The organism is Elusimicrobia bacterium HGW-Elusimicrobia-1 (assembly GCA_002841695.1).
Classification (GTDB): domain Bacteria; phylum Elusimicrobiota; class Endomicrobiia; order PHAN01; family PHAN01; genus PHAN01.
The window spans coordinates 1-115,343 of record PHAN01000004.1 but is presented as its reverse complement, the minus strand read 5'-3'; the positions used below and the strand labels follow the sequence as shown (position 1 = coordinate 115,343).

The following is a 115,343-nucleotide window of genomic DNA, read 5'->3' as shown; positions in this document are numbered from 1 at the left end:
AATGTCCCGCGACAACGCTCCGGCGGGTATCGTTACGGAAGTTTCTCCGTCTTCGGGGTTGCCGTCGGCGAGGGCTACCGTGCCGCCGGCCGACGCGGCCACGACGGAAACAACGCGCGCCTCGGACTGAATAAACGCTACGTAAGGCCCCACATACGATATATTCAAAGCGTTATCCACCGACACAAAGTAGAAAAAGAAAGTGCCTCCGTTGGCGAGTATGTCTTTAAGTTCGGGGATAATGCCGGGTGTTGCCGCATCGAGGGATAATCTGAATTTCGCGGCGAGCAGCCCCCCCTGCCCGTAAGAATTACTGTTCGCCACCATTTCAAGCGTCGACACGTGCACAGCCGCGCCGCCGGAGGCCGTGGAATAGGCGACAAGCGTCCAAGACGCATCTATACCGGAAATATACGGAGTGGTCTCGTCCTCGCGAACGGAAATCTCAAGAACTATTTTGGAGCCTTTGACGGCCACGTTTACCGTGCTTGCCGCGGGGCTTATCACCGTTATAACAGGACCTTTGTCGTCGGGGACGGCGGTAACGACCGATGTCGCGGCGCTTTCGGGCCCGGCAGTATCCGACGAACGCAGGAAGTAGTAATAGGTCTGAGTGGCCGAGACCGAGGACGTGTCGTAGTGAGTGGTTGACCCGCCGCCGCTCAGGACTGCCAGCAGATTGAAGTCCGACGAAGACGACACCGACGAGCGGTATATCGCGTAACCGGCGAAGTTCGTCGAAGCGGAATCGGGAGAGGCGGTCCAAGAAAGTTCTACCCACGTGCCTTTGTGGGCGGCGACAAGTCCCGACGGCGGAGAAATTACGGGCAGGGCCGAAACCACCGTCGACGTAGAACCGGTCAGGTTGGAGACATCCATCGCCTGTATCCAGAAGTAATATGTGACGCCGTTTGAAAGTCCCGCGGCGTCGTACGTGAGCGTTGCGGACGATACCACAGCCGCAAGCGTGGTGCCGCCGTCGGAGAAATCATTGACGGTGTTACTGGAAATCCTGTATTCTTTTAAGTCGAGGGCCGGACTCGCAAGCCACGACAGCGCGGCCGTCCTGTTGCCCGCGGCTGCCGCCACTCCCGTCGGAGCGGCGGGCGGAAGGTTGGTGGCTATGGCCTGCGCCTGCACGGCGGGGTCGGCGTCGCCTATCTGCAAATCAAGCGCCGACCAGTTGGCCACATCGTCAACCGTGCGGACGGCGAAATAGTATGTCGAGGCGGGATAAAGGCCGGTGAGTATCTGCGTTTCGGTTAAACCCACCGCGGACGGCGGAGATTTTATTTTCCAGCCCTTGTCGACGTTCGGGGCGGTTGTCGTGGATATTGAGTTCCACCAAGTCCATGAACTTATGTCAACGACGGAAAATGTCGCGTATTTGACGATATAATATCCGCCGGAATTGTTGCCGATGATGCCGTCGTCGCCGGGGGCTGTCCACGTGAGAGTTATTTTCCCCTCGACGTCAGGGTCAGCCAAAGCGGAGAGATTGGTTATCGCGGCGGGCGGAACGTCGTCGTTCTGGGCGCCTTTGGTCGGAACGACAAAAATCTTCCAGTCGTCTTTGGCGGCGGCGGTATCGTCGGTATCGGTGGAGAAAGAGTCGCGGCCGAATGTTCTGCCCTGAACCCTTCCGCCCGAAGCGGCCGACCAGTCGGCGGCGTCGGTCATAGAGGCCGTAGCCGGCGACCATTGACGGTGGCCGTTGAACCATTTCCACAAATTGGACCAGTTGGGATTATCTATGCCGTCAGAATAAGCGACAGTGTCAACAAATGTCTTGTTTTTATTTCTTATGAAAACAACCCCGGCGATATCCATCAGAGAGTTTGCGCTATAAAGATCGCGCCAGCCGTTTCCGTTGGTATCCGCGCTCGTCTCGTCGGCCGGCGGGGTAACATAGCCCATATTCAAAATGGCATAACTTGTCGCCGGCAGAACGAACCCTGATGGGATAGTCTTGAGTATACTGTAGTCACTCCCTGCTTCGATTACACCGGAGATATCGGTGCCTTGAATGTTAGTGCATATCTCCCAACCACTCAAATCTATCTGATTCGTCGTCGCGTTGTAAAGTTCTATCCAGTCGTTGGTCTCCATCGGCGCAACTTCATTTATTCTGACGTTCGAGCCCACGCTGTTTGACGCATATAACGTCACAACGTTGGACAACAGCGACCTGTTCGGCTGCTCGTCTTCCGTCTTGACGGCTATGTAATAGGTCACGCCCGGCGCAAGCGACCCGAGGGCATAACTTTGAGCCGCGCCGGGGGCGGACGGGTTCCATGTTATGGTCTCGTAAACATTGGAATCGAGCGCGTACGTGAACGATTTGTCGTTATACTTGACCTCGGCCGCGTCAAATCCGGCGTCGTCGGCAATAATATTGGGCGAGTATCTTACTATGTAGAGTTGAGCGGTATTTGTCGCGCCGTCTTCGCCGGGGGCATTCCAAGTCAGATTTATGGTTCCGCGATTGTCTCCTGTAACCGCCGCCAGATTATTTATCTGCGCGGGCGGCGTTGTGTCGGGGACGCGGTTTTTGTATCCTTCCGTCGGGCCGCCGGGGGTGGGCGAGGCGTGAACGTGCCACTCCGCTTTAGAGGGGTTGGTGCCGTCGGTGGATTTATCGTCGCGCGCGAGGGTAAGTCCCGATTTCAAAAATTTCGACGAAGCGGTGTAATATTTTTCGACATCTTCATCGCCGGGGCTGATAGGCGCCGTCCACTGATTGTTGGTTATCGCCTCGTTGAGAGCCACTTTGTACCTTGTTGAATTGGTCAGAGAGCCGCTGCCATCGGCGTAAAACATCGCGTCTACACATGCGCCGGCCGAATTTTTAACGACGATTGCGTTATCCGTCTCCGTCAAGCCGGTGTTATTTGTGTATGTTTTATAATATGTGTCGCCGGATGCCGTGTACGGAGTGGCGCTGTCGGAAGCGCTCGATCCGAAATAAAGCACCAGATAATGCCCGGCGGGCAGCGAGAAACTGCTGTATGTTTTGACGGCGGCGAAAGTGCTTTCGGCGACCTCAAACACTTTCCAGCTCGACATATCCACCGTAGACGTCGAGGCGTTATAAAATTCAATCCAGTTCGGGGTCTTACTGCAATTGATTTCATTGATTACAATTTGCCCGCCGGTGCGGCCTTCTTTCGCGCAGGCGGAGGATTGCGCGACCAGAGAATTAGTGTCGAACTCCGAGACATTGCCGGCCGCGTCGTAAGTCCTCATCAGGAAATAATATGTAACGCCCGGCACAAGCGAAAGAGTGCGGCTCTCGGTCGTCCCGACGGCGGAGACGGGCCACTGCTGATAATAAACAATCGCGTTGTTGCGCCACGTCCAGGAAGAAGCGGCAACCATCGGATAAGTCGCGTATCTCAAAGTATAAACTGCGGACGCGCCGTTGTTCTCGGCGTAGCCGTCGTCGCCGGGGGCCGTCCATGAGATATTTATTTCTCCGGCGTTGGTTCCTTTGACGGCGGCAAGGTCGGTTATCGCGCCGGGGGGCGTGATATCGGAAAGGTTGTCCACATCGTCTATGTATATGTCATTATTGTTGTTGACGTTTTCCCATACATCTATAATCATAACCGCAGCCACGGCTCCGGCGGGAGCAACGTCGGAATATGAGAGTTTTTCCCACGTGCTGAATGCGGAAAGAGACAGGGCCGACGAAATACTGGTAGATATACCTACGCTATTGACATCAAGCCAGTGAATACCAATCCGTAACTGTGAATCGCCGACGGAGCCCGCTTCATTTCTCACATAAGCCCACATCCCGACGGAGTAATTATTCCCCGCCGTAACGGTGGATGTTGACGACATAATTCTGCGGCGCGACGCGCTGGGGAAGAAAGTGCCGAGAGGATCCAGGAATTTGGCCGCATACAAGCCGCTTCGTTTATAAGTGGTTGACCTCGTCGGGTCGGAGGCGGAAGAGCCGGCGTTCGTCCAGCCGGTTAAATCCGGAGACATCTCAAACCCCGGATTGGCGATTTTAAGATATTGCGTCGGAACGCGCGCGGTGATAAAGTTAATCGTGGACGAGAATACCGAGGCGACATTGTCGCCGTTATAGGCGCGGGCGCGGAGCCAGTATGTGGTTCCCTGAACGAGTCCGGTTATGTCGGCGGTGACGGCGGTGTGACTGGCCGCAAGAGCAATCGGCGTGGCGAAAAATACCGAGAATTTATCGGACGATATCGAGATTTCGTATTTGGGCAAGCCGAGGTTGCCGTTGGCGTCCCAGGAGAGTGTCATTGACGAGAAATAAACCGCGTCTGCGACAAGCGTCGAAGGAGCGCGGGCGCGAGTGTATCGGGTCAGCGAACCCGACCACGCGCTTCCGACGGCGTTCGACGCCTCGGCATAGCGGGTTATGGCTTCGTTGGCGTTGAACCCGGTTTCTATCCATGAAGTCGTGCCGCCCGAACCGGCCAGAGAATTGCTCGACCAAAGACGCGCTCCGTCGTTCGCGGCGGATGAAATATGAAGTCCCGTCTCGTTGGCGGCGGTATCGGTTACGACCCATTTGATTGAGTCCGTAGTCGTGGCCGACAAATCATAGGCCAGCGACGGAGCGAACGGCGCCGACGGGCGCGGGAATGTGGAAACGATATTTGAAAAATCGCTGTAAAGAACCGTCGGGGGCAGGTCGGCCGCCCTCACCTTATAATAATGGGTGACGTGATCTTCAAGACCCGTGTGGGTAAACGAGGTATTGACGGTTACGGTCGCCACGAGGTTGTCCGAGAAATCGTAGGGGTCGGTGGACGAATAGAAAAGTTCATAGTGCGAGAGGTCGTCGGCGGCGACGGCGTCCCACGTGAGCTTTATGGAGTTGTCCGACACGGTCGCGGCGAGGTTGGCCGGCGCAGGAGGCGCGGCGTCATAAGCCCAGCCATAGGCGGCGGTGTTTATCGTCGAGACATTCGCGGATGAATTCCACACGGAAAGATTGCCCGCTGTGTCGGTGGATTTTATGGCGAACCAGTATGATGTTCCGGGCGTAAGAGAAAGCGGATATCCCACAGCCGTGCCGGCGGCGACGTTCGTGGATATGGTCACGGAGCCGTGGGCGAAGGCGGGCGCGTCAAAGTTCGACGAATTGATGATTTGGACCGACGAGTATTTTATGACGTATCCGCCGTTCAACGCGACGGACGCGCCGTCGTCGGCCGTGGGAGACGTCCAGCGGAGATTTAACTGACCTTCCGAGGCGCCGGCAAGAGCGGTTAGGTTGGATATGGGCGCGGGCGGTATTAAGTTTGGAAACCCGGTTACAAGTACGTCGTCTACGTTAAACGTGTTGGACCCTGCGGTTCTGTTCATCCTCACGTAAACATTTTGATACGACGACAAATCCACCGTCTGTTCTTGCCATGTGGTTGCTATACCTCCGGTGCTGTGGACGGTCGTCCACGTGCCGGTGGTAACTTGAGATGTTCCGACCTGCACGGTAAATGTGGATGGCACACCGGTAACGTATAATTGGAAAGTCAAAGTGACCGGCGACTCAAGCAACGGAGTAAACAAGTAGTTTGCCGCCGTAAAGTTAGTCACACTGGCGGGAGAACTGACCGAGCGCGTGGTTGAGGATGTAACGTTTATAGATAACCAGCCGGCCGGAGCATAAGTGCCGCCATCGAAGTTTTCATTTATCAGCGTAACAACCGCGATAGCGGCGGTCTTAGTGCTGACCGCCGTGACAAATCCGGTAGCCGCGGCGTCGCCGTTGAAAGCGCGGACGCGGAATTGGTAAGTGGTGTTTTGGGTCAGCGAGCCGATATCGGCGGTGGTGGTTAAATGATTGGCGCCGAGGGTTACGGGCGTGGAGAAACTCGTAGAAAAGTTATCCGTAGATTGCGACACTTCGTATCTGACGGTGCCGGGATTGGAGTTGTTGCTCCACGAAAGCGAAACGCTTTCGGTGGTGACTCCGGTTACCGCTAAAGCCGTCGGGGCGTTGGCAAGCGTGTAGAAAGTGTTGCGGGGCGAAAGAACTCCGGAACCGGACGTATTGTGCGCGCGGACGTAACGTCCCGCCTGAGCGTTTACGCCGAGTCCTGTTTCCTGATAAGAAACAACGTCGCCGAGCGTCTGAACAAGCGCGTCAGTGGCGGCGTTATAAAGGTTGTAAAAATCCGCGCCCGCGGCGACCGACCACTGCCACGTTATGGAATCATTCGTAAATGCCGTAGCGGTAAACGTCGCAACCGGAGAAGGCAGAGTTCTCGTCGAAGCGGTGGGGAAGTTGAACGCGGCATAGGCCAGGTCGTTGCCGTTCACCGGTATGATGCGGTAATAATGAGTAACTCCGGCGTTAAGGTTTTCGTGCGAATACGTCAGCGCGACGGTCGTAGTGGGGTTTGTCAGCGGCTCCGTTCCGGGGCCTGTGGTAGAAACCCAAACCTGATATTGCGCGGCTCCCGAATCATCCCAAGAAAGATTTATCGTCGATGACGACACGGCGGCCGCCACAAGGGCGGCAGGCGGATGAGCGTAAGTGTAACGGGCCGCCGCGACCGAAGCGGCGGAAAGACCGGAAGCGTTGCCGGCTTTCACGTAGCGGGTGTAATTGGCGTTGAGGTTCAGCCCGTGCTCAAGCCACGTGGTGGCGCCGCCCGCCAGAACATCGTCCTCGATATTGGCAATAAGCGTGTCGGGGTCGGGGCCGCAAATCTGATAGAAAGTGGCGTTGAGCGTTATGTTCCATTCCCATTTGATTACCGTGGTCGATACCGCGAGGCCGTAAAGTCCGTCGGGAGCGCCCGGAACGCCCGGGGGCATAACGGTGCTGACTTCGTTACTGTAGGCGGACGCAACCTGCCCGTTGTTAAAAGCCCACACGCGGAAGTAGTAAGTCGCTCCGCCGCCCAAGCCATCGGCGGAGGCGGTGGCGGCGGTGAGGCCGTCGGAGAAATTATAAAAAGTGGTGGAACCGGCGAAGCCGGAGCTGTCGGCGCGGGCTACGCCGTATATGGTGCCGGCGGGATTGACGCCGTCGGTCCAGGAAAGCGTGACCGACGAGGAAAAAACATTGGTGATTTCAAGGGCCGTGGGGGCGAAGGCCATCGTGTAGACGGTGGTCTGATTTGAGGCGAGCGATTCGCCGGTGGCGTTGTAAGCCACGGCAAAACGGCCGTACTGAGCGTTGGCTCCCAGGGCGTCTTCGTCGTAAGTCGTAGCCGCCGCGACGTCGGCGGCCATCGTGGAGGGCGACGATGCCATATATACGCGATAGCCATCGGCGCCGCCGGCTGAGGCCGTCCACTGCCAGGTTATAGACGTGATGTAGACGTTCGAGGCGGCGAAGGCCGTCGGCGCGGCGGGATAAGTAAGCGTTGCGGCGGAATCGGGGCTGGGAGCGGGACTCATAACGTCGTCGCCGTTGATGACATAGATTCTATATTTGTACCCGGTATTGGCCGCAAGGCCGGTATCCTGATGCGTGGTGCCGGGCGCAAGAACCACGGCGGCGGTAGACCATGGAGTGGCAAAGTTGTCGACGGAACGGGCGATTATGTATTTGGACGGGGGTGTCGGAGAACCGGCCCACGAGACGTCTATGGTGTTATAAGAAAGAGCGACGGCTGTCGGAGCGGCGGGCGGAATGGCCAGCGTGTATTTCGTAAGTCCGCTCGACCACGATGAGCCGGTGGCAAGATACGCCTCGCCGTAGCGGGTGTAGGCGGTGTTTGGGTCGAGGTCGTACTCGGTCCATGAGGTCGTCTCGGTCGTGAGTATCTGACCGAGTTCGGCGCCGACTATGCGCTGTGGCACGCTCTGACCGGTTGCCAGAAACAATTCGGCGGTGTCGGTATGTTCGTTTTTAAGAACCCATTTTATGGAGCCGGTCGTTACCTCAATTTCCCCCGTAACCCACGATGGCTTGGCGGGTATTACAGGAAACACCTGCGCCCAGGAAGTCGCCCCGACTGAAATGTCCGACCAGTTGCCGGCATTGTCGCGCGACCATATCCTGAAATAATATGTCACGCCGCCGGTAAGCGAACCCAGCGTATAATAAACACTTGTGCCCGGAGTTACGGGGCCGGTGGGTATCGAGAGGTCATATCCGCCCGTCGGAGGGCGCGTGTCCGTGGAAAAATTAACTCCCGTCCAAGTGGCGTATTGGATGTAAAATGTGCTCCCGACGGGGAGGGCTCCCGTGTAACTATCGTTGCCGGGCGAAGTCCACGAAAGATTTATTTCGCCGCCGGTTGCGCCTGTCGCCGCCGCAAAACCCGTTATTGCGCCGGGAGCGGCAACGTCCCGCCAACGATAGCGTAAAAAATATTTTCCGCTTGCAGCCGCACTCCCTCCGTAACAGTATATGTAATCACCAACAACTGCCAACCTTTGTCCTCTATACGTGTCAATCGCAGATGGAGTATCTACCGGATCGCTATAGGGAAATCCATCTTGAGTACAGTTCCATGAACTGTGGGTGATACAGTACCTTGCAAACTGTGAAGAACCCGCGCCTCTGTGACCGAACAAATTATTGTTTGTGTCAGTTACTTTATTCCACACTAACGATGCACCAGTGCCCGGAGTTGAAGTTCCCCACGGCCATCCCGTCACTGTCGCCCAGGAGTAAGTAGTTAAGTTGTATCTATAAAAAGTGGTGCTTGCTTTATCACGATAAACATATAAATAATTTCCGCCGTCCCAGACAATTTCACATTCCCCACCTATTGTCAATGGCAGCGATGTCGTTGAAACCCATACATTTGCTGCTATATCATACATATAAAACTCTGCTGTTTCGCCTTGGGTTGCGTATACAAAGTTTCCGCCTGCCCATGCCAGCGAAGCTCCCGAACTTACATTCACCGTAAGGGCAGTTTTTACCGTCCATGAATCGCCGGAAATATGATACTCCCAAAATTCATTTGTGAAACCGCCGCGCAGCGCATAAATAAAATCACCGCCTGCCCACGCTAAATCCGACCCGGTTCCGGTCGCCACGGGAGCTGATGATAACCAGACCCAATTATTCGTCGTAGGAGAATATTTCAAGAAAGAAATTGCGCCGCCCCGAAAAATATATACGTCGGTGTTTGTATCAGCCACAGATACGCCCGATGCCGCGGCCACGGGAGCCGAAGCGACCCAGACCCAACTATCCAACGACTGGCCGGTGGCGAAAACGTTTAGTTTGGAAGATATTATAAGGAGAGAGACAACGAAGAAAGAGCGAACGGCTGCAAGGGAAGTTTTGCGGACAAAGTCAAAAAGCCCACCCGATACCGCGTTCCGGCGGGCAGATTTAACGTTTGAAAAGATGGCGGAAATTGCGCCTCTGTTTTTCATTTCGGCTTGTTGCGCGCGAACGTTAAAACGTGAAGTATGCTTCTTACTTTAAGTATAGCAGAAAACCGGACCTTTTTCAAGTACTTTTGCGCGGATATGGGGCGCGCGGGCTTTGTGACTTTTATCACAGACCGCTTCGCGCGCAGTATGGAAGGCGCATACGCGGGCGGTCTCCGGTTATTCTCTTGTAAACTTATACCAAAATTCAAAACGCCCTGTCAATGATTCGACAAAAAAAGCATTTTTAACTATTTTTATCGACGGAAAATTTTTCGCGCGAAATTTTAAGTGCCCTCGGGAAAAACGTCGTCCAAAAGACGGCGTTTCAAAAATAATCTATCTTTTGGACGGTCGGCGATTCTCTTGGAATTCAACAATTTATCAAGATTACCTACTTTCACGCGCACACCGGAAGCCCGAAAGAACCGGGCATCGCTTTCAATATCCTCGAATGTGTATCCCGAAATATCAAGCAACAACTCAACCACGCAGCCATAATGATTCGCGGCGTGTATAGTTTTCCGCAAACTTACGACTTTTTTAACGGCACGCAGCGGCATAGCGCGACCCGACATTGACAATATAAAACCCTGTTTTTTAAGCTCTCGAACGGCTGATAGGACATTTTTAACTTCGGGGTAAATGAACATATCGTAATCGCCGGTTATAATCAGTCGGGATGCATCGCGAACATAGTAATTTATGCCCGAAACACCCACGACGACATAACGTATGCCGGCCTTATTGAACCCGTTTATTAATTTTAGATAGGGGTCTCGCATAACGGAATTTCCCATAGTGCAGGCGCCAGAAGAAAAGTACCGCCGTTACGAATGTTTTATCTTTGCCGTGGTAAAATTTGCGCGAAAGAGCCATATTATCTTATGGTGTCATTTACGTATTTTTTGCCGTCGGACTGAAACACGATGGCGCCGGATTCGTCGGTGCGAAACGTTTTTATTTTCTGCCGGGCAAGCCGCTCCAACACCGCCTCGTGAGGATGCCCGTAGGGATTGGCCTTGCCGCAGGTTATCACCGCCGCCGACGGCGCCACGACTTCAAGGAACGGAAGAGTCGAAGACGTCTGCGAACCGTGATGAGGAATTTTAATGACGACGGCGCGAAGGTCGGTCTTCCATCCGAGCAATTCGAGTTCGGCGGCCGTTTCGATGTCGCCGGTAAAAAGAACTGTGAAGTTTTTATACTTGAGGCGGGCGACAAGCGAAGAATTGTTGATGGCGGAATGATCCTTGTTGCCGAAAGGCATCTCTGAAAGCAAAAACTTGATTCGCAGGTCTTCCTCTTCGACGGGCAGGACGTCTCCGGCCGACGGCGACCAGTATTTAATTTCGCGGCGGCGGACTTTGTCGAGCAAATCCAGATACAGCGGATTCGGCACGGCCACGCCGTTGTCAACAAAAAGACCTATCGAAATGGATTTATCGTCGAGGATTTTAAGCGCGCCGCCGAAATGGTCGGTGTGCGGATGCGTTATTACAACAGCGTCGAGCCGTTTGATATTGTTCCGTTTGAGGTACGGAAGTATCACGGTTTCGGCAGCGTCGACTTCGGATATGTAGGCGCCCTCTTCGGATTCTTCGACGGTAACGCCTTTTATGGGGCCTGCGTCGATGAGAATGTGTCTGCCGGCCGGCGTGGATATGAGGGCGGAATCGCCCTGGCCGACGTCGAAAAAAACCACCTTTAACACTTTGGACCCGCCGAACACTTTTGCGTCGGGGGCCACGGAAATATAGTTTTGAAAGAAGTATCTCCAGACAAAAGCCGCAGCCAGCGCCATAACAAAAACAAGCGCGTTGGCGCGGGTGAATATCTCGAGTTTTTTCTTTTGTGTCTGCCGGTATTCCTTAAACCTTTGTTCGCTCATGGCTTTTATTATGCGCCCGTTGAAAAAGTATTTTAGTTGTCATTCTGAACCCTTCGCCTGTCATTCTGAGTCCTTCGGCAAGCGTCATTCTGAGCGTAGCGAAGAATCTCTGTTGCCTCAGGATAAACTCCGCGAAGAATCTTATTCTCCGTCCGTATTATAAAGGCGAGATTCTTCCCCCCGACAGGTCGGGGGTCAGAATGACATTTTGTAGGGCTTTTCAACAGCTCTATTATACAAAAAAAATCAACTGGGGCTGAACCACCACAGGACGCTCTTAATCGCCCTGACGAGCGCGGAAAATATTCCCGACGCGTACGAACCTTTCACATGGAATTTTTTCGGTATGCTTTTTATGAAAGGCGATATCCCGTAATGCACATTTTTGTTTCCCCACCACACGCGCTCGTCGGCGAAAGTAAGGTAGAGCCGTTTCTTCGCGCGCGTTATGCCGACGTAAAAAAGACGGCGTTCCTCGTCGCGGCGCTTCCTGAGCGATTTCTTGTCGAGTTCCTTGTCTTCGATATGCCTCAGAGGCATTATATTGTCTTCAAGCCCGATAAAAAATACCGTGTCGAACTCAAGTCCCTTGGCGGAGTGTAGAGTCATTATGTTGATGGCGTCTTCCCTGGATTTCACGGCGGACTGCTCGGAATCGCGGGATTTGGTTTCTATATTTTCCAGAAACAGCGATATCTTTTCGTATATGGGCACGCTCGTCGAGCCGGCAAAAGTATTTTTCTCGAATTCCTCGGCCTCGGTGACGAGGTCTTTGTAAACTTTGAGCGCGGCCGCCTCGTCGCGGGTGAGGTCGGATTGCTGCGAGAGCTGAAACATCAGGCCGCTGCGTTCCACGATTCCGCGCATAACTTCGCCGAACAACTGCTCGCGCGAAAGTTCGTCGACGAGGGCGCGGAAACGCGCGAGATTCTTGGCGTCGACGGTTTCGCTGCCGAGGCGCATCTTCATATTCTCGAAAGTTTCCGTGTCCGTCAGAATATTTGCCGGCGACATAAGATGTGTCACGCGCGCGTAGGATTCCCTGTGCAGCGACGACGGCGGCAGCGTGAGCACGACTTTCATCGATTTATTGACCTGCGCCAGGATTTCCGGAGTGACGGCGCGGGAGGCCGTCTGCGGACGGTCGTCATCATAATCATCATCGCCTGCGACGGGCGACTTTCTGGCCGCGTAAAATCTGGCGTAATAATTGACTACCCTGAGATATTCTTTAATGTTTTTGACTTCGGGGCGCGACCAGAAACGCGGGTCGTAAACCGAGCACGGAATCTTTTCTTCGTCCAGAAACCGCTTTACCATCTTGTTCTGCGAATTGGTTCGGTAGAGCACCGCGAAGTCGCCGTATTTGAGCTCCGGCTCCAGACGGCGAAGGCGATTTATTTCAAAGGCCACGAATTTTATCTCGTCGCGCTCGTCGCGCGCGTGATAAACGGCTATCTTCTCCCCCCACTGCGGCTCGCCGGTGGCGCCGTCCTTGGGCGGTTCGATTACTTTGAGAAGCTGCTTCGGTTTTACTTTTTTGAAAACTTCGTTGGCCGCGGCGATAATTGTGGCGGTTGAGCGGTAATTCCGCACGAGTTTAACGCGGGTGGCGCTGGGATAGTCCTTCTCAAAAAACAAAATATTTCTTACGTCGGCGCCGCGCCATCCGTAAATGGACTGGTCGTCGTCGCCCACGCAGAAAAATTCGGGACGCTCGCCGATAAGAAGCTTGCAGAGCGTGTACTGCGCGTAATTCGTATCCTGATACTCGTCGACCATAACGTAGCCGAAGCGGTCCTGATAGTGTTTCAGCACTTCCGGATGTTCCTTGAACAGCCGCACCACATATATGAGCATATCGTTAAAATCTATGGAACGACGCTGTTCGAGCATTTGCTGATAACACTCGTAAATATCCGCGAATTTTTTTTCTTTGCGGGTAGCTTTCTTTTTGAATGCCTCGACGGTCAAAAGCTCGTTTTTTACGTGTTCGATTTTTGAGACGACTTCGTCGAATCCGAGACCTTTTTTACCGGTCATCATAGAGTCGAAAGCCGCCTTGATGATTTTATAATTGTCGGCCGTAACGTCGAAGGCGGGGCGCAGACCCACGAGTTCACAATTCATCTGACCCGTAATATTTTCCTTGAGTATTTTAAGCGCGACCGAGTGAAACGTGCCCATCCACATCCGCGCTATTTCGGCCAGCATGATTCCCTTGTCGGCGCCGGGCAGGACGTCCTTGTAAAGTTCGTCCATAAAGCGCCGCACGCGCGAGCGCATTTCTTCGGCGGCCTTGACGGTAAATGTGAGCGCGATGATGCTTGTGGGCGGAACGCCTTTGAGTATAAGAAAGATAATTCTGAAAACAAGCGAAGTGGTTTTTCCGGAACCGGCGCAGGCCAGAATCAACAGCGGTCCGCCGATTTTGTGGTCGTGAAAAACTGTTTCGAGTTGTTCGGGATTCAGACGCGAAGCGATTCTGAGTATGCCGGGAAGCAGGCCTGAATCTTTGAACGCCTCGACTTCGCGGTAAAATATTTGGATCTGATGCGGCTTGAGAGCGGAGGCGATTTGAGCTACGATTTTTGCGTGTTCCGGATCGCTCAGACGCGGTGGCGCAGAAGGAGGCGGAGGAGGGGGCGGCGGGGTCTTTTTGTCGACAACCATCGGTTTTATATTTTATCGGGACAGATTTTTTTAAACTCGCAGATGCCGCATTTTACGGCATCGTTATGATTCCTTTTTATTTCAAGTGTGCCGTCGGCTTCAAGCGCTCTTTTCATCTCGGCCAGCGCCACGGCCTCCCTGACGACACGATCTTTAAATTCGGGGTCGTTGGCTATGGAATCCTCGGACTCGTCTTCAAGATATTTTATGACTCCGGCGGAGGGCTTTACGCCGAATTCGTGTTCCACCAGCATAAAGTACGACGCGAGCTGAACCTGATAGTTAAACAGTATGGAACGTTTCTTGTTGCCTGATTTAAAATCCACCACGCGCACATCGCCGGTGGCTCTGTCTTTTATCACCAGGTCGGGGCGGCCGTAAAGCATTGTATCTTTGGTCAGCCACATACTCAGAGCGCCGCCGCCGTCGGAAGAATCCTCGTAAAGAACCTCGTAATCCTTGTCGGAGAAAAATTTATCGTTCTGGACTTCCGCGCTTTTTATCCTTCGCTTGCGATAGGAGAGAAATATATCGAGAATTATGAAAATCACGACGGCGACGGCCGCCGCGGAAGCGTAAATTATGTATCTTGTCATTTTTGTGTTTCCGGAGCGGGTTTGCCGCCGGCGGGCGGCGAACCGGCGTCTTTTTCCGCCAGGCGGCGCGCCTGTCTGCGCTTGAAATCGTAGAGCCACTTCTTGCGGCAGACCATCCAGACGCCGAGTTCAGTGGGAATGATTTTTTCTATTTTCTTTTGTTCGTCCATAAAGGGGCGGTGAATGGTAAATAAGTGATTAGTGGATAGTGAATAGTGGTTAGTGAAAAGATAAAAAAACAAAAACTATCTACTAGCCACTATCCACTGAATTCAATTAACGCTTCAGCACGTGGTCGACGGAAATAGTTTCTCCGTCCGAAGTTACAGTGACCGCGCCGTGTCGATCCGTCCTGAAAAGTTCGGCGCCGAGGGAAGAGATTTTTTCTTCCGTGCGGACAAGGTCGGAATCGTAAAAATAATCCTGCGTGCGCACGGCGCGAGGCGCGTAACCGTACTGGACAACGGCGTATTTGGGCGATGTCATCTCCAGAAACTCGTCGGTAAGCGTGGAAGGATTGCCGTTACGGGGCAGGAGCACGACATCGCTGGCGAGCTTCTCCCTGCCCAAATCGGTAAGTTCCCATTGCGCGAATCTGTCGGACTGCGGAGCAAGAAGGACTGAATTTTTCCCGTAGGTGATTTTAAGCACCGTCGCGGCGCCGGCCACGCTCGACGACGCCGGAGCGGCCACGACTTCGGCGCGGAAGTTTTTGCCGCCGATTTTCTTTTCGTAAATTATGTCGCCGGCTTTGGCCTCGACGTGAGGTATTTTTTTTGCGTTTACGCTCTTTATGAGTTCATACCACGACAGATAAAGCGACGTCGACTCGGAACCTCTGGGGTCGCCCATAAGTTTCCAGTCGCCCAGCGACGCTATAAACTCGTGGTAACTGGCGCCGTAGGGAATCCTGGCTGGGTCGTAAGGCAGTATGATTTTATCGACGGGCCAATAATTCAAAAGATGCGGCGTGCCGCCGATATTATTGGATTTGAGCGACGAAAAAACCATCCAGTTTACCCTTCCGATTTTATACTTGGCAAACGTCGGCGCTATGACGCTTGAGCCAGAGTTCCACTGCCCGCCGCCCTGTCCCGTGTCGAAAATCAGGATTTTACCGTCGGGAGTTTCCACCAGCACGGAATTACCGAAAGACACGTCGAAGAAAGTTACCCTGAGATAATCTTTTTTGGACGCGTTGAGCGCCACAATGCCCGCCGTCAGAATCACCGCGACGGCAACGACCGCCGGAATAACGCGGCGCTTCAATTCCCGCTCGTCGAAAACATCGCGCAGACGCATAATGAGCATCTGTGCCTGAAAGGTGAGCGGCTTAAGAAATACAAAAAAAATAACGGCGGAATAATAGATTATAAGCTGCGTGCTGGTTGGCATCGATATATAAGGATAGGGAAACAATCCGGCGAAAAAGTTGGCCATGCCTAAAAACAATCTGCAGCAAAGCCAGTTAAACGCGTTTATCCACAGAGCCAGCGAAAGGCCCGCGCCCGGTAGCCCTATCGACGAGAAAAACAGATTGGCAAGACCCGCAAGGAGGCCGTATTGAACGATGAAAGCGATAAGCGGAATCGCTATAAAGTTGGCGTACATTCCCGCTATCGGAAAACGCTGGAAGTAAACGGCGCTCAGGGGATACATCATTCCTATCTGAATGGCGAATTGCGCGTAGAGAAAACCGGTAAACCATTTGGGAAGATATTCTATATTAAGAGAAGTCAACGGACTTGTTCTTTCCCTGAAATAGGCCAAAACAAATAGCGCCGCAAAAACCGCCAGATACGCGAAAACCGTGCGCGTGTCCGAGAAAAACTGCGGCGAAACCACGACAAGCACCGTCGACGAGAGGGTGAGCGCGATGCTTACGGCGAAAATCCATCCGCGGCCTATGAACTTAAAAACGCTCTCCACCGGGCCGGATATCATAGCCAGAGACCAAACGGCCATAAACGAAAGAACGAAACTGCCGTCGGGAAGTTTAAGCGGATCGAAAGCCAGAATTATAAGAGCCGTCAGCGGAATGGTAAGGGCGGTGGAATGCCCCAGTGACATTTTTGCCACCGAACGGAAAAACTCCATCATTGAAAACATTATGGCCGCTCTGCGCGTGGCCGGAGACGCGCCGGTTATAAGAGTGAATATTATCAGTCCGAATACGACGAAAATAAACGAAAACTTCGACGGCAATTTAAGCACTCTGCCCATCATTATGAGCATTACCGCCACGAATCCCACGTGCAAACCGCTGACCGCCAGAACGTGCGCTACGCCGGTGGCCTGAAAATCGGACTTCATTTTACCGGGTACGCCGCCTCTGAGCCCCAGTGTCACGCCGCCCAGAAAAGCGGATTCGGGATAGGGCATCGTTTTTCTTATCGTCAAAAGAATTTCTTTTTTAAGGCCGAGGGCGATCCTCCAGAGCCACGGTATATTTCCGGTGCCGAGATATTTTACGTCCTCGGGATTTCTAATCGGGCGGGCGGTGGCATAAACGTTTCTTGCCCTGAGGTAAGCCGCGTAGTCGAAGCCGGCGGGATTTTTAAGACGCATCGGCTCGTTTATCGAAGTTGTGATTTCAACGAAATCGCCGTAGGAAAGAGAGTAGTAATAATCGCCTATCGTGGGATAAAGTTTGGCGCGCAGGAGTCCGGTTTTTCCGTCGAGTTTTATTACCTCGTCGGGCCTGGATACGGGGTCGGGGATGATGGAATTGGGTTTTATGTCGATGTTGGTAAAACCGTCTCTGGTATCGGGGTCGGCTATTATGGTTCCGCGCACCACGGTTTTATCAAAGAATGCCGCGTCGTAAAAATTGGTGATATGCGACGGGGATGTTATGTCGACTACGCGGTAATAATTGGCCGAGGCGGCCACAAAAGCCGCGCAACAGGCCAGAAGCGCCGCGGTTTTTTTCCGGCGGGCAAGCAGGTTGATTAAGGCCGCGCCAACCAATCCGGCGGCGGTATACCAAATCAGGGCGACCAGAGAAATATTGCCGAAGTGAAGAAAGGGTATTATTTTTTTTGCGGGTTCCCACGCGGGAACGCCGGGAAAGAATATAAAAGGAAGGGCCGTCCCCGCCACGAAAGAATACGATACCCAAATTACGAAAAGTTCCATAAACAAAAAAACTCCCGAGGCGCGGCATTTGCGCCTATTCGGGATCTATTTGCCGGACTTTCTTAAACTCTTATCGTTGACGGCCGGGTAATAATTCGAGTTGGAGCGGTAAATCTGCTCCACCCTGAAATCGGACTTTATCGTGACCACGGCAAGGCCGCCGAGAACAGCCACTACTATCATAAGCAGGAATACTCTGGTTGCCGCGTCCATAATCAGCGCAGATTATACAAATTAGTCAAAGTCAATGCAAAGATTAAAGTATAGTGACTAGTGGTTAGTGGTTGGTGATTAGTGTTATAACCATGTTCACCCCATCTTTTAAAAAGAGGTGCCGGGCGCGAAAAATCAATTCCGTGTCATTCTTTCGTACTCGTCAAAATATTTTTTGGATTCCGACGGACGAGTTTTAGAAAGCGTAAGACCCATATTGTAATACGCGGCGGAAAAAGACGGCGAAACGCGTATGACGCCGGAAAAAATTCTTTCGGCTTCGGCGTAATTTCCCCGACCGTAATAGATAAGCCCGAGTTCGTTGGCGGCGGAGGGATTGAATCTCTTGCGCAAAATCGCGCCGAATACGTCGACGGCTCTGTCGACGTCGCCCGCGCGGGCGTACGACATCCCGGCGTTTATCGACGACGACAGATTGGCCGGATCCGCGCGCGAGGCGGTTTCAAACATCGCGGCGGCGAGGGCGTAATCGCCGGAGGCAAAATAAAGCGTGCCCAGATTGTTCCATGCCGCCGAAAGATCGCCGGTGATGGCCAGCGCATCCAGATAGAGCCGTCGGGCGCGAGCCGGATTTTTATCCGGGGGGGCGTAATACAACCCGATATTAGCCAAGGCCGAAGAATAATAAGATACGACGTGACTGCTGAAAAAATCGCGCGAGCCGTCCCGACGCGGAACGCCCCTCATAAAATAAAAATTGAAATATTTTTCCGGCGGGATCTTCGTCGCAGCCGCGAAGGCAGGCACGATTTCGTGCATTATTCCCCTCGGCCTGACAGCGTGCCCCGACGGGAATTTCGACGGCAGGTCGGCGAGGATCATCCTTGATGCCTTATTGTAATTTATGATTTCGGCGGACAGTTCCCTTCCCGATACTATTTCGCGCGGAGGCAGAATATCAGGGTGGCGGCGTTTCAATCTCTCATAACCCCACCGCGTCCTGAAATATACCGCCTTTTTTACGTCGGGCCGAAGACCCATGACATATTGACGGTAATCGGTCGCGAAAGCCGTGGTGTCGTCGGGATCGTATATTATAGATTCGGGCGCGGCGGTGGCAAGAACGTTGCGGGCGTAATCGTGGGCGTGGAAGTCGTCGCGGTAAAAACAGTCAGGAAGCGTCCGTGCCAGTATACCGGCGGAAGCCAGCATAAGCGCGGCAAAAACACTTATCTTGAGAGCCGGCATATTTTTAAACGTTCCGCTCCCGCGCGGCCTCAAAGCAAACTGCGCGCCCATCCACGCGCAAACGGCCAGAAACATATCGGGCATCACGAAGTGCGGTTCCAGAATGCCCGGCGTGGATGCCTTGTCCGTCGGAAGATTTGCCAAAAGCGAAAAAAGCGGCCCCGAAATTACGAATCCCGCAACGGCCAAAATTCCTATGGGCGACGGACGAACCGCCGCCGAGACGATACCCGCGGCGGCGAATAGTAAAAATATCGCGCCGAATCTTTCGGCGGCAAGGCGAAAATAATAGACGACCTGACCCGCGACCGAGGACAGCGTCCACGACAACTCGCTTTCCTCGGGATGAAGTTTAAGTCCGCCGTAATCGGCGCGCGTAAGAACGCGCCAGAGACGCTCCGGCGTGGAGGGGTCGCCCCAGTTTATGTCGGCGCCCGACAATGCGCGCAGCGGCAGATATACATAAACCGAGCAGCCCAAAAGAAAAAGCGCGGCATAGAGCGCTATCTTTGAAGCGGAAAATATATCGCGGCGGGCGGGTCCGGCGGCGGATATCGCCGCAAGGGCGACGGCGGGCGCAAGAAAAACCGCCGTAAGGTGATTGCCGCAGGCAAGGCCCGTCACAAACGCCGAGGCGGCTATTTTTTTGGCGTCGATTTCGCCGGCAAGAATAACTGCGGCGACAGCCGCGAAAAAAACATTCAGAGAATACATCTCCGAAACGAGCGACAATCTCCAGAACGGCGCCGAGAAACCGAGAGCCAGAAACGCCCACCGCCCTGGCCCGCGAAAACGCAACGCCAGAATCGCAACGGCGGCCGCGCCGAAGACGGCGGACATAAGGTTTATTCTGTAAGCGACCGACGCGAAAGGTATGGCGACGGCGAATATTTTACCGGCGAGGGAGTAAAGCGGATAGCCCGACGGATGCGCCACGCCCAGCGTGAAAGCCGAAGCAATCATATCGCCGGAATCGCGGTAGGGCGCCACCGACGGATACAGTGTAAAAACGTATAGTGCCAGAAGCGAAACGAATATAAGCATAACTTGCGAATATCACCGCCAGGCAACGGATTTACGGCGCGGCTATCCTGCCTTCGTCGACGTAAACGAGGCGGCAGCCGAATTCGACCGAAGGATATACGGCCGAGACCGTCTTTTTGTATTTTAGAATCTGGGCGGCATGTTTCTCGTCGTACTCTTCGCCCGTCTTGTATTCAATAATCATTTTTTTTCCGGTCCCGATATCGGCAAGCCGGTCCGGTCGAATGATTCTGCCGGAGGCGTCCACAAACTCTTTTTCGTTTGCGCCCGGAACCGCGAACCACGACAAAAATTCCCCGTTGGCGAAAAGTTCCAGCAGTTTCCTGCGCTCCCCGTCGAGGGGACCAGTGTAGCCCGATTCCCGCGCGGCGGCTTCAAGGGCGACGTCCACCGCGCGCGGCGCGTCGGAAACGGGACCGTCGATTTTAGACAGCGCCAGGTGAATGACCGCGCCGCGTCTCACGGCTTCGCGGCGGGACGGATCGAAAATCGCGTCGACATCGGCTCTTTCGCGGCTGAGATTCTCCCACCATCTTTTGCCGCGCTTAGGCGCAATGATGTCGGGACTCGACGACGGCTTCCGGTCGGCGCGGCGCGCAAGACCTTCCGCCGGTTCTCCGATTTCGACTTCGTCGAACATTTGCATAAACGGATTTTTTCTGTTGCGCGTTTCGTGCAGGATAATCCTCAGTTCGGAAGCGGCGCGGGTCGCGCCGACGTAGGCGACGTTGACTTCGTCGAGGAGCTCCTCTTTTGACGCCATCACTCTGAGTTTGGCCACCTCGGGCGAAAACTTGGCGTATTTCGCCGATACGCAGCGCAGCGACAGCGAACCGTTTTCTTCGACGTACTTGTCGATGTTGCGCCCCGCCGTGGCGAAAGGCATTATTACCGCCGGAAAACTCAATCCCTTGGCTCTGTGTATGGTGGAAACCTTGACCGCGTCGACATCGCCGGGCAGAATGACCTCGAAATCCTGCGGACGGCCGTCCTTCCAGTAATCCAGGAAATCCTTAAGAGAACTACCTTCGGGCGATTCTCTGTCCTTGAGTATCTCAAGAAATCTCATAAAAAATATTTCCTGCGAACCGAAACGCTCCATTACGCGGTAATCGTCGATAAATTGCGCGGCAAGGTCGTACGGAGGCATATATGCCGAGGCATCGACCAATGGTCTTATAAATTTTTCCCAAATATCCGGACGCTGCCGCGCGAAGGACTCGCCCAGCGGCGGACTGCCGGCCGCGCGCCGGTTATCTTCAAGAAAAGCGAGTATATCTTCGCGGCGCATGCCGGTTGCCGACGGAAAAATATCTCCCGATATGAAGGACGCGAAAGCGAGATCGTCGGACGGGAGGTCGATAAACGCGAGCAGATTGATAATCTGCGCCACATGGCTGTTCTCACGGATGCTCATGGTTATCTCGGAAACGACCGGCCAGCCGCCGGCCAGAAGCCATGACGTAACTTTTTTGACATCCTCATTTTTTCTCACAAGCACGGCGACTTCCCCGCGGGAAAAACGTCCGGCTGCCGAGGCCATCGCGGATATTATCGCAAGAAGACGTTCTCTTAATTGTTCGTCGAGTTCGTCCGTATTGACCGCGGATATTTTTTCCACGGTAACACGTCCGCCCGAAGCGTTTTTGGCGAAGCCCACCGTCTGAGCCGAGTTTTCGTAAGCGGTCGTATCGGTCGCTTCAAGTCCAAGACGGGAGAGGTTTTGCGCGGAAAACGCGGAATTGACGAAATCGACGATATTTTTTTTGCTGCGAAAGTTCTGGCGAAGCCGCAATATTTCGACTTCGGCGGGACCGGCCGAGGCGGCGGCCTCGTCGAAAAGCTTCGCCCTTCCTCCGCGCCAGCGGTAAAGCGCCTGCTTTTTATCCCCCACGTAAAAAAAACTTCCTCCCGACGATACGCTGTTTTCAACCAGAGGCGCGAGGTTCCGCCACTGTATCTCGCTGGTGTCCTGGAATTCGTCTATCAGGAAATGATCGATTCTGTCGCCGAGCATAAAATAAATCGACGGCACTTCGCCGGCGGAAACGTAAGACGCTATTTTTGAATTCAGATCCGATATAAACACCACGCGCTTGCGGCTTTTATAACTCTCGACGGCATCGCGGAAAAGCGAATGGATATCGACGTATGCGTCGAAACGGGCGGCCGACAAATCCGTGAAATAAACCCCCAGACGCTCCCGCAGCGGCGGCGAAAAGAGTTTTATCTGCGGCTCGCTTAATTCTTCAAGCAGCCCGCCGGAGAGTTTGTCGAGCATGGGAACCCTGCTGCGGGCGGACGCGACGCTTTCGGCTTCGGCAAGACATTCTTTGATAAGTTCTTTTCTGCGGGCGCGGATTTCCTTGGTCGACGGAGAGACGGCAAAAAGCTTGCCCCTGTTATTCTCTTCGCCGTAGAGCAGTTCTGCGGTTTCCAGAAAAGATTTCTTGGGATTCCATGCCTTTGAAGTTTCCACATTAATAAAAGCGTCCAGAAACCTGTCGAAAACTTCCGAGGAAGCGCCCGAGACCGCCGACGGGGAGCCGGCGGATTCCATTAATTCTTCGGCCACGAATGTGATGTGTCCGGAGACGTCCGTCACTATCTCGTAGCGGGGCGGCAGACCTATCTCCACGCACGACGACACGGCCACGGAATTAACGAAACTGTCTATCGTATGAACGTTAAGGTCGAGATAGTTTTCCAGTATCCCCGCCAGACCGGCGGCCGCCGCGGACGATATCTTTTTATCGGTAAGACCGGAAGATATTATCGACGCGCGGGCTTTGATTTCTTTTATCGTGTCCGCGTCGCCGAGCGCCGCTTTTTTGAGCCATTCCAGAATGCGCCCCTTCATTTCGGCGGCGGCGTCGTTGGTGAAAGTTATGGCCAGAATTTTTTGCGGTTCGGGTTTTGCCGACGACAGCAGGAGAGAAAGAAAATGCAGGGTAAGCATCCGCGTTTTGCCGCTGCCCGCGGACGCCTCGGTAACCGTTATTGCGGCGCGTTTTTTATTCATTATTCCGTGGAACCTATATCCGACGGAGCGCGTCCCATTTCTCTGAGCATTTTCACCGTTTCGGCCACGGCTTCGCCTCGGGAGCCCGCGACGGGGACGCGACCGGGATAAAGCGAATAAAGCCCTGAATATTCGGGCGGGGTAAGATTGACCATAACGGAGTTGGCCCCCGCCATAAGCGCCCTGCGGGCGGCCTCTTTTCCGCCGAGCGTTTCGGCCGCGGTGGTCACAAGTATCCTGAGTTCGGGAAACATTATCCTGGCGCGGGCGATGGTGTCGAGTATCTTTTCAAAATCGGCCGGCGGCGCGGCGGCCAGCGGCGTATCGGGGTGAGGTATAAGCGGGCCGAAGCTCATCATCTCCACGCCCAGCGACTCGGAAAGTTTGATATCGGCGGCGATGTCTTTTTCCGTCTGGCCCGGCAGACCCTGGATGAAACCGCTCATAATTATCCATCCGTCGGATTTGAGGCGTTTTATCAGCGACAATCTTTCCGCCTGCCGTCGGCCCGGGCGGAGTTTTTCGTATATGACGGGGTTTGAAGTTTCAAATCTTATCAGCGCGCCGCGCGCGCCGGCGGAGTACATTGCCTCGTAGTCGGAATAATCGCGCTCGCCTACGCTCATAACTATCAAAACGGGATGTTTGCCCATTATCCGCGCGATTATTCCGGACAGAGTTTTCCCGTCGAAAAACGCATCCTCGCCCGATTGCAGGACAATCGCCTTAAAACCCAACTTCTCGATGGCGTAGTCGGCGGCGGCCACGATTTCGCCGGGTGTCATACGATACCGTTTAAGGGATTTATTCGAGGAGCGAAGTCCGCAATACAGACAGTCGGCGCGGCAATGGTTGGAGAATTCTATTATTCCGTGCACGCACGAAGAATTGCCGGTATGCTCGCGCCTCACGCGATTGGCGCGGGCGCGCAAATCTTCGCCCGTGGACGCCAGCCGCAAATCCGTCTTATTGAGCTGGGCGAAATATTCTTTCCACGTCGTCAAAACCGGCTCGGCCTCAGCCGCGGATATTCTCTGGACTATGAAGCCGCCCTGCGCGTAAACGTAATCGCCGACGGCAAGTTTGAAAAAATCATTGCGGACGCGGCGGCGCTCGCCGAAGTAATCGACGACGACCTTTCCGTCGGAAATTTCCGTCACTCTGCCCGGCATCGCATAGCACATAATTTTTAAAAGTAAACGTCACGCTCGCCATTTTTTATGCGGTCGAGCGCAGAGCGCGTATTTTGTCTCATTGCGGCGTCCTCGACGGCCGCGAGGGTTTTCTCTATGACGGCCATGCCCTTGCGGTAAACCGCCGGAGCGGCAAAATCTTCCAGATATTCGGCGAATGTCAGTATGGCGTTCGGCCGGCAGAAGTTGTGTATTTCGGCCGGCTTGGCCAGTTCCATGAATTTTTCGCCGGTGCGGCCGCGACGATAACAGGCCGTGCAAAAACTCGGCAGAAGACCGTCTTTAAGCGCGGAAGCCACGACGTCGGCCAGCGGCCGCTCGTCGGAAACCGCGAATTGTCCCGCCTTCGCGCCGACGGACTTCGCAGTCCCCGACGCGCGGACGCCATAACCGCCCACGCCCGTGGCCGAAGCCGCCGAGGCCTGCGATATACCTATGCCGAAGGCCTTCGCGCGGATGTCAGGGCGCTCACGGGTGCTGATTATAAGCCCCGTGTACGGCACGGCCAGACGGAGTATGGCGATGATTCGCAGGAAATCCTCGTCGGAAACCGCGTACCGCGGCGCATATTCCACGCCGTCGGCGGGGCGGAATCGCGGAACGGAAATCGTGTGAGGGCCCACGCCGTGTTTTTTTTCAAGGCGGGTCGCGTGTTCTATCAAACACAGCGCTTCAAAGCGCCAGTCGTAGAGCCCGAACAGAACGCCCAGTCCAACGTCGTCGATGCCCGCTTCAAACGCCCTGTCGTGGGCGGTTATCTGACGGATATAGTCCGACTTGGGCCCGCGCGGATGGACGTCGGCGTACGCGGCGGGATGATAGGTCTCCTGAAAAAGCTGGTAAGTGCCGATGCCCGCCGATTTCAACTTGCGGTAATTTTCCGTCGAGGTTGCGGCGATGTTGACATTAACCCTGCGTATGGAGCCAAAGCGCGTTTTTACGGAGTATATCGCGCGGATGGCCTCCGTAACTCTCTCGACGCCAAATTCGGGCGACTCGCCCGATTCCAGAAGCAATCTTTTATGTCCCATTGACAAGAGCGACGCGGTTTCGCGCGTAATTTCTTCGACACTTAAATCCGCCCGTTTGAGCGCGGAGTGCGCCGACTTAAAATTGCAGTAGGCGCAGTCGTTCGCGCAGCGGTTTGAAAGATAAAGCGGCGCGAAGAAAACGAGACGCTCCCCGTAAATGTCCTTCTTGACGGAAGCCGCGGCCTCGAAAAGCCGCCGGTCGAAATCAGGGTCGCCGAGGGCGCCGATTATTTTGGCCGCGTCTTCGACGCCGAAACCTTTTTTATCCCGGGCGCGCTCGACAACGGCGGAAGCCGCCGACGGATCGCCCGAAGATATACAGGCCGATAGAATTTCGGATACGCGCGGCGTATCCACGATTGATTCTTTCATATTACGCATTACGCAAGGGTTATTATGAGATTGTTGAAAAAACCTCGCTTTGTCATTCTGACCCCCGACCTGTCGGGGGGAAGAATCTCGTCCTTCGACGGACAACGAGACCCTTCACGAAGCATGCCCTGAGCCAAAACGAGACCCTTCGTTTCACTCAGGGTGACAAAAGCGAAGGGTTCAGGGGACAATGTTGGACTTTTTCAAAGGTCTTATTATACCACTTCGAGGACGCGCACGGCGTCGCCGGAGACGACATCGAGCACGAACGAACCGCAGGATGGACAATTTTGCAGCGGTTTTTCCGGGATAAAATCCTCCCTGGAAATTTCTTTTCGGCAGGCGCGGCATTTTATAAGCGGCTGAGCCGTCTCTATTATAAGCTCTGCGGAGGCAAAAGAAGTCCCCGCAAACAGATGATCCGCGAATGAATGTCTTAAAAAATCAGGATCGACGCCGGATGCCGCACCGACGGAAATAATTATCCGCGAAACAATTTTGAGGCCTTTACGGGACGCCTCGGCTTTAATATCGGCTAACAGAGGGCGGGCGATTGTCAGCTCATGCATAGCTTTATCCTTCGCGCCAGAACGTCGAGTCCGGCGACGGCCTCGCGCGGCCCGGGCGACAGACCGTCGCCCAGGGCGAAAGACGCGCCGTGCGCTCCTATGACGGCAATTTTCGCCGAAGAACTCATTTTCAGGTAATCTATGAACATTTTTATTCCGCCGCCGTGAGTGCCCAACTGGATGCCGGAAAGTTCGTCCGCGGCGTAGATTCCGAATCCCGTCGAAGCAGCGGGCGCGCTGACGGCGTCGAAAATTACGACCGCTTCGGGTGCGGAGGATATTATTTTGTTGGCCGAATTTTCCGGAACGTCCCCGCAATCGGCCGCGGAAAAGCCCGCGGCGGCGAAAACATCGGCCGCCGACGGACCGAAAGCGTCGTCGCCCTTGATCCGGTTGCCGACGCCCGCGAAAATATGCCTGACACATGCCGCGTAATAAATAAACGCCGAGGCGGCGGCCAGGCGGACTGTTGCGGGCGAAAAAGAGCCGCCGGATGATTTTAACGACGGGACAGCGCAAACCGCCGAGGATGCGGAGAAACCTTCGGGCGGAGCGCCCACAAGAATCTTTGCCAGGGGCTCTTTTTTGAAACCTTCGGCCAGAACTATGTCCGCTTCGGAAAAATATCGCGCCGCGATGTCACGGGCGCTTGCGGCGCGGACTGAATAATTTCTCGTAAAAGAAAATTTCTTATCGGAAACTATTCCGGAAAACTCTATGCCCGCGTCCTCGTATCTGGACGTATCCTTGCCGGCGGAAGCGGCGCGAAAGTCCGACGAAGTGTGTTTAAGGGCGCCGACCGAAAGCCCTGCGCGGCCCAGAAGCCCGGCGACGGCCGTAACGAGCGATGTCTTGCCGCTGCCGCTTTCTCCGACGAAAGATATTACCACGGGGCGCAAGTCGGCCATTGGCGTCATCCGAAAAGTTTTCTCCACCATTCAGCCAGGCGTCCCGCGGAATCAGAGCGTTCGGCCTTTTTAACTCTTGTGGCTCCATCGACGCGGCCGAGTCCGGCCACGTTTTCCGCGAAACGGAAACCAAGCGTGACATCGCCGTTGTCTTTATCTTTATCCGCGGAAACTATTTCACTGGCCAGCGGAAAGACCCTTCCGTCCTTGGCCGCGCCCAGGCGTTCGGCAAGATACTGGGCAATTTCCCGCTCGTCGCTGACCCTTATCCACACGACATCTCCCGGCGAAAGAGTCGACGCGCGGACGCCGTCCTTTTCGTCGGACAAGGGCTCCACGCACAAAGTCACGCCGCCCGAGCGCGGACGGGGCGCCGAAGACGAGCCGAACTCGTCGGCGCCCGGAACCACCGGAGTTTTATAGGGCTCTTCGGTGGTATCAAGAGTTACGGACACGTTCTCGGTTTCAAGAGCCGCGGAAAGCATCGCTTCCACGGACTCCGCCGTCGGCGACAAATCGGCGGATTCAAGCGCCGAGGTCAGAATTTTTTCCTGCAATATGCCGGAAAGTTCCGGCAGCGCTCCCGCGCCGAGGCGCGCCGCGTATATGGTCTTCTCTATATCTTCCCACGGCCTGAGCACGTCGGTCTCATACACCGACGGATTTTTCGTGGCGACGGCCGAAGCCGTAAGAATGCTTTTCTTTCTGACGTCGGCAATGATCAAAAAAACTCCGTAGATAAATTTACCGGGGGCCATAAACTTTCCCCTGGTTATGGCCAGCCGGGCGGACACCCTGTTTAAAAAATCAAGCGCTTCGACGAAATCGCCGCCCGCGGACTTGTACGCCAGCTCGGCTTCGTAGCGGTTGCACCCGGCCGTTTCCATCAATAATTTTATTTTTTCTTCCATATTTCCTTACCGGCGGGGATGCGCTTTTTCGTAAACTTTTTTAAGACGCGCCACGCTCATATGCGTGTAATGCTGCGTCGTGGCAAGATTGGCGTGGCCGAGCATTTCCTGAATGCTTCTTAAATCGCAGCCCCTGTCGAGCATATGTGTGGCGAAAGAATGTCTGAAAGTGTGCGGAGTGGCCTTGCCTTTGACGCCCGCGCGCGCGAGCCACAAAACCAAAAGTTTGCGGATACCTCTGGGAGTTATTCTCCCCCCTCTGAGATTCACGAACAAAGCCGGATTTTCCGGCAGGCCGGGGACACGACTTCTGGCATCCAGATATTTTTTCAGCGCGGTCGCGGCGGCATCGCCCAAAGGAACATACCTTTCCTTGGAGCCCTTGCCCAGAACTTTGATCATACCGCCCAACATATCCGCGTCGGGAACATTGAGTTCCGTAAGTTCGCTTATTCTCAGCCCTCCGGAATAAAGCGATTCCAAAATTGCCTTCATCCTTAAATCGGCTAAGGTTTCCGCGCACGGGACGTCGATTGCCGAGGCGACTTCGGCCTCCGAAAGCACGGGCGGTATTTTGGTCTGTTTTTTGGGAGAGACAACGTGCAGAAGCAACTTGGCCGGAATAAATTTTTGAACGGACAGATATTTGAGGAACGATCTGAGCGACGCGACCTTTCTTACCACGCTGGCGCGCTCATAGCCGCGAGTGCCGAGGGCCAGAAGATATTTTCTGAGACGGTATTTATCCAGATCCGACGGCGAAGAGGCGCCCGCGCCGGCGGCAAACTTCACAAAATCGCCCAAGTCCCGCCGATAAGCGTCGACGGTATTGCCGGAGTATGCCCGCCCGCCCTTCAGATACAACAGAAATCTTTCAAGCTGGACGTCGAGCATGTCGATTACTCGGAAGCGGCGGGTTCGGAAGCGGAATTCTTGTCGGAAGAGCCCTTGCGCTTGAAGCGCCGGAATTTGCCGAAGGGTTTATTTTCTTTCTTTATATGGCGGCATTTCGGAAAAGCGGAGCAAGCCGCGAACTTCCCGTAACGTCCGGTTCGCTCGACCATAGGCGCGCCGCATTCGGGGCAGTTTTCGCCCGTGGGAACGGGCGGGGCCTTCGGCGCGGGCTTTACTCTTTTTATGTAACGACACTTGGGAAAGGCCGAGCAGGCCAGAAATCTTCCGTAACGGCTGGCGCGCTCCGCAAGCGGGGCGGAGCATTCCGGACATTTCTCGTCGGTGAGAACCGTGACGTCGGCTTGCTTTATCTGATCGGCAAACTTGCCCCAGAAATTTCTTATCAGATCTTTCCATGGCTTTTTGCCTTCGGCTATTTCGTCGAGACCTTCCTCGGCGCTCGCCGTAAAAGCCAGGTCGACTATGTCGGCAAAATGTTTTTTGAGGAATTCCGTCACCAGCGTGCCGGTTTCCGTCGGCGTGAAGCGGCGGTCCTGCAATTCCACGTATCTGCGCTGCATTATCGTGTATATAATCGACGCGTACGTGGAAGGACGTCCGATTCCGTACTCTTCCAGCGTTTTTATGAGAGAGGCCTCGTTATATCTGGGAGGAGGGGTCGCCGAGTGTTTCTCGGCCGACGGAGGAGAAACGAGAGCGCAGTTGTCCCCCTGAGCGAGAGGCGGCAGCTCGGAATAATTTTCATCGGAATTATCGTAAACCTTCATCCAGCCGTCGAAAAGCATGGTCCGGCCAACGGCTCTGAACTCGTAAGCGCCGGCGCGCAAATCCGCCGACGCCACATCGAAGGCGGCGGGACTCATCTGCGAAGCGGCGAATCTTTTCCATACCAAAGAATACAGCAGATTTTGCTCTCTTGAAAGATACTTGCCCACGACTTCGGGCGAGCGTTTTATCGACGTGGGACGGATGGCTTCGTGCGCTTCCTGCGCGCCCTTGGATTTTGTTTTATAAATATTCGGGGAAGCCGGCATGTATTTCTCGCCGAAGTTTTTCGTTATGTATTCGCGGGCTTCGGCGCGGGCGACGGAGGCCACGTTCAGCGAGTCCGTTCTCATGTAAGTTATAAGGCCGACCGTCTCGCCGCCGATGTCCACGCCTTCGTAGAGCGACTGCGCGACGGACATCGTTTTTTTGGCGTAAAAACTAAGCCGCCGCGAAGCGTCCTGCTGAAGCGTGCTCGTGGCATAAGGCGGCGCGGCACGGCGCTCCTGCCTTTTTTTATCCACCGCCGAAACGACAAAAGGCGAAGCGGCGATTTTTGCTATGTGCCCGTCCAGAACCGATTCGTCGTTTAAGACGGTAGTTTTTATTTTGTAAGGTCCCGCGAAAAGCTTGTAGGTTGTCTCTTTTTCGATTTTTTCGCCGTCGATTTTTGTCAGATTGGCTTCGAAAGTTTTGCCCGCGGCCGACGAATCCGACGATTTGAGCGCGGCTTTTATAGTCCAGTAGTCCGACGACTTAAACGCCGCGATTTCGGCCTCGCGCTCGACGATAAGCCGAAGCGCAACCGATTGCACCCTGCCTGCCGAGAGACCTCCGGCGATTTTCTTCCAGAGCAGCGGCGAAAGTTTGTAACCCACGAGCCGGTCGAGTATGCGTCTGGCCGCCTGCGCGTCGACCAGCGCGGCGTCGATGGCCCGGGGTTTTTTCAGCGCGCCGAGAATGGCCTCTTTCGTTATCTCGTGAAAGGTTATGCGTTTTATCCTGTCTTCGGGGATATTAAGACCGTCGGCTATGTGCCACGCTATGGCCTCGCCCTCGCGGTCAAAGTCGGTTGCCAGATAAACCGCGGCTGCCTTCGCCACGAGTTTTTTAAGATGAGCCACATTCTTCTTGGCCTTGGGCAGCCAAACGTATTCGGGACGGAAATCCGCGTCGATTTTGACACCCAGCGTCTTTGCGGGCAAATCGCGGACGTGCCCGTAGGAACTTGCCACTATGAAGTCCTTGGGCAGATATTTTTTGATGGTCTTTTCTTTGGTGGGCGACTCTACTATGAGAACGTTTTTAGCCATATTGTCTCAGACCGCCGAGGCGGCGGCATAATGCTTGCCGGGCAGGGCGCGTATGACTCCTTTGATTTCAAGTCCGACCAGCAGACCGGAGAGTTCGCCGGCTTGTATGCCGGTCGCGTTTTCAAGCGAATCTATGGATACTCCGGACGACACTTTTTTGAGTTCGTCCAAAATTCTTTTTTCTTCGGGCTCAAGCGGCACAGCCGATGCGCCCGCCGCGGAAACGCCCCCGCCGGCCGCCTGCGCATCCCGCGAAGGCGAAACGGCCCCGGCCCATCCGGCCAGATATGCGATTTCATCCACTATGTCCGAAACGCCGTGCACAAGCTTGGCGCCGGATTTTATCAGCGAATGAACTCCGGCCGACGTCTTTGAAAAAATGGGCCCCGGCACGGCAAACACTTCCTTACCTTCGTCGGCCGCGAAACGCGCGGTTATCAGCGCTCCCGATTTATCGCCGGCCTCGGCGACCACCGTGGCAAGAGACAACGCCGCGATGATGCGGTTTCTTCTGGGAAAAGTATACCTGTCGGGCGGCGTATCGAGCGGGAATTCACTGACCACGGACCCGCGTCCGTCGGCGATTTCTTCGGCGAGGCGGCGGTGTTCGGACGGATAGCACGTCGCCAGACCGTTGCCCAGAACCGCTATCGTCCGCGCTCCGGCATCGAGCGACGCGCGGTGAGCGCGGGCGTCAATTCCTCGGGCCAGACCGCTTACGGTGGCTACACCCATTTTCCCCAACTCCGAAGCGATGAATCCGGCGGCTTCCAAGCCGTACGCCGTGGCTCTTCGACTGCCCACAATTGCCACCGAGAAAAAATCGGACGGATGGAATTCGCCCTTAACGTAAAGAACCTCGGGAGCAATGCCTGAGTCCTTAAGAGCGGGCGGCCAGCCGTCGTCAAACGGAAACAAAATTTTTACGCCCAGTATCAGGGCCGCTTCAAATTCTTTTGCGGCCGACTCAAAAGATTTCCCGCCGACGAGCGCCTCGAGCGAAGCGGCGGACAGACCGAATCCTCCGGACAATTCCCCTTTAGGCGCGCTCAGAACGCCCCCGGCGGAACCGTAGCGCCCGATAAGCGCCGTCCGACCGGCGCGGCCGAGACCGCCGGTCATAATAAGGGCGAGAGTTCCGATTCTTTCTTTATTGTCCCGAATGGAATTCACAAAAGGTCTTCGCTTATGTCTTCATGGGGCGGGGATGAAGGCCCAGCGGGCTCATAACGCCGGGAAACTACGGGCTCCGCGGCGGGACGTTCCGGCTGCTTTGCCGGTATTTTTTCAACCGCTCCCGACGGATATCCCGCGGCGCGGCGCAATGAGGATATAAAATTCTCGTTAAGAAAAAGTTCCCTGTACTCATCGGGTATTCTGCCGGCCAGAAATATCATATATACCGGCTCGGCGCCCAACGCTTTGGCAAGTTTTTTTATTACCTTTTCGTCGGAAGGCGGACTTCTTTTGCCCGAAAGAATTTTTGAAAAAAACGACGGGTCTATACCCGCCGCCCGGGCAACCCGACGGGCGCTGAGGTGTTTATCCTCAATGGTTTTCTTGATAAACTTTGCGAATGTCATTTATTTCCGGTTGTTGCGCCTATCAACGTTACAAAACTCTGCGGGCGCCAGCGTATCTTTTAGCGTAGTACGGCTCGGCAAGATTGGATATGGTCACTTTTTTTACGTTGACGGTCGCGTGTATGAACTCTCCGTTGCCTATATATATGCCCACGTGATTTATGCGGGTGTACGGTATTTGTTTTCCCTTGGCGCGCCGCCAATACGTCTTTTTGAAAAATACAAGATCGCCCACGCGCAGTGAATCGGGACTCGGCGGACATTTGCCGGTTTTGTACTGTTCGGCGGCCGTCCGTGGAAGCCGCACGGAAAGCTCCGAGAATATTCTCTGCACATAATACGAACAATCGATTCCCTTGCCCACCGACTGCCCGCCGTACTTATAAGGATGCCCGAAAAGGTCTATGCTGAGTTGTATTATCTTTTGAGCGGTGGAATCCGCGTAATTGGCGGAATCGTCGAGGGCCAGTTCGCGGCCGGGCACCGAATCTCCCACCGCCTGCTGAGGCATGGCGCTTTCGTCGAGTATCTCGCAGGCCAGTTTATCCTCATAAATCATCCGTTCGAGATGGACTTCGGCCGACTCAAAAGATTCGTAAGGCCCTGAGCGCACCTCGAAGGAATCCTCGTAGAGTATATAGGCCGGATAACCGCGGCTCAGCATATATTCGCAAAGTTCCTGCGCGCGGGTTTTGTCGTCGCCGGCGGCGACCTTTATAGTGAATATCTGCGACGCCGAACGGCAAACGCCGGATGCCAAAAAAAACACCGCCAGAACGGTCGCAACCGCGCGGGCGGAGGACTTAAAAAATGTCGGCTTATGTATCATTCTCAATTTATTATCGACGTGAACGAGCCGGCTACCTGCTCATAATGATTTCGATATTTTTGCGGACCCTCGGCACGCGCGGGTCGTCGGGATATTCGGTTACGAATTTTTTATAGAGCTCAAAAGCTTCCGCGATGCGAAGGTCCCGATTGCGGATGTCGGCCATCTTTACAAGCGCTCCGGCGGCAAGCCGGTGCGACGGATAAGTGGATACAACTATGTCGTAAAACGAATCCGCCCGGGCAGGTTCGCCGTATTGCTCCAGAATAACCCCGTAGTAGTAACTGAACTTGGGGGACAGCTCGGGCTTTGAGAAAACATACTCAAAAAACGAAGGGGAATTCAAAGCGCGGTCTATTCCGTAAGCGGATGCCGCAATCAAAGCTATCACAACCAGCAAAAACTTCATTTCTCGACCAGCGCCCAGTCCTTAACCTGCACGGAATCGCGCGAGGAAATAACGCGGGCGGAAGCCGCGCCGTCGGCGGACAGTTCGATTATCTGTAGAGTGCCTATTCTGACTATTTCCTCGCCGAGATTTCTGCCGTCGGCGGGATTGCGCACGCTGCCCATTTTTCTGTATATGCCGAGACGTTTTCCCGCTTCGGGTTTTATGAAGGCGAAGTGAACGTACACTATATCGCCCTGCGAAACAAGAAGTCGCCCGCCCATAATACCGGAAACGACGCCATCAGGTGAGAACGACGAATCCACCACGCGGGCGTCGCGGCGCGGCTGCCCCTTGACGACGGAAGTATCAAGCGGAGATTCAGCGGGCGGATGAGCGACAGCGTCCGGCGCGGATTCTTCGACGGGCGCGGAGGACACTTCTTCAACCGGAACGGACTCAGCGGGCGGCGCGGCGGCAGCGGCGGGCGCTTCCCCAACCGGAGCGGATTCAGAGACGGTCTCGGCGACAGCGGCGGGCTGCGATTCCGCCGCCACGGATGTTTCATCGGAGGCCGGCTTCGCGGGCGCGGAGGCGGACGGAAGAGCCGCGCTGAGTTTCATTTTTTTTAAATCCTCGGGGGAAGGCAGCGACAGAATCTGTCCGGGATATATCAAGTGCGGGTTGGCTACTGTGGTTTTATTGCCCTCCCAGAGCATCGGCCACAAAAACGGATCGCCGTAGGCCGCTTGGGTTATTTGCCACAAAGTATCGCCTTTGACGACGGAACGGGTGTCGTTGCGCGCCTCTGTTTGCCGCGACGGAGCGGCGGTCTCGCCTTCTGCCGAAACTGTTTTTGTCAATGTCGGCGACACCGCGAAAACAAGCGCGAAAAAAAACATACGAAACCTTTTCATTTTTTTCCTCCGGGGGAACTTACGCGCGCATTGGGAAACGGCGGACGTATTGTTATTTTACGTCGCGCATCCCGCGACTTTTTAATGTCGGACGTTATTATATAAAATTTGGCCGACTTGTCAACATGGAGAAAAATCGGAAGTTTGTAGGGGCGAAAGATTTTTCGCCCCTACCTTTTTGAATACGGCCTACCCCACCTTGACTGTCTTTACCTTATTATTGTAAAATTTCATTTGTGGACAGCATAGGCAAATCATTTATACGCAAGGACGCCGCGGACAAAGTCACCGGTCGCGCAAAATACGTGGATGATTATTCCAGAGCCGATATGCTCTGGGGCGCCACGGTAAGATCGACGGAAACCCACGCCCGCGTTCTCTCGATAGACATCCGCGAAGCGCTGAAAATCAAGGGCGTCGCCGGCATTTACACCCACAAAGACATCCCCGGCAAAAATATTGTTCCGCTGGTTCTGCCCGATTATCCCTTTCTTGCCGAAGACACAGTGAAATTCCGCGGACAGGCCGTCGCGCTTGTGGCGGCCGATTCAAGAGAAACCGCGCGCAAAGCGGCGAAACTCGTTAAGGTAAAATACAGCCCCCTGGCCGCAGTTTACGACCCCCTGAAAGCCATAGAAAAAAATGCGCCTAAAATCTTCGGCGACGACAACATTTTCAGGAAATTCGTGGTGCAAAAAGGCGACGCCGACGCGGCATTCGCCGAATGCGACGTCGTCGTGGAAGGCACTTACACCACCAATTATCAGGTACACACTTATCTTGAAACGCAAGGTATGATGGCCGCGCCGACCGATACCGGAATGGTCGTGCACGGCACGATGCAATGTCCGTTTTACGTCTTAAACGCCGTAGCGGATATTATAGGATATCCCCATAACAAGGTTCGCATAATACAGACAACCACAGGCGGAGGTTTCGGAGGAAAAGAGGACGTTCCGTCCATAGTGGCCGGGCACGCCGCTATGCTCGCCTACATAACCGGCCGGCCCGTCAAAGTAATTTACGACCGCGAAGAAGATTTTGTTTCGATGTCGAAGCGTCACCCGGGTTACGCCGAAGTGAAATACGGCGCTTCGCGCGACGGCAAAATCCTTGCCGCCAAAATCCGCTATATCCTCGACGGCGGAGCGTTTTCGACGTTGAGTCCCATAGTGTTGTGGCGCGGGACTATCCACGCGGCAGGGCCTTACGACATAGCCGACGTAAGCGTGGAGACCTTTGCGGTGGCCACGAACAAAGTTCCCTGCGGAGCGTACCGCGGATTCGGGCAGCCGCAGATAAACTTCGCCAATGAAGTCCTTGTCGACGAACTTGCCGCGAAACTTTCCATGGACCCCGCGGAACTCCGTCTCAAAAATGCTCTCAAGCCGGAATCTCTGACGATAACCAACCAGAAAATCGGCCCGTCGTGCGGCCTCGTCGAAACGATAGAAAAAGCGGCCGCCGAAATAAAGTGGAAAGAGAAAATATCATCCGGCGGCACGCCTCCGCCCGAATCAAAAAACGACGCATACGCATCAAAAAACATACGGCGGGGCGTAGGAATGGCCTCGACGGTCTACGGCGTCTGCCTGGGCGCGGCGGGAAAATTTCTGGCCAAAGCCGGCGCGCACGTGCAAATTCAGCCCGACGGCTCCGTAACGGTGGCCGTGGGCAATACCGATATGGGTCAGGGCGCCCGCACGGTGCTTTCGCAAATTGCCGCCGAAGGACTGGGCGCTCCGTACGCGCTCGTCGACGTAATCGAGCCCGACACTTCCCGGGTGCCTGATTCCGGCCCCACGGTGGCATCCCGCACGACGGTAATGTCCGGGAACGCCATCTTAAACGCCTGCAAGGCCATCCGCTCGCGCATGGATCCGCTCATAAGAGAAATGGCCGGAGCGAACGCCAACGCGGCGGTTCATACGGCCGACGGATTTTTTGTCGTCGGCGGCGGCAGCGACCACGGCGCCACCGGAAAGAAAATATCCTACGCCGACGCCATAAAAAAATGCCACGCGGAACGCGTCAACCTTACCTACGACGGATGGTGGACGGAAGAAGGCACAACTTTCGACCCGATGACGGGTTTGGGCGACGCCTATATCGTCTATACATTTTCCACGACCGCTGTCGAAATAGAGTTAGACACAGCCACGGGCGAAGTCAAAATATTAAAGATTGTCGGAGCGCACGATATAGGCAAGGCCGTAAACCCTATGCTGGCCGAAGGACAAATTCAGGGCGGCGCGCTGCAGGGCGCGGGTTACGCCCTGATGGAAAATCTCGTCGTCCAAAACGGCGTAATGCTCAATCCCAATTTCAGCGGATACACCATACCCACGTCGGTCGACGCGCCGGCGGAAATAGTTCCCGTTATCGTCGAAAAAGAATTTCACGACGGACCCTACGGCGCCAAAGGCCTGGGCGAACCTCCTCTTATATCCGTGGCTCCCGCCGTGGCCAACGCAATTTATAACGCCGCCGGCATAAGAATCAGGTGTATCCCCGCGCTGCCGGAAAAAATACTCGACGCGCTCAAAAAGAAGAAAAAGAAATGAAAATAAACTTCAGGTTGAACGGAAAAGCGGTATCCGCAGATTGCGATCCGCGCAATACCCTTCTTGAAATTATAAGAGAGGATTTGCGGCATACCGGCACCAAAGAGGGTTGCGGCAAGGGAGAATGCGGCGCGTGCACCGTTCTTTTCGACGGCAAACCGGTTACGGCCTGCATAATCCCCGCGGCGCAGGCGGCCGGACACGATATTACCACGATAGAGGGATTGTCCGGCAAAAACTCAAAACTTCATCCGATTCAACAGGCGTTCGTAGAAGTTGGCGCGGTGCAGTGCGGATTCTGCATCCCCGGTATGGTTCTTTCGGCGAAAGCTCTCCTCGACGAAAACCCCCGCCCCGACGAGGCCGCGATCCGCGAGGCGCTGTCGGGAAATCTTTGCCGGTGCACCGGATACATAAAGATTTTCGACGCCGTTAAAAAAGCCGCGGCGGTAATGCTGCCTGCTCGACGCAATAAAAAATGACCGGACAAAAAATGGAAAATTATTTAATCGCCGCGACCGCTTCACAAATAGCCGCATACGCCACCAAAGCCGCGCGCTCGGGCGCCAAAGTATACTTTGCGGCCGGCACAACCGACCTTTACGTGCAGTGGAAGGAAGGTTTTACGGTCGAACCGAATATTTTTATCGACATCGCCGGAGTTTCCGAATTAAAAAAAATCAAGGAGACGAAATCGTCCGTCATAATCGGCGCGGGCGCGACTTTCACCGATATAATCAACAGCGCCGTCTGCCGCAAACATCTCGAACTGCTCGCGGAAGCCGCAAAAACCGTGGGTTCCCCCCTCATAAGAAACCGCGCCACGATAGGCGGAAACATAGCCAATTCTTCGCCCGCCGGCGATTCGCTGCCGGCGCTTGCGGCTCTTGACGCTTCGCTGATTTTAAGACGGGGCGCGAAACGAAGAAAACTCCCCCTGTCCGGATTTTTCACCGGCCCAAAAAGAAATGTCCTGACGGCCGGAGAATTCATAGAATCTGTGTCGGCGCCGAAAAACGACTTTAATTTTTGCCGGTTTCTCAAACTCGGCTCACGAAAAGCCCTGGCAATATCCAAAATTTCTCTGGCCGCGGCCATGCGCAGACATAAAGGCGCGATAACCTCGATAAGCATAGCGGCGGGAGCCGTCGGCCCCACCGTGATGCGCTGCCGCCGCACGGAAGAAATTCTCACCGGCGCCCGTTTGGACGACGAGGCAAAAATCGCTTTGGCCGTTAAGACCATCGCGGCGGAAATACTGCCGATAGACGATTTCAGGTCCACCGCCGAATATCGCCGCGACGCCGCCTCGGCTCTCCTTGAAAGAATTCTCGCGGACGCAGCCCGCCTCTGTTGAGCTTCGCATAAAACAATGCTATCATCCATAATACTCGCGGCCGGAGAATCATCGCGGATGAGAGGTTTTCCCAAGGCGCTGCTGGAACTCAACGGCCGCAAGTTCGTTGAAATAATAGCCGGCAAGGCGCGAGCCGCCGGCATTACCGACATAGTCGTGGTCGTCGGCGCGCACGCCGGCGATATCAAAAAATCCGCCGACATCGCAGGAACCAAAATCGTGTTCAACGCAAATTGGCGCGACGGACAACTCTCGTCCCTGCGCGCGGGTATTGGGTCGCTTGACGAAGAGAGCGAAGGATTTCTGCTTACGCCCTGCGACTCGCCGGAAGCGTCGGAAGAAACCTATAAGATGCTTGCGGACGCCTGGAAAAAAGATAAGAATAAAATTTATATACCCGTGACCCGCGGGGGGCGCGGAGGCCATCCGGCTGTATTCCCCCGCAAATTCTATCGCGCGCTCATGGAAGAAGACCTCAAGCGCGGGGCCAAATCCATAGTTGAGAAATACGCCGCGGATGTCGTGCGGCTGGAAACACCCGACGAAGGGATTTTGTCCGATATAGACACGGCGGAAGATTATGCCGGAATAAAAGCCGCGGATAACGGCATCCGAAAGGACGACAAATGAACGAGATATTCGAGAAAATCGCGGAATTAAAAAAACAGCGCGAGGCCTTCGCCCTTGCGACGGTGGTGCGCGCCGAGGGGTCGGTGCCGGGCAAGGTCGGCGCCAAGATGGTAGTCAGACCGTCGGCAGAGACGTCGGGCACCGTCGGCGGCGGAGCCGTCGAGAAGAAAATAACGGCGGAATGCGTCAAATTGCTGTCTGAAAACAAAAACGCTCTTCTAAAATATGACCTCGGCATCGACCTCGGGATGAAGTGCGGCGGCTCGGTGGAAGTATTCGTGGAGAGTTTCGCGAGCGACTCTCAGGCAAGAATCGTGATATGCGGCGGAGGCCATATAGCCCAAAAACTCGGGCCGATGGCTCATCTGGCGGGGCTCTCGTATGTGGTCGTCGACGACAGGCCGCAATTCGCTTCCGAGGCGCTGTTTCCGTCGGCGAACGCGGTGGTGGCGGCGCCTTTCGAGGATGCTTTCTTAAAAATAAAAATCGACGCCGAAACGTATGTGGCCATTGTGACTTACAAGCATCTGCACGATGAAGTATGCCTTAAAAAAGCTCTTGAAACCCCCGCGCGCTATATCGGCATGATAGGCAGCAAAAAGAAAATCATCGAAATTTTCAAAAACCTGGGAATCAAAAACGACCCGAGAGTATTCGCGCCGGTGGGGCTTGATTTGGGCGACGGCTCGCCCGAGGAAATAGCGGTGAGCATACTCGCCGAAATTTTGAAGGTTAAATCCGGCGGAAGCGGGTCGAATAAGCGTATAGCCGTTTAACTGCGGAATAGAACCCGGAAGGATTTGCTAAGCGAAATGCGGGCGGCGCGGGTGTTATCCGCCGCCCATCGGAAGAAGTATTTTTACGTTGTCGCCGTCTTTGAGCCGCGAAGTCAGTTTCGCGGCTTTTTCATTTACGAGATATGTGAAGTAGCGGGATTCTACCGGTGTGTAGCCGAGCTTTTCTTCCACGGCGGATTGAAGCACGGCATCGTCAGACAGAGACAGAGTGAACCTGCCGGATTTTATTTTTTTCTTTCTTATGTTGCCGGCTAATTCAAAGTGAACTTTTATGTCCATGATGCGCTCTGTGTAATTGCAAGTCCGCCGAAACCGCCTCTTGCGACAGGCAAGAACAACCGCCACAAAACAAAGCCGGCTTCCGGCCGGGGTTTATTTAATGAAACCGAACAGCACTATAAGAAAACCCAGTATCGTAAATCCTGTGGTCATCCCGGTGAATACGAGCGAAAACTTCCGGTCTATCCGCTCGAACCGGCCTTCCATTTTCTCAAACCGCTCGTCAATTTTCTCGAACCGCCGATCCATCAACTCGCGCAAGGCGCTTAATTCCGTATCCAGATGCGCTATGTGGTTGAACTGGGTTTTAAGAAGAAGTGGCAGCGCGTACTCGTCGGAGAGAACGCCCTTTTCGGCTATCTCGCTCTCGGCGGCGCGGCACTTCTTGTCGAGGAATTTAAGCAGTAGTTCCGTAGTGTCCTTCTCGAACATCGTCACCCCCCGTGACTATGAAAAAATTCCCGTTTATGACAGGAACATGCCCCCGCTGAATGGAAATTATAACACAAAACCCGGCTCTTGTCAAGAGGCGGCAAATCCCCCGACAATGTTTTATTTCTTCGCCTCGATGGCCGCAAGCACCGTCTCGGGGGTAAAGGGCGATTTTCTTATGCGCACTCCGACGGCGTTATAAATGGCGTTCGATATAGCAGGCATGGGGCCGTTGATTCCTATTTCAGAAACACTCTTGGCGCCGAAGGGCCCCGTCTCCTCGTAAGTCGGCACCAGAATGGTTTTGAGGTCGGGCATATCGGCCGTAGAGAATATCTTGAAGTAATTCAGCGAAGGGTTGAGCATTTTGCCTTTCTCGTCGAAAATATAACGCTCGGTCAGCGCGTAGCTGAGGCCGTTCATTACGGCGCCTTCCGTCTGGCCTTCGGCCAGTTGGGGATTTATAGGCGTGCCGCAATCGACGGCGGCGACGTATTTTATCACCCTGACTTTGCCGGTCCACGTATCGACTTCGACCTCGGCATAATGCGCCGAAAACGGCGGAGGCGACTTATGCGTTATGTGGGACGCGTGCGACGCTATTTGAAATTGATTTTTTTCATAGAGCGAATATATCGCTATTTCGGAAAGCGTCTTAGAGCCGTTTTTGCCGGTGACTTTGCCGTCGCCGATGGTCAGATTTTCCCATTCTTCCTCTAACATTTCGGAAGCGACTTTTAATATCTGTTCTTTGACCTTCTCGGCGGCCTTGATTACGGCGTATCCGGAAAGATACGTCGTCGACGAAGCGTAAGCGCCCACGTCGAACGGCGTCATGTCCGTATCGGACGAATAAACGATGACTTCGTGCGCGTCTATGCCGAGAACCTCGGCGACCATCTGCGCGAATATCGTGTCGGAACCCGTGCCGAGGTCCGTCGCGCCGAGCAGCATATTGAACGAGCCATCCTCGTTCATTTTAAGAGAAGCCGCGCCCATATCTATCTCGGGAATCGACGACCCCTGCATAAGGGCGACCATGCCCACGCCCTTTTTGTAACGTCCGGGCGACTTGCGCTCGGCGGCGTATGTTTCGCGTTTTTCCTTCCAGCCGATTTCCTTGGCTCCGAGTTCGATACATTCTTTAAGTCCGCAGGAGCCGATTTTCTGCTCTACTCCGGCTTTGCCTTCGCCGAGCGCCTGAAATACCGGCGAGCCGTCGCCCGTGCGGATGTGGTTTTTGAGACAGAAATCGACGACGTCCATTTTGATTTTTTCGGCCATTTCGTCGATCTGGATTCCCATGGCGAAATACGACTGCGTCGCGCCGTAACCGCGATACGCTCCGCCGACGGGAAGGTTCGTATACACCGTGTCGCCCCAGAATCTCACGTTTTCGCATTTCCACAGCGGCAAAAGTTTGCTGCCGGAGTTGGAAAGCACCGTGAGGGCGTGCGAGCCGTAAGCGCCGGTGTTCATTATGATATTGAGGTCCACGGAAGTTATCGTCCCGTCTTTTTTGACTCCGGTTTTGAGACGGATTATCTGCGGATGTCTCGTGCGCGCGCTCATAAACTCTTCTTTTCTCGTGTAAAATATCCTGACGGGCTTGCCGGTTTTTAAGGTCAGCGCGGAGCAGAGGTCTTCTATAAGGATTTCCTGTTTTCCGCCGAAGCCACCGCCTATGCGGGGCTTTATCACGCGGATATTTTTGACGGGGATATCGAGCGCGCGGGAGACCATGCGGCGCACGTGGAACGGAACCTGAGTGCTGGTTCTTATCACGAGACGCGCGTTTTCGTCGAGCCAGGTGATTACGACATGCGGCTCCATCGGAACGTGCGTGGCGTAATGGGTCTCGTATTCGTAATCGAGCACGACGTCCGCCTCGCCGACGCCTTTTTTTACCGAACCGACTTCCATATCGACGTGAGCGGCGAGATTTTTTTCGGGTTCGTAATGAACCGGTATCGGAATCACGGCCTCTTTCTCGTCGTGAATGACCGGAGCGCCTTTGTCCATCGCCTTGCGGGCGTCAAGCACAGCGGGGAGAATTTCGTATTCCACTTCTATCAGAGAAACGGCTTTTTTGGCGATTTCCGGAGTAATGGCGGCCACGGCGGCCACTCTGTCTCCGACGAAGCGGACTTTATTGTCGAGGATGAATGTGTCATACGGCGACGGCTCGGGAAATCCCTGGCCCGCCGTGGTGAAAGGTATGCGGGGAACGTCGTGGTGAGTCAGCACGGCCTCGACGCCGGGAAGCGCTTTGGCTTTGGATACGTCGATTCTTTTTATCCGCGCGTGGGCGTGCGGGCTCCAGAGCACCGCGGCGTAAAGCATTCCGCGGAGTTCTATGTCGTCGGTATAAACGTGTCCGCCGGTAACCAGCGACACGCCGTCGACTTTGATTACGTTTTGATTTACCTGCTTAAAATTGTTTTCCATGGTTGCCTCTGTTATTTGGCGGCGGATAGTTTCTTGGCCGAAAGTTTGACGGCGTCTATGATTTTCGAGTAACCCGTGCAGCGGCAAAGCACTCCTTCGAGAGCTTTTTTTATCTCTTCTTCCGTCGGAGCCGGTTTTTCGTCGAGCAACGCCTTGGTCGAAAGCACCATGGCGGGCGTGCAGTAACCGCACTGAACGGCTCCGGATTCAAGATACGCCTGCTGAATGGGATGAAGCTCTTTTTTATGCGAAAGGTCTTTCTTTTTGGCGGGGGTCAAACCTTCTATGGTAAGAAGCTTTCTGGACGCCGCCTGGGCGGTGAATATCATACAGGAATTCACGGGTTTGCCGTCGAGCAATACCGTGCAGCAACCGCATTCGCCCTGGCGGCAGCCCTCTTTGGCGCCTTTGAGTCCCAGACGACGCAAAGTGTCGAGCAAAATTTCGCCCGGCTTGATTTCCCACTCGGCGGGTTTGCCGTTCAATTCAAATTTGATTTTCATGATTAAATTACCTCAGTATGTCCGCGAGGGCGGATTCAATTATTTTTACGAGCGTCTTTTTCTTGTACTCTTTGCTTACTCTTATATCGTTGCCTATAACGGCCTCTTCGGCGGCAAGACGCGATGCTTCGGCGACAAGTTTACCGTCGGGCGACTGCCCCGCGAGTATTTTTTCGGCGGACGTAAACCTCTGCGGAGCCAGCGTCAGGGCGCCGGCGACTATCCTGATAGTTGCGATTTTGCCGGCTTTAATCTTTGATACGACACAAACGCTTATGAGAGGATAATCGTTTTCCGTGAGGGCCAGTTTGACGTATTTTGCCGAGGCCGCCGCAAAATCTTTGGGAAACGAAATCTCGGTTACGATTTTATCGAAGGAAAGTATCTGTCTTGGAGGTTTGGCAAAGAACTCCGCGGCGGTCACGGATTTTTTCGCCGGAGAGGCGAGAGTGATTTTTGCGTCGAGCGCGAGGGCCGCGACAGGTATGGCCGACCACGGATGAAGCTGCACCGCGTTGCCGCCGGCGGTTATCATGTTGCGGTTGGTGATTTTCCCCACGGAAGCGCAGGCGGAGGCGACAACGCCCGACGCGTATTTTTGCGCGGCTTTGCTCCGCGCGACTTCTTCAAGCGTCGCCATTGCCCCGACAAGAAGTCCCGACGGCGACGACTTGATGTAGTCGAGTTTAAGAGATGAAAGATCGACGAGGGCTTCGATGGCCGGATTTTCGGAAGCCGCAAGCGCGGTCGCTCCCGCCAAAGGAACTGCCTTGCCCTTTCCTTTTTTGAGAATTTTGAGCGCTTCGCCAATAGATTCAGGACGGAAGACATCGGTCACGTTGGGCAGCATTTTTCACCTCGTTTTTCGGCGGCGGGGTCGGGGCCGGCTTAGGCCGCGTCGTTGCGGAGCCGAAATCTTTTAAAAATACTTGCGGCGGGTACCGCAAGCGTCGGGTCTATTTTATAAAAAACCTCGTTTTTTTTCAAACATTGTCTATGAGGCGCGTACCGCCCATCTTTACTGCGATCAGAATCCGCCATTTTGACGTCCCTCGGGGGATGCTTCTTAACGTCTCCAGCGTGGCGGAGTCCGTCGCGGCGACGTATTCAACGCGGGCCGAAGGAATTTTGCCGAGCGCGCCGCGAATTTTTCTTTCCAGAATGCGCGGCGACGGCAAACGCGAACCGTCCGCGCCCGCGAACCGCGACGGATTTTTTTTTGCCGCCGAAATTATCCGGTATATCGCCGCGGCGCGCTCTCGTTCCGGCGCAGACAGCCGCGCGTTGCGGCTCGACATCGCAAGGCCGCTTTTTTCGCGCGCCGTCGGACACGCGACGATTTTAACGGGAAAGTTCAGGGCGCGCGCGAGGCGCTCTATGATTTTAAGCTGCTGGTAATCTTTTTGGCCGAAGTACGCCCTCGTCGGGCGCGTAATATTAAAGAGTTTGGATATGACAGTCGCCACGCCGTCGAAGTGATGCGGGCGGCTCGCGCCGCAGTATTTTTCCGAAAGACCGCCGACGACGACATTCGCCGCAAAACCTTCCGGATACATGTCTTTGGCCGAAGGAAAAAATATCGCCTCGGCGCCGGCCTTCCGGCAAACGGCTTTGTCGCGCGCGAATGTCCGCGGATAGTTTTTGAAATCCTCTTTCGGGCCGAATTGGGCCGGGTTAACAAATATCGAGACAACGGCGGCGTCGTTTTCGCGCGCGGCTCTTTTTATAAGGGAAGCGTGGCCGTCGTGGAGGGCTCCCATTGTCGGAACAAGTCCGACGGTTTTTCCCCGCGATTTTAATTGAGCCGCATATTTTTGAGCGGCGGCGACCGAAGTTATTATTTTCATTTGATTACGGCTTTCGGGCGCGCGGACAAGGACGGCCTCAAATGCGCTCCGAAAAAATCTCCGAGCAGTTTTCTATACTCTTCGGGATGTTCCACGTGGGCGGCGCCGTGGCCGTGCGAGTCAAAAATCTTAAGCGACTTGGGTTCTCCGGCGGCGTCAAAAAGTTTTTTTGTGGAGGAGACGGGTATGTTTTCGTCGCCGGCGGCGGCGATAACGAGAAACGGGCGGGGAGAGATTTTGCCGACGGACAGGCGCGGTGAATAATTTTCGGGATTATGGCACAGACGGATGCGGACGACAAGCCGCGCAAGCGCGGCAAAAGGAAAATCGGGGACTTTAAGAAAACGCCGCGCATAGTGCGACGTTATTTCGTCGTAGGAGTAAAACGGGCTTTCGGCGGCCACCGCGGCGATTCTGCCGCCATCGCCGGCGGCGGCGGTTATCGCGGCCGAGGCGCCCATCGAAAACCCCCAAACTCCGATTTTCTTCGACGACGCCGGCCTCTCGGCGGCAAGATATCCGACGGCCGCGAGTATGTCCTCGGACTCGTATTTACCCATCGACACTTTGCGTCCGGACGACTCCCCGTGCGCGGTAAAATCAAAATAGAAAAGATTGTGGCGCGCTCGCAGAAAAATTGTCGACGGAAGGACGTCGCCCTTGGACGCGCCCCAGCCGTGGCACACGATTACCGTGGAGCGGGAGTTCTTGTCGTCCGACGGGACGTACCATCCGGCGAGTTTTCTTTTGCCGGAGTAAAACGACACGTTTTCCGACGGGACCCTGAGATTGGCGGGGGTTACGATATCTTTCATCCGACCGATATTAAGTATCAGTCGCGACGAAAAATAGCCCCAGACAACCGTGACGCTTATCGCAAGCAATGTCCAAAAAACCGCTGGGCGTATATTCATTTTAGATTGAAGCGCCCGGTCGACGGGCGTAAAAAACCCGCCGCAGATCGCTTCCGGCGGCAAGGCATATAAACAATGCCTTCGGGGAGCAAAACGCGGCGGGCGTTACGTTTTATTTTATATTTTTCCCCACGCCTTGCGCTTCACGAAACGGCCGTGGCCGACGGAGCCGACAAACTTTCCGTCCTTGGCGACGACCTTCCCGCGCGAAATCGTGACGGCGGGATACCCCTTGAGTTTCATTCCCTGGAACGGCGACCAGTCGCAGTTTGTCTGCAGATTTTTGTAGTCGAGCGCGACTTTCTTCGACGGGTCGAACAACATTATGTCGGCGTCGGAGCCGGTTTTGATGGCGCCTTTCTGCGGATACAATCCGAAAAGTTTTGCGGGGTTGGTTGAAACTATCTCGACGAAACGTCCGGGTTTGAGTTTGCCCGATGCGACACCGCTCGTATATAACGCCGGCACGAGCGTCTCCACGCCGGGCATACCGAAGGGAATCTTGGTGAAGTCGCCCTGCCACATTGATTTTTGCCGGGTGTCAAAGGTGCAAGTGTCGGTCGCGACAACGTCGACGTAACCTTTTTTGAGTCCCTCCCACAAACCGACCTGGTCGTGCTTTTTCTTTATCTGCGGGCAGGTGCCGTAGAGATGTCCGGTCTCCTTATTTTTGAAAACGTCGTCGGTGAGAAGCAAGTACTGCGGGCAGGTCTCGGCCCAGATTTTGACGCCTTCGGATTTGGCTTTCTTGACTATCTCGGCGCTCTCGCTCGTCGACATATGGACGATGTAAAGCCGTCCGCCGGTGATTTTTGCCCACGTTGCCGCGCGCTGAACCGCCTCATATTCCGTCACGCACGGGCGGGTGAGAGTGTGAAGATACGCGCCGTGCTTGGCCATCATTTCCTGATTATGGTAACGTTCGACGAGCAAATCCAAAACATACGCGCTCTCGGCGTGAACCGTTATCATCGCGCCGTTTTTGGCCGTCTCTTCGAGACCCTGAAACAGTATGCCGTCGTCGGCCATCCACCCTTGCGAGCGGTAAATCATAAACATTTTGAATGACGTTATGCCGTCGGCTACGAGGTCGTTCATTTCCTTGCGGGTGGTCTCGTTCCAATCGGTGATTCCGCCGTGCAAAGAGTAGTCGACGGCGACTTTTCCGTCGGCCTCTTTTTTGCGGTCTTCCACGGCTTTCGTCAGCGATTCGCCTTTTTTCTGAATGGCGAAGTCCATAATCGTCGTGACGCCGCCGCAGGCCGCGGCCTTGGTGCCGTTCTCGAAATCCTGGCAGGAGACGGTTCCGCAGAACGGCAACTGAAGATGGACGTGAACGTCAAGAGCGCCGGGCATCACAAGAAGCCCTTTTGCGTCGAGGGATGGCGCGCCGTTGGACTTGATTTCTTTTTTGATCGAAACGATTTTTTCGTCTTTAATCCCGATATCGGCGACAAACGTTTTCTCGGGAAGCACAATCTTCCCGCCTTTGATGACTAAATCGAATGACATTGCCGTTACCTCCCAAGAGGGAATATTAAAAGTTATCGTATCAGTCGCTGAAATACCCCGACTATACCTTTATATGATACACATTAAATAATATAAAACGCAAATTTGAATTTAATGTTTTTACCGACTATATCCGGCAAAAGTTACGGGGGTTGCCAAAAATCCCGGCTCGCGGGCGGCAGAGCCGCGGGATAACTGCTGAAAATATTTTTTCATCGATACAATATCGTTACAATCCACTTGTACAATATTCCTGTATTTCGTCGGTTAAAAGAAACACGGGGGGATCGCCGGATAATTATTCAATAGAGAAGCGAACGCCCCCCTTAATCCAGACAGGTCCCGACAAACCGGACTACTATATGTGTCGTCGGTCTATGAACCATTTTGCCGATATCGCCCGTGAAGAAACCGCTCAGGCGACGGTGGAATATATATTGGTGGCGGCGGTGATGGCGTTTTTCGCGCTGCTTCAAATAAGAGCGCTTTGTTCGGCGTTCGGCTCGAAATTTATTAAAACGGCTATTTTGAGGATGAATCCGTTACCGTGACGGGCAATTGAAATAAATTACAAAGGAGGGAGATATGTGTAACACATTTTCCGGTTTTAAGCGGTTGTTTTTTGTAAGTGTGCCGGTTTTTTTGGTAAGTGTGATAGTTTTGGCGGCGGCATTGCGCCTGCCTGCTTACGTTTATGGCAGCGCATCGGGGTCGTCCCCCGACGGAGAGATTGTAGCGGACATTCCGTTATTCAACGCGATTGAGGCGGCGATAAAATCGACTCAGGAAAGCGTCGAAAAGATAAAGAAAGAGATAAACGGCAAACTCTCGGAATTCAAGGATAAGATAGCGGGCGCGCAGGCGAATATAGACGACATTCAATCCCGCGCGGACAAAGAGACGTCAAAAATTGAAAGCGAGATTGAAAAAGTGCGGGATAATTTTAATTCGCGGATAGACGCCTTGGAGAATAGGATAGAAACCGCCCGCTCCGGCGTGGACGCGGCGGCGGCGCCATTAAGAGAGACGATAAAAAATCTTAAAGAAACGGCTAATGCCGCGGAAGAGAAAAGAAAAGAGTCAATAGCGCCTGTACAAAAAGAGATAGATAATTTGACGGCTCAGATTGACGATACCCGCGGCGCCGCCCGCGGCGAGGCCGAAAAATTAGAAGCGCGCGCAGAAGAAGCCCGCCGCGCCGCCGACGGTAAAATATCGGAAGTTCAAAACGATATATCCCGCGCTCAAGCGTCCGCGCAAGATACGATAAACGGCTATTTCGGCGACTTTGATGCGGCGAAAGGTCGCATCGAAGATGAGATAGCCGTCCGCCAAAAAAATATAGACGAACTTCTTGAACTCTCCGCCGAATATGGCGTGGTTGCCGGAGCCCAAGAAAAAGTCGCGGCCGTTCAGGCGGAAGTAAACGCCATCCGCGACCGGATAAATGTTTTAAGAGAAGAGGTCGACGCGCGATGGCTGTCCGTCGAACAAGCGGTGGCCGAAGAGCGCGCGCGGGCCAACGCGATGGTCGAAACATTACAGGGTGAAATTGCGGATATGCGGTCTACGCTTGACGGAAAAGTAGGAGATCTGGTAAATAGCGCAAAAGAAGTGTATGCGGACGCCGATAAAGCGGCGGTCTCTTTGCGCAATCGCATAGACGAGTTGAAGACCCAAATGGATAATGCTTCCGGCGCGAAAGATTTAGAAAAGATAAACGCTCGGATAGCGTTTTACGAAGGTGAAACCGACAAATTGGTCGCCGCCGGTCAAAAAGACATTGACAACATAAACTCGCAGGTGAAAAAACTCCGCGCGGCCGCCGACAAAGAAGTTGACGCCGGCAGGAAACAGATAGCCAAAATAAAAAATTCCGTCAATAGCCAAATAGACGGCTACCAGAAAAAAGTGGACGATTACGCGCAGAGCGTCCAGAAGATAGTTGATTCAATAAGAATATAATTTATGGATAACCTTACAATAAGAAGAAAAGCCGTATTGACGGCGGCGGCGATGGCGGGAGTCGTTGTGATTTGTTTGGCTGTCGTCGGGCTAATCAGGGTTTTGTCTTTGGCGCGGCGCGGTTCGAGCGGCGGGTTTTCTGTCTTTAAAAGACGGCCCAAGCCGTTAAAAATAGTAAATCTTAAAATAGATAATGCCACCCCGCCGGACGGCGGAAGAAATATATCTTTCGGGCGGTCCGATAAGATAATTATAAGTTATGACGCGTCGAATCTTTTCGCCGTGCGCCTGAAAAATAAATCCCCGCTGATACATATAAGACAAGACCTTGTATTGCGCGACCGACGGGGCAACATTGTTTTTATCAAGCCCGCCATACTTGATGTGGAAAAGCCGCTGGACAAAAAACCCGCCAAATTCATCAATGAGATATCATTGGAGGCGATTAAAGATTTACCGGCGGGCGAATATGAAATAGGCGTACTCCTGAGCGACCTTGTCGGATTTCAGACAGCAGTCGGCAAACTTGATGTGACAGTCGAATAACCCGTTTAATGTATAGCAGTAAATAGTGAATAATAAAGACAAAAACGGCGTCGGATGGAAGGCGCGTCGTCGGGCAATAGTTAATTCCCCCTTAGAAAAGGGGGCAAGGGGGTTGTGTTTTTCTCGGCGATTTTACAACCCCCGTACCCCCTTTGTTAAGGGGGAATTAAAAGGGGATTTTTTAAAATTAAAAGCCCGCGCCCAATGTCATTGTAGCGGTGCGATCCCCAACCAAGTTGAGGACAAGTTTATCGCACATTTTGTCGCTGATGATTGTTGAATATCACAACCCCCTGTGTCCCCCTTTTGCGTCTTTTGCATCCCGCTGCCTTGTAGCGGGATATAAGGGGGAATTGCTGTAAAGTGAGCGCAATATTCATGTTCTGTTTGAATCTCCGTCGAGTTGTTACCGGATACGTGATATGAGCAAAGAGAATTGTTTTAGGACTGTACCGCCCTCGGCGCTATCTTCGTCTTCGGCAATGCGGGAGTTGTCGTTGTCGTCGTCGTTGTATCGTCCTCGCCGAAGGCGGATGTTCGGGGATTGTCCTTCTTCCTGCCGTTCAGCGCAAAGAAGCCCAAAATGGGGTATTCTTTCCGACGAAAGCGCTCAGGGTCTCGTTGAGAACGTCATCGTGACTATGCTGTTTCTGACGGCGGTGATATTTACGATAATACAAATATCCCTCATTACCATAAACTCCCTCATCGCCAACGAGGCGGCATTTGCCTCCTGCCGCGCCGCCGTCGTGGCATCCAGCCGGCGGGATGTGGACGAGATCACGAAATTAGCGGCATTCGCTCTTCTGGCGCCGCATTTTTCCATGGATAACTTTATCCCCATAAATGCCAACGTTTGGAGGAAGCGTCCGTTAGGTGTCAAAAACAAAGACCACGGGGGCAATTACATCTACACATATAATGTAAATGTCAAGTATGTCACGAAACTTATGTTCGCGGGCGTCTTACAGCCGCTTTTGGGAGAATTTGACCCATTCATAATAACCGACGGACGCGCGGGAAGTTTTTATTCGCGATTGGCTATACCTTTTACGCTTCCGACCAACGCCAGAGCGCGAATGGTGAAATCACCCGATAAAGATTTCCTCATAAAAGCATACCCGGGCGCCAAAGAATGGTAAATAGAAGTTGAAAAAAACGCAGGCGAAAGATTCTTGTCCCCCCTCAAAAAACGCCGGTTTATTTTTATAAGCCGCTAAATCAGATATGCTGCTGAAACATTTTCTCCGACGGAAAAACCCGCCTCATCATCGCCGGGCGCGACCGGACAGCGCGCAGGCGCTCCCCTATTTTATCCTGATGATGTTCGCCCTTGTAGGGGCGTGGGCCGCCATTATCAATATAGCGAAGTTGCTTCAGGAACGTATGATGATGCAGAACGCCGCCGACAATGCCGCCCTTGCCGTCGCTCAGTATCAGGCGCGGGTCCTTAATACAATCGGTTATCTTAATAACTCCATAGGACGCGCGCTTGCCGCGGGCGCTTACCCCGCTCTTACTCCCATAGCGCTTTACAACCAACAATATGTCGGCCATCCCGCCGACGCTATATGTAAAATGCCTCCGACATTTCTGGGTATCGGGTTTGAGAGCCGCGAAGAAAGCCGTCATGTCGCCGCGCTTGCTTCTTTGGTAAAAACTTATTCCGAAGCGCAGAAAAAACTTATTGATATGTATCCGGTGGTTTCTCAATTGCTGGCAAACGAAATCGCCGCGCGCCAGCAGTACGACTCGGAGGGCAATAAGACAGGCGCGCGACTGGCGGTGGTATTGCCTCTTAAAATATCAGGGCTTAAAAAAAATGATTTGAAAATAAAATATTACAAGACAAAGGTTTACGAAGTGAGCTGGCCGCCCGGGAAGCACGCGCATGTATTTTTGCCGGAAGAATACCGCACCGACGATGTTTCGTGGTATTATATAGATAATGAAAATCACTTCGCCGCGAATAGAAAAATCACCGTTACCGTCGTTAAATCGGCGCCGAAAGGTTATCCCGCCTTTGGGAAATTGCTCGGTATAAGATTCACCAATCCGTGGTTCGGCACAATGGCGGTTGCTTCCGCCGCGGCATACAACCCGCGCGGACCTTCCTTCCCTTTGGAAAAAAATAATTCCACAGGTATGTCAATCCGGACGATACCTATCGCCGTAACGCAGTTGAATGAAAGTTTACAAGAGATGTCGCGGCTTGCCGGGGAAGTGGGCAGTATACCTATTATAGGAGGGGCGCTTGCCGGTATAGCGGGGACTCTTGCCGCGACGGTAAGCGCTATCGCGGCGGTATCAGTCACATACGCGATGACTTCACCCGACACGCCGATAAAAAGGTACGACGAGTCCGCCAATCCTGAAAATAATTTGACGGGGACGGCGCTCGAATATGGCTGGGAAGCTCATCTGGTGCCCGTCGACGGGCCGTTTGTGCATTGATAAAAAGTAAATAGCAAATAGCGTGTGAATCTATGAGAAAAATTAAAATGTTTTTTGAAAGATTCGGCCGCCCCTGCCGTCGCCCGCTTAATCGCTATTGGCTATTTGCCACTCGCTCACAAAGAGGTCAGGCGCTCATAGAAACGGTGATATTATTCCCCGTGATAATAGCGCTTCTTTGTTTTATAGTTGAAACTTCAAGATATGTCCTTACACGCCAGCAACTGCTTTCCGCCGCCCGTTACGGAACCGATTTGATACTCCACCAAAATTTTGACGAGGAGCAGGTAAAAGAAGAACTTATCAATTACCTTACGGCGAAAGGAATAGAAGGGCGCAAACTCCAAAAAGAAAAACTTGAGTTTAATATCGAGATAAACCGCTTTCCCGACATCAATACATTTTCGGCGGAAGGAAATCCCCTCAATCTCGCGCGGATTCTTATGTCGCCTTTCGCCGAGGATTATATGAAATATAATGCCTTTGTGGAGATTAAATATGAGATTGAGCCGCTTAAAATTATCGCAAAGATATTAGGCGAGGATAAAATAGAAATAACCGCGCGTTCCGAGATATTAAAAGGCGCCGGCGCCCGAAACAGCAGTTCGTAAGAGTGGGTAGGACTATCGCTCTAATAGCGGCGGGATGGCTCTGTGCGATTAACCGGCAAAATCTCGGATATGGTTTTCAGCCACTCGAAATATTCTTCGTGCGAAAGGCGGCGTGAATACTCGTCGGTAATGCGCCTTGCCTCGGCGAAAGCCGCGCGACGCGACGGCGAGCGGGCATCTTCGAGCATTTCTTTTTTTTCTTCTTCGGTGAGTTTCATAAACTGAGCCAATTAAAAAACCCTTACCCCGTCATTCCCGCCTACTATTTTGTCATTCCCGAATGCCTTTATCGGGAATCCAGAATTTAAATAACCTATACCGATAACGCGCCGCAAATACACGGATACAAATTGTCCCAATGAGGATTCTCTTTTTCAATCAACTGCAACTTCCAGCCCCTGTTCAATTTTTTTATCTGTTTTTCTCTGGAAATTGCCGACTCCGCGGTATTGTGCGCTTCATACCAAACCAGATTATGGACTTTGTATTTTTTGGTAAAACTCTCAACCACACCCTCTTTATGCTCATAAACTCTTTTTATAATGTTCGAGGTAACTCCAGTATATAAAGTGCCGTTGCGTTTACTGCTCAACATATAGACAAAATACTTCTTCATCTTTCAATCTGGATTCCCGCTTTCGCGGGAATGACAATAAAACCGCGAACAATTTTCACCCCTAATCCAGCATATACTCTTCAAACGGGATCTTTTTGGCTTTGAGTTCTTTTCTCCAGAGGTCTTTTGCGAGGGGCATTTTTTGGCGGGAGAGTTTTACCCATTTCGACTCGGGCGGAGAGAAAAGTTCGACGGCGGTTTTGTACCAGACGTAGGCGTATTTTATGGAGGATTCTTCGCGTTCTCTTTGATTGCCCGCCTCGATTATCTCGACGCGCACGTCGTATTCGTCGGCGGAGATTTTGCCTTTATCGAGCCGCTTCTTTAATTGAGTTTTTTCGTTTACAAGTTTCTCGTCGAAAAACGCGGCTTTAAGAGACGGCTGTTCGTGCCACTGCCAATATTTCTCCCCCTCCATATACGCGTGGCGGGCGCGGGCCACAACATCTATATAGACGATGGCATAGACCGCGATTATCGTCGCCGCGACGGAAACGGCGACGCGATGCCATTTTTTGGGAAAGAATTTTTCAAACATATTTTATGACGTTCCGTCAATCGCGGGGGGCGTAGGGACAGGTCGCGACCTGTCCCTACAAAACCTCCGCAAAAACCGCCGGTATAACGGCGGCTTCATTTATTTATTATACGCCATCGTGACGCAGTTCTCGACGGGACAAATCGTGGCGCAAAGGCCGCAACCGACGCATTTTTCCTCGTCGACCGTGGGTATGCGCTCTTTGTCGAGCGTTATGGCCTGATGGCCTCCGTCGGAACAGCCCAGATAGCAGAGATCGCATTTAGTGCAGAGCTCGCGGTCTATTTTGCTCAACGGACGGGGCTCTCTGGCCAGAGCGGCGTGCGAAGAAATCTTCTGCGCCGCGACACCGACCATTTCCGGTATCGTCTTAAAGCCCTTTTCGTCCATAAAGTTCGACAGCCCGTCGTTTAAGTCCTCGATGATGCGATAGCCGTAGTGCATAGCGGCCGTGCACACCTGAAGTCCCGACGCGCCCAGCAGCAAAAATTCCGCGGCGTCCTGCCAGTTTGTTATGCCGCCCATTCCCGATATCGGAAGACCGAGGCGCTTGTCGAGATAAAGCTCCGTGACGAAACGCAGCGCTATGGGTTTTACGCCGGGGCCGGAAAGCCCGCCCAGCGCGGACTTGCCGTTTACCGTCGGGCGGGGTATCAGAGTATTAAGATCCACTCCGATGATGCCCTGCACGGTGTTTATGGCGGAGATGGCGTCGGCGCCGCCGTTTTTGGCGGCAAGAGCCGGCTCTCTCATATCGGTGATGTTAGGCGTAAGTTTGGCTATCACGGGAAGTTTGCCCGAGACCTTTTTGACCCACGCGCATACTTTCTCGACGTTGGAGGGGTTTTTGCCGGTGGCCGCGCCCATGCCTTTTTCGGGCATGCCGTGCGGACATCCGAAGTTAAGTTCCAGACCGTCGGCGCCGGAATCAAGCACTCTTTTGGTTATTTCCGTCCACGACTCCTCGTCGTTGGTGACCATCAGAGACGCTATGATTATGTTTTTAGGATATTTCTTTTTCGTCTCGCGCATTTCCTTGAGATTGACGTCAAGCGAGCGATCGGTTATCATCTCGATGTTTTCAAGAACGATCGCTTTTTTATCCTCGAAGTCGAGACCGGCTATACGCGGGCTGACGTTTACTATCGGGGTTTTCTCTTCGAGCCCCAGCGTCTTCCACACGGCTCCGGCCCATCCCGCCTCAAACGCTCTTTGTATCATCTCTCCGTTATTGGTAACGGGGCTGGAAGCCAGCCAGAAAGGGTTCAACGATTTGATTCCGCAAAAATTAATGGAAATGTTCGCCATTACGTATCTCCTTGCCGTCGCGCGCATATAGACGAAGCGCGACATTTTTATTTGGTTTCGGCAATGTTTTTTATCTATTGCCTGCTTTTTACGGCAGCTGCTCGACGAGAGGTCCGTAGCTGTCCGGACGACGATCCCTGAAGAACTGCCACGTGTTTCTGACCTCAAGTATCTGGTCGAAGTCAAGATTCGCCGTAACGAGTTCGTCCTTGTCGCGCGAGCCGACGGAAATCATCTGCCCTTTGGGATTACAGAAGTAGGACTGCCCGTAAAACTCGCCGATATTCCACGGACGCTCCCAGCCCACTCTGTTGATGGCGCCGACGAAATACTGATTCGCGACGGCGTGGGCGGGCTGCTCAAGTTTCCACAGATATTCCGAGAGGCCGGCCACAGTCGCCGAAGGGTTGAACACTATCTCGGCGCCGTTTAAGCCCAGTATGCGTGCTCCGTCGGGGAAGTGACGGTCGTAGCAGATGTAAACGCCGACCTTGGCGTAGGCCGTCTGAAATACCGGATAACCGGTGTTGCCCGGCTTGAAGTAAAACTTTTCCCAGAAGCCCGGGTTGACGTGCGGTATGTGATGTTTGCGATAGATGCCGACAATCGTTCCGTCGGCGTCGATTACGGCGGCGGTGTTGTAGTATATTCCGGTCATCGGGGTCTCGTAAATCGGAAGGACTATGACCATTCTGTATTTCTTGGCCAGTTTGCACATAAGGTCAGTCGTGGGTCCGGGTATCGTTTCCGCGGTAGCATACCACTTGGTGTCCTGCTCGGCGCAGAAATAAGGCCCGTAGAAAATTTCCTGAAGCGAGAGAATTTTAACGCCTTTCTTTCCCGCGTCCTCTATCATCTTCACGTGTTTGGCAATCATTGCCTTTTTGATTTCCTTGATCGAATGCTTGTTCGGCTCAAGGACGTTGGCGGCCTGTATCAAACCGCATTTGACGATTCTTGACATAACTTTCCTCCTCGATTATTTATATAACATTTCCAGCGCTTTGTAGACCATAAACGCCGGCCAGAAAAGCGCTTTTACAACACCGAGCGCGCCGCTCCGGAAACTTGAAGCGTGTCGGATAAAATAAATCGCGGCGCCGATAAAACCCATACCGTAAACACTCATGGAATCTTTCACAATTTTACTCCCGTGCAACGGAGAGATAATTCCTCTCGCTCTTTATTTTAAAGCCCTAGTTCTTTCAAGCGCTTTTCCGTCGGGATGCCCTCGTCGTCCCATCCGCGAAGGGCGTAATATTCGTCGAGCATTTTGGGCAGATTGGCGACGACGCCCTTGGCCTTGCCTTCTTTTTTAGGATAAGAATTCGCGCGGGTAAGAAGCAAATCGTCTTTCTTGGATATGCCCAGCCGCGTGCCGTAGAGACGTTTAAGGTTGAAGAGCCGCTCGCCCGTCTTCATATAATCGTCGGGCGTCCAGTCCCAGCCGCAAACGGCGTTGACCCACTCGGCAATCTGAGTGTGCCCGACGCGGGCGTGAAACAGAAACTTGCAAAGCCCCAGCGGATTGAATAATGATAGAAAATTCTGCATATCAAAAACAATCTTGGGTTTTCCGTTCTCGTCGAATTGGTTCGTAGGCGCAGTGACTCCCAGGTCTTTGGCGGGAACGCCTCTGTCGAGAAAATACGTAAGGCCCTCCAGATGGCAGGCGCCTCTTACGGACGTAGCGTATGAAAGCGCCATCGAAACGTGGCCGCGGGGATCGTGCGCGGGATAATCGAGGCCTTTTGAGTGAGATATATATTCGACGGTATTCTTTCCTATTTTTTCCGCCGCCTCTTTAACTCCCAGAGCCAAAGCCGCTCCGATTTTCTCTCTTGCGGACGTCATTTTTATGAGTTCGATAATGGACTTGGCGTCGCCCCATTTCAATTCTATGCCGCCGGTGTCGGACTTATTTATCTTTCCCTTTTCATAACATTCGATGGCGAACGCGACAACGGAGCCCGTCGTAATAGTGTCCATTCCAAGACGGTTTGTGAGTTCGTTTGCGTAAGCAAGAAGATAAAGGTCGTCGACGAGAAGATTCGAGCCGAGCATACCGAGGGTCTCGTATTCCGGATAATGCCCCTCGAATTTGCCGAAACCCGCCAATTCACCTTTGACAATTTTTGCGCAGCCGATGGGACACGCCCAACAGGCGTAGTGCTTAACCCATATTTTTTCACGCATTGCCTGCCCTGATATTTTTACCACATCGGGATACGCTCCGACGGCATAGTTCTTTATCGGCAAATCGCCGAACGACTCGACAGCAGGGGCGCCTCCCGAAGTGCCGAATTCGCCGAGGGCTTTGGCGTTTTCTTTTATCTTGGGGATTTGCTCTTTCAGAAGGGATTTGAGTTTTTCCGGATTCGCGACGGTAACGCGCTTGCCCTGGCCTTTTACGACGATGGCCTTGAGGTTCTTGGAGCCCATATTGGCTCCTATCCCCGCGCGCGCGGCGAAGCGCGAGTTGGGCGGGTCAAAGCATATCGCCGCGAAGTTTACAAGATTCTCTCCGGCGGGACCGATGGCCGCGACCAGATGCTTTTCGTGGCGGACCTTCAAAATCTCGCCGGTCTCGTAAGTGTCCTTGCCCCAAATGTCGTCGGCGGGAAGAATTTTTACGGTGTCGGCTATAAGAAGATAAACCGGTTCCGGGGATTTTCCCGTCAATAATATGCCGTCATAGCCGACGGCGCGGAACTCGGCCGGCCAATGCCCTCCGACGGTGGCCTCGTTCCAGATACCGGTCAGCGGCGATTTCGCGCATACGGACATTTTGCAGGCGGTCGGGATTATCGTTCCCGTAAGAAGTCCGGAAAGAAAAAGTATGGGATTTTCCGCCGACAGCGGCGCCGCGTCCGGGGGCGCTTCGTCGTAAAGTATGCGGGCGGCCAGGCCGGAGCCCAATGTGTATTTTTTAACATCGGCTTCTTTTAAGGTATTTTCGCCGATTTTTCCCGAAGTTAAATCAATCGTAAGAATCTTTCCGTGAAATCCGTGGGACATATTGCCTCCGAAAATTATTTTGCCAAGACCGCCTTGACTATAGAAATATCTTTGTCAAGCAATTCCGTGACCATATCTTCGATTTCAACGTCCTTGTGTTCTGCCAGTTTCAATAAGTCGCTCATTAGAGAACGATTTAAATAAACCGGTATATGATGCTGTGCCGACTTGCTGTAGAACCTGCCTCTTACACCTTTGGAAAAATCGTATTCTTTTTTCATAATCGTCACCCCGGATATTGACTGGTCTCTTTTTTCGTCGCCTTGCGGGCCGAAATTATTCTTATTTTTATTTCATGCGTCATTCCAACAAAAGTATGCGCGACGACCGCCAAAACCCCGCTTCTATCCAATCCGAGCGTAATCCACCTTTCTTCGTCGACGCTATGTCCCTTATCGTAAATGCTTATAGCCCTTGGATCACAGAAGACACTGCTCGCACGTTCAAAACTTACACCGTGTTTATTTAGATTATAAACCGCTTTCTTATAGTCCCACTCGTAATTATATCTCACCAAAACTCTCTAATTTTAGTTATTTGATTTGTTTAATGCGTTCAGAACTTCTTCCGTATGTTCCCCCAGAAGAGGCGCGGGCGCAAAGTGTTTATCGTCGACACCGGGAATTTTTACCGGCGTGCCGGCGACTTTGATTTTGCCGATTTTTTTCTGGTCGAGCTCCACAATCATATTGCGATGCAGAATCTGCGGATGCCGGACCGCGCGAGCGAGATCGTTTACGGGCCCGCAGGGTATACCGTGTTTATTGAGGTTATTGAGAAGTTCTTTTATCGTGTGAACCCGAGTGTAATCCTCGATTATTCTTTTGAGTTTCTTTTCGTTGCGGCATCTGAGATCATTCGTCTCGAATTCTTTTTTGAAAATGAGTTCCTCGCGCTTTATGGCTGTGACGAACTCGCGCCATAAACTGTCGTTTCCGGCGGCGATGGCGATGTATCCGTCTTTGGCTTCGTATATGTCGAAAGGACACAGCGAGGGATGTTTCGAGCCGATACGCTCAGGCGTTTTGCCCGTGGCGCCGTAGCGCACCACGGCGTTTTCAAGCACGGCCATTACCGAGTCCACCATTGAAATATCTATGCGCGCGCCCTCGCCGCTCGAATTGCGTCCGCAAAGAGCGGCGGCGATTCCGTAAGCGGCGAACATACCCGATAGAACGTCGGCGATGGAAGTGCCGACTCTCGTCGGAGGAGAATCCGGATAGCCGGTTATGGACATCATTCCCCCGACGGCCTGCGCGATAACGTCGTATCCGGCGTACTGCGATATGGGGCCGTCCTGGCCGTAGCCGGTTATGGAACAATACACAAGACGGGGATTTTCCTGTTTGAGAGAGTCGTAATCGAGGCCGAGTTTTTTCATCGCGCCCGGGCGGAAGTTTTCGACGAGCACGTCGGAGGCAAGGCAAAGTTTTTTGACGGCGGTCCGGGTTTCGGGGTTTTTGAGGTCGAGCACGACGGATTTTTTCCCGCGGTTTATACTTATGAAATATCCGCTTTCGCCGTCGATGAAAGGTCCGAACGCCCTGGAATCGTCGCCCGTTTTGGGGCGCTCTATCTTAATTATGTCGGCGCCCATATCCGCGAGCATCATCGTGCAGTAAGGTCCGGAAAGGACTCTGGTAAAATCGATTACTTTTATGCCTTCGAGGGGTTTTTTCATTTTTTTGTGTCGCGGGCGGACAGGCGGACAAGTATATCATTTTTTTTGACGCGGTCGCCAACCTTAACGCATATTTTTTCTATTCGTGACGGAACAGCGGCCGAAAGTTCGTTTTCCATTTTCATGGCTTCAAGATAAAGCACGGGACGTCCGGCTTCGACGACATCGCCCTCTTTGGCGAGCAGAGCGGCGACGACGCCGGGTATCGGAGCCGATATTGCCAGCGGGTCCGGACGGACGGAGCGCGGGCGTTTTTTCGACGGAACTATGGTCGAATATGTCCCGTCTTCCAGAATAAGTTTATCGGCGTCGGTCATAGCGGTATGTTGCCGTGCTTGCGCGGACGGGGAGACGGCGCGGTCTTTTTATTTTTCAGTGTCGACAGCGCGGCGATGAGTTTTTCCCTCGTCTCCTCGGGGTATATCACATCGTCGACGTATCCGAGCGCGGCGGCCACGTACGGCGAGGCGAACTTGTCGGCGTATTCTTTCATCTTTTCCTGTCTGGTTTTTTCGGGGTCGGCCGACGATTCTATTTCTTTTTTGAAAATAATGTTGGCCGCGCCCAGAGGCCCCATAACGGCGATTTCCGCCGTCGGATAGGCGAACACGAAATCGGCTCCCAGATGGCGCGAGCACATCGCTATGTATCCGCCGCCGTAGGCCTTGCGGAGTATCACGGTGAGTTTCGCTACGGTGGCCTCGGAATAGGCGTAGAGCATTTTCGCGCCGTGACGGATTACGCCCGCGTGTTCCTGGTCGACGCCGGGCAGATAGCCGGGCATATCGACGAGCGTAACCAGAGGTATGCCGAAGGCGTCGCAGAATCTTATGAATCTTGCGGCTTTGTCGGACGAATCCACGTCGAGAACGCCGGCCAGGACTTTCGGCTGATTGGCTATAACTCCGACGGACTTGCCGTCGAGACGGGCGAAGCCGACGACAATATTGGCGGCGAAATGCTTCTGGACTTCCAGGAATTTCCCGCCGTCGGCCACGGCCGCTATAAGGTCGCGGACGTCGTAGGGTTTTTTGGGGTCGGCGGGGACAATCCCTGAAATTTCAGCGGACGCTCCGGCGGACGGCGCAGGGACATCGGACAGATATGACAGAAGCTCGCGCACCTGCGCGAAACACTCTTTTTCCGTGGAGGCGAAGAAATGCGCGTTTCCGCTTGTGTCGTTCTGAACAAGGGCTCCGCCCAGGTCTTCCATCGATATTTCCTCCCCCAACACCGTCTTTATCACTTCGGGCCCCGTAATAAACATTTTGGAGACCTTGTCGACGGTAAAAACAAAATCCGTAAGCGCGGGAGAATATACCGCTCCGCCGGCGCAGGGCCCCAGGATCACCGATATCTGAGGTATCACGCCCGACGCGCGCGTATTGCGCAAAAATATTTCGCCGTAACCCGCGAGGGCTTTGATGCCTTCCTGAATTCGCGCGCCGCCGGAATCGTTAATGCCTATAAGAGGTATTCCCGCGGCCAGCGCGAAATCCATTATTTTGGTTATCTTGGCGGCGTGCATTTCGCCCAGAGAACCGCCGGACGAGGTAAAATCCTGGGCAAACGCCGCGACTTTGCGGCCGGCGATAGCGCCGAAACCGGTTACGACTCCGTCGGCCGGAATAACTTTTTTATCGAGGCCGAAATCCGTGGAGCGATGACGCACGTGCGCGCCGGTTTCGACGAAAGAATCCTTGTCGAAAAGTTCGGCAAGCCGCTCGCGGGCGGTCAGTTTCCCGCCCTTTTTCTGTTTTTCGACGGCGGCGGCGCCGCCCATGGCTTCCGCTTCGGCGCGGCGAATTTTTAGTTCTTGTCTTTTTTGCGTGTTCATAATTTTTCCGTTTACGAGACGGGGACGTCTCGTTAATTTATTATTTAAGTTCTCCCGATAGGCGCGACGGGTCGTGGCGGAATATCCTGCCGCTCTCGGACGCAGTCCAGATGTTTACCGCATCCGCGCAAAGTCCCACCATCTTTTCTTTGCCGCCGGAATATTCACGCGGCTCGGCGACAAGGGCTATGGTCATATCGCGCGGATTAAGCGCGACTATGCGTCCCGTGCGGGTGTCGCCCACGTAAAAAAGTCCGGAAAGACGCGCCATGCCGCAGGGCGTTTCTATGGGCAAATCGTAAACCGCCGCAACGCTCATATCGGCCGCGGTGTGCTTATAAAGTTTTCTGGTGTTGAAATCATAGCTCCATACGGCGTCTTTTTCGGCAAGTATCCCCGACGGAGAAGTGGACGGCGAACGAAAGTTTTTGTCGGGAAGTATCGAATTTCCGCCAGCGGCTATTTTATAACGCACGAACAGTCCCTGCAGGGAATCCGCCACCCAGAGTTCCGAGCCAAACGCGGATGCCGCCGTCGGCTGAAAATCATTTTTCTTGTAAACGCCGGCCGGAAGCAGATTTTTTTCTGCCGCGGATTTCGGAATCGAATATATGTAAACGCCCTGTTCGAGCCAGTCCGTAACGTAGAGCCGTCCGCCGGAACAGGCCAGATAAGAAATGTTTTGGGATTCAACGTCGAAAGAAGCGGGCGGCAGCGCCGACGGCGACAAAATTTTAAGCGCGGCGAATATCAGCCCGGCCGAGACAGCCAAAGCGGCGGCGCCGAGCAAAATATTCTTCCGGCGCGACGGCGACACGCCTTCGCGCGCGGGCTTTCCTCGCGCTCCGGCGGCGGACTCGGGCGCGCTCGGCGAGGAGCCGTCGATGCCCACGATAAGTTTGAGCTGCTCCATCCGGAACGGCTTTGAAAGGTTCGACGCGCCCGCCGCAAGAGCCGCGCGCACGGCGTTTTCGTCGACGCCCATCCCCGATATCACCGCTATGCCCGCCGACGGAGAAGCCGCTTTGAGCCGCGCCACTCCGGCCGCAGGGTCATCGGCGATGGCGTCCATGTCTACCAGCACAAAGTCGGGCAAAATGGAAGCCGCAAGAGATGCGCCGTCTTCGATATCGTCGGCTTCCGACGGAGAAAACACAACCGCGGAAGACAGCGCCTTCAGGAGGACGTCGCGCATCATTTTATCGGAATCTATTATCAGAATTTTCATTATATCTTTGCGACAAAGGCAGGCGGATTTTCTTAAATTACCGCCGACGCGCGTCTCATCGAATGGCACTGCACGGCCACGGCACACGCCAAAGTTGCGATATGAGACGGCAGCGGCGTCAGAAAAACGTCCAAAGCCGTCGTGGAACCGCCCTGTCCCATTGGACCGATGCCTGTCGAATTTATTTTTTTCAGAAGTTTTCTTTCCCGCGCGGCGTAAACGGCCGAACGATTCCTGTCGCCGATTTTACGAAATAACGCTTTTTTAGCTGCAAGAGGAGCCGAGGCGAAACCCCCGCCCACCGCGGCGCTTACGATAACCGGCGCGCAGGCGTAAGGCGCTTTTTTTCTGACGGTATCAAGAATAAATTCGCCGACGGCGTCCCATCCCCCCGACGGCGGAATAAACTTTACGGCGCTTACGTTTTCGGAGCCGCCGCCCTTGGCCATCAGGGAGATTTTGATGCGGCTGCCGCGCGACCGCGTAAAATAGAACGAAACGGGCGTGTTGTCGAGAGTATTTTTGCGTTCGATGGGGTCGGAGACAATCGAGGCGCGGAATCCGTTTTTCAGATACGCGGCGCGCACTCCCTTTTCGACGGCGGACTCTATGGAGCCGCCGGAAACCGCCGCGTTGTCGCCCACGTCGATATACGCTTCCACGGTTCCGGTGTCCTGGCAGAGCGCGGCGCCTGTCCTGAGGGCGCAGTCGGCGTTTTCAATGATGACGTCGAGGATATTGCGGGCCGAAGGTTTTTTTTCGGCGCGACGGGCGCGGATAAGGGCGGCAAGGACATCGGGCGGAAGATAAAGATTCATGCTCCGGCTGAGTCGCTCGACGGTCGATTGTATAAGTCGGTTTGGAACGATTCTCATAGAAAACCGGCGGGGGTTGCGCAAAAGATTGCCGCCGACGCGTCGAAAGACGCCGTGCGCGCGGCTATTCGCGGTTCGATATTTCGTTTATGTAAACGTCGACGATCTTCGGATCGAAACGTATGTCTTTGCCCATTGAAAGCATCCGGTTGATGGCGGAAGCGTCCATGCCGTTTGTGCGCATCTCGTCGACGGTTTCGGCAATGTGGACTATCCTGGCGCCCGTCGGGATGGCTTCGCCGGCCAGGCCGTCGGGGCGGCCGGTGCCGTCGAAATTCTCGTGATGGTGCCGTATTATGCGGGCCGCGCCTTTAAGAAGATTTATCGGATCAAGCATATTGGCGCCCGCGGACGGATGCGCGTCGTCATCGCCCGGCGACCCGCCGGAAACTACGATTCCGTCGGAGCCCTTGGCGAAAAGAATTCCTATGTCGTGCAGCATCGCGCCATAATAAAGATCCTTGTACTCTTTTCCGGCGAGCCCCATGTGGCGGCCGAGCGCCGTGGCTATCTGGGTGACCCGCATATTGTGTCCCGCAAGTTTTGTGTCGCGCGACTCGATTGCGGCTACCAGGACTTCGAGTATGTTGACGAAGAAATTGCGCTGTTCCTCGGCGTTTTTGGCATTGTTTATGGTGACGGCGGCCATCGACGCCAGCGATTCGAGGACTTCTCTGTCGTCGTCGGTGTAATCGCCCTCTTTTTTGTTGAGCACTTCGACTATTCCGATGAGGTCGCTTTCTATCATCATCGGCACGCAGAGGATTTTCTTCGTCTGAAAACCGCTCGATTTGTCCTGAACGCCGGTAAATCGCGGGTCTTTGGAAACGTCGTTGACTATGGTGGGTTTTTTCTCGGCGGCCACGGAACCGGCTATGCCCTGTCCGACGGGCACTTTCATCCTCTGTATCACTCCGCCTTTGGTTCCGCCCGCGACCTTAAACGACAGATTTTTTCCGTCGTCGTCAAGAAGCATAATGGCGGACGCTTCGGAGTCGAGTTTTTCCTCGGCCAGAGCGCTTATTTTTTTAAGAAGAATATCCACGTCGAGAGTGGTCGTGAGATTCCTCGCGATGCCGAGTATGTTCTTAAATAGTTCGCTGTTGTTATGATGTGTCATTGGTTTAGCGGATTACTGCACCGACGCCAGAAGTTCCTCGATAGTGCTGTGTCCCTGCGCCACTTTTATCAGGCCGTCGGCGAACATCAATCTCATTCCGCGCTTGACGGCAAGGTCTCTTATGGGTCCGGACGCAACCTCGGTGAGCAGCATTCTGCGTATTTCCTCGTCCATAAGAAGGAGTTCGTGAATGCCGAGACGGCCTTTATATCCGGTTTTGCGGCAGACGTCGCATCCCACCGGCCTGAAGAAAGTCGCGCCTTTTACATCTATGTTGTATTTTTGGTAAAGCTCTATGTATTTATCTTCAAGCGGCGCCGGTTGTTTGCACTTGCACAAACGCCGTATAAGACGCTGCGCCAGCACGCCTTCTATCGACGAGCCGATAAGAAACGAAGGTATGTCCATTTCGTGCAGTCGGGCCACGGCGGAGGGCGCGTCGTTGGTGTGAATCGTGGAAAAAACTAAGTGTCCCGTCATAGCCGCTTCCATAGCTATCTGAGCGGTTTCTTTGTCTCTGATTTCACCGACCATTATGACGTCGGGATCCTGTCTTAAAAACGCCCTGAGCGCGGCGGAAAAGTCGAAACCTATGTCCTGAATAACGTTGACCTGTATAATGCCGTCGAGATTGTATTCGACGGGGTTTTCGGCGGTGAGTATTTTTGTGTCCGGCTCGTTGATGGAATTGAGCGCGGCGTAAAGCGTGGTGGATTTACCCGAACCGGTAGGGCCGCAAACGAGTATAAGCCCGTAGGGTTTTGCCAGGAGATTTTTGAATCTCTCGAACGTATCCGGCAGAAAACCGAGTTTTACCAGATCAACCTGCACCGACGAGCGGTCGAGTATGCGCATAACGCACGACTCGCCGAACACCGTGGGCAGAATGTTGACGCGGAACTCTATGGGGTTGCCCTTGGCCATAACCTGTATGCGCCCGTCCTGAGGACGGCGACGCTCGGTTATGTCCATCTGGTTGGTCATTATTTTAAGTTTTGCGATGAGGGCGTTTTTGTACGCGTTGGGTATCACGTGATCCCATTCGGTAAGGACTCCGTCGACGCGGTATCTTACGATGAACTTTTTCTCCAGCGGCTCTATGTGTATGTCGGAACACTTGCGGGAGAGCGCTTCCATTATTATGGCGTTGACGAGTTTCTCGACTTCGGGCGCCGTGGCGTCCACGTCGGAGATGTCGGCCTGTTCCTGCGACTGGGTGGGAGTGAAATCAAGTTCGCCATCGGTGCCTTTATCCAGGTCGCTCAGAAGTTTTTTTACGACTTCGCTTTCGCCTATACCGTAGGCCTTGTCGAGGCATTTGGCGATGTCGTCGGGAAGAGCCAGATACACCTGCACGCTTATATTTGTTCTGAGTTGTATGTCTTCTACGGCAAAAAGATCTTTGGGGTCGGCCATTGCGACGCAAAGAAATTCTTCTTCTTTGATAAAAGGAACGGCGCGGTGGCGGCGGGCGAGTTGTTCGGGGATGATTTTGACGACTTCGGGGTCGATTTCGATGGCTTCAAGATCCATCGATTTTACGCCCCACTCGATAGAGAGGGTTTTAAGCAGGGACAGCCGGTCTATGAAGCCCAGACGGGCCACGGCCTGTTCCAGCGGCTGGTTGGTTTTTTTGGCTTCGGCGAGCGCCTGAGCGAGCTGCTCCTCGTTGATCAGCTTCTTTTCGAGGAGGATTTCTTTGACTGTCTTTCTTCTTCCGGACATTTTTTTACTCTCCGGCTGCAAGCGACAGGAATTTGTGCGGCTTACGACGAGTGGTTATTAAACAAAATACGGATTAAAAAGTCAAACTGTTCGTATCAAATAAAGGCGGGTAGAAAGGTAGAATGATAAAATGTGCTGAATGCCGGATGTTTTGTTCTTATGGTCAATTTTCATACTCTCTCACTTTCTACCGTTCTACCTGCCTTTTACGAATCCTATTTTCTTGGGCGCCTCTTCCGGCGGTGTCATCAACTGCTTAATAACTTCCCATATATTTATTATTTCCCGGCTATTCGCCGATACGATTTTTTCCATTTCCGACATTTTTTTTGACAGCGCCTCGTTGGATGCCAAAATCCGCCTCAATACCACAAAGGCGCGCATTATCAGTATGTTTATCTCGACCGCTTTTTTGCTCCTTAAAACGCCCGATAACATCGAGACGCCCTGCTCGGTGAAGGCGTAAGGCAAATATCTCCGACCGCCCCTTGCGGCAATGTTTGAGGTTTCAAATTGAAACCTCAAAGAGTCATCCGCAATCTCCCCTGACTTCAATGCCTTTGACGGAGCGCTTAAAGAATCTACTCTGACATTTGAGGTTCCAAATTGGAACCTCAAAGATTCCGCCTCGTCGGCGGTGAGGCGAAACATAAAATCGCTCGGAAAACGTTCGATATTTCGTTTTACCGCTTTGTTCAATCCTTTCGTCTCTACGCCGTAAAGAAACGCCAAATCGCTGTCGAGCATTACTTTGACGCCTCGGACCAAAAAAATCTTTCTCTGAATGACCTCGACGGATAGTTCTTTGAACTTCATTATCCCCCCTTTTTCGTACTCCCCCGCGTTATGAAGTGTTTCGTGAGTTATGCCGCGACAAACGGCGTCTTAATCGCGGGCTTTCATATTTTTACCAGTTGGTGGTTACAGCCATCGAATAACCCCACCCGCCATATTGAAATTTCCTTTCCTGCAGAGTTAATTCGGGAGTCGTTAAATATATTCCCTCTAAATGAACATGAAAAAGTTGCGTCTGAAAAAGTTCCACTCCCAGAACAGGATAAATACCGGCACCATATGCGCTAGTGCTATCCATAATCCCGACGTATGCCCATGAAATATAGGATGCTATACATACGCCCGCGTACGGCGATATCCAGTTGGGATAGAAGAAGTTTTTTCTGAATACCGTCGGCATATTAACATTAAATATATATCTATTATCAGTTTCAAAATGTTCAAAAAACCAAGTACCCCAAAGCCAGTTTATACCCCACCCGTTGGGGAAAGTCCACCAAAACAGCAACCCTCCTCCTGACGGGGTCTGATCTTGTACCACCACCGCTGCCGCAGCCACCCCCAACCCAAAAAACTTTCTTTGTCCCAGAAACTTCACCGTGTCACCCGGTTCAACCTCTTTTTTCGCTCCGGTATAGAGTTGTCCGATGGACTGGTTATCGCCGATACCGCTCATCTCCGTCTTACCTTTATATCTGCCGCTTGAATCGTAAATCGCGTAGATGTCGCGCTCCCTAACTTCGTGGAGCGAACCGCGGTCTATGTGGACTTGGCTTCCATACGAGGCAAGAACCTGCCCTTCGGTTTTTGGAAGAAAAACGGCGCGCCTGTCAAGTTTGATGTAAACATCAGCGCCTTTGCCTTTTATTTCTCCTTCGACGAATACTTTTTCCCCCTCGGCGATATCAACCTGTTTTGCGACGGTGGCCTCATATACGAGAGAGGTTTCGGACGATTTGTAATTGTCTTTGAGTATGGCGGAGATTTTGCGTTCTTCGCCGATATAGACGACGAGGCCGGTGGGAAGTTTCAGCGTGGTTTCAAGCGTTACGATTAAAATTTTTCTCGCCAAAAACCTCTCCTCCCGCTTAGACCGCACACTTCATAAAGAGGCCTTAATGAACCTGCGACACAATCGCAAACAACACCTTCAATAAGCGTCCGACCGATTGTCGGCCGCCGTCATAAAAACTATCTTGCGGAGGGCGCCTATTTCATAAAAAAACCGGTAGTCGCCGATTCTGTACCGCCAGGTTTCGGGCTCGTAATTTTTAAGTTTCTTGATGTTCTTCCCGAAATACGGCTGCCCACGCAATTGCGGATAAACATAAGCGAGAAGTTTTTGCCTTATCTTTTCCTTGCGTCCGCCAAAATCCTGTTCGAGGCCGGATAAAAAACTATTCGTTTCAAATATCCTGAAAGCCGCGTCAGCCGACAAGCTTCCCCCTCATCGCCCTGGCGTCTCCGTGACCGGTCTTCAGTTTTTCAAGAAGTTTTTTGTCGCCTCGAATCTGGGCCATTTCCACAGGGTCGGCGTAATTCGATGCTTCTATCTCTTTCAAGACGGTGGCGGTGATGAAGTTCGAAATGGGTCTGTGGTCGGAATCGGCGCAGGAAGTAATTTTTTTATACTCTTCGTCTGATAATCGTATGGTGACTGTTTTTGACACAGTGCCTCCCTGTGTATTCTTTTGTATTCGTTAATATTCTAATATATTACGGGATGAAAGTCAAGGTTTTTTTGGATTCAGGGCGGATTGATGCCCCCTCGACGATTATCTTTATTTTCCTATGCCAAGCTGCCTAAGAATAATACCGTGTATGGCGGTGTTGTCTATGAAACCGCCGTGGGTGCAGGACGCGGCGGCGGATGACGGGGGCAGTACAGTGAGCACTATAGGAATGGATGTGTGCTGACGGCTCGTCCAGTACACACCTTTTAATTCTTTGAGAAAATCTTCGCGCGTAGGGTAGCCGGAATCCTTGCCGCGCTGGGTCATAGACACTCCGCCGGTGTCGTGGTCGGCCACCAGAAGCACGGCCGTGTCGGGATTTTTCCTGCGATATTCCAGAACGACCCCGACGACTTCGTCAAACTCCATAAAGTCCTCAAGCAAATCCTCGACGGAGTTGGCGTGGGCCGCGTGATCTATGCGACCGCCTTCCACGAGCAGAAAAAATCCCTTGTCGTTTTTAGAAAGAAAATCCAGAGCCGCTTTCGTCATATCCGGCAGCGACGGCTCGGCAGCCCTCCGGGCGCGGACATAGTTCATCTCGTTTTGGTTGAAAATTCCCAGAACCTTGTCGCCCGTCTTAAGAGCCGCGATTTTTTTAAGATCTTTTTTTTCATAAAAAACCTTGTAGCCGGGAGGATTGTCGAAATACCGCCCACCGCCGCCCATAATCAGGTCTATTTTTTTTTGCGTCTGGCCGCGGGCGATTTCGGCTTTGTCGGCGCGCTCGGAGGCGTGGGCCGAAAATCCGGCAGGGGTGGCGTCCACGACTTCGCAGGTTGTTATGAGCCCCACCGACATTCCGCGGGACATCGCCTCGTCGGAAACGGAGCGCAGGGGATTGCCTTTTTCATCGACGCCGATGGCGGTGTTATAGGTTTTATGTCCGGTCGCCATCGCAGTGGCGGCCGCGGCAGAGTCGGTAACCATATGCGAGGCCGAGTAAGTTTCGATGAGCGAAACCCTTGCCGACGGGTCGTTCATCATACTGACCATATTAAGCGCCGGCTGTTTGAGCACGACATCGTTATAGGATTTGCCCAGACCCATTACGCCCGGTCCCATACCGTCTCCGATAAGCAGTATGACTTTGGGCGACGCGGCAAAAACGACGACGTTGCTAATAGAACAAATTATAAACAACGACAACAAAACGACTTTTCCGGTTTTCATAATCTCTCCCACGAAATCTCCCCCAACCCCTCTTTATAAAGAGGGGGGGGGTCTTTATTTATTATTCTGCCAATTCGCTCCCAAAAATATGTTTATCCCCCTTTATTAAAAGGTGATGCCGGGGGATTTTTGAAGTGTAGCGGCGGGATTGCCATCCCGCAATTATGGCGAATGGCAATTCGCCCGCTACAATTTTATAGCGGTAACTTACCGCCACACAGAAATATCGTCAATTTCCCCCTTTCTTAAAGGGGGACACAGGGGGATTTTTGCCGCGTAATCTCCCGACAAAATCAAGAACATTTTTTTGCCGGCTGCGGGGTATGTTGTATTTTATCAAAAAGCCGGACGGCGGCGCGGGATTATCAAATTCGGGGAAAAAATCTTTTGCCGCGTCCCAGGAATCAAGCAGCGCATACGCATTGAGCGGCTCCGGCTCGCGCGAAAGCAACTCCAATTCTTTTCCGATACGCGCCGCCGACAGCGTCCCGACCGCGCCGGAGTCCAGCGCGCAGCGTATAAGAGACAAAGTCGCTTCTTCCACGGAAAAAGCGAAACGGGCGGCGAAACGGGCCGCTCGGATTATTCTGGTGGGGTCGTCGAAAAAACTTTTTTCGTGGAGCGCCCTGAGCAGACCCCGCTCGATGTCTTTTCCGCCGCCGAAGGGGTCTATTATCTTTCCGGCGGGCGACGACAAATCGCCGTCCGTCGACGACGCATCCAGAGCCATCGCGTTTACGGTAAAGTCCCTGCGCGCCAGATCCCGCTCGACGGACACACCCGTACGCACCTTGGGGAGCTCGCCCGGGTTTTCATAAACTTCGCTGCGCGACAACGCGACGTCGAGACCGGGAAAAACGTGTGTGCCGAACCGCGCGTGGCGGACTGCCTTTAATCCCAGCGTTTTTTCAATGTCCGCGACGAATTCGGACGGATTTCCGACGACCATTACGTCGATGTCTTTGACGGCCAGGCCCATAACGGCGTCGCGGACGCACCCCCCGACAAAGTATGCCTCGGACGATGTCCGTCGCGCGGCGCCGGCGGCTGCGCGGATTGCGCTATTCGTTTCCAATTTCATCGGATGCGGCCTTTTTGCGGGCACGTCTTCTCCAGAAATAATATGATACCGCCGCCCCCGCGACGGCCAACGCGACTACCCAGTCGGGCAGATAACGCATAACTGCCAGCGCCTGAGCCACACCGACGAGATAGACGCCCGCCAAAAGCATTATCCATGAAATTATGTAAACGCTCAGACCGAAGAAATAGTACGTGTGGCGGCCGGTCCGGCGCGCGAGATTTCCGAACAAAAGCATCCCGCCCCAGCCCACCGCCTGGTTGGTGACAAGAAGAAATATGCCGGCCAGAAACCGGATGGTGGCCGTATTCATCCCAGAATGTCCCCCTGTCTGACACCGCGTCCCAGAGTAAAATCCCACGCGCTCATACTGCGGGAATTTTCGGGACGGACTTCAAGAATTTTCAAAAAACTCCCGCCGCAGGCGACTATGAAGCCCTCCCCCCCGGCCAGCCCGGTAACCATTCCGGGCGAAACGCGGACGGGACATTTGCCGCCGGAGCCGTCGCAGGTTTCTACGGTTTGGGCTTTAAGGATTTTTAACGTCCTGCCGTCGGGCAGCAGACAGCGCGCGACGGGCCACTGAAGCGTTCCGCGAATGAGATTCCCGAGCGAGGCGGCGGAGGCGGACCATTTTATCCGGGCGGCTTCTTTTTTAAGAGCGGGCGCGAGAGACGGCTCGCCCGTCTGAGGGCGCGTCGACGCGGCGCCGGAAGCCAAAAAACGAATCGCTTCGCCGAGCGCGGCTTTGCCGTCGGTTATGAGTTTGTCGCGAAGGGTAAAAAAATCATCGTCGACGGAAATGGGAGTTTTTCTCTGAGACACTATGGGGCCGGTGTCGAGTTTTTCTTCCAGCATAAAAACGCTTGCGCCGGTTTCCGTGTCGCCGTTGATGAGCGCCCACTGTATGGGGGCGGCGCCGCGATATCGCGGCAGGAGCGAAAAGTGAACGTTGACGCAACCGAGACGGGGGATGTCGATTACTTCGCGCGGAATAAGTTTGCCGTACGATACGACCACTCCCAAATCCGGCGATATCCCCCGCAGTCCCGCCGCCAATTCCGCCGACGACGCGGATTCCGGCTGAAATATCTTTATTCCGCCCGCGGCGGCGGCCGCTTCTTTGACCGCCGGCGGCGACATTTTCATTCCGCGTCCGGCGGGACGGTCCGGCACCGTGACAACGACCGCCACATTGACGTCGGACGACGACATAAGATGCGCGAAGAATCGCGCGGCTACGTCGGATGTGCCGAAGAAGGCAATTTTCATTATTTATCCGCGGCGGCTTTTTTAAGCGTCCGGTACACGTAATACGCCTTGAGTTTTTTGTGCAGCGGCAGACGGTCTAAAAACGTTTTGCCGTCGAGATGGTCTGTTTCGTGCTGTATGACGCGCGAAAGCATTCCCGACGCCTCAAAGTCCACCGGCATAGCGTCGGCGTTGAGCGCCTCCACGTGTATCCGCTCGGCGCGGCGCACATCGGCCAGAACACCCGGGAAGGACAGGCATCCTTCCTCGCTGACGACGCGGCCTTTTCTGCGCGTTACTTTGGGATTGACCAGCGCCATCGGCTTTTTCTGTCCGTCGCCGCGCACGTCGATCACGCAGACGCGGACTTCGCGGCCGACCTGGTTGGCGGCCAGCCCCACTCCGCCGCGGGCGTACATTACTTCCAGCATATCGGCTATCAGGCGTTTAACGGATTCGTCGATAACTGCGACGGGACGGCATTTTTTCTTTAATATTTTGTCGGGATATTCCCTGATTTTAAGAATCGACATATTTATACCTTGTACTAAGCTGTCTTTGCCACAAAAATCTTTTCCGGAGACCTGAAATAACCCTCCAGCGCCGCAAAGAATTTAGCCACGTGCACTCCGTCGGCAAGGGCGTGATGCACCTGAACGGAAAAAGGAAGTTTGAACCCGTTACCGTCGGAATAATATTTTCCCCACGCTATGCGCGGGACGGAATCGACCTTTTTTATGTGCACGGGATGCACGAACGCCGTAAAAGAAAGCCACGGTATGCTTGTGATAAAAAGAAAATCGTCGCGCGCGGGGTCGTCGGCGATAACCACGTCTTTTTTTACCTCGGACATCCCGCGTTCCACGTTGCCGGAAAACACCGCGAAATCCGGATTGTAATCGACGGTGCAGAAACTGAACACGTCTTCCTGCGCCATCACCGTAAAAGACGGATGAACGACATCGTGCTCCACCACGGTATCGACGGGGCGTATCCTTCTTCTGAATTCGGGAACGTCGTTGGCCGCGCGGGTCGCCGTGTAGAGTATGACCCTGAAAATCGACAACCCGCCCGCTTTGGCGAAGGCCAAAGCATTTGTCATATCGACGGGAACGCATAAATTATAGAGAGGGTAATCCTTGTCGTTGAAAAAAGCGAAGTGAGCGGCGCGCGGCGAATTTTTTATGTCGATTATTTTTTCCATAATGAAATTGTTGAAAAACCTATTTTTAGCCAAATGTAACGCGAGGATTTATTCTCGTTTTGACGGAAGCGAACCCTGAATCAAGTTCAGGGCAGGCTTTAAAAGTTCGCGCTGCACTACAACTCTTTTTATTTTAAGATGGCAGACAAGCATGCCCCTGCGCGTAGGGGCGGCCTTGGTCGCCCTTTTCTTTGGCTTTTTCAACAGTATATGTCATGTTCGGCGCATTTCTACCGACGGAACAGCCGCCAGTTGCGCGCGGCGAATTTTATGGCTTCGGCGGTCGGCGATTCGTCGGCCACGCCCGATCCTGCGATGTCACAGGCGGTTCCGTGTCCGGGCGATGTCCTCACGAAAGGAAGTCCGAGCGTAACGTTGACGACGGAACGCGGGTACAGGACTTTAAGCGGTATCATCGCCTGGTCGTGGTACATCGCCAGCACCGCGTCGAACTCGCCGGCCGCGGCGTTTGAAAATGCCGTGTCGGACGATAGCGGCCCGCGAACGCGAAAACCCGACGCGGCAAGACGTCGCACGGCAGGAGTGATGATTCGGGTTTCTTCGGAGCCGATGAGACCGTCGTCGCCGGAATGGGGGTTGAGGGCGCAAACGCACAAGCGCGACGATTTGCCGAATATGTCCGCGTAAAGCCGAGCGGCGGCGATGATTTTTTTTGCTGAAATCTCGCGCGAAACCGCCGAGAGAGGAATGTGCCTTGTAAGAAGTATCGCTCTGATGTTTCCGGCGGTCATCATCATTTCGACATGGCGGCCCCCTGCGGCCTCGCGCAGCAATTCGGTGTGTCCCGTGTGTTTTGAGCCGGCCAGCGCCAGCGATACTTTGGAAGCGGGCGCGGTGACTATACCGTCGACGGCGCCCGACATCGCCAGTGTTACGGCGGCAGCGAGCGACTCTATGGCGGCTATGCCCGCGGCCCGGGAAGGCCGGCCGGCGACTATTCCCGACGGAGCCGGCACTTTAAGAAATTCAACGGAACGAAGAAGGGATGGAGCGCGGTTCCTGACAAACGCGGGGTCTCCCACAAGAACTACGCGAGCGCTCGTCGACACATCGCGACGGGCAAGAGCCGCGGCAACGACTTCCGGACCGATGCCGGAAGGATCGCCGAGGGTAACGGCAAGGCGGGGTTTAGTCATTAAGAAAGAGGCGTTAAAACGGGTTAATCTTTATATTGGCTTTCTTCCGCAGCGACGATAGGTACTCTTCGTATTTTTTGGTGGCTTTTTTCTGCGTGAGGAAATCGAGCAAGTCGTTTTTGACGTCGTCCAGAGCTAATTCCCGCCCGGCGCGTTTTCCTTCGATGTATATTATGTGGTAGCCGAAATCCGTGAATATGGGATCGGAAATTTTGCCGACATCCAGAGAAAAAGCGACCTTGTCGAATTCAGGCACCATATCTCCCCTGGTAAAGTAGCCCAAATCCCCGCCCCTGTCTTTGGTGCCCGGATCTTCCGAGTACAGGCGGGCCATCTCCTCAAAAGATTTGCGGTCGGTTATGCGTTTGCGGATGTCGCGGATTTTGGTGAGCGCCTCGAGTTTTTCTTTTTGCGGCGCGTTTTTATCGACTATAAGCAGTATGTGGCGGGCGTGAACTTTCTCCTGGGCTTCGCGCGCAAGAAGCCGCGCTATGAAGGCGAACTCTTTGTCGTCGTCGGTGGCTTTGTCGTCCTTGGCTATCTTTTCGGCGTCTACTTTTTTGATTTTCTCAAAAAGTTCCGCGGCCTCTTTTTCGGTCGGTCTCTCCACTGCGGCCTCGACATTGTTCTTTATCAGCCGCATAACCATAAGATCCTGTCGGATTCTATCTTCATACGCTTTAACCGTCAGGTCCTGGTTCTTGAGCTCGTCGCGGAAATCATCCTCCGAACGGAAGCGCTTCTTGACTTGATCGATACCCTGCTCAATCTCGCGGCGGGTAACGGCTATGCGCTGCTTCTTTGCCTCTTGCGCGAGGAGTTTTTTGTCTATCATATCGTCGAGAATGCGTTTTCTTATCTTCTCTTTCTCTTCGGCGGTCATCTCGGCGCCGCGCAGGCGGAAGCTGTCGAGCATGGGGCCGGCGAGTTTGTCGAATTCCGAAAGCATTATCGCTTCGTTGTTAACAAGAGCCAGCGTTTTGTCTACGGTTTTCGCAAATGCGGACGCGCCGGCGAGAATCACTCCCGCGACGATGGCGATAAAAACTGCTTTAATGTCAGAATATGCCGAGAATTTCATCTTACTTCCTCCGTGGCGCCGTCCGTGATGCCGCCCGATATTTTCGCCGCTTTCTCGGCGAGTTCATAATTTACTTTGACTTTCTTCTTAGCCATAGCGGCCTTGACCCATTCGTCGAGGCGGGTCTTCATCATTATCCTTCTTATATTTTCCTTGGCTTCCTCGAATTTTACGGGCGGGAGCGACTTTTCGGAAGTTTTTTTGACTATGTGACAGCCGTATTCCGTTTTTACAACGGATGAGACGGAGCCCACGGAAAGTTTGCGGGCGACTATTTCAAGCTCGGGAGCGAGTTCGCCCTTCTTTACCGTGCCCAAAAAACCTCCGCGCGACGACGAAGTCGGGTCAACGGATATTTTCTCGGCAAGTTTTTCAAACGATTCGCCGCGGCGCAGACGCGCCAGGGTTTCAGCGGCGGTTTGTTCGTCAAGAAGCACTATATGGGCGACGCCCATCTCATACGGCCGCGTAAAATCGGCCTTGTTTTCATCGTAATATTTTTTTACGTCCTCTTCCGAGGGGTTGAGAATCTGGCCGTGAAGTTTGCTTAAAAAACCCTCCATCAAGAGAGTATCTTTCATTTCCTCTATGCGGCGGCGGGCGTCGTCCGCGTAGCGCTTGACGGTTTCCTTATATTCATCTGTTTTGGATATGCCGGATTTTTTGGCCTCGGACACTACGAGTTTCTCTCTGACCATAAGATCCAGAAACTGCTTGCGGCCTTGCGGCGAGTCGAGATAGCGCGCGTATGACGGGGGCACGGAAGCGAGTCGTTTTTCAAATTCGGACCGGGTAATTTTTTCCGAACCGATCCTGGCTATGACTTTGTCGGAGCCGCATCCGGCGAATGTCAGTACAAGGGGCAGCACGGCGGCGGCAAAAGCGAAGCGGGCGGTTTTTCTTTTCATCGTATCCTCCGAAACAACGTTATCAGACGATATAAATACTCGTTATAGTCAAAAATTAACAGTTTTCGATTGTAGCAAATTTACTTACCTTTTCCAATAACGCCCGCGCGGAGGCCGCCGTGCGCGGCGGCGCGGCCGACACGATGATGGTATTGGAGTCGGCGGCGAACCTGACGTGTCCTCCGAAGGCATCGATAAGCCCCCTGATTCCGGCGGTTTCTATCCGTACGCCTTCGGAAAAGCATATTTCGGTTTCCGACCCGCCGCCGGACGGGCGGACTGCCAAAATAAGTTTGCGACGCATAAACAATCTCAGGCGGGCCGCCTCCGCAACTTCAAAAACCTCCCGCGGCAGAGAGCCGAACCGGTCTTTCAGAGCGTCCTGCGCGGAAGTGATTTCATCCTCGTCGTCGGCGGAAACGAACCTGCGGTAAAAAGATATTCTTATGGTGTCATCCGGGACATAGGCGGGCGGAATACGGGCGTCAAGATGAAGGTCTATGGCCGGTTCAATGTCCGCAAGGGGACGCGCGGCGGGGACGCCTTCGACGGCGGACGGCTTCCGGCCCAGCTTTCTGACGGCTTCCGCAATAAGTTTGGCGTAAAGGTCGAACCCGACGGACGCCAGAAAACCGTGCTGACGATATCCGAACAGCGCGCCGGCTCCGCGAATTTCAAGATCCCTCCTGGCAAGACGCCATCCGCTGCCCAGTGTAGAAAACTCCCTGAGCGCGTCGAGACGGCGGGCGGCCTCCTGGGCGAGATTTTTGTCGTCGTAAAAAAGATAGCAGTACGCTTTTTTGTCGCCGCGGCCCACGCGCCCGCGCAACTGGTAGAGTTGGGCCAGGCCGAAATTCTGCGCGCCGTCGACGATCATGGTATTGACCTGAGGGATATCGAGTCCGGATTCCACTATGGTGGTGGACAGCAGACAGTCGAGTTTTCCGCCGTAAAATTCGTAGAGTGTTTTCTCCACGGTTTCGGCTTTCATCCTTCCGTGGATTACGCCCCAGCGCGCGTGCGGCACTTCCGACGATAATTCCGAGAGTTTTCGCGGCAGGTCTTTTATCGTGTTATGCACGTAAAAAACCTGGCCGCCGCGGGCGAGTTCGTTGACTATCGCCTCGCGCGCGCGTTGCGGCGAGCGCGGGGCCACTATCGTTTCCACCGGCTTGCGGCCGGCGGGCGGAGTTTCTATTATCGAAATATCCTTTATGCCGTTTAAGGCCGCGCCGAGCGTGCGCGGAATGGGCGTGGCGCTCATAAGAATGGTGTGAACGTTTTTCGAGAAGCGGCGGAGTTTTTCTTTTTGACGCACGCCGAACCTGTGTTCCTCGTCGATAATCAGCAAGCCGAGATTTTTGAAACTGATGTCGGACGAAAGAATGCGGTGCGTCCCTATCACTATGTCTACGGCCCCCGACGCTATGTCGGAGACGGCTTTTTTCTGCTCGGAAGGCGACTGAAAGCGGTGCAACGCGGCGACTTTTACGGGAAAAGGAGCCAGGCGTTCCGAGAAACGCGAGAAGTGCTGCATCGCAAGTATCGTGGTGGGAACCACCAGCGCCGTCTGGCAGGAGTTAACCGCGGCTTTGAACGCCGCGCGAAGAGCGACCTCGGTTTTGCCGAAACCCACGTCGCCAAGAACGACTCTGTCGGCGGGACGGGTGCCGGAGAGGTCGGCAAGAGCGGCTTTTATGGCCTCGCTCTGGTCGGGAGTTTCCTCGAACGGAAACGACTGCTCAAGTTCGTCCTCCCAGACCGTCCTGTGCGTCATAGGCGCGGCGGAGGCGCGCTCGCGCTCGGCATAAAGATTCAGCAACTCCGCGGCGAACACTTCGGCGGAACGCTTTGCGCGCTCCCGCGAACGCGCCCATACGCCCGGCGCGTCGAGATCCGAAATTTTGGGCCTGACACCCTCGGCGCCGATGTATTTTTTTATCCGCGCGAAATCGTACACCGGCACGTATATGGTGTCGCCGCTCTTGTACTCGACGGCCAGAAATTCCTGCGGCGGGTCGTCCATTGTCACGATACCGCGGTATTTTCCCACGCCGTAGCGCTCGTGCACCACAAAATCACCCGCGGCCATTTCCCACAGGCCTTCGGCGCGGCGCGAGGGCGCTTTTATTTTTTCAAACGGGGCGGGGGCGGCCGAACGCAAGAAAAACTGTTCGGCCGAGATTAAAAATATCCTGCCGGAGGGGCGAACAAATCCTTCGGTTATTTTGCCGGAGAATATCTCAAAATTACCCGCGCCGCCGGCGCCCATTTCCAAAAGTTCCGCGAATCTGGCGGCTTCGCCGGGCGACGGCGCGAACAGGATTTTTTTGTATCCGGCGGCGCCCAGAGATTTTATGTCGCGCTCAAGCGACGGGACGTCGCCGCCGTAAAAGGACGCCGACAAAAAGCCCGCGTCAAGCGAATCGCCGTCGAACGGGTCGTGCAGGACAAAACGCGCGGGCGCGGCGGATGCGGCCAGAGCGGCGATGTCCTGCGGCGGCAGAGGGCCGTCAGCGGATGCGGCGGGACGCGAAACGGCGAAGACGGCGCGGCAGCCGCGGAACCAGGACATCGCGGGTTCGGTGGAACGCCTTTCCTCGGCGGGCACGATTTCGGCCGAGGGGGCGTCGGCGACGGTAATTTGCTCCGACGGGTCGAAAAAACGCAGCCGCTCCACGATGTCGCCGTCGAAAACGGCGCGCACCGGACGTTCCGACGAAGGGCTCCAGAAATCCGTTATCTGTCCGCGAATAGCGAACTGCCCGGCGCTTTCCACATAATCCACGCGCTTGTATCCCGACGAAGACAGCAAATCCGCCAAATCCGCGGATTTTCCGCGCGGACGCAAAATGCCGCCGCCTCGGACAAAATCTTTCCGCGACGGACCGGCTTCGGCCAGCGCTTCCGGCGACGTCACCACGACGAGGGCCCGGCCCGACGGCTCGCGTGACGCCATACGCGCGTAAACCATAAGCCGCCGGCCGGAATCCTCCGACGGAAAAACCGCCGCGTCGGCGGGGGCGCACAGATACCCGCAAAAAGCGCCGATGTTCCGGGCCGCCGCTTCAAGACGGTCTTCGGGAAATATCGCCAGAAAAACATCGCCGTCGGATTTATCGGACGCGGACGCGGCGGATTTTATCGTCCGTCCGATTTCTTCGGCGACGAAAAATTCAAAACCCGACCCTCCGAATCCGCGATAACGCTCTGTTTTCATAAATACATGGATATTGGGATATTTTTATTGTTTTGAAACGTTCGGTTCAAATGATATAATATTTCGCGTTCTAAAACCATAACGGTATGTCTACAGCGAGTTCAGTCATCCTGATGGCGGTCACCGTTGCGCTCGTGTGGCTTTTCGCGGCTTACCGCCGCGAAAAAAAATCGCGAAGCGCGGCCGATGTTTTTTTCAAAAATTCCCTCCAAAAACTTCAAAAACAACTCAATACCCAGCGCGCTGACCTCGATAATCTCCTTGCGCTTCTTATGGAGATACATGAGTTCGGAATGTCGGCCGCCGGCACAGCGTCGAAGTCCGACCTGTCGGAACTGATCATAAAATCCGCCTGCAAACTGATGCGCTCCGAAAACGGGTCGCTTATGATCATAGACCCTCAGACTAACGAACTCAGAATCACGGCGAGCATCGGCCTGCCCGAAAATGTCGTGGCCGCCACCAAAATGAAACTCGGCGAGGGGATAGCGGGACGTGTGGCTAAAACCGGCAAACCGCTTTTCGTCGACAACATCGAAACCGACATCCGTTTTCTCAAGGCCTCGAACGTCCGTTATCCGTCAAAATCTTTCCTGTCGGTGCCTCTTAAAGTCAAGGAGCGCGTGACGGGCGTGCTCAATGTTTCCTCCGGCCCCGACGAGCGCGGCTTCGAGGAGCGCGACATCCACCTTATAACGATACTCGCCGACGTGGGCGCCATAACTCTTGAAAACGTGGGGCTCTACACCAATCTTCAAAAGTTCTATATGGACATGGTCGAAACCATAGCCAGAATGATAGACGCCAAAGATTCCTATACTCACGAGCACGCCGACCGCGCCAGAAAATACGCGAAACTGATAGCAAAAAAACTCAATCTCCCCAGAGAAATGATCAGACACGTGGAGTACGCCGCGCTTATGCACGACATAGGCAAAATAGGGATAAACGAAAGCATACTTCACAAACCGGGAAAACTCACGTCGGAAGAAATGGACATAATCAAAAGGCATCCGGCAATCGGCAATAAAATAATATCGCCGGTCACGTTCTTAAATCCCGTCGCGCCGATAATACTTTATCATCAGGAATGGTACAACGGCAAGGGTTATCCGGAGGGACTCAGGGAAGAGGAGATACCGCTGGGCGCGCGCATAGTTTCCGTGATAGACGCTTACGACGCTATGTGTTCCGACCGTCCGTACCGCAAGGCCCTGCCAAAAGAACACGCCATAAACGAGCTCAAGCGGGGTTCGGGATTCCAGTTCGACCCCAAAGTCGTAAAGGCATTCATAGAAATTCTCGATGAAGACGCCGTGGGCGCGGCGGCAATCGCTTCGTCGGAAGAAGCCGAAACGGCATGAGCGGCATACTCCACGTCGTCTCTACTCCCATAGGAAACTCGCGGGACATAACCCTCAGAGCCCTCGACGTTCTTAAATCCGCCGACATCGTCTTCTGCGAGGACACGCGCCAGACAAGAAAGCTTCTGGTCATGCACGGCATCACGGCGCGGCTGGAGAGTTTGTTTCCGGGCAACGAGCGCGCAAAAACGCCGGGCGCCGTAAGGATGCTCCAAGAGGGCAAAAATATAGCGGTGGTATCCTCAAGAGGAACGCCCGCGGTCTCCGACCCGGGATTTTTTTTGATAAAAGAGGCCATCGCGGCGGGAATAAAGGTCTCGCCGGTGCCGGGTCCGTCGGCGGTTACCGCGGCGGTATGCGCGTCGGGCGCGCCCGTCGGAGATTTTGTGTTCGTGGGCTTTTTGAAACGAAAAACCGGCAGGTTAAAAAAACAGATGCTCGGAGCGGCCGCGTCCGGGACGAGCGTGGTTTTTTTTGAGTCGGCCGCGCGGCTGGCCGGAACGCTTGATGCGCTCGCCGAAGTGTTCCCCCCCGACCTTACGCGCGTTTGCGTGGCCAGAGAAATGACAAAAGTCCACGAAGAGTTCATAAGGGGCACGCTGTCGGAAGTAACGCGGGAGATTTCCGGGCGCGATATCAAAGGCGAAGTGACAGTGATATTATCGCCGTGCGCCGAGACGCCGGTCAAAGACGAAGAGGAAAAAATATGATTAACGCGGCCGTAATAGGCATAGGCGGATACACCGGCGAAGAACTGCTTAAAATTCTTACCAGACATCCCGGAGTAAATCTGGCGGCGGCCTGCGCCAGAGGCGCGACCGTCGGAAAAAAGCTGGGCGACATATATCCGCATTTGACGTCGTCGCGCGAACTGGTGTGCGAACCGGCCGACGCCGCGCTGATATCTTCGCGCTGCCGGGCGGCGTTCCTTGCGCTGCCGCATTCGGAGGCCGCGCCGTTTGCCGCCGAACTGTCCGAGAAGGGCGTTAAAGTCATAGATTTGAGCGCGGACTTTCGTCTCAAAAACGCGGATGTCTACGAACAGTGGTACAAGATTAAGCACCCTCGTGCGGATCTGCTGTCCGGCGCGGTATACGGAATGTGCGAGCTCAACCGCGAAAATATAAAAAACGCCGCGATAACGGCAAACCCGGGATGCTATCCCACCACGGCTATACTCGGTCTTGCGCCGTTACTTTCAAAAAAAGCCGGGTCGTGCGTGCTATCGTCGATAATAGTGGATTCCAAAAGCGGCGTATCGGGCGGAGGCAGAAAGTTCGCCGCGCAGTATTTTCAGAAAGACCACCCCGACCATAAACCCTACAATGTGGCCGGAGCGCACCGGCACATACCCGAAATCGAGCAGGAGCTTTCCGCCATAACCGGAACAGACATCAAGATTACTTTCACTCCGTCGATATTGCCGGTGGAACGCGGTATGCTTTCGGTGATTTATATCGATATGAAAGAGCCCTCAGACACCGCGGCTCTTACCGAACTCTACAAGGAATTTTACGAAGGCGAAAAATTCATAAGAATTTCCGACGAAACAGGGCTGCCGTCGGTAAAAGCCGTGGTCGGCACCAATTTCTGCGACATAGCGGCCAGATTCGACGCAAGGACGAACCGCGCCGTTATAATTTCGGCAATCGACAATCTCATCAAGGGCGCTTCGGGACAGGCGGCGCAAAACTTTAACATAATGTTCGGGCTCGACGAGGCGGAGGGCATATTGTGATTTTTCCCAAAGGATTCGCGGCGGCGGGAACCGCCTGCGGCATAAAAAAAACCGGCAAAAAAGATCTTGCGCTTTTTTACTCGGAAGCGCCCTGCCGCGCGGCCGGCGTTTTCACTAAAAATATTTTCAAGGCGGCGCCGGTCATCGTCTCAAAATTGCGGGTAGGCGGGATGTGCCGCGCCATAATTGCCAACTCCGGCAACGCCAACGCCTGCACCGGCGCGGCCGGAATAAAGGACGCCGTAGCGACATCGCGCGAGGTTGCCGAATATTTAAACCTAAAACCCGCGGAAGTGCTCGTGGCTTCCACCGGAGTGATAGGGCATTTCCTTCCGCTTGAAAAAATCCGCAAAGGCGTAAAAATACTCTCAAAAAAAATCCTCGACGGCAAAAACGACCCGGGCGCCGCCGCAAAAGCCATAATGACCACCGACACTTTCCCGAAGTCGGCATATGCGACGTTTATGTCCGGCGGAAAACGCTCGACAATATGGGCCTGCGCCAAGGGCTCCGGAATGATAGCCCCGAATATGGCCACAATGCTTTCCTTTATACTGACGGACGCCGCCATAACGAAAAACGCGCTGTCGCGCGCGCTTAAAAAAGCCGCCGACGCGTCGTTCAACCGTCTGACGGTCGACGGAGACACGTCCACGAACGACACGGCGCTGATCCTGGCCAACGGAGCGGCGCAAAACCGCAAAATCGACGGCGGACGCGACTTCGCGGCATTTTCGGCCGCGCTCCGAAAGGTCTGCGTTCATCTGGCCGAAACTCTGGCCTCGGACGGCGAAGGCGCCACAAAGCTTATGGTCGTAAACGTCGACGGAGCGCGCAACGACTCCGAGGCCGCGCGCGCCGCAAAATGCGTGGCGGAATCGCCTCTGGTAAAAACCGCGGTCTACGGCCGCGACGCCAACTGGGGACGGGTCGTAGCCGCGCTGGGGCGCAGCGGCGCGCTTGTTTCGCCGGCGGCCACGTCGGTGGCCTTCGGACGCTTAAAGGTCTTTGAGCGCGGACGTCCCGCGAGTTTTTCCGAAGCGGCCGCAAAAAAAATACTTTCGGCAAAAAAAGTCGAAATCAACATAAAAATCGGCTCCGGCAAGGGAGAGGCGAAATACTTTTCCTGCGACTTTTCCGAGGGATACATAAAAGTCAACGCGGCGTACAGAACATGAGAAAAATCGTGTTCGTATGCACCGGCAACACCTGCCGTTCGGTGATGGCCGAATATATGCTCAGAAAAATGCTCGCGGACACCCGTCGGGATAACCATGTTGAAGTTTCCTCGCGCGGCACCGCGGCATCGAAGGCCTTTCGCGTGCCGGACATAGTAAAAAACATGCTGGCCGAAGAAGGCATATCGGCCGAGGCGCACGTCTCCACGGTGGTCGATGCGTCCGACGTGGAAGAAGCCGAAATCGTATATGTGATGGAGTCGCACCACAAACTGCTGGTGGAAACACTCTTCGGGCGCGGCGAAAAAATAAAACTTCTGGGCGGCGAAAGCGAAATCCCCGACCCCGTAGGCCTGAGCGACGAAGCATACAGTACGACTTTCGCGGCGATAAAAGACCGTTTGGCCGAAGTGATGCGCGAGATTCAATACAAGGATGATAAAAAATGACGCTTAAAAAAAACGATCCCGCGATATATTCGCTGATCAAAAAAGAACTCTCCAGGCAGCGCGACGGCCTTGAACTGATAGCGTCGGAGAATTTTACTTCGACGGACGTGATGGACGCGCAGGGCTCGGCGCTTACCAATAAATACGCGGAGGGCTATCCCGGCCGCCGTTACTACGGCGGCTGCCAGTTTGTCGACGGAGTGGAAGATATCGCGCGGGAGCGAGTGAAGAAACTTTTCGGCGCGGAGCACGCCAACGTTCAGCCGCACTCGGGAACGCAGGCCAATATGGCGGTGTATTTCGCGGTGCTCAATCCCGGCGATACGATAATGGGAATGCATCTGGCGCACGGCGGACATCTGTCGCACGGACATCCGGCGAGTTTTTCGGGCAAATATTTCAAGGTGATACCGGTCAATCTCCGCAAAAAAGATTTGCTGCTCGACTATGCCGAGATAAAACGTCTTGCGGTAAAACACCGGCCGAAACTCATTGTGGCCGGTTCCTCGTCGTACTCCCGCACGATAGATTGGGGCCGGATATGCTCAGTGGCAAGAAGCATCAACGCCTATTTTATGGCCGACATCGCCCACTATGCGGGTCTGGTGGCCGCCGGCGTCTATCCGTCGCCGGTGCCGTGCGCCGACTTCGTCACTTTTACGACACATAAGACGATGAGAGGGCCGCGCGGCGGCGTCATACTGTGCAAAAACAAATTCGCCAAGGACATCGACCGCACGATATTCCCGGGAACCCAGGGCGGGCCGCTGATGCACGTAATCGCCGCAAAGGCCGTGGCTTTCAAAGAGGCGTCGAGTCGGAAATTCAAAAACTACCAGCGGCAGGTTCTGGCCAACGCGCGCGCTCTGTCCGGCGCCCTTGAACGCGGGGGATTTAAAATAATAAGCGGCGGAACCGACTGCCATATGTTTATGGTCGATGTCACCGCGGTGGGGCTTACCGGCAGGGACGCGCAGAACGCGCTCGAATCGGCCGGAATTACCGTCAATAAAAATTCGATTCCTTACGATAAAGAAAATCCCGCCGTCGGAAGCGGCATACGCGTGGGCACGCCGGCTCTGACCACCCGCGGGATGAAAGAGCGGGAGATGGAAATAATAGGAGACACGATGGCGTCTCTTCTTAAAAAACACGATTCGGCGGCGCAGAAATCACGGGCGATAAAAACCGTGCGGGCGCTGGTATCGAAGTTCCCGTTGTATCCGCGTCTTAAAATTTAGCGACGGAGGCCAATACGGATGAAAATGAACATGAAAAATCTTAAAATTATCCAGCACGCGCTTGTGCAGCATAAACTCAGCGTCCTAAGGAACAGAGAAACGCGTCCCAAGGATTTCCGCGAAGTTCTCAAGGAAGTGTCGGCGCTGATGTTTTACGAAGTGACCCGCAGCGTGGCTACGAAAGCCGTAAGAATAAAGACGCCGCTTGGAATGTCGCCGGGACGAATAGTGTCGGGCAAAATGATATGTCTGGTTCCTATACTCAGAGCGGGGCTCGGCATGGCCGAAGGCATACACCCGCTTCTGCCCCAAAGCCGCATCGGTCATATAGGCCTTTACCGCGACCCTAAAACTCTGCTGCCCGTGGATTATTTCATAAAACTTCCCCGCGACATAGACAAGCGTCTGGTGGTTCTTCTGGACCCGATGCTCGCCACGGGCAACTCGCTGGTAGAGGCGATAAATATCTTGAAAAAAGAAAACGTCAAAAAAATAATTTATCTGGGAATACTGGCGGCGCCCGAAGGAATCAAAGTCGTTCATAAGTACCACCCTGAAGTTCCGCTCTATCTTGCCGCCGTCGACAAACGCTTAAACTCGCACGGTTACATAATACCGGGGCTCGGCGACGCCGGAGACCGGCTGTTCGGCACGAAATAGAATCACGGTTTCGATTCAATTTTCTCATTACGCGTCCATAAACACTTTTGTCATTGCGAGGCCATCAAGTTTACAAACTTGATGGCCGTGGCAATCTCAATAAGCAGGGGCGAAAGATTTTTCGCCCCTACAACTCCTCGCAATGACGTTAAAATAATAAATGCTCCTATACCTGACTACATTTATGGCGTCTTTCGCGGGAGCGGTGATTTTTGTCCCCGTATCCATAATTCTGGCCAAAAAATTCGACGTGCTCGACCACCCCCGCGCGCGCAAGGTGCACCGGCTGGCGCTGCCCCGATGGGGCGGAATCGGAATTTTTCTGGGCATAGCGTCGGGTATCGCGGCGGCATTCTATCTCTTCCCCACTTTCCGCGAACTCCTTACATATAACTACAAGGGTCTGCTTTTGTCAAAGCAACTCCGCGGCATAGCTTTCGGCGCTACGGCGGCGGTCATCACCGGAGCCATCGACGACAAAAAAAATATCCGCGCCGCCACCAAACTTCTGGCGCAGATAATCGCCGCCTACGTGGCGATGGATTTCGGCGTGCGCATATTCGGGCTTACGATACCTTTCTACAAAACCGTCGCTTTCCCGCAAATTCTTCAGCAGATAGTGACTGTAATCTGGATAATCGGTTTCATGAACACCATCAACCTTGCCGACGGACTCGACGGCCTGGCAGCCGGAATTGTGGCCATAGCGGCGGCTTCATTTTTTGCCGTGAGCGTAATCCTGAGCAAAGGAGCCAACGCCGACCTGGCGAGGCAACTCACACTTTCGGCGGTGATGTCCCTTGGCGTGGCGGGCGCGGCAGTGGGTTTTCTTGTCTATAACTTTCCTCCGGCCAGAGTTTTTATGGGAGATTCGGGCGCGCTTATGCTCGGCTTCATGCTTGCGGCGATATCCGCCACCGGCACGCTTAAGAGCACCGCATTTCTGTCGCTGTTAATCCCCATTACCGTCGTGGCGCTGCCTATACTCGACGTATGCCTGTCTATTTTCAGACGATGGCGCAAAGGCGTAAAACTATCGGCGCCGGACAAGGAACACATACACCACAAGTTTCTGGGGTTCGGATGGACGCAGCGGGAAGTCGTTCTTCTTATGTACGTGGTCACGCTCATATTGGCCAACTTAACCGTGATTTTGACGATAATAAGGAAATAAATATGCCGCGCAAGGCCAGGATAAAAATATTGTCCGTGTTCGGCACCCGTCCGGAAGCCATTAAAATGGCGCCGGTAGCGCTCGAACTTGCCCGACGGAAAAATAGATTTTCAAGCGTAATATGCGTGACAGCGCAGCATCGCCGTATGCTTGACGACGCCATGAAGGTCTTCGGGATCAAATCGGATTATGACCTCGACATAATGCAGGACTCGCAATCCCTTACGCATATAACCACGGCGGTTCTGGAACGCTCGGGTAAAGTTATGGACGCGGAAAAACCCGACCTTGTGCTCGTGCACGGCGATACCACCACGACTCTGGCGGCAACTCTGGCGGCATACTATCGCAGAATTCCCGCGGGCCACGTCGAAGCGGGTTTAAGAACGCGGAATATTTATCAGCCGTTTCCGGAAGAGATGAACCGACGTCTCACCGACGCCGTTTGCGAACTGCACTTTGCTCCGACGAAGGCCTCAAAAAATGCCCTGCTCGCGGAGAATATCGCCGCGCGCGGCATCTTCACCACCGGCAACACGGTCATCGACGCTCTGAAAACGGCCGCGACCCTGGTGAAAAAATCAAAGCGGCCTTCGCTGTTGCCGGATATCACCGGGAAGTTCGTTCTTATGACCTGCCACCGGCGGGAGAATTTCGGCAGGCCGCTGCGCGAGATTTTCGCGGCCGTGCGGGATTTTGCAAACGACTCCGGGATACGGGTCGTCTACCCCGTTCATCCTAATCCGAACATACTCCCGGCCGCCAAAAAGATTCTCGGGGGTTCCAAAAATATCCGCCTCATCGAACCTGTGGATTATTTCACCCTGGTCGAATTGATGTCGGGAGCGTATTTCGTTCTGACGGATTCGGGAGGAATTCAGGAAGAGGCGCCTTTTTTGAAAAAGCCGGTGATTGTGCTGCGGAATATTTCCGAAAGACCGGAGGCCGTGGCCGCCGGCGCGGTCATTATTGCCGGCAACGGCTATCAAGGCGTGAGCGGGGCGATGAAACGTCTGGCATCGGACAAAAAACTCTACGCCTCGATGTCGCGCGGCGCAAGCCCTTACGGCGACGGACGCGCGGCGGCAAGAACTCTCGACGCAATCGAATATTATTTCGGATTAAGAAAGAAAAGACCGGCGGACTTTACCGATGCTTCACTAAATAATGAATACAGCGGCCGAGCCGGTTTTGGAGCGAGACAAGGAGCGAGGAGCGCGGTGTAGCCGCAGCGCTACACAAGCGACGAGCAACGAAGTCGCAGCCCAAAAACGGCCGGCCCCTTCGGGGAGGCGCGCCTTTCAAGCGTCTGCCGCGTTGCTCCTCCTCGACGTATCACAGAGGATACGCCTTCGTCGTCGCGCCTTGCATCCGTCTTGAAAATCGCGCCTCCGATGTATCCATTATTTAGTGAAGCATCGGTGGGCGGGGAATTAGGCGGGGACGGCTGTTGTCAGATATTGAGGCCGTTGAAAAACCCTTGTTTAGTCATTCTGAGTCCTTCGCGATGTCATTCTGGGTCCTTCGGCGGCGTCATTCTGGGTCCTTCGGCGGCGTCATTCTGGGTCCTTCGGCGGCGTCACGACAAACGAGACCCTTCACGGAGCCTGCCCTGAGTAGGACGAGATCCTTCGCTACGCTCAGGATGACAGAAGGCGAAAGGTTCAGGGTGACACTGTTGGGCTTTTTCAACAATCCGGAATTACAATTACGATATCTTCAGGGAATTTGCGAGCCCAGGGTGGCTCTGCTCAAAGACGCGTGCTTTATGCCCTTGATGGTTTTAAGACGACGGAAAAAATCTTTTATTTTTGACGCGGGTCCGCGCACGGCGATTATTTCAAGACAGTTGTCGCAGTCAAGATGCACGTGCTGCGACGATATTATAACGTCGCCCGCGTCGTGTTGTATTTCAAGCAGTTTATCGACGACGGCATGCCTGTGATGGTCGTACACTATCGTGGCTACGGCGGCCACGCGAGCCCCCCCCGTCCATTCCTTGTCCACCGCAATTTCTTTTATCAAATCCCTGAGCGCCTCGGAACGCGTGGGATAGTTCATTGAACGCACGTGCGAGTCGAGGACATTGAGCAGTTTTTGTTCCAGCGATACGCTGAAACGGACAAGACGATCCGCCGCGGCGTTTTTTATTTTTTTCATTTTTATCCTACTTATCGGCCGCATACCTGAGCATCGCTTCCGACGCTTTCTTGGCCATGCCCATGGCCTCTATCACCGTGTCTCCACCGACGATATCTCCGCCCGCGAAGATGCCCGGCACGGCGGTCATTAAATCGGAATCCACGACAAGATAGCCGTGCCCGTCGGTTTTAAGCTCCGGCGTAAGAGACGGAACCACGGGATTTGGCAGCAGCCCCACCGCCACGATTACCATATCGACCGGAATTATGAAGTTGGATCCCGCGACGGGTTTTACGGAACATCGTCCGGCGTCGTCGGGCCGGCAAAGTTCCATTTTAACGCATTCCATCGCGCGGACGAAGCCCTTTTCGTTGCCCAGAAATTCAACGGGTTGCGTCAAAAGCATAAACTTTACGCCCTCTTCCCGCGCGTGCGCGATTTCGACACGGCGGGCAAGCATTTCATTTTCCGACCTGCGATAAACGAGCGTTACTTCCTCGGCGCCGAGCCGCAGCGCGGAGCGGGCCGCATCCATGGCGGTGTTTCCCCCTCCCACCACCACGACTTTCTTGCCTATGTAAATCGGAGTATCGTATTGCGGAAAATCGAACGCGTGCATCATATTCAACCGCACGAGAAACTCGTTGGCGGAATATATGTGATTGAAATTTTCGCCGGGAACGCCCAGAAAATTCGGCAGCCCCGCGCCCGTACCGATGAAGATAAGGCCGTACTCTTTCATTATCTCGTCTATGGTAAGAGTTCTTCCGACGAGGACGTTTGAAACAAAGTTTATGCCCAGCGACTTCAGGTATCTTAATTCCGATTCTATTATCCTGCCCGGCAGACGGAATTCGGGTATCCCGTAACGCAATACCCCTCCGAAAAGATGGAGCGATTCAAACACCGTTACGTCCAGTCCCGCCTTAGCCAGATTGCCGGCGCAAGTCAATCCCGCGGGTCCGGAACCTATTATGGCTGCCTTGCGGCCTTTGGGTCTCTTTTGTTTGGAAACGCTTTCGCCGGCGGACATTCCCGCGCCTATCGCCCAATCCCCGACGAAACGCTCAAGGTCGCCTATGGCGACCGGCTGGCCTTTTTTGCCTATGATACAGCGCGCTTCGCACTGGGTCTCCTGCGGGCAGACGCGGCCGCATATCGCCGGCAAATCATTTGTGTCTTTGAGCACTCGAACGGCTCCGGCGAAGTCGTCTTCCGAGAGTTTTTTTATGAACTCGGGAATTCGTATACCGACGGGACACCCTTCGACGCACAGAGGGTTTTTGCACTGGATGCACCTGGACGCCTCTTTTACGGCTTCCTCTTTGGTGTACCCGAGTGTGACGGGGTTAAAGTCCTTCGCGCGCTCAAGCGGGGCGCGCTCCTTCATTTCTACTCGTTTCATCGTCGGTTCACTCTATGCTTACGTTCTTTTCCCTGGATGTTTTAAGCGCTTTGAGACGGCAATAGTGGTCAATCGAGCGGGCTTCCTCGATTTTGAACAGTCGCAGCCGCATCGAAAGTTCGTCCCAATCGACCTCGTGCGCGTCGAACTCCGGACCGTCCACGCACGAAAATCTGGTTTGCCCGCCCACATTTATCCTGCAGGCGCCGCACATCCCCGTGCCGTCGACCATAATGGGATTCAAGCTGACGAGAGTTTTAACATCGTGCACTTTGGTAATATCGGACACCGCCCGCATCATCGGGACAGGCCCTATGGCGTAGACCAAATCGGGGCGGATGTTTACTATCAGGTCTTTTAAAATGTCGCCCACGTTTCCTTTGATTCCGTACGAACCGTCGTCGGTGGCAACGTAGAGATTATCGGTTACGGCCCGCATTTCCTTTTCGAGTATGAGCAGATTTTTTGAGCGCGCGCCTATCACGGAAACTACGCGGTTGCCGGCGGCTTTAAGCGCCTTCGATACCGGATAAACCTCCGCCACTCCGACTCCCCCTCCGACGGTAATGACCCTGCCGAAGTCCTCTATAACCGTGGGTTGCCCCAGCGGGCCCAAAACATCGGCAAGCTTGTCGCCGGTTTTAAGCGCCCCGAGTTCCATGGTGGTTTTGCCCGCTTCCTGAAAAATCAACGTCAGCGAATCGCCGTCGGTTTCCACTATGGTCAAGGGAATTCTTTCGCCGTACTCGGAAAGCATTATCACGACGAACTGCCCGGCGCGAGCTTTGCGGGCCGCGTAAGGAGCGTTGACGACAATCCTGCGGATGCCGTCGGCCAGAGTTTTTTTGCTCAGAATTTCAAACATATGTCGGAGTTCTTTGCCGCAAACCGCTCGTAACAACTTCGCAACAAAAGACGTGAAGCGGAAAGGTTGAAGAGTAGTTTTCTTTTGACTCTTCACACTTCACGATTCACGCTTTACGCTTTATCTCTTTCGCCTTTGGGCGGGTACGTCAAATACGCGGAAGGTCTTTAAGCGCTTTCTGCATTTCGTCGTCGGAAAACGCTATATCCTTGAGTTTGCCCGCGAGATAATCGTCGTAAGCGGCCATATCGAAGTGTCCGTGGCCGGAAAGATTGAAAAGAATGGTCTTTTTTTCTCCGGATTTTTTGGCGGCCAGCGCCTCATCCACCGCGCATTTGACGGCGTGCGCCGCTTCCGGCGCGGGAATTATGCCTTCGGACCTGGCAAAAATCAGAGCCGCCTCAAAGACGGGGTTCTGAGAATAAGCCACGGCTTCGATGAGTTTTAATTTGTGCAGATGGCTGACCAGCGGCGCCATACCGTGATATCTCAATCCGCCGGCGTGTATCCCCGACGGCACAAACGCGTGGCCGAGAGTGAACATCTTTATGAGAGGCGTAAGTCCCGCCGTATCGCCGAAGTCGTAAGCGTAAGCGCCCCTGGTAAGCGTGGGACACGCCGACGGCTCCACGGCCACCAGGCGGATATTTTTCGCTTTGCCGGAAATTTTGTCCGCGACAAAGGGAAACGCCAGGCCGGCGAAATTCGATCCGCCGCCGACGCATCCTATGACGACATCGGGATAATCCTGCGCGATTTCCATTTGCTTCTGCGCCTCCAGACCGATGACCGTCTGGTGCAGAAGCACGTGGTTAAGAACGCTGCCGAGGGCGTATTTTACGTCGCCGTGCCTGGCGGCGTCTTCCACGGCCTCCGAAATGGCTATACCCAGCGAGCCGGACGTATCGGGATGCTCGGCCAGAATTTTACGGCCGGATTCTGTCCTGTCCGACGGGCTGGCGAATACCTCCGCTCCGAACGACTGTATCATTATTTTGCGGTAGGGTTTTTGATTGTAGCTTACCTTTACCATATAGACGGTGCACTTCAGGCCGAAAAATGACGCCGCTATACTCAGCGCGCTGCCCCACTGTCCCGCGCCCGTCTCGGTAGAAAGCCGCGTTACGCCTTCTTTCTTGTTATAGTACGCCTGAGCCAGAGCGGTATTTAATTTGTGCGAACCCGCGGGGCTGGCGCCTTCGTATTTATAATAAATTTTCGCCGGAGTGCCCAGAACTTTTTCGAGACGACGGGCGCGAATCAGAGGCGAAGGTCTCCATAAACGGTAAATCTCTCTTACCTCGTCGGGGATTGCCACCCATTTTTCCGTAGAGACCTCCTGCTTGATGAGTTCCATAGGAAAAAGCGGAGCCAGATCGGCCGGGCCTATCGGCTTGCGCGTGCCGGGGTGAAGCACCGGCGGCAGCGGCTCCGGAAGGTCGGCCTGGATGTTGTACCACTTCTCGGGGATTTGTTTTTCACTCAGAATAATTTTAGTTTCGTCCACAATTTCCTCCGCGCCTCGAATCAGGGCATTTTATTATTGTCGATCAATCCCTATCAAGCTCTATATTCCAGTAAACGTTGTCTACGAACTTCTGCCACGAAGTTTTTATTTTTACGTTGGCGCGTATCGCCAGCGAGAGCGCTCCCGACCATCTGGGTTTTGAGGGCGGCACAAGCAGCTTCATCCCTGCCTCGGCCGGAAAACGGCTGCCTTTTTTTATATTACAGCGAACGCACGACGTGACTATATTATCCCACGACGTCCTGCCGCCGCGGGAGCGGGGTATGACGTGGTCGAGGTTTAACCCGCTGGTGGGAAATTTTTTGCCGCAGTAGCAGCACTTATGCGCATAATGCTCGTAGATATTTTTGCGGGTGAACTTTACTTCGGATGACGGCAGCTTGTCGTAGAATTTGAGGGCTATGACTTCGGGTATGGCTATTCTGAAAGAAGGCGTCCGCACAAAACTCGAAGCGCCGTTTCCCATCATCCTGGAAATTTCCAGCCAATCCTTAAAATCGTAAGTGCGGTATTCCTCGTCGACGACTTCGGCGTGTTCCACGTAAAGCAACCCGATGGCGCGCTGCCATGAGGTTATTTGTATGGCGTAATAGTTCCTGTTCAAGACGAGCACTTCGGACATGGTTTTTGATTATACAAAATTAAAAAGCGCGGGGCGCAAAAAACCGCTATTGTTTCTTGGGCCAGCCGAAACGCCACTGCTGCTCTATGGTTATCCTGCGCTCGGGCGGACGTATGAGCGATTTTGAGTCCAACTCATAAATGCCCCGCAGAAAAACGTTGCCCTTCATACGATACGCGACTTCGACCTCGTGTTTAAGATCGAGCTTATTGAGATATTCGTCGAGCGTTACGCTGTATCCCAGAAGCATCGCGTCGGAGACGTACTTCTCAAATGTGTATTTTGTTCCGCGGAGAAGCTCCGGCAATGTCTCCGACGAATCGCGCGGCGCGGTGTCGGGGTCGGAGACAGTCGGCTGGGCATAACTGACTTTCATTATATCCACAACGCCCGAACGTCTTAAAAGCGTCCTGGCAAACGGAGTGGCCAGAGACGAATCCAGAAGCCGCACAAGTCCCTGCCGCAGCATAAGATCGCGGTCCTGCGGAGTCATATTCTCGCTGTCCCCGCCCACAATACGCGCGAAAACTTTTTCCGACGGCAAAGACGGGTCGTCCGATGAGACGAACCTGGGTTGCAGCCGGCCGATGAGAGAACGGTCGATTATCACTTGCACCGTGTCGTATCCCTTGGAGGTGGCCATCTGTTTTGAGGCCGACCCCTCCAGATAGGCGTCGGCGCCGGAGACCTCGAAACGCGCGCTTTGTATACGGAATTCGTTGCCTATGTACGATATGTAACCCCGCTTGGACTCCACCGAACCGGTCACGAAAGGCCCGTAATAATTTCCCTTCAGCGTCATAGACCCTTCGATATTGACAGAAACCAGCTCATTTTCGTACCAGGTATTTTCGCCCGTCTGGAGCGTCAGATCAAGATACAGTTTTTCAAGGATATGCCGCGCGGGATCTTCCGATACGAGCGGCGGAGGCGGCGGATACGAAAAATATGTATGGTCGAGTTTTACCCATCCGCCGAGGGTAAATTTGGATCGCGGATCGCCCTTTATACTGATTTCAAATCTCGGTTTACCATTGGAATGGGAGGACGCGAACTTGGCTCCCGTCTCCTTTGAAAACTGCGTGGGTATGGGAAGTTCGGGAACAAAAAGGTCTATTCCGACGGAAGTAGTATTCTTAAACGTAAAATCCACGTCGGCAAAAGCGAAGTTTTCGATACGCGCCGCGCCCTGCAGCAAAAATCTGCCCGAACCCGACCGCCCCGAAAAGTTCTCGACGGTAAGAGCATTCTCTTTCAGTGTGGCGATGAGATTGAGATTATTGATTTTCGCAAGATAGGCGGAAAGCTCGGCCGTGGCGTTTTCAATTTTCAAAAAACCGGTAAGCTTCGGCTCGTCAAGCGTGCCGCGGATTTCCATACGTCCGGTGACGGGCCCTTCGGCTTTTTTGACAAAATCGAACGCTTCCAGAAAAGAAAGTCGGCCGTCATCAAGAGTAACCGTAAAATCGTTACGAAGCGACGCGCCGCGTCTTCTGGTTTTGTCGGCGGGCGGAGCCACGTAAAGCCGTCCGGCCGCGCTTAACCGGTAAGCGTTGGCCTTTACCGCGCGGGCTGAAACCAGGTCGAGAACGCCGTCGTTAAGGGTGGCCTCCGCGCTGACCTCGTCGAACATTATCCCCGATACCGAACCGCTGTATACGACGGCGCGGGCCTCCAGCGCGGGATTTCCGGCCGAGCCGGAGAGTTTAACGGTGGCGTTCAGCGATCCCGACGCCTCAAGCGGGGAATCAAGCATAGAGGAAATAGTGTCGACGGAGAACGAAACCAGATTGCCGTCGGCGGCCAGAACGCCCGCGCGCGAATCGAGGTTGATGACCGCGGAATCTCCGGCCGAACCGGCGTAATTTATGCGCGCGGCGACTGAATCGGCCGCGAATCCCGCTTCGGCGCGGAATGATTCGGATTTGCCCGCCGGAGAAGCCAAAAGAATTCTTTTGTCGGAAATTTCGTACAGCAGTTCGGAGCGGGTGAATTTTTTTCCGCCTATCCAGAAATCATCCAGCCTCAGAGCGCCGGCCGCGGGCGATGTCGCCGTCGGTATTTTGCCCGACACGCCCAGACGTCCAAGAGCGCTGAGAATACCCGCGCGTAAGCTTACCACCAGGAGTTTAATATCGTATAGTCCGGCGCCGATATCATACGAACTGCCGGGCAAAATTTTTATTTCGTTGCCGCCGAACCTTATCGAACTTTCCGAAAAAGATATTTTTCCGGTGTCGTACCGCGACGCTAATTTAATCTTATCCGCGACGGCCCCGCCGTAGGAGAAATCCGCTATTTCACCGGATATATCCACGACCGGCGACGACGGCTTCCCGGTAACGCCGAAATTCATCGCCAGCGGGCCCGAAGTCAATCCGTCGACGGCTACGATACCCGATATGCCCGATGCGGTAATCTTGCCGGACACGTCAATATTTTCCGCGGTAACGCTTCCGCCGAAAACGGCCTGCGCCCGCGGCTGTGACACTTTGGATTCGGAGATCCTGAAAACGCCGTCGGAATATACTCCCGAACCTGACAATCTGGCGGCCGGAACGTGCGTAGAAAACTCTACACCGTCGGCTTTGTAGGCCACTTTCAGTTTAGGCGACGACAATGCGCCGTATAATGTGCCGTCGGCGCGGCAACTTCCTTTCAGATCATTTGAGAGTATCGACAAGGGATAGTCATTGAGCGTTACGACCCCCGAAAGCTCTCCTGCGGGAGTTTTTTTGACCGTGATGTCGCGGGCATGAAGATGTCCGTAACGCAGTTCGGATATTTTATACGCGGAAGAGTCGGAGTGCGCGGTAATAAGCAAAGGCGCGTCGCCGTGCATAAAACCCGCCAGCGACATTTTTTTGGACTGCGCGGATAAACTGAAATCATCGATGGTTTTATACCTTCCCGAAACTGATATCTGCCCCGTGGCCTTCATATTCCCCGCGACGGCATACGCGCCGAATCCGAAAAGTCCCGTGACTTTGGATCCTATCACGGAAAAACCGCCGGATAGAGACCCGTCGGGACCCATCAGCGAAAATTTATCGAAAGCGATGTCGCGGCCGTCCAGAAATCCGGAAGCTTTAAGTTCGCCGAGCGCCCGACCGTCAACGGCCAGACCGCGAACGGTGATATCGGCTTTCCCGTACGGCGGCTTTTCTCCGGATGTCGATATCTCCAGCCGCCCCGTAAGCCGTCCGGCAACGCGGCGACGGGCCAAAAGCGACAGCACGCCCATATCGGCTTCATCAGCGACGGCCTTAAGCTCTGTGGAAACTCCTTTGACGGATTTGTAGTAACCCTTTATTCTGCCGCCGCTCAAAGAAGCGTCCGTAACGGCCAACAACTTCGGGCCGGCGGTAATATCCGCCGAGCAACTGCCCAGATTAAATCCATTCCATACGGCGTCGACGGCCCGCGCGCGAACGGCCAGAAGCCATTCGCCGCCGGAACCGGTCAAACTGCCCGACGCGCCGAAACGTCCGGCGACGGGAATAGCCGACGACGAAATCGCCGCGGCGTTCCAATCGTCCGCGCTGAAAGTTATATCAAGCGGAGCGAATGTCCCCCGCAGCGAGGCGCGTCCTTTTTTGCCGTCGCTCAAAGTTCCTTCGATTCCTCCGCCGATATCTATCGACAGAGCCGCGCGCGCGCCCGACGGCGACAGCGCCGCGTCAATCCTGACACTATCGCCCTTCTGTACGGCGTCAATTTTCAAACGCCCGACGGCATCCTTTATTGCCGTGCGTCCGCTAAACGACGCCGCGGCCGAAGAGCGTCCGCCCGAAGCCCAAAAGCCCTTCACCGCCGCTTCGCCGTCGACGGAAAAGTCCCGCGATACAAACCGGATCGCCGCGGTCGATGTCTCTACGGCCACCCCCCCGCGTTCAAAACGCGCAAAGCCGTCGACGTTCGCCGCCGGAGATTTTACGGCGAATCTGAGACCGGAAATATCGCCTTTTATTTCGGCGGAACCGGCGCCGTACGATTCGCTGAGACCTTCCCATTCGGCGGAGAAGTTGTAATTGCCTCCACGGTAATCGCCTTCGCCGCGAATTTTCAACTCTCCCGAAGACACCTTGAAGTGAGCCGTTATCTTATCGTCGTCGATGCGGCCCTTCGCGGATAGTTTTATCGGCGGGGCTCCCGCAGGAGAGCCGGGGAGTTTGAGATTATCGGCGTTCAGAGCGGCCCTTACGTCGCCGGATTTACCGGTGAGTCGCAAAACCATGCGGCCGGAAAGCGCATCGGCTTTCAGAAGACCTTCCACCCGGCTATGGCGGAAAGAAAAATCGCCGCGCGCCCGAGTTATTCCGGCGCCTTCGTATCGAACGGACCCGTTTTCTATTTTAACCAGCCCCAAAGGCAGACCGCCGGCGGGCGAAGATTCTTGCGGAATCCACGAAAAGTCGGCAATATCAAACGACGGCTCCTTCAGCGAAACGACCACAAAAGGATCCTGCGCGATAAATCTTACGATGGAAACCGAGATATTGATGCGGGGGATATTAAGGAAGGTGCCGTTTTTCTCCACGGACACATCGGAAAGAGTTATTGAGGCGGGCAACCGAAAACCGGCGGAGCCGATTTTTACCGCGAAACCGGACGATGCCGCCATCCGTTCCATTTTCGCGCGAAGTTTATCCGATTCGACGGAAAAAAAAAAGAACGGAGCGGCCGCCGCGACCAGAACTGCCAGAAAAATCTTCTTTTTCACCGGTTATTGTTTTTTTCCTTCCCCCTGAACGCGCTGTACATGTCCCGTAGGGAAAGCGTGACCTGGCCGGTCAGTTTTTTAATTATGTTCCTGGTGAAATAAACGCCGTAGCGTTTATAGTAGGCCTCGCCCAACTGCGTTTCCGTAGGAGGCGGTGCGTCGGAGCGTTTGCGTTTGTCTGAATTCATATTTTAGGGACGACCTCCATTCTTTTCGCCGATTCGGAATAATCCAAAGTAATATCCGTTTTTTCGGTCAGCACGCCGGAGACGTTTCTTTTAAGAAGTTCGTCGGTTAAAGTATCCTCCACGTATTTTTGTATGACGCGCGAAAGCGGCCGCGCCCCGTATTTGGGGTCGAAACCCTTTTCCATCAAAAACTCAATGGCTTTCTCGGTGAAATCCATACGGATATTGCGCTTCATCATTCTTTCGTTTACGCGGGCAAGAAGAATGTCAAGAATCTTTCTTATCTCCTGCCGCGCGAGCGGATGGAACACCACTATGTCGTCGAGACGGTTGAGAAACTCCGGCGAAAATGTTTTTTTCAGCTCCTCGTTGACCGTTTCTTTTATGGCGGCGTAGTCGGACACGGCGTCTTCCTGCACGAGAAATCCGAGCGACTTTCCGGAAAAAAGATTCCGCGCTCCCACATTGGAAGTCATTATCAGCACAGTATTCTTAAAGTTGACTTTGTGTCCGAGATTATCGGACAGCACGCCCGAATCCATTATTTGCAGAAGCATATTAAAAAGATCGGGATGCGCCTTTTCAATTTCGTCGAGGAGCACCACGGAATAAGGTTTTTTGCGAACATGTTCCGTGAGTTGTCCGCCTTCTTCATAACCCACGTATCCGGGAGGAGCTCCTATAAGACGGGATATTGTGAATTTTTCCGAGAACTCCGACATATCGATTCTTACCAGCGCGTTCTCGTTGCCGAATAAGACGCTCGCCAAAGATCTGGCCAGTTCCGTCTTTCCGACGCCCGTAGGTCCCAGAAAAATGAAAGAACCTATGGGTTTCAGAGGGTCGCGCATTCCCGTGCGCGACCGTCTCAGCGCGCGGGCTATTATTTTGACCGCTTCGTCCTGACCCACGACGCGTTTATGCAGCTCATCTTCAAGATTGATAAGAAGTTCCTGCTCTTTTTCCGTCAGACGCGTGAGCGGAATATTAGTCCACTTGGAAACTATGAGCGCTATATCGTCTGCGCCCACTACGGGACGCGCTTCCTCGCGCTCTTTGCGCCACTTTCTTTTGCCTTCCTCTATGGCTTTTTTAAGCTCTTTCTCCGCGTCGCGCGACTTCGCCGCGGCCTCAAAGTTTTGCGCCGCGATACTGAGCTCTTTTTCCTTGGTTATTTTTTCGAGTTCCGAGTCGTATTTTTTAAGTTCATCGGGGAGATTGGCAGAGTTCAGCCGCGCGCGGGCGCCTGCTTCGTCTATGAGGTCTATGGCCTTGTCGGGCAGATAGCGGTCGGAGATATAGCGGTCGGCAAGTTCCGAAGCCACGGCAAGCGCCTCGTCGGTATATGTGACTTTGTGATGCTTTTCGTACTTTTCGCGAAGGCCTTTAAGAATTTCAACGGTCGCTTCCACCGACGGAGGATCGACTATTATGGGCTGAAATCGCCGTTCAAGAGCCGCGTCGTGCTCTATATGCCTTCTGTATTCGTCGAGGGTAGTGGCGCCGATGCATTGCAGTTCGCCCCTGGCCAGAGCGGGTTTAAGCATATGAGAAGCGTCGAGAGCGCCCTCGGCCGCTCCTGCTCCGATGACGGTATGAAGTTCGTCGATGAAAAGTATTATGTTCTGCTTGGAGCGGCGAATTTCTTCCATTATGTTTTTCAGGCGCTGCTCGAATTCGCCGCGGTATTTTGTGCCGGCGACCATAGCCGACAAATCCAGAGTCATTACTCTTTTGCCCGTAAGTATATCCGGCACGTCGCCCGAGGCGATCATCTGGGCCAGACCCTCGACTATCGCGGTTTTGCCGACGCCGGGGTCGCCGATAAGCACGGGATTATTCTTGGTTCTGCGCGAAAGTATCTGTATGAGCCGCTCTATCTCGTCGGCTCTTCCTATCACGGGATCAAGTTTATTCTCGCGGGCATACTGGGTAAGGTCGCGGCCGAAAGTTTCGAGCGTAGGTATTTTGGATTTCGGCTGGCCCTGCTGAGTTCGCGCGCGCGGCGGCTGCGAGCCCCAGAAAACATCCGACGGTTCGTCGGGTCCGCCGATCACGTTAATTATTTCTTCGCGCACTACGTCGGATGTGACCCCCAGAGATTCCAGCACTCTGGCTCCGATGCCGTCGGCCTCGCGCAATATGCCAAGAAGTATGTGCTCGGTGCCTATGTACACGCTTCCCATTTTCTGGGCTTCATCGACGGCGTGTTCCAGGACTTTTTTGGCGCGGGGGCTGAAGGGTATCTCGCCCATAAGCATTACGTTATCGCCGGGCAAAACGATTTTCTCCACCTCGTTGACGACCCGTTTCTTTTCCACGTCGAGGTTAGCCAGAACGCGCGACGAAACGCTGTCTTCTATGAACACCAGCGCAAGGAGTATGTGTTCTTCGCCAACGTAGTCGTGGCTCAGGCGCTTGGCTTCCTGCTGCGCCTGTTTTACGACTTTCTGCGCTCTGTCCGTGAATCTTTTTGACATATATCGGTTCCCTGCGCGGTATGCGCAATTCTTTGTTTGCGTTATAAGCCGACCGGTTCGCCCGCCGCGGCTACCGGACGGCGCCGCGGATGTAATCCGCGCGATATTCGTCGCGCTCGACGGCGGTCATTTCCCTGCCGGCTATGGCCTGGATGTGGGCGGGCTGGCACTCCGTCATCAATCGCTGAAGAACGTCCCGTGAAACCGGTATCCCCAGACCTATGTCATTGCCCAGCATTATCAGCGAGATCAATGACAAAGATTCAGCGAAAGACATAAGACGCGCGGAACTCATTATTCCCCACGCGCGCCATATTATGTCGGACGACGACACGCTCCTGTCCGGCGACAACAGCAAGTCGCGGACTCCCTGCTCTTTGGCCTCTATGCCCGTCAGAAAATCTATCACGCGTCCGGCGGACGACGGATCGGGGGAATCTCCCGTGGATATCTGGTAGACGTCACCGTAATATCTGCTCTTTTCGCCGTAGTAACCGCGCACGTAATAACCTTTCTTCTCGACCGAATCCAGAAGGTCGTCGGCGCGCTTGGCCAGTACGCTTCCGCCCAGATGAAAAAGCGCGGAAACCCTGAACGCCGAACCGAGATTCGACGGGCACGACGTAAGAAAACCGTAGCGGGTCGAGCGGGCGCACTCAAACTTTGAGGCGAGAAACTTTTCCAGGGAAGCCAGCCGCGATGCGGCGGATGCCGCCGAAACCGCGTCCGGCTCCGTCACGCTTATTCTCAGATGGTCTTCCTCGTTGACCAGAACTACGTATTTTTCGTCGGATGAAAATATCGCGCCGCCGGGCAGACGGCTTTTAAGCATGTCGGGCGACAGAATGCGCCGCTCCGCCAAAAACATCTTTTCCGCGCGGCGCATCGACGGCAGATACGCCTCGCGGCCGCCGTCGCGGAACAATTCGTGCTCGCCGAGAGCCGACGAAACTTCGCGCCAAAGCTGTTCCGCGTCGTTTTTCTTCATGGCCGGCGGAAAAGGAAACTTCAGGATATTCCGCGCGTAACGAAGGCGCAGGTTTATCATTATTCCCGACGACGTTTTGGGCGCCGGCGCCGGAGTTACGGGATTATCGAGCGAAAAAGGATTCATATCGAGCGCTTTTTGATTTCGTCGCGGATAGCGGCCGCTTCCTCATAGTCCTCGCGTCGGACGGCCCGCGAAAGTTTTTCGCGCAATTTTTTCACCACCGCAGCCGCGTCGGCGGATTCGGATAGTTCCGGCTGCCCGGCGTCTTTCGACGACAAATGCTCATGGCCGGCCTGATCCGGAGAATCCAGAATTTCGGCGCCGAAAAGTTCGTAACACGTAGCGCAGCCGAAACGCGAAGTCGAGGCGATGCGCTTTCGGGATGTGCCGCAGCGATGGCAAACTCCTCGGGCGGGCGCGGGCCGCGCCGGAGAAGAAACTATTACTTCCCTCGACGCGCAGCGGGCGCAGACGTGATACTTCCATCTGGCGCCGTTTACGACGGCGTCGATAAAAACCGTGGCTTCGTTCTTCTGACATTTCTGACAAAGCATAAAGTTAGCGGCTCAGATGGGCACGCCCGACGTCCGGGTGAGTTCGTGAAATTCTTTTATGAGCGCGGCGGTAATTTTTCCCGGACAGCCGTCGCCGATCACGCGGGAATCTATTTTAGTGACCGGTATGACTTCCGCGGCGGTGCCCGTCAGGAAACACTCGTCGGCCGTATAAAGATGATACGGCGTCATAAGATCTTCCTTGACGGCGACACCGAGTTTATCGGCCGCTATTTTCATAACCGTCCTGCGCGTTATGCCGTCGAGGGCTCCCGCCCAGGTGGGCGGCGTTATTACCGTATTATCCTTGCAGATGAAAATATTGTCGCCGGTGCATTCCGCCACGTAGCCCTCGGCGTTAAGAAGAATCGCCTCGGGAACGCCGGAGCGCACGGCTTCTATCTTGGCCAGAATATTATTAAGATAGTTCAGAGATTTTATGCACGGGTTTATCGCCTGAGGAATATTCCGGCGGGTAGAAACTATGACTATCTCCAATCCGTTTTTGTAGAACTCCTCGGGGTAAAGTTTTATTTTGTCGGTTATACAGAATATTGTCGGCATGGGACACTTGTAGGGATCCAGCCCCAAATCGCCGGGGCCGCGCGTTACTACCAGGCGAATGTAAGCGTTTTTAAGATTGTTGGCGCGCAAAGTGTCGAGCACGATATTCTCAAATTCATCGGCCGTGAGGTGAGTGTCGAGTGTTATCGCCCTGGCGGAATCAAACAGCCGTCGGATGTGCTCCTTGAGCATAAAAACCCTGCCGTGATAAGCGCGGATTCCTTCGAATACTCCGTCGCCGTAAAGGAGGCCGTGATCGAATACGGATATTCTGGCGTTTTCTTTTTCAACGAGTTTGCCGTCGAGATAAATCTTCATTTTCTTCTCCGTGGTTTTTGTGCCGCGCCCGCGCAAAAACAAGCCGCAACAAAATTGTTTTAAGAATCGGCGCGGACAAGCCGCCCGTCGAGCATTTCAATCCGCCTATGCGCTATTTCGCACAGGGATTTATTGTGTGTTACAAGAAACAGCGTAAAGCCCAGTTCCGCCTGTTTGTCGGCCAAAAGTTTTTTAACCGATTCGCCGGATGCCGTATCGAGATTGCCGGTCGGCTCGTCGCAAAAAAGTATCCGCGGGTTTTTTACAAGCGCGCGTGCCAGAGCCGCCCTTTGTTTCTGCCCGCCGGAAAGTTCGTGCGGATATGACCGGCTCTTATCGCCTATGCCGAGCGACTCCAGCGTCGAGGAAACCCGCGCCGCGTCTTCGTCTCCGAGCAGCCGCAAAGGCAGCGCGACATTCTCGTAAACGCTCAGTTCGGGTATCAGGTAATGGAACTGAAACAGAAAACCGACGCGAAGTTTCAGCACATCGCTCTTTTGGCGTTCGCTCATCGAACGCACGTCGCGTCCGTCGAAAAAGAGGTCGCCGCCGAAATCGGAATCCATAAAACCCATTATATGAAGCAGCGTGCTTTTGCCGGCGCCCGACGGGCCGCTCACGCCCACGGATTCTCCGGCGAACACTTCCATATCGATTCCGCGCAGAACTTCGACGGGCGAGCCGTCGTCGTAATATGTCTTGGAGAGCGACTTCGCGGAATATATCGTTTGGGCGGCCATTTTTTTATCCGGCATCAACCGTATCTGAATATTTCCGCGGTGTTCATTGCGCCGGCTTTTCGGGACGGCAACAGCGTGGCCAGCACCGTTATGGCTATGCTGACAAGAACAGTCCAGAGAACGTCGGACGCCACTATTCTGACCGGAAGCCGCGAGATGAAATAAACGTCGGACGGCAGTTTGATTATATCATATTTCCGGAGGACGACGCACACCGATATTCCGACGACAGACCCCGCAAAAGTGCCCAGGGTTCCCAGCATTGCGCCTATCATAACGAATACCCTCGAAACGGCTCCGGAACTCATACCCAGAGATTTAAGCACTCCTATCTCGCGCGACTTCTGCGTGACGAACAGTGAAAGATTGGATACTATGTTGAAGGCAGCCACAATTATTATGAGCGTGAGTATGATAAACATCATTATCTTTTCGAGTTTAAGCGCCTCAAAGAGATTTCTGTTCATCTGCTGCCACGTGCGCACCTGAGCGCGCGGAATTGCGGCGATGATTCCGCGGGACACGGCCAAGGGATTGTCCGGATCGTCGATAATCAGCCCGAGACCCGTGACGGCGTTCTCGTCGAGCCCCAGGGCGTCGCGGGCCGTGGCCATTCGCGCCACGGCGACATTGGCGTCGTAATCGTGCATTCCCGTCTCGAAAAATCCGGCGACTTTAAGTTTTGTTACGCGCGGCATCGCCCCGAAACCCGCGGACGCGGACGCGAAAACGGCAAGGTCGTCGCCTATGGAAATTTCAAGCGCGCGGGCAAGGTCGCGGCCGGGCTTTATTTCCCCTTCCGAGATATCCGCCGTCGTATCGTCATCAACGCCTTTTATGGCGACGCCCGCGGCGGATGCCCTGGACTGTGCCACGGATTGCGCCCAAATAAAAGGTCTTACGGAGCGCACGCCGCTCACCGTCGATATTTTTTCGATATAGGCGGCGCCGGTCGGAGAAAACACTATGACGTGCGGATTGAATCCTATGATTTTCGAGCGGATTTCCGTCTGAAAACCGCTCATCACCGCCAGCGTAATTATCAGAGAGGCCACCCCAAGCGCCACCCCGCCGACGGCGATGGCCAGAGTAAGCGCCCCGAAAAAACTTTTTTTTCGCACGCTTATAAATTTAGCGGCCAGATATATTTCGGACGGTATCTTATAAAGCATTTTTTAAGAGGGGAGCTCGGGCGGAAGAATACCCCGGAACCGCCTATTCCGGTTTTAGCGTGGGAAACAGTATGACTTCTCTTATAGAGGGCGCACCCGACAAAAGCATTACCAGACGATCTATGCCGATGCCGAGCCCTCCGGCGGGCGGCATCCCGTGCTCCAGCGCGGCGACATAATCGTCGTCGCACGGCGCGGTCTCGTCGTCGGATGCGGATTTTTGACGCGAAAAATTTTTCTTTTGCAGCGAAGGATCGTTGAGTTCCGAGTAAGCGTTGGCGACTTCCTGCGAGGCGATAAAAAGTTCAAAACGTTCCGCCAGAAACGGATCCGCGTCCGACGGCCTGGCCAACGGCGAAAATCGCGCCGCGAAGTCGCACACGAAAGTGGGCTCGGCCAGATGCGGCACCACGTATTTATCGAAAGCCGCGTCGAGGATTTTATGAGCGGGCATGTCGCCCGGAGCGTCGACACCCGCTGAACGCGCCGTCTCAAGCAACCTGTCTTCCTCGACCGCCTTGCGAAAATCCGCGCCGGAGCGTTTTGCGAGCTCGTCAAAAAAATTTATTCTGGCGAACGGAGCATTAACGGCGAAGTTTTTTCCGTCGCAAACAAAGTCCTTGCCGTCCGAAACGGCCGCCGCGGACGCGGCTACAAGTTCCTCGCAAAGTTTCATCATATCGCCGTAATCGGAGTACGCCGCGTATATTTCGGCCATGGTAAACTCGGGATTGTGCCACCGGTCTATGCCCTCGTTGCGGAAGGATTTGCCTATTTCAAAAACCTTGTCAAAACCGCCGACGAGCAAACGCTTGAGAAACAGTTCCGGCGCGATGCGCAAATACAGGTTTGTGTCCAGAGCGTTGTGCCGAGTTATAAATGGTTTGGCCACGGCTCCGCCGGCCAGCGCCTGCATCGACGGAGTTTCGACTTCCAGAAATCCGCGCGCCTTAAGCCCGTCGCGAACGGCGTCAACGACCCGGGCGCGCTTGCGGAAAACTTCGCGCACTTCGGGATTGGATATCAGGTCGAGGTAACGGCGGCGGTATCTGGCCTCGGGGTCTTTGAGTCCGTGCCATTTTTCCGGCAGCGGGCGCATCGACTTGGACAGCAGCGCGAAATCTTTCGCGAATACCGTAATCTCGCCGGTCCGGGTGCGGAAAACGTGGCCTTCGACTCCGACGATATCGCCTATGTCGGTCAGCTCGGACGCTATCTTGTATTTGGCCTCGCCCAGAACGTTGAATTTGACGTAGATTTGTATGCGGCCCGTGGAATCCGTCACGTCGGCGAAGGCCGCCTTGCCCATCACCCGCCTGAGCGTAAGACGTCCGGCTATGCGCACGTTGACGTCGGTGCGTTCTTCGCCCGTCTTTATTTCCGACGACGACCTGGCGACGCCGGCGGCGAAATCCGTCGGGCGCCATGAGCCGCCGGACGGATAGACATTCACACCCAAAGATTGGAGCTCGCGCGTTTTGGCCGCGCGCTGTTCCATAAGATTTTCCAGCGGCTGTTGCGGCTTCTCTTCTCGGATGTTTTCGGCGGAATGTGTCATTTTATGAGGCAAGAATCTTTCGTATTTTATCCAGCAGCGCGTTGGAATCAAAGGGTTTCGTGACGAAGCCGGCCACATTGCGCTCAAAAGCCACGGTGTCTCTCATCTGCGACTTGGCCGTAAGCACTATTACGGGAATGGCGGAGGTTTTGGGCGATTTTCCCAGTTCTATCAGCGCGGCGTAACCATCGACGCGAGGCATCATTATATCGAGAATTATCAAGTCGGGCCTGAGAGGGTCGATTACGGTTCTTTTAACGCCCAGCTTGTCCAAGGCCTCGGCGCCGTCACACGCCGTCTCGACGGTATGGCCGTCCATCTCAAGAGTCATTTTAATGAGTTCCAGTATCGTGGGCTCGTCGTCCACAACAAAAATATTGGCCATATTAGTCCCCTGTGCGTCAAAATAATCGCAGGTACTGCCGGCTTATACGCGAACGGTAGTATATCAAAAAGTCCGACGACGACGGAAATATCGTCACCCGCCTCTGCCGACTTTCCAGGCCAGATAGCTTTCGATGAATTGGTCAATCTCGCCGTCCATCACAAGTTCCACCCGCGGCGACTGCGCGTCGGTGCGATGGTCCTTGACCATCTGGTAAGGCATAAAAACATACGAGCGTATCTGACTGCCCCACGCTATATCGCCTTTATCGTCGTAATGTTTCTCCTGTTTGGCGCGGCGTTTTTCCAACTCAAACTCGTAAAGACGGGCTTTCAAAAGCTTGAAGGCCAATTCCCTGTTTTTGATCTGCGAACGCTCGGTCTGGCACTGAACCACCACTCCCGACGGAAAATGGGTTATGCGCACGGCCGAATCGGTTTTATTGACGTGCTGTCCGCCGGCGCCGGAAGCGCGGTAGGTATCCAGACGAATGTCTTTTTCCTCTACTTTTATCTCGGGCGGATCTTCCACTTCGGGTATCACGTCGACGGAAGCAAACGAAGTGTGGCGCCTTTTGTTCGCGTCAAACGGAGAAACCCGCACAAGCCGGTGAACTCCTATTTCCGACTGCATAAGCCCGTATGCGTAATCGCCTTCGACGATAAATGTGACGCTCTTGATACCCGCCTCGTCGCCTCCGAGTATGTCGGTAATGGTGACTTTGAATCCGCGACGCTCCGCCCAGCGCATATACATCCTCAGCAGCATATCGGCCCAATCGCAGGATTCCGTGCCGCCCGCGCCGGCGTGGATGGAAACGATGGCGTTGAGCAAATCGGATTCGCCGGAAAGTTTGGTCTGAATTTCAAAGGAGCGCATTCTTCGCGCCAGGGCTTCACCCTCGGCGGCGACCTGAGCCAGAGCGATTTCGTCCTTTTCTTCGGCGGCAAGAGTTTCGAGGGTTTCCATGTCGGAAAGGTCGGCGGCGATTTTCGCCCACATTTCGACGGGGGCTTTTACCGCCGCGAGTTTTTTCATGACTTTTTTGGCGCGAGGCGAATCGTTCCAAAAATCACCGGCGGCAACCTGAGCTTCAAGCGCTTTTATCTCGTCGTTTTTTCTATCGAGGTCAAAGAAGCCCCCTTAATTTTTCTGCGCGGGCTTTGAGTTCATTTATCATTGGCACCCTCTTTTCTTATGCGGACTGCGACGGACGCGATAACGGCCGTCGTCGCAAAAAGCGAACAGATTATAGCAAAAAGGTCGCCGTAACGGGTGTAAAATGTGCGCCGTCCGACGAGCGGCACGGACACGGCGAATGAGTCGTCCTCGAAAATCGGCGTCTTGACGACGATACGCCCGTCGGCGGATATGACTCCGGATACTCCCGTGTTTGCCGACTGCACGATCCAGCGCGAATTCTCAACGGCGCGCAAAACGTTGAAAGTGAAGTGCTGAAAAGCCGCCGGAGTGCGGCCGTACCATGCGTCGTTCGTTATTACGAAAAATACTTCGGCGCCGTTTGCGGCGAAACGCCGCGTGATATCGCCGTAAAGATTTTCCGAGCAGATTATCGCCGAGATTTTTTTCGTTCCGATATTCAGCACGGTATGTCCGCGCGCTTTTTGCAAATCCCCCATATTGTTGAACACACCGAAATGCGGCTCCAGCAACCGCCGCATAGGCACGTATTCGCCGAACGGAACAAGGTGCGTTTTTTTATGCGCGGCGGCTATCGCGCCGTCGGGATTTATGACGACAGCCGCGTTATAGAGCGACCCGCCGTCCTCAAAAAGCGCGCCCGCCACATTCGGGACGCGCGACGCGGCAGAGAGTTCCCTCATCCATAACGGCGGCAAAGAATTTGCGGCAAGGATTTCCGTCAACGATGTCTCCGGCCAGAGAACGAGGTCGGGAGACGACGCCGATGCCGCGACGACGAGACGCGAAATTTTTTGCTTGGTTTCGGCAAAATACCGGAAGTCCCATTTTTTTTCCTGGTCGACATTGGGCTGAATCACGCCGACGGTAACGGTCTCATCCGGCGACGAAGACACCGGCTCGTTGCGGCGAACCGCCGCGATTAATATTCCCGCGGCAAGCCACAGTATCAATGCTACGGAAGCGACTTTACGCGGCGCTCCCGTTTCCCCGCGAAGCCACGCGACAACGACGACGTTGGCGAGCATTATCATAAACGAAACGCCGAACACTCCGGCGTAGGGGGCGACCCACAGCGCGGGTAAAAAATTCCACTGGGAATATCCGGCTATCGCCCACGAAAATCCCGTGAACGCCAAAGAGCGGACATATTCGAGCGACACCCACAGCGACGGAACGGCGACGATCGCCGCAATGACAGCGGCGGGACTTCGCCGCGACGACAATTTCGCCGATATCAGTCCTGAGAGTCCGACGAAGGCGGCCAGGTACGCCGACGGATACGCGGCCAGCAGTAACAACGCGAGCGCGGCCTGGACGCGGGATCCGGTGTGCGCGGCTACCGTCGGGAAAATCCAGTAAAGTATGACGCCGTAGCCCAAAAGCCCCGCCGCAAAAGACGCGGCCGCCGCGCGGAAGCCGTCGACGCGGCGCGAAAGATAAAGCAGCGGCGCGGCGAAAACGTACGCCGCAGGCCAAAAACTGAAAGGCGGAAAAGAAAGCGCCAGCGCGGCGGAGGACGTCGCTATAAGCAACGGAACGCGCAGAGAGGCGGAGGACATCGGCTTTTGGAAAAGTTTCATATTACCGTCGGAAGGATGGCGCTCAACGGCCGCAGCATTTTTTATATTTCTTGCCTGAGCCGCAGGGGCAGGGGTCGTTGCGCCCCAGTTTAGCCGGCGCCGCCGGGACAACGGCCGCTGCGGGACCGGCGGGAGAAAATCCGGCCGAAGCCGGTCGCGGGGAAGGCGCGAAGACCGCCGGAGAATCTTTGGCGGGCGACCGGGCTCCGACAGGCATAAATCCGTCGCGCTCCTCGGAGCCGATACTGCGTCCGACGCGCGGCGGCGCGGCGGCGAACTGAATTTTAAACAAATATTCTACGGCCGTCTCGCGTATGCGGCGCATCATCTGCTCGAAAAGATTGAGGGATTCTTTCTGATATTCTATGAGAGGATCTTTCTGACCGTACGCCCTCAGACCGATTCCTTTTTTAATCTGGTCGAGGTCATAGAGATGCTCTTTCCACGCGTGGTCCATCATCTGAAGCAGTACGAGCCGCTCCATTTCCCGCAGGTTCGCAGCGCCCAGATCCGACTCGCGCGATGCGTACACTTTTTCAAGTTCTTCGATAAAATACGCTTCCAATTGGGCGGCGGCGATTTTTCCCGCCACGTCGGACGGAATCTCGCGTCCGGAGAGTTTTTTGAACCACGGCCCCAGATTTTGCCAGTCGTACGATTCGGGGTATTTGGCGGAAGCCCACATTGATATTTTTTCCGAGACGGACTCCGAGAGCATGTCAGAAATCTGCGTTCTGACGTCTTCTCCGTCGAGAATTTCATTTCTCAGGGAGTAGACGGCCTCACGCTGTTTGTTCATCACATTGTCAAAATCAAGCAACTGCTTTCTTATGTCGAAGTTCATCATTTCGACTTTGCGCTGGGCGTTTTCTATGGCGCGGTTTATCCACGGATGCTCGATAACTTCCCCTTCTTCCATTCCCAGACGGCCCATAAGAGACGATATGCGGTCTGATCCGAAGAGCCGCATAAGCTCGTCCTCGAGCGATATGAAAAATTTAGAAACGCCCGGGTCGCCCTGACGTCCGCAGCGGCCGCGCAACTGATTGTCTATGCGGCGCGACTCGTGACGCTCGGTTCCTATTATGTGAAACCCTCCGAGTTCTTTTATCTCGGCAGCGGCCGCCTCGTCGGGAGGATTGCCGCCCAGCACGATGTCCGTGCCGCGTCCGGCCATATTCGTGGCTATCGTAACGGTGCCGCGACGTCCCGCCTGGGCGATGATGCTGGCTTCCTGTTCGTGATATTTCGCGTTGAGCACCTGACAGGGAACGCCTCTTCTGCGGAGTATGGCCGATAGCTTCTCGTTTTTCTCGATGGACCGCGTGCCGACCAGAACCGGCGCGCCTTTTTTCCAGAGACCCTCTATTTCCTCGACGAGCGCGTTGATTTTTTCGCCTTCCGTGCGGTATACGGCGTCGGGCATATCCTGTCGAATCATAGGGCGGTGCGTAGGTATTTCGACGACGTCGAGTTTGTATATCTCCCAGAATTCCGTGGCCTCGGTCATCGCCGTGCCCGTCATTCCGGAAAGTTTTTTGTACATCCTGAAATAATTCTGAAAAGTTATCGTGGCCAGCGTCTGGTTTTCCTCGGCCACCCTGAGGCGTTCCTTGGCCTCGACCGCCTGATGAAGACCTTCCGACCACCGGCGTCCGGGCATAAGCCGCCCCGTGAATTCGTCGACGATTACGACTTCGCCGTCCTTTACTATGTAGTGGACGTCGCGCAGGAAAAATTCGTGCGCCCTCAGCATCTGCGTTATGTGATGAACCCACTCGCCCTCGATATCGTCGTAAAGGGATTTTATGTTGAGCAGGTTTTCGCACTTGCGGTTTCCTTCCTCGGTCAGGGTGACGTTATGATGTTTCTCGTCGGAAATATAATCGAACCCGGCGCCCAGGTCTATGCCTTGTCGTTTGGCCTCGTCCTCCTCGTCCCCTGTTATCTTGCGACCTTTGAGGTAGGGATAAATTTTTTCCACGACAACATATTTCTGGGTGGATTCTTCGGCGGGGCCGGAAATTATAAGCGGAGTGCGGGCTTCGTCTATGAGGATGGAATCGACTTCGTCGACGATAGCGTAATTCAGCGGCCGCAAAACGCGCTCGTCGCGGCTTACGACCATATTGTCTCTGAGATAATCGAACCCGATTTCGTTGTTGGTTACGTAGGTTATGTCTGACGCGTAGCCGGCGCGGCGCGACTCGGTGTCCATATCGTGTTGAACATATCCGACGGTAAGACCGAGTTTTTCAAAAACCGGCCCCATCCATCCGCGGTCGCGTTTGGCAAGATAATCGTTGACGGTTACTATATGAACGCCTTCGCCGGAAAGCGCGTTGATATAAGCACAGAGAGTCGCCACCAGCGTTTTTCCCTCGCCCGTCTTCATCTCGGCAATTTTGCCCTGATGAAGCACGACGCCGCCTATAAGCTGCACGTCGTAGTGCCTGAGCCCTATCGCGCGGCCGGCCGCCTCGCGCACGCAGGCGAACGCCTCAGGAAGGATGTCGTCGATTGTTTGGCCGCCGTCGAGCATCGCGCGGAATCCGGCGGTTTTGTTTCTGAGTTCGTCGTCGGAAAGCGCGGCGACGGCCTCCTCAAAGGAGTTAATCTCCTCTACGAGAGGCATTATCTTTTTAATGTCCCGCTCGGACTTTGTGCCGATAATTTTTTCAATAAAAGATTTGAACATTGTCGGTGAATTATACCAAAATCCCATAAAAAACCCCCGCCTCTTATGGCGCTTTTTTAAGCGTCCGCAAGAGGCGGGGTTGATTAGGCCTATACGATCAGAAATTAGATTTTCTGGATTTTGACCGCCTTGGGGCCTTTGTCGGAGTTTATCACTTCAAACTCGACAGCGTCTCCCTCGACGAGCGATCTGTAGCCGGAGGACTGAATGTCGCTGTAATGAGCAAACACATCGCCTGATCCGTCTTCTTTCGCAATGAATCCGAAACCTTTCTTGTCGTTGAACCACTTAACTTTACCTTTCACTGTACTGTTCTCACCACCTTGTTTTTTTCATTCCGCTCGTCGAGCTTATGCCCGATAAGCGTCGTCATTGTACTAAATAACATAGGGTGTGTCAAGGGAAAAATGAAATAAATGACAGGCCATTTTGCAATGTCACGCCACAGGAATTTTATCTCTACTTTATCACCGCAAACTTCTTGACGACTTTTATGTCGGACGCGCCGGATTTTTTTGCGAGAATATAATATATGTATACGCCACTTGCAAGGCGCGAAGCGTCTATCGGCTGCTCATAATAACAGACGCCTTCCGAAGTTTTATATGCGCTCCCGTCGATACCGGCCTCGGCGATAA

At 54.1% G+C, this 115,343-nt stretch carries 95 protein-coding genes and 1 pseudogene (1 of these 96 running past the window's edge); 20 read left to right on the top strand and 76 right to left on the bottom strand.

Annotated features, from left to right (window positions below):
- The 20 genes from CVU77_04030 to CVU77_03935 form a co-directional block, all read right to left on the bottom strand.
- A protein-coding gene (locus CVU77_04030; GenBank protein PKN01685.1) for a hypothetical protein crosses the window boundary here: on the bottom strand, positions 1-8,379 show its 5' portion. It extends 627 nt beyond the left edge of the window; 8,379 of the gene's 9,006 nt are visible here — the first part of the coding sequence; its start codon is at positions 8,377-8,379; the stop codon falls past the left edge of the window.
- 1,244 nt (positions 8,380-9,623) lie between these two features.
- Positions 9,624-10,136 carry a hypothetical protein gene (locus CVU77_04025; protein ID PKN01684.1) on the bottom strand — a complete coding sequence of 171 codons (513 nt, stop codon included), beginning with the start codon at positions 10,134-10,136 and terminating at the stop codon, positions 9,624-9,626.
- A gap of 80 nt (positions 10,137-10,216) precedes the next feature.
- Positions 10,217-11,227: a hypothetical protein gene (locus CVU77_04020; GenBank protein PKN01683.1), complete on the bottom strand. Its 1,011-nt coding sequence runs from the start codon at positions 11,225-11,227 to the stop codon at positions 10,217-10,219.
- Between the two features lie 246 nt (positions 11,228-11,473).
- Complete coding sequence (locus tag CVU77_04015; GenBank protein ID PKN01682.1) at positions 11,474-13,900, bottom strand: hypothetical protein; 2,427 nt, start codon at positions 13,898-13,900, stop codon at positions 11,474-11,476.
- A 5-nt stretch (positions 13,901-13,905) separates the two neighbouring features.
- On the bottom strand, positions 13,906-14,496 hold the full coding sequence (locus tag CVU77_04010; protein ID PKN01681.1) for a hypothetical protein: 591 nt from the start codon (positions 14,494-14,496) through the stop codon (positions 13,906-13,908).
- A 276-nt stretch (positions 14,497-14,772) separates the two neighbouring features.
- Entirely contained in the window at positions 14,773-17,634 is a 2,862-nt protein-coding gene (locus tag CVU77_04005; GenBank protein ID PKN01680.1) for a hypothetical protein, read from the bottom strand.
- 348 nt (positions 17,635-17,982) lie between these two features.
- Positions 17,983-20,100 (bottom strand): hypothetical protein, encoded by a 2,118-nt coding sequence (locus CVU77_04000; protein PKN01679.1) that lies wholly within the window; start codon positions 20,098-20,100, stop codon positions 17,983-17,985.
- 31 nt (positions 20,101-20,131) lie between these two features.
- Positions 20,132-23,122 (bottom strand): hypothetical protein, encoded by a 2,991-nt coding sequence (locus tag CVU77_03995; protein ID PKN01678.1) that lies wholly within the window; start codon positions 23,120-23,122, stop codon positions 20,132-20,134.
- Positions 23,122-24,306, bottom strand: a complete 1,185-nt coding sequence (locus CVU77_03990; protein PKN01677.1) for a [FeFe] hydrogenase H-cluster radical SAM maturase HydE — start codon at positions 24,304-24,306, stop codon at positions 23,122-23,124. The genes CVU77_03995 and CVU77_03990 overlap by 1 nt, the downstream gene beginning before the upstream one ends.
- Positions 24,307-24,311: 5 nt before the next feature.
- Positions 24,312-25,727: a [FeFe] hydrogenase H-cluster radical SAM maturase HydG gene (locus CVU77_03985; GenBank protein ID PKN01676.1), complete on the bottom strand. Its 1,416-nt coding sequence runs from the start codon at positions 25,725-25,727 to the stop codon at positions 24,312-24,314.
- 206 nt (positions 25,728-25,933) lie between these two features.
- Positions 25,934-26,287 (bottom strand): hypothetical protein, encoded by a 354-nt coding sequence (locus tag CVU77_03980; GenBank protein ID PKN01675.1) that lies wholly within the window; start codon positions 26,285-26,287, stop codon positions 25,934-25,936.
- The gene (gene mobB, locus CVU77_03975; protein ID PKN01674.1) at positions 26,275-27,225 is read right to left on the bottom strand and encodes a molybdopterin-guanine dinucleotide biosynthesis protein B; all 951 of its coding nucleotides are present in this window, start codon (positions 27,223-27,225) and stop codon (positions 26,275-26,277) included. The genes CVU77_03980 and mobB overlap by 13 nt, the downstream gene beginning before the upstream one ends.
- Positions 27,201-28,106 (bottom strand): hypothetical protein, encoded by a 906-nt coding sequence (locus tag CVU77_03970; protein PKN01673.1) that lies wholly within the window; start codon positions 28,104-28,106, stop codon positions 27,201-27,203. Before CVU77_03970 ends, mobB begins: the two co-directional genes overlap by 25 nt.
- 6 nt (positions 28,107-28,112) lie before the next feature.
- Positions 28,113-29,000, bottom strand: a complete 888-nt coding sequence (locus CVU77_03965; protein ID PKN01672.1) for a tyrosine recombinase XerD — start codon at positions 28,998-29,000, stop codon at positions 28,113-28,115.
- A gap of 5 nt (positions 29,001-29,005) precedes the next feature.
- A complete protein-coding gene (locus CVU77_03960; protein PKN01671.1) occupies positions 29,006-31,099 on the bottom strand; it encodes a type I DNA topoisomerase in 2,094 nt (697 codons plus the stop codon).
- Positions 31,100-31,105: 6 nt separating this feature from the next.
- On the bottom strand, positions 31,106-32,272 hold the full coding sequence (gene dprA, locus CVU77_03955) for a DNA-protecting protein DprA (GenBank protein PKN01670.1): 1,167 nt from the start codon (positions 32,270-32,272) through the stop codon (positions 31,106-31,108).
- Positions 32,269-32,682: a hypothetical protein gene (locus CVU77_03950; protein ID PKN01669.1), complete on the bottom strand. Its 414-nt coding sequence runs from the start codon at positions 32,680-32,682 to the stop codon at positions 32,269-32,271. Before CVU77_03950 ends, dprA begins: the two co-directional genes overlap by 4 nt.
- 28 nt (positions 32,683-32,710) lie before the next feature.
- A complete protein-coding gene (locus CVU77_03945) occupies positions 32,711-33,511 on the bottom strand; it encodes a hypothetical protein (protein PKN01668.1) in 801 nt (266 codons plus the stop codon).
- A 31-nt stretch (positions 33,512-33,542) separates the two neighbouring features.
- On the bottom strand, positions 33,543-33,920 hold the full coding sequence (locus tag CVU77_03940) for a hypothetical protein (GenBank protein ID PKN01667.1): 378 nt from the start codon (positions 33,918-33,920) through the stop codon (positions 33,543-33,545).
- Positions 33,917-34,801 carry a hypothetical protein gene (locus CVU77_03935; protein PKN01666.1) on the bottom strand — a complete coding sequence of 295 codons (885 nt, stop codon included), beginning with the start codon at positions 34,799-34,801 and terminating at the stop codon, positions 33,917-33,919. Before CVU77_03935 ends, CVU77_03940 begins: the two co-directional genes overlap by 4 nt.
- Here CVU77_03935 and CVU77_03930 point away from each other — a divergent pair.
- The 6 genes from CVU77_03930 to CVU77_03905 are packed head-to-tail and all read left to right on the top strand — an operon-like array spanning position 34,762 to position 40,143.
- Positions 34,762-34,998, top strand: coding sequence for a hypothetical protein (locus CVU77_03930; GenBank protein ID PKN01665.1), 237 nt, complete (start codon positions 34,762-34,764; stop codon positions 34,996-34,998). The genes CVU77_03935 and CVU77_03930 overlap by 40 nt on opposite strands.
- Positions 34,999-35,052: 54 nt before the next feature.
- On the top strand, positions 35,053-37,380 hold the full coding sequence (locus tag CVU77_03925; protein PKN01664.1) for a xanthine dehydrogenase: 2,328 nt from the start codon (positions 35,053-35,055) through the stop codon (positions 37,378-37,380).
- Positions 37,377-37,862 (top strand): (2Fe-2S)-binding protein, encoded by a 486-nt coding sequence (locus CVU77_03920; protein ID PKN01663.1) that lies wholly within the window; start codon positions 37,377-37,379, stop codon positions 37,860-37,862. The genes CVU77_03925 and CVU77_03920 overlap by 4 nt, the downstream gene beginning before the upstream one ends.
- Positions 37,859-38,737, top strand: coding sequence for a hypothetical protein (locus CVU77_03915; protein PKN01662.1), 879 nt, complete (start codon positions 37,859-37,861; stop codon positions 38,735-38,737). The genes CVU77_03920 and CVU77_03915 overlap by 4 nt, the downstream gene beginning before the upstream one ends.
- A 15-nt stretch (positions 38,738-38,752) precedes the next feature.
- Positions 38,753-39,367, top strand: coding sequence for a hypothetical protein (locus CVU77_03910; protein PKN01661.1), 615 nt, complete (start codon positions 38,753-38,755; stop codon positions 39,365-39,367).
- Positions 39,364-40,143, top strand: coding sequence for a xanthine dehydrogenase (locus tag CVU77_03905; GenBank protein PKN01660.1), 780 nt, complete (start codon positions 39,364-39,366; stop codon positions 40,141-40,143). Before CVU77_03910 ends, CVU77_03905 begins: the two co-directional genes overlap by 4 nt.
- Before the next feature lie 54 nt (positions 40,144-40,197).
- Here the strand turns inward: CVU77_03905 and CVU77_03900 are convergent, their stop codons facing one another.
- The 8 genes from CVU77_03900 to hydA form a co-directional block, all read right to left on the bottom strand.
- Positions 40,198-40,443, bottom strand: coding sequence for a hypothetical protein (locus CVU77_03900; GenBank protein PKN01659.1), 246 nt, complete (start codon positions 40,441-40,443; stop codon positions 40,198-40,200).
- Positions 40,444-40,536: 93 nt separating this feature from the next.
- Positions 40,537-40,875, bottom strand: coding sequence for a hypothetical protein (locus CVU77_03895; GenBank protein PKN01658.1), 339 nt, complete (start codon positions 40,873-40,875; stop codon positions 40,537-40,539).
- Between the two features lie 120 nt (positions 40,876-40,995).
- Positions 40,996-43,323, bottom strand: a complete 2,328-nt coding sequence (locus CVU77_03890) for an aldehyde oxidase (GenBank protein PKN01657.1) — start codon at positions 43,321-43,323, stop codon at positions 40,996-40,998.
- An 11-nt stretch (positions 43,324-43,334) separates the two neighbouring features.
- Complete coding sequence (locus tag CVU77_03885) at positions 43,335-43,826, bottom strand: (2Fe-2S)-binding protein (GenBank protein PKN01656.1); 492 nt, start codon at positions 43,824-43,826, stop codon at positions 43,335-43,337.
- Between the two features lie 7 nt (positions 43,827-43,833).
- Positions 43,834-44,676 (bottom strand): hypothetical protein, encoded by an 843-nt coding sequence (locus CVU77_03880; protein ID PKN01655.1) that lies wholly within the window; start codon positions 44,674-44,676, stop codon positions 43,834-43,836.
- 133 nt (positions 44,677-44,809) lie between these two features.
- Entirely contained in the window at positions 44,810-45,673 is an 864-nt protein-coding gene (locus CVU77_03875) for a pantoate--beta-alanine ligase (GenBank protein ID PKN01654.1), read from the bottom strand.
- Complete coding sequence (locus CVU77_03870; protein PKN01653.1) at positions 45,670-46,650, bottom strand: hypothetical protein; 981 nt, start codon at positions 46,648-46,650, stop codon at positions 45,670-45,672. The genes CVU77_03875 and CVU77_03870 overlap by 4 nt, the downstream gene beginning before the upstream one ends.
- A 54-nt stretch (positions 46,651-46,704) precedes the next feature.
- Positions 46,705-48,099: a dihydropyrimidinase gene (gene hydA / locus CVU77_03865; GenBank protein ID PKN01652.1), complete on the bottom strand. Its 1,395-nt coding sequence runs from the start codon at positions 48,097-48,099 to the stop codon at positions 46,705-46,707.
- 585 nt (positions 48,100-48,684) lie between these two features.
- On the opposite strand from hydA, the gene CVU77_03860 reads away from it, so the two are divergent.
- The 5 genes from CVU77_03860 to CVU77_03840 all read left to right on the top strand — a co-directional run bounded on the left by CVU77_03860 (position 48,685) and on the right by CVU77_03840 (position 53,675).
- Positions 48,685-50,064, top strand: coding sequence for a hypothetical protein (locus tag CVU77_03860; GenBank protein ID PKN01651.1), 1,380 nt, complete (start codon positions 48,685-48,687; stop codon positions 50,062-50,064).
- A gap of 3 nt (positions 50,065-50,067) precedes the next feature.
- Positions 50,068-50,610 carry a hypothetical protein gene (locus CVU77_03855; protein ID PKN01650.1) on the top strand — a complete coding sequence of 181 codons (543 nt, stop codon included), beginning with the start codon at positions 50,068-50,070 and terminating at the stop codon, positions 50,608-50,610.
- 533 nt (positions 50,611-51,143) lie between these two features.
- Positions 51,144-51,752, top strand: coding sequence for a hypothetical protein (locus CVU77_03850; GenBank protein ID PKN01649.1), 609 nt, complete (start codon positions 51,144-51,146; stop codon positions 51,750-51,752).
- A gap of 85 nt (positions 51,753-51,837) precedes the next feature.
- Positions 51,838-53,064, top strand: a complete 1,227-nt coding sequence (locus CVU77_03845) for a hypothetical protein (GenBank protein ID PKN01648.1) — start codon at positions 51,838-51,840, stop codon at positions 53,062-53,064.
- A gap of 32 nt (positions 53,065-53,096) precedes the next feature.
- Complete coding sequence (locus tag CVU77_03840; protein ID PKN01647.1) at positions 53,097-53,675, top strand: hypothetical protein; 579 nt, start codon at positions 53,097-53,099, stop codon at positions 53,673-53,675.
- 20 nt (positions 53,676-53,695) lie between these two features.
- Here CVU77_03840 and CVU77_03835 read toward each other — a convergent pair whose 3' ends face one another.
- From CVU77_03835 to CVU77_03695, 29 genes are all read right to left on the bottom strand, one after another.
- On the bottom strand, positions 53,696-53,893 hold the full coding sequence (locus CVU77_03835; protein ID PKN01646.1) for a hypothetical protein: 198 nt from the start codon (positions 53,891-53,893) through the stop codon (positions 53,696-53,698).
- 95 nt (positions 53,894-53,988) lie between these two features.
- Complete coding sequence (locus CVU77_03830) at positions 53,989-54,291, bottom strand: endonuclease (GenBank protein PKN01645.1); 303 nt, start codon at positions 54,289-54,291, stop codon at positions 53,989-53,991.
- Between the two features lie 61 nt (positions 54,292-54,352).
- On the bottom strand, positions 54,353-54,829 hold the full coding sequence (locus tag CVU77_03825; GenBank protein ID PKN01644.1) for a hypothetical protein: 477 nt from the start codon (positions 54,827-54,829) through the stop codon (positions 54,353-54,355).
- Between the two features lie 99 nt (positions 54,830-54,928).
- The gene (locus CVU77_03820) at positions 54,929-56,137 is read right to left on the bottom strand and encodes an NAD-dependent dihydropyrimidine dehydrogenase subunit PreA (GenBank protein PKN01731.1); all 1,209 of its coding nucleotides are present in this window, start codon (positions 56,135-56,137) and stop codon (positions 54,929-54,931) included.
- Positions 56,138-56,225: 88 nt separating this feature from the next.
- Positions 56,226-57,101, bottom strand: coding sequence for an acyltransferase (locus tag CVU77_03815; GenBank protein ID PKN01643.1), 876 nt, complete (start codon positions 57,099-57,101; stop codon positions 56,226-56,228).
- Positions 57,102-57,325: 224 nt separating this feature from the next.
- The gene (locus CVU77_03810; GenBank protein ID PKN01642.1) at positions 57,326-59,155 is read right to left on the bottom strand and encodes an aldehyde ferredoxin oxidoreductase; all 1,830 of its coding nucleotides are present in this window, start codon (positions 59,153-59,155) and stop codon (positions 57,326-57,328) included.
- Positions 59,156-59,169: 14 nt separating this feature from the next.
- Positions 59,170-59,376, bottom strand: a complete 207-nt coding sequence (locus CVU77_03805) for a hypothetical protein (GenBank protein ID PKN01641.1) — start codon at positions 59,374-59,376, stop codon at positions 59,170-59,172.
- Between the two features lie 5 nt (positions 59,377-59,381).
- Entirely contained in the window at positions 59,382-59,669 is a 288-nt protein-coding gene (locus CVU77_03800) for a hypothetical protein (protein ID PKN01640.1), read from the bottom strand.
- A gap of 15 nt (positions 59,670-59,684) precedes the next feature.
- Positions 59,685-60,836, bottom strand: coding sequence for a carnitine dehydratase (locus CVU77_03795; protein PKN01639.1), 1,152 nt, complete (start codon positions 60,834-60,836; stop codon positions 59,685-59,687).
- The gene (locus tag CVU77_03790; protein PKN01638.1) at positions 60,833-61,153 is read right to left on the bottom strand and encodes a hypothetical protein; all 321 of its coding nucleotides are present in this window, start codon (positions 61,151-61,153) and stop codon (positions 60,833-60,835) included. Before CVU77_03790 ends, CVU77_03795 begins: the two co-directional genes overlap by 4 nt.
- Positions 61,150-62,673: a methylmalonyl-CoA carboxyltransferase gene (locus CVU77_03785; protein PKN01637.1), complete on the bottom strand. Its 1,524-nt coding sequence runs from the start codon at positions 62,671-62,673 to the stop codon at positions 61,150-61,152. The genes CVU77_03790 and CVU77_03785 overlap by 4 nt, the downstream gene beginning before the upstream one ends.
- A gap of 40 nt (positions 62,674-62,713) precedes the next feature.
- Positions 62,714-63,901, bottom strand: coding sequence for a hypothetical protein (locus CVU77_03780; protein PKN01636.1), 1,188 nt, complete (start codon positions 63,899-63,901; stop codon positions 62,714-62,716).
- Positions 63,902-63,933: 32 nt separating this feature from the next.
- Entirely contained in the window at positions 63,934-64,776 is an 843-nt protein-coding gene (locus tag CVU77_03775) for a fumarate hydratase (GenBank protein PKN01635.1), read from the bottom strand.
- A gap of 64 nt (positions 64,777-64,840) precedes the next feature.
- Positions 64,841-65,896, bottom strand: a complete 1,056-nt coding sequence (locus CVU77_03770; protein PKN01634.1) for a hypothetical protein — start codon at positions 65,894-65,896, stop codon at positions 64,841-64,843.
- Between the two features lie 12 nt (positions 65,897-65,908).
- Positions 65,909-67,621, bottom strand: coding sequence for a hypothetical protein (locus CVU77_03765; protein ID PKN01633.1), 1,713 nt, complete (start codon positions 67,619-67,621; stop codon positions 65,909-65,911).
- Between the two features lie 195 nt (positions 67,622-67,816).
- Positions 67,817-68,437 carry a DNA-binding protein gene (locus CVU77_03760; protein PKN01632.1) on the bottom strand — a complete coding sequence of 207 codons (621 nt, stop codon included), beginning with the start codon at positions 68,435-68,437 and terminating at the stop codon, positions 67,817-67,819.
- A 91-nt stretch (positions 68,438-68,528) separates the two neighbouring features.
- Positions 68,529-69,488: a hypothetical protein gene (locus tag CVU77_03755; protein ID PKN01631.1), complete on the bottom strand. Its 960-nt coding sequence runs from the start codon at positions 69,486-69,488 to the stop codon at positions 68,529-68,531.
- A 78-nt stretch (positions 69,489-69,566) separates the two neighbouring features.
- Entirely contained in the window at positions 69,567-69,854 is a 288-nt protein-coding gene (locus CVU77_03750; GenBank protein PKN01630.1) for a hypothetical protein, read from the bottom strand.
- Positions 69,844-70,086, bottom strand: a complete 243-nt coding sequence (locus CVU77_03745; GenBank protein ID PKN01629.1) for a CopG family transcriptional regulator — start codon at positions 70,084-70,086, stop codon at positions 69,844-69,846. The genes CVU77_03750 and CVU77_03745 overlap by 11 nt, the downstream gene beginning before the upstream one ends.
- Positions 70,087-70,197: 111 nt before the next feature.
- Positions 70,198-71,322, bottom strand: coding sequence for a hypothetical protein (locus CVU77_03740; protein PKN01628.1), 1,125 nt, complete (start codon positions 71,320-71,322; stop codon positions 70,198-70,200).
- Between the two features lie 229 nt (positions 71,323-71,551).
- A complete protein-coding gene (locus CVU77_03735; protein ID PKN01627.1) occupies positions 71,552-72,403 on the bottom strand; it encodes a hypothetical protein in 852 nt (283 codons plus the stop codon).
- Positions 72,384-72,716: a hypothetical protein gene (locus CVU77_03730; protein ID PKN01626.1), complete on the bottom strand. Its 333-nt coding sequence runs from the start codon at positions 72,714-72,716 to the stop codon at positions 72,384-72,386. Before CVU77_03730 ends, CVU77_03735 begins: the two co-directional genes overlap by 20 nt.
- Positions 72,713-73,675, bottom strand: a complete 963-nt coding sequence (locus CVU77_03725) for a methionyl-tRNA formyltransferase (GenBank protein ID PKN01625.1) — start codon at positions 73,673-73,675, stop codon at positions 72,713-72,715. The genes CVU77_03730 and CVU77_03725 overlap by 4 nt, the downstream gene beginning before the upstream one ends.
- A complete protein-coding gene (gene def, locus CVU77_03720) occupies positions 73,675-74,187 on the bottom strand; it encodes a peptide deformylase (protein PKN01624.1) in 513 nt (170 codons plus the stop codon). The genes CVU77_03725 and def overlap by 1 nt, the downstream gene beginning before the upstream one ends.
- A gap of 14 nt (positions 74,188-74,201) precedes the next feature.
- Positions 74,202-74,891: a chloramphenicol acetyltransferase gene (locus tag CVU77_03715; protein PKN01623.1), complete on the bottom strand. Its 690-nt coding sequence runs from the start codon at positions 74,889-74,891 to the stop codon at positions 74,202-74,204.
- Between the two features lie 197 nt (positions 74,892-75,088).
- Complete coding sequence (gene pdxA / locus CVU77_03710) at positions 75,089-76,015, bottom strand: 4-hydroxythreonine-4-phosphate dehydrogenase PdxA (GenBank protein ID PKN01622.1); 927 nt, start codon at positions 76,013-76,015, stop codon at positions 75,089-75,091.
- A gap of 13 nt (positions 76,016-76,028) precedes the next feature.
- Entirely contained in the window at positions 76,029-77,096 is a 1,068-nt protein-coding gene (locus CVU77_03705; GenBank protein PKN01621.1) for a hypothetical protein, read from the bottom strand.
- A complete protein-coding gene (locus CVU77_03700) occupies positions 77,093-78,004 on the bottom strand; it encodes a hypothetical protein (GenBank protein PKN01620.1) in 912 nt (303 codons plus the stop codon). Before CVU77_03700 ends, CVU77_03705 begins: the two co-directional genes overlap by 4 nt.
- 55 nt (positions 78,005-78,059) lie before the next feature.
- Positions 78,060-81,224, bottom strand: coding sequence for a hypothetical protein (locus CVU77_03695; GenBank protein PKN01619.1), 3,165 nt, complete (start codon positions 81,222-81,224; stop codon positions 78,060-78,062).
- An 86-nt stretch (positions 81,225-81,310) separates the two neighbouring features.
- Here CVU77_03695 and CVU77_03690 point away from each other — a divergent pair, with 86 nt between their 5' ends.
- The 9 genes from CVU77_03690 (at position 81,311) to CVU77_03650 (ending at position 90,254) form a co-directional block, all read left to right on the top strand.
- Entirely contained in the window at positions 81,311-82,588 is a 1,278-nt protein-coding gene (locus tag CVU77_03690; GenBank protein ID PKN01618.1) for a hypothetical protein, read from the top strand.
- Entirely contained in the window at positions 82,585-83,298 is a 714-nt protein-coding gene (gene rsmI / locus CVU77_03685; GenBank protein ID PKN01617.1) for a 16S rRNA (cytidine(1402)-2'-O)-methyltransferase, read from the top strand. The genes CVU77_03690 and rsmI overlap by 4 nt, the downstream gene beginning before the upstream one ends.
- The gene (locus tag CVU77_03680) at positions 83,295-84,326 is read left to right on the top strand and encodes an N-acetyl-gamma-glutamyl-phosphate reductase (protein ID PKN01616.1); all 1,032 of its coding nucleotides are present in this window, start codon (positions 83,295-83,297) and stop codon (positions 84,324-84,326) included. Before rsmI ends, CVU77_03680 begins: the two co-directional genes overlap by 4 nt.
- Complete coding sequence (locus CVU77_03675; GenBank protein ID PKN01615.1) at positions 84,320-85,504, top strand: ornithine acetyltransferase; 1,185 nt, start codon at positions 84,320-84,322, stop codon at positions 85,502-85,504. Before CVU77_03680 ends, CVU77_03675 begins: the two co-directional genes overlap by 7 nt.
- Complete coding sequence (locus CVU77_03670) at positions 85,501-85,953, top strand: hypothetical protein (protein PKN01614.1); 453 nt, start codon at positions 85,501-85,503, stop codon at positions 85,951-85,953. The genes CVU77_03675 and CVU77_03670 overlap by 4 nt, the downstream gene beginning before the upstream one ends.
- On the top strand, positions 85,950-87,194 hold the full coding sequence (glyA, locus tag CVU77_03665; protein PKN01613.1) for a serine hydroxymethyltransferase: 1,245 nt from the start codon (positions 85,950-85,952) through the stop codon (positions 87,192-87,194). The genes CVU77_03670 and glyA overlap by 4 nt, the downstream gene beginning before the upstream one ends.
- Positions 87,195-87,224: 30 nt before the next feature.
- Complete coding sequence (locus tag CVU77_03660; GenBank protein PKN01730.1) at positions 87,225-87,854, top strand: uracil phosphoribosyltransferase; 630 nt, start codon at positions 87,225-87,227, stop codon at positions 87,852-87,854.
- A 160-nt stretch (positions 87,855-88,014) separates the two neighbouring features.
- Positions 88,015-89,028, top strand: a complete 1,014-nt coding sequence (locus CVU77_03655; GenBank protein ID PKN01612.1) for an undecaprenyl-phosphate alpha-N-acetylglucosaminyl 1-phosphate transferase — start codon at positions 88,015-88,017, stop codon at positions 89,026-89,028.
- Positions 89,029-89,048: 20 nt separating this feature from the next.
- Positions 89,049-90,254 (top strand): UDP-N-acetylglucosamine 2-epimerase (non-hydrolyzing), encoded by a 1,206-nt coding sequence (locus CVU77_03650; GenBank protein PKN01729.1) that lies wholly within the window; start codon positions 89,049-89,051, stop codon positions 90,252-90,254.
- Positions 90,255-90,747: 493 nt separating this feature from the next.
- Here the strand turns inward: CVU77_03650 and CVU77_03645 are convergent, their stop codons facing one another.
- From CVU77_03645 to CVU77_03555, 19 genes and pseudogenes are all read right to left on the bottom strand, one after another.
- On the bottom strand, positions 90,748-91,188 hold the full coding sequence (locus tag CVU77_03645; GenBank protein PKN01728.1) for a nickel-responsive transcriptional regulator NikR: 441 nt from the start codon (positions 91,186-91,188) through the stop codon (positions 90,748-90,750).
- A 7-nt stretch (positions 91,189-91,195) separates the two neighbouring features.
- Complete coding sequence (gene gltA, locus CVU77_03640; protein ID PKN01611.1) at positions 91,196-92,575, bottom strand: glutamate synthase (NADPH), homotetrameric; 1,380 nt, start codon at positions 92,573-92,575, stop codon at positions 91,196-91,198.
- 7 nt (positions 92,576-92,582) lie between these two features.
- Positions 92,583-93,440 (bottom strand): ferredoxin-NADP reductase, encoded by an 858-nt coding sequence (locus CVU77_03635; protein PKN01610.1) that lies wholly within the window; start codon positions 93,438-93,440, stop codon positions 92,583-92,585.
- 148 nt (positions 93,441-93,588) lie between these two features.
- Complete coding sequence (locus tag CVU77_03630) at positions 93,589-94,947, bottom strand: TrpB-like pyridoxal phosphate-dependent enzyme (protein PKN01609.1); 1,359 nt, start codon at positions 94,945-94,947, stop codon at positions 93,589-93,591.
- Positions 94,948-94,990: 43 nt separating this feature from the next.
- On the bottom strand, positions 94,991-95,590 hold the full coding sequence (locus tag CVU77_03625; GenBank protein ID PKN01608.1) for an HNH endonuclease: 600 nt from the start codon (positions 95,588-95,590) through the stop codon (positions 94,991-94,993).
- 46 nt (positions 95,591-95,636) lie between these two features.
- A complete protein-coding gene (locus CVU77_03620; GenBank protein PKN01607.1) occupies positions 95,637-100,313 on the bottom strand; it encodes a hypothetical protein in 4,677 nt (1,558 codons plus the stop codon).
- Positions 100,310-100,501 (bottom strand): hypothetical protein, encoded by a 192-nt coding sequence (locus tag CVU77_03615; GenBank protein ID PKN01606.1) that lies wholly within the window; start codon positions 100,499-100,501, stop codon positions 100,310-100,312. Before CVU77_03615 ends, CVU77_03620 begins: the two co-directional genes overlap by 4 nt.
- Positions 100,498-102,981, bottom strand: a complete 2,484-nt coding sequence (locus CVU77_03610; GenBank protein PKN01605.1) for an NDP-hexose 4-ketoreductase — start codon at positions 102,979-102,981, stop codon at positions 100,498-100,500. The genes CVU77_03615 and CVU77_03610 overlap by 4 nt, the downstream gene beginning before the upstream one ends.
- A 70-nt stretch (positions 102,982-103,051) precedes the next feature.
- Positions 103,052-104,095 (bottom strand): hypothetical protein, encoded by a 1,044-nt coding sequence (locus CVU77_03605; GenBank protein PKN01604.1) that lies wholly within the window; start codon positions 104,093-104,095, stop codon positions 103,052-103,054.
- Positions 104,092-104,526 (bottom strand): hypothetical protein, encoded by a 435-nt coding sequence (locus CVU77_03600; protein ID PKN01603.1) that lies wholly within the window; start codon positions 104,524-104,526, stop codon positions 104,092-104,094. Before CVU77_03600 ends, CVU77_03605 begins: the two co-directional genes overlap by 4 nt.
- 12 nt (positions 104,527-104,538) lie before the next feature.
- Positions 104,539-105,408, bottom strand: a complete 870-nt coding sequence (ilvE, locus tag CVU77_03595; GenBank protein ID PKN01727.1) for a branched-chain-amino-acid transaminase — start codon at positions 105,406-105,408, stop codon at positions 104,539-104,541.
- Between the two features lie 59 nt (positions 105,409-105,467).
- Complete coding sequence (locus CVU77_03590) at positions 105,468-106,163, bottom strand: hypothetical protein (GenBank protein ID PKN01602.1); 696 nt, start codon at positions 106,161-106,163, stop codon at positions 105,468-105,470.
- The gene (locus CVU77_03585) at positions 106,163-107,320 is read right to left on the bottom strand and encodes a hypothetical protein (protein ID PKN01601.1); all 1,158 of its coding nucleotides are present in this window, start codon (positions 107,318-107,320) and stop codon (positions 106,163-106,165) included. Before CVU77_03585 ends, CVU77_03590 begins: the two co-directional genes overlap by 1 nt.
- Positions 107,321-107,363: 43 nt before the next feature.
- The gene (gene lysS, locus CVU77_03580) at positions 107,364-108,878 is read right to left on the bottom strand and encodes a lysine--tRNA ligase (GenBank protein ID PKN01600.1); all 1,515 of its coding nucleotides are present in this window, start codon (positions 108,876-108,878) and stop codon (positions 107,364-107,366) included.
- A gap of 1 nt (position 108,879) precedes the next feature.
- Positions 108,880-109,263 (bottom strand): hypothetical protein, encoded by a 384-nt coding sequence (locus CVU77_03575; GenBank protein ID PKN01599.1) that lies wholly within the window; start codon positions 109,261-109,263, stop codon positions 108,880-108,882.
- A gap of 93 nt (positions 109,264-109,356) precedes the next feature.
- Positions 109,357-110,443, bottom strand: a pseudogene (locus CVU77_03570) (peptide chain release factor 2).
- Positions 110,433-112,007, bottom strand: coding sequence for an apolipoprotein N-acyltransferase (gene lnt / locus CVU77_03565; GenBank protein ID PKN01598.1), 1,575 nt, complete (start codon positions 112,005-112,007; stop codon positions 110,433-110,435). The pseudogene CVU77_03570 and the gene lnt overlap by 11 nt, the downstream one beginning before the upstream one ends.
- Positions 112,008-112,029: 22 nt before the next feature.
- Complete coding sequence (locus CVU77_03560) at positions 112,030-114,705, bottom strand: preprotein translocase subunit SecA (GenBank protein PKN01597.1); 2,676 nt, start codon at positions 114,703-114,705, stop codon at positions 112,030-112,032.
- A 104-nt stretch (positions 114,706-114,809) separates the two neighbouring features.
- Positions 114,810-115,010 carry a cold-shock protein gene (locus CVU77_03555; GenBank protein ID PKN01596.1) on the bottom strand — a complete coding sequence of 67 codons (201 nt, stop codon included), beginning with the start codon at positions 115,008-115,010 and terminating at the stop codon, positions 114,810-114,812.
- Positions 115,011-115,343: the final 333 nt, after the last annotated feature.

Bases quoted from the DNA above. Each gene is read 5' to 3' on its own strand.
- CVU77_03730 (PKN01626.1), bottom strand. From the start codon at position 72,716: ATGAATACGGCCACCATCCGGTTTCTGGCCGGCATATTTCTTCTTGTC.
- CVU77_03965 (PKN01672.1), bottom strand. From the start codon at position 29,000: ATGCTCGACGTCCAGCTTGAAAGATTTCTGTTGTATCTGAAGGGCGGG.
- CVU77_04020 (PKN01683.1), bottom strand. From the start codon at position 11,227: ATGAGCGAACAAAGGTTTAAGGAATACCGGCAGACACAAAAGAAAAAA.
- CVU77_03765 (PKN01633.1), bottom strand. From the start codon at position 67,621: ATGTCCGGAAGAAGAAAGACAGTCAAAGAAATCCTCCTCGAAAAGAAG.
- CVU77_03930 (PKN01665.1), top strand. From the start codon at position 34,762: ATGTCGGCGACACCGCGAAAACAAGCGCGAAAAAAAACATACGAAACC.
- CVU77_03785 (PKN01637.1), bottom strand. From the start codon at position 62,673: ATGAACACGCAAAAAAGACAAGAACTAAAAATTCGCCGCGCCGAAGCG.
- CVU77_03890 (PKN01657.1), bottom strand. From the start codon at position 43,323: ATGGAAAACAATTTTAAGCAGGTAAATCAAAACGTAATCAAAGTCGAC.
- CVU77_03840 (PKN01647.1), top strand. From the start codon at position 53,097: ATGAGAAAAATTAAAATGTTTTTTGAAAGATTCGGCCGCCCCTGCCGT.
- CVU77_03880 (PKN01655.1), bottom strand. From the start codon at position 44,676: ATGCTGCCCAACGTGACCGATGTCTTCCGTCCTGAATCTATTGGCGAA.
- CVU77_03910 (PKN01661.1), top strand. From the start codon at position 38,753: ATGCTATCATCCATAATACTCGCGGCCGGAGAATCATCGCGGATGAGA.
- CVU77_03590 (PKN01602.1), bottom strand. From the start codon at position 106,163: ATGCCGGATAAAAAAATGGCCGCCCAAACGATATATTCCGCGAAGTCG.
- CVU77_03700 (PKN01620.1), bottom strand. From the start codon at position 78,004: ATGAAAAGAAAAACCGCCCGCTTCGCTTTTGCCGCCGCCGTGCTGCCC.
- CVU77_03695 (PKN01619.1), bottom strand. From the start codon at position 81,224: ATGAAAACAGAGCGTTATCGCGGATTCGGAGGGTCGGGTTTTGAATTT.
- CVU77_03725 (PKN01625.1), bottom strand. From the start codon at position 73,675: ATGAAAATTGCCTTCTTCGGCACATCCGACGTAGCCGCGCGATTCTTC.
- CVU77_04010 (PKN01681.1), bottom strand. From the start codon at position 14,496: ATGACAAGATACATAATTTACGCTTCCGCGGCGGCCGTCGCCGTCGTG.
- CVU77_03945 (PKN01668.1), bottom strand. From the start codon at position 33,511: ATGATACATAAGCCGACATTTTTTAAGTCCTCCGCCCGCGCGGTTGCG.
- glyA (PKN01613.1), top strand. From the start codon at position 85,950: ATGACGCTTAAAAAAAACGATCCCGCGATATATTCGCTGATCAAAAAA.
- CVU77_03935 (PKN01666.1), bottom strand. From the start codon at position 34,801: ATGTTTTTTTTCGCGCTTGTTTTCGCGGTGTCGCCGACATTGACAAAA.
- CVU77_03885 (PKN01656.1), bottom strand. From the start codon at position 43,826: ATGAAAATCAAATTTGAATTGAACGGCAAACCCGCCGAGTGGGAAATC.
- CVU77_03770 (PKN01634.1), bottom strand. From the start codon at position 65,896: ATGACACATCATAACAACAGCGAACTATTTAAGAACATACTCGGCATC.
- gltA (PKN01611.1), bottom strand. From the start codon at position 92,575: ATGAAACGAGTAGAAATGAAGGAGCGCGCCCCGCTTGAGCGCGCGAAG.
- CVU77_03860 (PKN01651.1), top strand. From the start codon at position 48,685: ATGTGTAACACATTTTCCGGTTTTAAGCGGTTGTTTTTTGTAAGTGTG.
- CVU77_03990 (PKN01677.1), bottom strand. From the start codon at position 24,306: ATGTGCTATGCGATGCCGGGCAGAGTGACGGAAATTTCCGACGGAAAG.
- CVU77_03805 (PKN01641.1), bottom strand. From the start codon at position 59,376: ATGAAAAAAGAATACGATTTTTCCAAAGGTGTAAGAGGCAGGTTCTAC.
- CVU77_03660 (PKN01730.1), top strand. From the start codon at position 87,225: ATGAAAAATCTTAAAATTATCCAGCACGCGCTTGTGCAGCATAAACTC.
- CVU77_03610 (PKN01605.1), bottom strand. From the start codon at position 102,981: ATGTCAAAAAGATTCACGGACAGAGCGCAGAAAGTCGTAAAACAGGCG.
- CVU77_03895 (PKN01658.1), bottom strand. From the start codon at position 40,875: ATGTTCGAGAAGGACACTACGGAACTACTGCTTAAATTCCTCGACAAG.
- CVU77_03900 (PKN01659.1), bottom strand. From the start codon at position 40,443: ATGGACATAAAAGTTCACTTTGAATTAGCCGGCAACATAAGAAAGAAA.
- CVU77_03635 (PKN01610.1), bottom strand. From the start codon at position 93,440: ATGTTTGAAATTCTGAGCAAAAAAACTCTGGCCGACGGCATCCGCAGG.
- lysS (PKN01600.1), bottom strand. From the start codon at position 108,878: ATGACACATTCCGCCGAAAACATCCGAGAAGAGAAGCCGCAACAGCCG.
- CVU77_03845 (PKN01648.1), top strand. From the start codon at position 51,838: ATGCTGCTGAAACATTTTCTCCGACGGAAAAACCCGCCTCATCATCGC.
- CVU77_03915 (PKN01662.1), top strand. From the start codon at position 37,859: ATGACCGGACAAAAAATGGAAAATTATTTAATCGCCGCGACCGCTTCA.
- CVU77_03815 (PKN01643.1), bottom strand. From the start codon at position 57,101: ATGTCAAGAATCGTCAAATGCGGTTTGATACAGGCCGCCAACGTCCTT.
- CVU77_03605 (PKN01604.1), bottom strand. From the start codon at position 104,095: ATGAATCCTTTTTCGCTCGATAATCCCGTAACTCCGGCGCCGGCGCCC.
- CVU77_03855 (PKN01650.1), top strand. From the start codon at position 50,068: ATGGATAACCTTACAATAAGAAGAAAAGCCGTATTGACGGCGGCGGCG.
- CVU77_03600 (PKN01603.1), bottom strand. From the start codon at position 104,526: ATGCTTTGTCAGAAATGTCAGAAGAACGAAGCCACGGTTTTTATCGAC.
- CVU77_03625 (PKN01608.1), bottom strand. From the start codon at position 95,590: ATGTCCGAAGTGCTCGTCTTGAACAGGAACTATTACGCCATACAAATA.
- CVU77_03690 (PKN01618.1), top strand. From the start codon at position 81,311: ATGTCTACAGCGAGTTCAGTCATCCTGATGGCGGTCACCGTTGCGCTC.
- CVU77_04000 (PKN01679.1), bottom strand. From the start codon at position 20,100: ATGCTTATATTCGTTTCGCTTCTGGCACTATACGTTTTTACACTGTAT.
- CVU77_03575 (PKN01599.1), bottom strand. From the start codon at position 109,263: ATGGCCAATATTTTTGTTGTGGACGACGAGCCCACGATACTGGAACTC.
- CVU77_03940 (PKN01667.1), bottom strand. From the start codon at position 33,920: ATGAAGTTTTTGCTGGTTGTGATAGCTTTGATTGCGGCATCCGCTTAC.
- CVU77_03875 (PKN01654.1), bottom strand. From the start codon at position 45,673: ATGAAAATAATAACTTCGGTCGCCGCCGCTCAAAAATATGCGGCTCAA.
- CVU77_04005 (PKN01680.1), bottom strand. From the start codon at position 17,634: ATGGAACTTTTCGTAATTTGGGTATCGTATTCTTTCGTGGCGGGGACG.
- CVU77_03830 (PKN01645.1), bottom strand. From the start codon at position 54,291: ATGAAGAAGTATTTTGTCTATATGTTGAGCAGTAAACGCAACGGCACT.
- CVU77_03835 (PKN01646.1), bottom strand. From the start codon at position 53,893: ATGAAACTCACCGAAGAAGAAAAAAAAGAAATGCTCGAAGATGCCCGC.
- def (PKN01624.1), bottom strand. From the start codon at position 74,187: ATGTCGATTCTTAAAATCAGGGAATATCCCGACAAAATATTAAAGAAA.
- CVU77_03705 (PKN01621.1), bottom strand. From the start codon at position 77,096: ATGAAATTCTCGGCATATTCTGACATTAAAGCAGTTTTTATCGCCATC.
- CVU77_03790 (PKN01638.1), bottom strand. From the start codon at position 61,153: ATGACCGACGCCGATAAACTTATTCTGGAAGACGGGACATATTCGACC.
- CVU77_03985 (PKN01676.1), bottom strand. From the start codon at position 25,727: ATGCGTAATATGAAAGAATCAATCGTGGATACGCCGCGCGTATCCGAA.
- CVU77_03995 (PKN01678.1), bottom strand. From the start codon at position 23,122: ATGAATAAAAAACGCGCCGCAATAACGGTTACCGAGGCGTCCGCGGGC.
- pdxA (PKN01622.1), bottom strand. From the start codon at position 76,015: ATGACTAAACCCCGCCTTGCCGTTACCCTCGGCGATCCTTCCGGCATC.
- CVU77_03560 (PKN01597.1), bottom strand. From the start codon at position 114,705: ATGTTCAAATCTTTTATTGAAAAAATTATCGGCACAAAGTCCGAGCGG.
- CVU77_03680 (PKN01616.1), top strand. From the start codon at position 83,295: ATGATTAACGCGGCCGTAATAGGCATAGGCGGATACACCGGCGAAGAA.
- rsmI (PKN01617.1), top strand. From the start codon at position 82,585: ATGAGCGGCATACTCCACGTCGTCTCTACTCCCATAGGAAACTCGCGG.
- CVU77_03850 (PKN01649.1), top strand. From the start codon at position 51,144: ATGTTCGGGGATTGTCCTTCTTCCTGCCGTTCAGCGCAAAGAAGCCCA.
- CVU77_04015 (PKN01682.1), bottom strand. From the start codon at position 13,900: ATGGTTGTCGACAAAAAGACCCCGCCGCCCCCTCCTCCGCCTCCTTCT.
- CVU77_03655 (PKN01612.1), top strand. From the start codon at position 88,015: ATGCTCCTATACCTGACTACATTTATGGCGTCTTTCGCGGGAGCGGTG.
- lnt (PKN01598.1), bottom strand. From the start codon at position 112,007: ATGAAACTTTTCCAAAAGCCGATGTCCTCCGCCTCTCTGCGCGTTCCG.
- CVU77_03670 (PKN01614.1), top strand. From the start codon at position 85,501: ATGAGAAAAATCGTGTTCGTATGCACCGGCAACACCTGCCGTTCGGTG.
- CVU77_03970 (PKN01673.1), bottom strand. From the start codon at position 28,106: ATGGAAGAAAAAATAAAATTATTGATGGAAACGGCCGGGTGCAACCGC.
- CVU77_03795 (PKN01639.1), bottom strand. From the start codon at position 60,836: ATGAAAAAACCCCTCGAAGGCATAAAAGTAATCGATTTTACCAGAGTC.
- ilvE (PKN01727.1), bottom strand. From the start codon at position 105,408: ATGAAGATTTATCTCGACGGCAAACTCGTTGAAAAAGAAAACGCCAGA.
- CVU77_03585 (PKN01601.1), bottom strand. From the start codon at position 107,320: ATGCTTTATAAGATACCGTCCGAAATATATCTGGCCGCTAAATTTATA.
- CVU77_03820 (PKN01731.1), bottom strand. From the start codon at position 56,137: ATGGCGAACATTTCCATTAATTTTTGCGGAATCAAATCGTTGAACCCT.
- CVU77_03615 (PKN01606.1), bottom strand. From the start codon at position 100,501: ATGAATTCAGACAAACGCAAACGCTCCGACGCACCGCCTCCTACGGAA.
- CVU77_03920 (PKN01663.1), top strand. From the start codon at position 37,377: ATGAAAATAAACTTCAGGTTGAACGGAAAAGCGGTATCCGCAGATTGC.
- CVU77_03980 (PKN01675.1), bottom strand. From the start codon at position 26,287: ATGCATGAGCTGACAATCGCCCGCCCTCTGTTAGCCGATATTAAAGCC.
- CVU77_03780 (PKN01636.1), bottom strand. From the start codon at position 63,901: ATGAAAATTCTGATAATAGATTCCGATAAAATGATGCGCGACGTCCTC.
- CVU77_03645 (PKN01728.1), bottom strand. From the start codon at position 91,188: ATGAAAAAAATAAAAAACGCCGCGGCGGATCGTCTTGTCCGTTTCAGC.
- CVU77_03740 (PKN01628.1), bottom strand. From the start codon at position 71,322: ATGAAAACCGGAAAAGTCGTTTTGTTGTCGTTGTTTATAATTTGTTCT.
- CVU77_03810 (PKN01642.1), bottom strand. From the start codon at position 59,155: ATGTCCCACGGATTTCACGGAAAGATTCTTACGATTGATTTAACTTCG.
- mobB (PKN01674.1), bottom strand. From the start codon at position 27,225: ATGGTGGAGAAAACTTTTCGGATGACGCCAATGGCCGACTTGCGCCCC.
- CVU77_03760 (PKN01632.1), bottom strand. From the start codon at position 68,437: ATGAAGTTCAAAGAACTATCCGTCGAGGTCATTCAGAGAAAGATTTTT.
- CVU77_04025 (PKN01684.1), bottom strand. From the start codon at position 10,136: ATGGGAAATTCCGTTATGCGAGACCCCTATCTAAAATTAATAAACGGG.
- CVU77_03960 (PKN01671.1), bottom strand. From the start codon at position 31,099: ATGGCTAAAAACGTTCTCATAGTAGAGTCGCCCACCAAAGAAAAGACC.
- CVU77_03775 (PKN01635.1), bottom strand. From the start codon at position 64,776: ATGAGAATCGTTCCAAACCGACTTATACAATCGACCGTCGAGCGACTC.
- CVU77_03950 (PKN01669.1), bottom strand. From the start codon at position 32,682: ATGACATTCGCAAAGTTTATCAAGAAAACCATTGAGGATAAACACCTC.
- CVU77_03905 (PKN01660.1), top strand. From the start codon at position 39,364: ATGAACGAGATATTCGAGAAAATCGCGGAATTAAAAAAACAGCGCGAG.
- hydA (PKN01652.1), bottom strand. From the start codon at position 48,099: ATGTCATTCGATTTAGTCATCAAAGGCGGGAAGATTGTGCTTCCCGAG.
- CVU77_03825 (PKN01644.1), bottom strand. From the start codon at position 54,829: ATGTTTGAAAAATTCTTTCCCAAAAAATGGCATCGCGTCGCCGTTTCC.
- CVU77_03735 (PKN01627.1), bottom strand. From the start codon at position 72,403: ATGAAATTGGAAACGAATAGCGCAATCCGCGCAGCCGCCGGCGCCGCG.